This window comes from Mycobacteroides salmoniphilum (genome assembly GCF_004924335.1).
In the GTDB taxonomy this organism is placed as follows: Bacteria; Actinomycetota; Actinomycetes; order Mycobacteriales; family Mycobacteriaceae; genus Mycobacterium; species Mycobacterium salmoniphilum.
In genome coordinates, this window is record NZ_CP024633.1 from 508,858 (window position 1) to 622,973 (window position 114,116).

Annotated in this window: 112 protein-coding genes, 1 tRNA gene and 1 pseudogene (2 of these 114 only partly in view); 71 read left to right on the forward strand and 43 right to left on the reverse strand. The window is 64.4% G+C overall.

All coding sequences use genetic code 11. From position 1 onward, the window contains the following. The 5 genes from ipdE1 to DSM43276_RS02580 form a co-directional block, all read left to right on the forward strand. Positions 1-429, forward strand: the end of a protein-coding gene (ipdE1, locus tag DSM43276_RS02560) for an acyl-CoA dehydrogenase IpdE1 (protein ID WP_078331311.1). Its footprint begins 747 nt before the window's first position; 429 of the gene's 1,176 nt are visible here — the last part of the coding sequence; its start codon lies beyond the left edge, outside the window; it ends in the stop codon at positions 427-429. Further along, on the forward strand, positions 429-1,217 hold the full coding sequence (gene ipdF / locus DSM43276_RS02565) for a (5R,7aS)-5-hydroxy-7a-methyl-1-oxo-2,3,5,6,7,7a-hexahydro-1H-indene-carboxyl-CoA reductase (RefSeq protein WP_078331271.1): 789 nt from the start codon (positions 429-431) through the stop codon (positions 1,215-1,217). Before ipdE1 ends, ipdF begins: the two co-directional genes overlap by 1 nt. 70 nt (positions 1,218-1,287) lie before the next feature. After that, positions 1,288-1,920, forward strand: a complete 633-nt coding sequence (locus tag DSM43276_RS02570) for a TetR/AcrR family transcriptional regulator (RefSeq protein WP_169053026.1) — start codon at positions 1,288-1,290, stop codon at positions 1,918-1,920. A 28-nt stretch (positions 1,921-1,948) separates the two neighbouring features. Beyond that, positions 1,949-3,097: a steroid 3-ketoacyl-CoA thiolase FadA6 gene (fadA6, locus tag DSM43276_RS02575; protein WP_078331269.1), complete on the forward strand. Its 1,149-nt coding sequence runs from the start codon at positions 1,949-1,951 to the stop codon at positions 3,095-3,097. Between the two features lie 40 nt (positions 3,098-3,137). After that, positions 3,138-3,467 carry a hypothetical protein gene (locus tag DSM43276_RS02580; RefSeq protein ID WP_234803114.1) on the forward strand — a complete coding sequence of 110 codons (330 nt, stop codon included), beginning with the start codon at positions 3,138-3,140 and terminating at the stop codon, positions 3,465-3,467. On the opposite strand, the gene DSM43276_RS02585 is transcribed toward DSM43276_RS02580, so the two are convergent. The 5 genes from DSM43276_RS02585 to DSM43276_RS02605 form a co-directional block, all read right to left on the reverse strand. Continuing rightward, positions 3,464-3,802: a hypothetical protein gene (locus DSM43276_RS02585; protein ID WP_078331268.1), complete on the reverse strand. Its 339-nt coding sequence runs from the start codon at positions 3,800-3,802 to the stop codon at positions 3,464-3,466. The two genes, DSM43276_RS02580 and DSM43276_RS02585, sit on opposite strands and share 4 nt — an antisense overlap. 69 nt (positions 3,803-3,871) lie before the next feature. Continuing rightward, on the reverse strand, positions 3,872-4,948 hold the full coding sequence (gene ipdC, locus DSM43276_RS02590) for a (3aS,4S,5R,7aS)-5-hydroxy-7a-methyl-1-oxo-octahydro-1H-indene-4-carboxyl-CoA dehydrogenase (RefSeq protein ID WP_078331267.1): 1,077 nt from the start codon (positions 4,946-4,948) through the stop codon (positions 3,872-3,874). Continuing rightward, a complete protein-coding gene (locus tag DSM43276_RS02595) occupies positions 4,945-5,694 on the reverse strand; it encodes a CoA-transferase subunit beta (RefSeq protein ID WP_078331266.1) in 750 nt (249 codons plus the stop codon). The genes ipdC and DSM43276_RS02595 overlap by 4 nt, the downstream gene beginning before the upstream one ends. Beyond that, positions 5,691-6,572 carry a CoA transferase subunit A gene (locus DSM43276_RS02600; protein WP_078331265.1) on the reverse strand — a complete coding sequence of 294 codons (882 nt, stop codon included), beginning with the start codon at positions 6,570-6,572 and terminating at the stop codon, positions 5,691-5,693. The genes DSM43276_RS02595 and DSM43276_RS02600 overlap by 4 nt, the downstream gene beginning before the upstream one ends. Before the next feature lie 32 nt (positions 6,573-6,604). Further along, on the reverse strand, positions 6,605-7,375 hold the full coding sequence (locus DSM43276_RS02605; protein WP_078313182.1) for an enoyl-CoA hydratase family protein: 771 nt from the start codon (positions 7,373-7,375) through the stop codon (positions 6,605-6,607). Positions 7,376-7,469: 94 nt separating this feature from the next. On the opposite strand from DSM43276_RS02605, the gene DSM43276_RS02610 reads away from it, so the two are divergent. Both DSM43276_RS02610 and DSM43276_RS02615 read left to right on the forward strand, forming a co-directional pair. Then, complete coding sequence (locus DSM43276_RS02610) at positions 7,470-8,252, forward strand: SDR family oxidoreductase (protein ID WP_078331264.1); 783 nt, start codon at positions 7,470-7,472, stop codon at positions 8,250-8,252. Positions 8,253-8,255: 3 nt separating this feature from the next. Continuing rightward, positions 8,256-9,167 (forward strand): SDR family oxidoreductase, encoded by a 912-nt coding sequence (locus tag DSM43276_RS02615; RefSeq protein ID WP_078331263.1) that lies wholly within the window; start codon positions 8,256-8,258, stop codon positions 9,165-9,167. Between the two features lie 60 nt (positions 9,168-9,227). Here DSM43276_RS02615 and DSM43276_RS02620 read toward each other — a convergent pair whose 3' ends face one another. Continuing rightward, the gene (locus tag DSM43276_RS02620; protein ID WP_078331262.1) at positions 9,228-9,731 is read right to left on the reverse strand and encodes a nitroreductase family deazaflavin-dependent oxidoreductase; all 504 of its coding nucleotides are present in this window, start codon (positions 9,729-9,731) and stop codon (positions 9,228-9,230) included. A gap of 17 nt (positions 9,732-9,748) precedes the next feature. Here DSM43276_RS02620 and DSM43276_RS02625 point away from each other — a divergent pair, with 17 nt between their 5' ends. Continuing rightward, positions 9,749-10,135 (forward strand): DUF8021 domain-containing protein, encoded by a 387-nt coding sequence (locus DSM43276_RS02625; protein WP_078331261.1) that lies wholly within the window; start codon positions 9,749-9,751, stop codon positions 10,133-10,135. A 115-nt stretch (positions 10,136-10,250) separates the two neighbouring features. Further along, positions 10,251-11,507, forward strand: a complete 1,257-nt coding sequence (locus DSM43276_RS02630; RefSeq protein WP_078331260.1) for a cytochrome P450 — start codon at positions 10,251-10,253, stop codon at positions 11,505-11,507. Positions 11,508-11,553: 46 nt separating this feature from the next. Here DSM43276_RS02630 and DSM43276_RS02635 read toward each other — a convergent pair whose 3' ends face one another. Further along, the gene (locus tag DSM43276_RS02635; RefSeq protein WP_078331259.1) at positions 11,554-12,714 is read right to left on the reverse strand and encodes a steroid 3-ketoacyl-CoA thiolase; all 1,161 of its coding nucleotides are present in this window, start codon (positions 12,712-12,714) and stop codon (positions 11,554-11,556) included. Positions 12,715-12,931: 217 nt separating this feature from the next. On the opposite strand from DSM43276_RS02635, the gene DSM43276_RS02640 reads away from it, so the two are divergent. From DSM43276_RS02640 to DSM43276_RS02665, 6 genes are read left to right on the forward strand one after another with little or no spacing between them, the layout of a single operon-like run. After that, positions 12,932-14,191 (forward strand): cytochrome P450, encoded by a 1,260-nt coding sequence (locus DSM43276_RS02640; protein ID WP_078324689.1) that lies wholly within the window; start codon positions 12,932-12,934, stop codon positions 14,189-14,191. A gap of 23 nt (positions 14,192-14,214) precedes the next feature. After that, positions 14,215-15,276 carry an acyl-CoA dehydrogenase family protein gene (locus DSM43276_RS02645; protein WP_078331258.1) on the forward strand — a complete coding sequence of 354 codons (1,062 nt, stop codon included), beginning with the start codon at positions 14,215-14,217 and terminating at the stop codon, positions 15,274-15,276. A gap of 9 nt (positions 15,277-15,285) precedes the next feature. After that, positions 15,286-16,449 carry an acyl-CoA dehydrogenase FadE29 gene (gene fadE29, locus DSM43276_RS02650; protein WP_078331257.1) on the forward strand — a complete coding sequence of 388 codons (1,164 nt, stop codon included), beginning with the start codon at positions 15,286-15,288 and terminating at the stop codon, positions 16,447-16,449. Positions 16,450-16,484: 35 nt separating this feature from the next. Then, complete coding sequence (locus DSM43276_RS02655; RefSeq protein ID WP_272948640.1) at positions 16,485-17,429, forward strand: bifunctional MaoC family dehydratase N-terminal/OB-fold nucleic acid binding domain-containing protein; 945 nt, start codon at positions 16,485-16,487, stop codon at positions 17,427-17,429. Continuing rightward, positions 17,414-17,818: a MaoC family dehydratase gene (locus DSM43276_RS02660; protein WP_078331256.1), complete on the forward strand. Its 405-nt coding sequence runs from the start codon at positions 17,414-17,416 to the stop codon at positions 17,816-17,818. Before DSM43276_RS02655 ends, DSM43276_RS02660 begins: the two co-directional genes overlap by 16 nt. Before the next feature lie 2 nt (positions 17,819-17,820). After that, on the forward strand, positions 17,821-18,975 hold the full coding sequence (locus tag DSM43276_RS02665; protein WP_208861762.1) for a lipid-transfer protein: 1,155 nt from the start codon (positions 17,821-17,823) through the stop codon (positions 18,973-18,975). 5 nt (positions 18,976-18,980) lie between these two features. On the opposite strand, the gene DSM43276_RS02670 is transcribed toward DSM43276_RS02665, so the two are convergent. Beyond that, positions 18,981-19,667, reverse strand: a complete 687-nt coding sequence (locus DSM43276_RS02670) for an Rv3717 family N-acetylmuramoyl-L-alanine amidase (protein ID WP_078324694.1) — start codon at positions 19,665-19,667, stop codon at positions 18,981-18,983. A 221-nt stretch (positions 19,668-19,888) separates the two neighbouring features. Here DSM43276_RS02670 and DSM43276_RS02675 point away from each other — a divergent pair, with 221 nt between their 5' ends. Then, the gene (locus DSM43276_RS02675; RefSeq protein WP_078331254.1) at positions 19,889-20,647 is read left to right on the forward strand and encodes a hypothetical protein; all 759 of its coding nucleotides are present in this window, start codon (positions 19,889-19,891) and stop codon (positions 20,645-20,647) included. Positions 20,648-20,656: 9 nt separating this feature from the next. Here DSM43276_RS02675 and DSM43276_RS02680 read toward each other — a convergent pair whose 3' ends face one another. Both DSM43276_RS02680 and kstD read right to left on the reverse strand, forming a co-directional pair. Further along, positions 20,657-21,514, reverse strand: coding sequence for a MaoC/PaaZ C-terminal domain-containing protein (locus tag DSM43276_RS02680; protein ID WP_078331253.1), 858 nt, complete (start codon positions 21,512-21,514; stop codon positions 20,657-20,659). A 10-nt stretch (positions 21,515-21,524) separates the two neighbouring features. Then, positions 21,525-23,213, reverse strand: a complete 1,689-nt coding sequence (gene kstD / locus DSM43276_RS02685) for a 3-oxosteroid 1-dehydrogenase (protein WP_211196750.1) — start codon at positions 23,211-23,213, stop codon at positions 21,525-21,527. An 88-nt stretch (positions 23,214-23,301) separates the two neighbouring features. On the opposite strand from kstD, the gene DSM43276_RS02690 reads away from it, so the two are divergent. The 6 genes from DSM43276_RS02690 to DSM43276_RS02715 all read left to right on the forward strand — a co-directional run bounded on the left by DSM43276_RS02690 (position 23,302) and on the right by DSM43276_RS02715 (position 33,330). Then, positions 23,302-24,951, forward strand: a complete 1,650-nt coding sequence (locus DSM43276_RS02690) for an FAD-binding protein (RefSeq protein WP_078331252.1) — start codon at positions 23,302-23,304, stop codon at positions 24,949-24,951. Next, a complete protein-coding gene (locus DSM43276_RS02695; protein ID WP_078331251.1) occupies positions 24,944-25,729 on the forward strand; it encodes a 2-keto-4-pentenoate hydratase in 786 nt (261 codons plus the stop codon). Before DSM43276_RS02690 ends, DSM43276_RS02695 begins: the two co-directional genes overlap by 8 nt. A gap of 6 nt (positions 25,730-25,735) precedes the next feature. Further along, a complete protein-coding gene (locus DSM43276_RS02700; protein ID WP_078313068.1) occupies positions 25,736-26,644 on the forward strand; it encodes an acetaldehyde dehydrogenase (acetylating) in 909 nt (302 codons plus the stop codon). A 2-nt stretch (positions 26,645-26,646) separates the two neighbouring features. Then, positions 26,647-27,723: a 4-hydroxy-2-oxovalerate aldolase gene (gene dmpG / locus DSM43276_RS02705; protein WP_109556280.1), complete on the forward strand. Its 1,077-nt coding sequence runs from the start codon at positions 26,647-26,649 to the stop codon at positions 27,721-27,723. A 435-nt stretch (positions 27,724-28,158) separates the two neighbouring features. After that, positions 28,159-31,275, forward strand: coding sequence for a nucleotide-binding protein (locus tag DSM43276_RS23500; protein ID WP_078331250.1), 3,117 nt, complete (start codon positions 28,159-28,161; stop codon positions 31,273-31,275). Between the two features lie 147 nt (positions 31,276-31,422). Further along, positions 31,423-33,330 (forward strand): MinD/ParA family ATP-binding protein, encoded by a 1,908-nt coding sequence (locus tag DSM43276_RS02715; RefSeq protein ID WP_078331249.1) that lies wholly within the window; start codon positions 31,423-31,425, stop codon positions 33,328-33,330. Here DSM43276_RS02715 and mnhG read toward each other — a convergent pair. From mnhG to moeA, 10 genes are all read right to left on the reverse strand, one after another. After that, on the reverse strand, positions 33,327-33,653 hold the full coding sequence (gene mnhG / locus DSM43276_RS02720) for a monovalent cation/H(+) antiporter subunit G (RefSeq protein WP_078331248.1): 327 nt from the start codon (positions 33,651-33,653) through the stop codon (positions 33,327-33,329). The genes DSM43276_RS02715 and mnhG overlap by 4 nt on opposite strands. Continuing rightward, a complete protein-coding gene (locus DSM43276_RS02725) occupies positions 33,650-33,943 on the reverse strand; it encodes a monovalent cation/H+ antiporter complex subunit F (protein ID WP_078331247.1) in 294 nt (97 codons plus the stop codon). Before DSM43276_RS02725 ends, mnhG begins: the two co-directional genes overlap by 4 nt. Continuing rightward, entirely contained in the window at positions 33,940-34,518 is a 579-nt protein-coding gene (locus DSM43276_RS02730; protein WP_078331246.1) for a Na+/H+ antiporter subunit E, read from the reverse strand. The genes DSM43276_RS02725 and DSM43276_RS02730 overlap by 4 nt, the downstream gene beginning before the upstream one ends. Further along, positions 34,515-36,116: a Na+/H+ antiporter subunit D gene (locus DSM43276_RS02735; RefSeq protein WP_078331245.1), complete on the reverse strand. Its 1,602-nt coding sequence runs from the start codon at positions 36,114-36,116 to the stop codon at positions 34,515-34,517. The genes DSM43276_RS02730 and DSM43276_RS02735 overlap by 4 nt, the downstream gene beginning before the upstream one ends. Beyond that, entirely contained in the window at positions 36,113-36,571 is a 459-nt protein-coding gene (locus tag DSM43276_RS02740; protein WP_078331244.1) for a Na(+)/H(+) antiporter subunit C, read from the reverse strand. The genes DSM43276_RS02735 and DSM43276_RS02740 overlap by 4 nt, the downstream gene beginning before the upstream one ends. Next, positions 36,568-39,417 carry a Na+/H+ antiporter subunit A gene (locus DSM43276_RS02745; RefSeq protein WP_078331307.1) on the reverse strand — a complete coding sequence of 950 codons (2,850 nt, stop codon included), beginning with the start codon at positions 39,415-39,417 and terminating at the stop codon, positions 36,568-36,570. The genes DSM43276_RS02740 and DSM43276_RS02745 overlap by 4 nt, the downstream gene beginning before the upstream one ends. A gap of 86 nt (positions 39,418-39,503) precedes the next feature. Further along, a complete protein-coding gene (locus tag DSM43276_RS02750; protein ID WP_078331243.1) occupies positions 39,504-41,729 on the reverse strand; it encodes an AAA family ATPase in 2,226 nt (741 codons plus the stop codon). 6 nt (positions 41,730-41,735) lie between these two features. Continuing rightward, positions 41,736-42,623, reverse strand: a complete 888-nt coding sequence (pssA, locus tag DSM43276_RS02755) for a CDP-diacylglycerol--serine O-phosphatidyltransferase (protein ID WP_078331242.1) — start codon at positions 42,621-42,623, stop codon at positions 41,736-41,738. Positions 42,624-42,634: 11 nt separating this feature from the next. Next, positions 42,635-43,366: a phosphatidylserine decarboxylase gene (locus tag DSM43276_RS02760; RefSeq protein WP_078331241.1), complete on the reverse strand. Its 732-nt coding sequence runs from the start codon at positions 43,364-43,366 to the stop codon at positions 42,635-42,637. A 117-nt stretch (positions 43,367-43,483) separates the two neighbouring features. After that, positions 43,484-44,677, reverse strand: a complete 1,194-nt coding sequence (gene moeA, locus DSM43276_RS02765; RefSeq protein ID WP_078331240.1) for a molybdopterin molybdotransferase MoeA — start codon at positions 44,675-44,677, stop codon at positions 43,484-43,486. Positions 44,678-44,793: 116 nt separating this feature from the next. On the opposite strand from moeA, the gene DSM43276_RS02770 reads away from it, so the two are divergent. After that, positions 44,794-45,591: an HAD-IIA family hydrolase gene (locus DSM43276_RS02770; protein WP_078331239.1), complete on the forward strand. Its 798-nt coding sequence runs from the start codon at positions 44,794-44,796 to the stop codon at positions 45,589-45,591. Positions 45,592-45,606: 15 nt separating this feature from the next. After that, positions 45,607-45,987, forward strand: a complete 381-nt coding sequence (locus tag DSM43276_RS02775; RefSeq protein WP_078331238.1) for a VOC family protein — start codon at positions 45,607-45,609, stop codon at positions 45,985-45,987. On the opposite strand, the gene DSM43276_RS02780 is transcribed toward DSM43276_RS02775, so the two are convergent. Further along, the gene (locus DSM43276_RS02780) at positions 45,984-46,337 is read right to left on the reverse strand and encodes a hypothetical protein (RefSeq protein ID WP_078331237.1); all 354 of its coding nucleotides are present in this window, start codon (positions 46,335-46,337) and stop codon (positions 45,984-45,986) included. The genes DSM43276_RS02775 and DSM43276_RS02780 overlap by 4 nt on opposite strands. Then, a complete protein-coding gene (locus DSM43276_RS02785; protein WP_169053087.1) occupies positions 46,334-46,927 on the reverse strand; it encodes an MspA family porin in 594 nt (197 codons plus the stop codon). The genes DSM43276_RS02780 and DSM43276_RS02785 overlap by 4 nt, the downstream gene beginning before the upstream one ends. Positions 46,928-47,119: 192 nt before the next feature. Here DSM43276_RS02785 and DSM43276_RS02790 point away from each other — a divergent pair, with 192 nt between their 5' ends. Continuing rightward, on the forward strand, positions 47,120-48,034 hold the full coding sequence (locus DSM43276_RS02790; RefSeq protein WP_078331305.1) for an SDR family NAD(P)-dependent oxidoreductase: 915 nt from the start codon (positions 47,120-47,122) through the stop codon (positions 48,032-48,034). Here DSM43276_RS02790 and DSM43276_RS02795 read toward each other — a convergent pair. The 3 genes from DSM43276_RS02795 to DSM43276_RS02805 all read right to left on the reverse strand — a co-directional run bounded on the left by DSM43276_RS02795 (position 48,031) and on the right by DSM43276_RS02805 (position 51,318). Beyond that, positions 48,031-48,534 (reverse strand): cupin domain-containing protein, encoded by a 504-nt coding sequence (locus DSM43276_RS02795; RefSeq protein WP_078331236.1) that lies wholly within the window; start codon positions 48,532-48,534, stop codon positions 48,031-48,033. The genes DSM43276_RS02790 and DSM43276_RS02795 overlap by 4 nt on opposite strands. Positions 48,535-48,553: 19 nt before the next feature. Then, entirely contained in the window at positions 48,554-50,248 is a 1,695-nt protein-coding gene (locus DSM43276_RS02800) for a DEAD/DEAH box helicase (RefSeq protein WP_078331235.1), read from the reverse strand. Positions 50,249-50,394: 146 nt separating this feature from the next. Then, positions 50,395-51,318 (reverse strand): SDR family NAD(P)-dependent oxidoreductase, encoded by a 924-nt coding sequence (locus DSM43276_RS02805; protein WP_078331234.1) that lies wholly within the window; start codon positions 51,316-51,318, stop codon positions 50,395-50,397. A gap of 100 nt (positions 51,319-51,418) precedes the next feature. Between DSM43276_RS02805 and DSM43276_RS02810 the strand changes: the two genes are divergently transcribed. The 3 genes from DSM43276_RS02810 to groL all read left to right on the forward strand — a co-directional run bounded on the left by DSM43276_RS02810 (position 51,419) and on the right by groL (position 55,202). Continuing rightward, a complete protein-coding gene (locus DSM43276_RS02810) occupies positions 51,419-51,982 on the forward strand; it encodes a TetR/AcrR family transcriptional regulator (protein ID WP_078331233.1) in 564 nt (187 codons plus the stop codon). Positions 51,983-52,028: 46 nt separating this feature from the next. Beyond that, positions 52,029-53,123: a hypothetical protein gene (locus tag DSM43276_RS02815; RefSeq protein WP_078331232.1), complete on the forward strand. Its 1,095-nt coding sequence runs from the start codon at positions 52,029-52,031 to the stop codon at positions 53,121-53,123. Between the two features lie 453 nt (positions 53,124-53,576). Beyond that, positions 53,577-55,202 (forward strand): chaperonin GroEL, encoded by a 1,626-nt coding sequence (gene groL, locus DSM43276_RS02820; RefSeq protein ID WP_078331231.1) that lies wholly within the window; start codon positions 53,577-53,579, stop codon positions 55,200-55,202. Positions 55,203-55,354: 152 nt separating this feature from the next. On the opposite strand, the gene DSM43276_RS23505 is transcribed toward groL, so the two are convergent. Then, complete coding sequence (locus DSM43276_RS23505; RefSeq protein ID WP_169053027.1) at positions 55,355-56,365, reverse strand: hypothetical protein; 1,011 nt, start codon at positions 56,363-56,365, stop codon at positions 55,355-55,357. 329 nt (positions 56,366-56,694) lie between these two features. On the opposite strand from DSM43276_RS23505, the gene scoE reads away from it, so the two are divergent. From scoE to DSM43276_RS02870, 9 genes are all read left to right on the forward strand, one after another. After that, entirely contained in the window at positions 56,695-57,564 is an 870-nt protein-coding gene (scoE, locus tag DSM43276_RS02830) for a (3R)-3-[(carboxymethyl)amino]fatty acid oxygenase/decarboxylase (protein WP_078331603.1), read from the forward strand. Beyond that, positions 57,561-58,115, forward strand: coding sequence for an FcoT family thioesterase (locus DSM43276_RS02835; RefSeq protein ID WP_078331604.1), 555 nt, complete (start codon positions 57,561-57,563; stop codon positions 58,113-58,115). The genes scoE and DSM43276_RS02835 overlap by 4 nt, the downstream gene beginning before the upstream one ends. Positions 58,116-58,165: 50 nt before the next feature. After that, positions 58,166-59,659: a fatty acid--CoA ligase FadD10 gene (gene fadD10 / locus DSM43276_RS02840; protein WP_412458704.1), complete on the forward strand. Its 1,494-nt coding sequence runs from the start codon at positions 58,166-58,168 to the stop codon at positions 59,657-59,659. Continuing rightward, positions 59,652-59,903 carry an acyl carrier protein gene (locus DSM43276_RS02845; RefSeq protein ID WP_078331606.1) on the forward strand — a complete coding sequence of 84 codons (252 nt, stop codon included), beginning with the start codon at positions 59,652-59,654 and terminating at the stop codon, positions 59,901-59,903. The genes fadD10 and DSM43276_RS02845 overlap by 8 nt, the downstream gene beginning before the upstream one ends. Beyond that, the gene (locus tag DSM43276_RS02850) at positions 59,900-64,069 is read left to right on the forward strand and encodes an AMP-binding protein (protein ID WP_078331607.1); all 4,170 of its coding nucleotides are present in this window, start codon (positions 59,900-59,902) and stop codon (positions 64,067-64,069) included. Before DSM43276_RS02845 ends, DSM43276_RS02850 begins: the two co-directional genes overlap by 4 nt. A 31-nt stretch (positions 64,070-64,100) precedes the next feature. Next, positions 64,101-64,409, forward strand: a complete 309-nt coding sequence (locus DSM43276_RS02855; RefSeq protein ID WP_078331608.1) for a PE family protein — start codon at positions 64,101-64,103, stop codon at positions 64,407-64,409. A 39-nt stretch (positions 64,410-64,448) separates the two neighbouring features. Continuing rightward, positions 64,449-64,742 carry a type VII secretion protein EsxS gene (locus tag DSM43276_RS02860; RefSeq protein WP_078324150.1) on the forward strand — a complete coding sequence of 98 codons (294 nt, stop codon included), beginning with the start codon at positions 64,449-64,451 and terminating at the stop codon, positions 64,740-64,742. Between the two features lie 21 nt (positions 64,743-64,763). After that, positions 64,764-65,054, forward strand: a complete 291-nt coding sequence (locus DSM43276_RS02865; RefSeq protein ID WP_078291808.1) for a WXG100 family type VII secretion target — start codon at positions 64,764-64,766, stop codon at positions 65,052-65,054. A gap of 68 nt (positions 65,055-65,122) precedes the next feature. Continuing rightward, entirely contained in the window at positions 65,123-65,347 is a 225-nt protein-coding gene (locus DSM43276_RS02870; RefSeq protein ID WP_134086229.1) for a heavy-metal-associated domain-containing protein, read from the forward strand. Positions 65,348-65,374: 27 nt separating this feature from the next. Here DSM43276_RS02870 and DSM43276_RS02875 read toward each other — a convergent pair whose 3' ends face one another. Further along, positions 65,375-66,181: a class I SAM-dependent methyltransferase gene (locus DSM43276_RS02875; RefSeq protein ID WP_136628973.1), complete on the reverse strand. Its 807-nt coding sequence runs from the start codon at positions 66,179-66,181 to the stop codon at positions 65,375-65,377. A 167-nt stretch (positions 66,182-66,348) separates the two neighbouring features. Here DSM43276_RS02875 and DSM43276_RS02880 point away from each other — a divergent pair, with 167 nt between their 5' ends. The 5 genes from DSM43276_RS02880 to DSM43276_RS02900 all read left to right on the forward strand — a co-directional run bounded on the left by DSM43276_RS02880 (position 66,349) and on the right by DSM43276_RS02900 (position 69,940). Beyond that, on the forward strand, positions 66,349-67,758 hold the full coding sequence (locus DSM43276_RS02880) for a PPE family protein (RefSeq protein WP_078331610.1): 1,410 nt from the start codon (positions 66,349-66,351) through the stop codon (positions 67,756-67,758). A 153-nt stretch (positions 67,759-67,911) separates the two neighbouring features. Then, a complete protein-coding gene (locus DSM43276_RS02885) occupies positions 67,912-68,949 on the forward strand; it encodes an NAD(P)/FAD-dependent oxidoreductase (RefSeq protein WP_078331611.1) in 1,038 nt (345 codons plus the stop codon). Continuing rightward, positions 68,928-69,293, forward strand: a complete 366-nt coding sequence (locus tag DSM43276_RS02890) for a YidH family protein (protein WP_078303418.1) — start codon at positions 68,928-68,930, stop codon at positions 69,291-69,293. Before DSM43276_RS02885 ends, DSM43276_RS02890 begins: the two co-directional genes overlap by 22 nt. Before the next feature lie 125 nt (positions 69,294-69,418). Then, positions 69,419-69,490, forward strand: a tRNA-Thr gene (locus DSM43276_RS02895). 51 nt (positions 69,491-69,541) lie between these two features. Beyond that, a complete protein-coding gene (locus DSM43276_RS02900; protein ID WP_211196751.1) occupies positions 69,542-69,940 on the forward strand; it encodes an HNH endonuclease family protein in 399 nt (132 codons plus the stop codon). An 8-nt stretch (positions 69,941-69,948) separates the two neighbouring features. Here DSM43276_RS02900 and DSM43276_RS02905 read toward each other — a convergent pair whose 3' ends face one another. Next, positions 69,949-70,698 carry a hypothetical protein gene (locus tag DSM43276_RS02905; RefSeq protein WP_078331613.1) on the reverse strand — a complete coding sequence of 250 codons (750 nt, stop codon included), beginning with the start codon at positions 70,696-70,698 and terminating at the stop codon, positions 69,949-69,951. Between the two features lie 116 nt (positions 70,699-70,814). Here DSM43276_RS02905 and DSM43276_RS02910 point away from each other — a divergent pair, with 116 nt between their 5' ends. Together DSM43276_RS02910 and DSM43276_RS02915 are read left to right on the forward strand one after the other, a co-directional pair. Then, positions 70,815-71,555, forward strand: a complete 741-nt coding sequence (locus DSM43276_RS02910; protein WP_272909190.1) for a response regulator transcription factor — start codon at positions 70,815-70,817, stop codon at positions 71,553-71,555. After that, complete coding sequence (locus DSM43276_RS02915) at positions 71,552-73,066, forward strand: sensor histidine kinase (RefSeq protein ID WP_211196705.1); 1,515 nt, start codon at positions 71,552-71,554, stop codon at positions 73,064-73,066. Before DSM43276_RS02910 ends, DSM43276_RS02915 begins: the two co-directional genes overlap by 4 nt. Here the strand turns inward: DSM43276_RS02915 and DSM43276_RS02920 are convergent. Together DSM43276_RS02920 and DSM43276_RS02925 are read right to left on the reverse strand one after the other, a co-directional pair. Further along, positions 73,038-73,442 (reverse strand): HIT family protein, encoded by a 405-nt coding sequence (locus DSM43276_RS02920; protein WP_078331614.1) that lies wholly within the window; start codon positions 73,440-73,442, stop codon positions 73,038-73,040. The two genes, DSM43276_RS02915 and DSM43276_RS02920, sit on opposite strands and share 29 nt — an antisense overlap. A gap of 9 nt (positions 73,443-73,451) precedes the next feature. Next, entirely contained in the window at positions 73,452-74,423 is a 972-nt protein-coding gene (locus DSM43276_RS02925) for an EamA family transporter (RefSeq protein WP_136628974.1), read from the reverse strand. 72 nt (positions 74,424-74,495) lie between these two features. Between DSM43276_RS02925 and DSM43276_RS02930 the strand changes: the two genes are divergently transcribed. The 3 genes from DSM43276_RS02930 to DSM43276_RS02940 all read left to right on the forward strand — a co-directional run bounded on the left by DSM43276_RS02930 (position 74,496) and on the right by DSM43276_RS02940 (position 77,551). Next, positions 74,496-75,389 (forward strand): LysR family transcriptional regulator, encoded by an 894-nt coding sequence (locus DSM43276_RS02930; protein ID WP_078291791.1) that lies wholly within the window; start codon positions 74,496-74,498, stop codon positions 75,387-75,389. Between the two features lie 142 nt (positions 75,390-75,531). Further along, the gene (locus DSM43276_RS02935; protein WP_078331320.1) at positions 75,532-76,416 is read left to right on the forward strand and encodes a metal-dependent hydrolase; all 885 of its coding nucleotides are present in this window, start codon (positions 75,532-75,534) and stop codon (positions 76,414-76,416) included. After that, a complete protein-coding gene (locus DSM43276_RS02940; RefSeq protein ID WP_078331321.1) occupies positions 76,409-77,551 on the forward strand; it encodes a PDR/VanB family oxidoreductase in 1,143 nt (380 codons plus the stop codon). The genes DSM43276_RS02935 and DSM43276_RS02940 overlap by 8 nt, the downstream gene beginning before the upstream one ends. Positions 77,552-77,560: 9 nt before the next feature. On the opposite strand, the gene DSM43276_RS02945 is transcribed toward DSM43276_RS02940, so the two are convergent. Beyond that, positions 77,561-78,409, reverse strand: coding sequence for an alpha/beta fold hydrolase (locus tag DSM43276_RS02945; protein WP_136628975.1), 849 nt, complete (start codon positions 78,407-78,409; stop codon positions 77,561-77,563). After that, a complete protein-coding gene (locus tag DSM43276_RS02950) occupies positions 78,406-80,184 on the reverse strand; it encodes an N-acyl-D-amino-acid deacylase family protein (protein WP_078331323.1) in 1,779 nt (592 codons plus the stop codon). The genes DSM43276_RS02945 and DSM43276_RS02950 overlap by 4 nt, the downstream gene beginning before the upstream one ends. 108 nt (positions 80,185-80,292) lie before the next feature. On the opposite strand from DSM43276_RS02950, the gene DSM43276_RS02955 reads away from it, so the two are divergent. Genes DSM43276_RS02955 through DSM43276_RS02965 form a run of 3 tightly spaced genes read left to right on the forward strand, consistent with a single transcriptional unit; the run spans position 80,293 to position 82,812 of the window. Further along, entirely contained in the window at positions 80,293-80,889 is a 597-nt protein-coding gene (locus DSM43276_RS02955; protein ID WP_078291785.1) for a TetR/AcrR family transcriptional regulator, read from the forward strand. A 32-nt stretch (positions 80,890-80,921) separates the two neighbouring features. Beyond that, positions 80,922-82,181 carry a phosphoribosylamine--glycine ligase gene (purD, locus tag DSM43276_RS02960; RefSeq protein ID WP_078331324.1) on the forward strand — a complete coding sequence of 420 codons (1,260 nt, stop codon included), beginning with the start codon at positions 80,922-80,924 and terminating at the stop codon, positions 82,179-82,181. A gap of 43 nt (positions 82,182-82,224) precedes the next feature. Further along, on the forward strand, positions 82,225-82,812 hold the full coding sequence (locus DSM43276_RS02965) for a hypothetical protein (RefSeq protein WP_136628976.1): 588 nt from the start codon (positions 82,225-82,227) through the stop codon (positions 82,810-82,812). On the opposite strand, the gene DSM43276_RS02970 is transcribed toward DSM43276_RS02965, so the two are convergent. Then, entirely contained in the window at positions 82,809-83,618 is an 810-nt protein-coding gene (locus DSM43276_RS02970) for an alpha/beta hydrolase (RefSeq protein ID WP_078331343.1), read from the reverse strand. The two genes, DSM43276_RS02965 and DSM43276_RS02970, sit on opposite strands and share 4 nt — an antisense overlap. A gap of 63 nt (positions 83,619-83,681) precedes the next feature. Further along, on the reverse strand, positions 83,682-84,497 hold the full coding sequence (locus tag DSM43276_RS02975) for an alpha/beta hydrolase (protein WP_109556290.1): 816 nt from the start codon (positions 84,495-84,497) through the stop codon (positions 83,682-83,684). Between DSM43276_RS02975 and DSM43276_RS02980 the strand changes: the two genes are divergently transcribed. The 3 genes from DSM43276_RS02980 to purB all read left to right on the forward strand — a co-directional run bounded on the left by DSM43276_RS02980 (position 84,496) and on the right by purB (position 87,895). After that, the gene (locus DSM43276_RS02980) at positions 84,496-85,713 is read left to right on the forward strand and encodes a pyridoxal phosphate-dependent aminotransferase (RefSeq protein ID WP_078331327.1); all 1,218 of its coding nucleotides are present in this window, start codon (positions 84,496-84,498) and stop codon (positions 85,711-85,713) included. The genes DSM43276_RS02975 and DSM43276_RS02980 overlap by 2 nt on opposite strands. A gap of 70 nt (positions 85,714-85,783) precedes the next feature. Continuing rightward, entirely contained in the window at positions 85,784-86,467 is a 684-nt protein-coding gene (locus tag DSM43276_RS02985) for a TetR/AcrR family transcriptional regulator (protein ID WP_109556288.1), read from the forward strand. 9 nt (positions 86,468-86,476) lie between these two features. Then, the gene (gene purB / locus DSM43276_RS02990; RefSeq protein ID WP_078331344.1) at positions 86,477-87,895 is read left to right on the forward strand and encodes an adenylosuccinate lyase; all 1,419 of its coding nucleotides are present in this window, start codon (positions 86,477-86,479) and stop codon (positions 87,893-87,895) included. A 151-nt stretch (positions 87,896-88,046) separates the two neighbouring features. On the opposite strand, the gene DSM43276_RS02995 is transcribed toward purB, so the two are convergent. Beyond that, positions 88,047-88,673 (reverse strand): hypothetical protein, encoded by a 627-nt coding sequence (locus DSM43276_RS02995; protein ID WP_078331328.1) that lies wholly within the window; start codon positions 88,671-88,673, stop codon positions 88,047-88,049. 18 nt (positions 88,674-88,691) lie between these two features. On the opposite strand from DSM43276_RS02995, the gene DSM43276_RS03000 reads away from it, so the two are divergent. The 3 genes from DSM43276_RS03000 to DSM43276_RS03010 are packed head-to-tail and all read left to right on the forward strand — an operon-like array spanning position 88,692 to position 92,552. Then, the gene (locus tag DSM43276_RS03000; RefSeq protein WP_078291772.1) at positions 88,692-89,585 is read left to right on the forward strand and encodes a phosphoribosylaminoimidazolesuccinocarboxamide synthase; all 894 of its coding nucleotides are present in this window, start codon (positions 88,692-88,694) and stop codon (positions 89,583-89,585) included. Continuing rightward, on the forward strand, positions 89,582-91,723 hold the full coding sequence (locus DSM43276_RS03005) for a S9 family peptidase (RefSeq protein ID WP_078331329.1): 2,142 nt from the start codon (positions 89,582-89,584) through the stop codon (positions 91,721-91,723). Before DSM43276_RS03000 ends, DSM43276_RS03005 begins: the two co-directional genes overlap by 4 nt. Continuing rightward, positions 91,716-92,552, forward strand: a complete 837-nt coding sequence (locus DSM43276_RS03010; RefSeq protein ID WP_078331330.1) for an SDR family oxidoreductase — start codon at positions 91,716-91,718, stop codon at positions 92,550-92,552. Before DSM43276_RS03005 ends, DSM43276_RS03010 begins: the two co-directional genes overlap by 8 nt. Here the strand turns inward: DSM43276_RS03010 and DSM43276_RS03015 are convergent. Further along, on the reverse strand, positions 92,538-93,941 hold the full coding sequence (locus DSM43276_RS03015; RefSeq protein ID WP_078331331.1) for a sugar porter family MFS transporter: 1,404 nt from the start codon (positions 93,939-93,941) through the stop codon (positions 92,538-92,540). The genes DSM43276_RS03010 and DSM43276_RS03015 overlap by 15 nt on opposite strands. A 67-nt stretch (positions 93,942-94,008) precedes the next feature. On the opposite strand from DSM43276_RS03015, the gene DSM43276_RS03020 reads away from it, so the two are divergent. From DSM43276_RS03020 to DSM43276_RS03040, 5 genes are all read left to right on the forward strand, one after another. Further along, entirely contained in the window at positions 94,009-94,509 is a 501-nt protein-coding gene (locus DSM43276_RS03020; RefSeq protein ID WP_078324943.1) for a glutathione peroxidase, read from the forward strand. Positions 94,510-94,581: 72 nt separating this feature from the next. Then, a complete protein-coding gene (locus tag DSM43276_RS03025) occupies positions 94,582-95,286 on the forward strand; it encodes a DUF2334 domain-containing protein (RefSeq protein WP_078331332.1) in 705 nt (234 codons plus the stop codon). Between the two features lie 17 nt (positions 95,287-95,303). After that, positions 95,304-95,837 carry a hypothetical protein gene (locus tag DSM43276_RS03030; RefSeq protein ID WP_136628977.1) on the forward strand — a complete coding sequence of 178 codons (534 nt, stop codon included), beginning with the start codon at positions 95,304-95,306 and terminating at the stop codon, positions 95,835-95,837. 143 nt (positions 95,838-95,980) lie between these two features. Then, positions 95,981-96,436 (forward strand): hypothetical protein, encoded by a 456-nt coding sequence (locus tag DSM43276_RS03035; RefSeq protein WP_078331334.1) that lies wholly within the window; start codon positions 95,981-95,983, stop codon positions 96,434-96,436. Between the two features lie 29 nt (positions 96,437-96,465). Further along, a complete protein-coding gene (locus tag DSM43276_RS03040; RefSeq protein WP_078331335.1) occupies positions 96,466-98,124 on the forward strand; it encodes an FAD-binding dehydrogenase in 1,659 nt (552 codons plus the stop codon). A gap of 72 nt (positions 98,125-98,196) precedes the next feature. Here the strand turns inward: DSM43276_RS03040 and DSM43276_RS03045 are convergent, their stop codons facing one another. Beyond that, on the reverse strand, positions 98,197-98,835 hold the full coding sequence (locus DSM43276_RS03045; RefSeq protein WP_078331336.1) for an MBL fold metallo-hydrolase: 639 nt from the start codon (positions 98,833-98,835) through the stop codon (positions 98,197-98,199). A gap of 50 nt (positions 98,836-98,885) precedes the next feature. On the opposite strand from DSM43276_RS03045, the gene purS reads away from it, so the two are divergent. The 3 genes from purS to DSM43276_RS03060 all read left to right on the forward strand — a co-directional run bounded on the left by purS (position 98,886) and on the right by DSM43276_RS03060 (position 100,652). Further along, positions 98,886-99,125, forward strand: a complete 240-nt coding sequence (gene purS, locus DSM43276_RS03050; RefSeq protein WP_078303532.1) for a phosphoribosylformylglycinamidine synthase subunit PurS — start codon at positions 98,886-98,888, stop codon at positions 99,123-99,125. Continuing rightward, a complete protein-coding gene (purQ, locus tag DSM43276_RS03055) occupies positions 99,122-99,796 on the forward strand; it encodes a phosphoribosylformylglycinamidine synthase subunit PurQ (RefSeq protein ID WP_078331337.1) in 675 nt (224 codons plus the stop codon). The genes purS and purQ overlap by 4 nt, the downstream gene beginning before the upstream one ends. Before the next feature lie 220 nt (positions 99,797-100,016). Further along, entirely contained in the window at positions 100,017-100,652 is a 636-nt protein-coding gene (locus DSM43276_RS03060; RefSeq protein WP_134205648.1) for a hypothetical protein, read from the forward strand. 97 nt (positions 100,653-100,749) lie between these two features. On the opposite strand, the gene DSM43276_RS03065 is transcribed toward DSM43276_RS03060, so the two are convergent. Both DSM43276_RS03065 and DSM43276_RS03070 read right to left on the reverse strand, forming a co-directional pair. Continuing rightward, positions 100,750-101,547, reverse strand: coding sequence for a family 1 encapsulin nanocompartment shell protein (locus DSM43276_RS03065; RefSeq protein WP_078331339.1), 798 nt, complete (start codon positions 101,545-101,547; stop codon positions 100,750-100,752). Beyond that, entirely contained in the window at positions 101,544-102,551 is a 1,008-nt protein-coding gene (locus tag DSM43276_RS03070) for a Dyp-type peroxidase (RefSeq protein ID WP_078331340.1), read from the reverse strand. Before DSM43276_RS03070 ends, DSM43276_RS03065 begins: the two co-directional genes overlap by 4 nt. Positions 102,552-102,593: 42 nt before the next feature. Here DSM43276_RS03070 and DSM43276_RS03075 point away from each other — a divergent pair, with 42 nt between their 5' ends. Continuing rightward, on the forward strand, positions 102,594-103,862 hold the full coding sequence (locus DSM43276_RS03075; protein WP_078331345.1) for a M18 family aminopeptidase: 1,269 nt from the start codon (positions 102,594-102,596) through the stop codon (positions 103,860-103,862). Here the strand turns inward: DSM43276_RS03075 and DSM43276_RS03080 are convergent. Further along, on the reverse strand, positions 103,852-104,679 hold the full coding sequence (locus tag DSM43276_RS03080; RefSeq protein WP_078331341.1) for a maleylpyruvate isomerase family mycothiol-dependent enzyme: 828 nt from the start codon (positions 104,677-104,679) through the stop codon (positions 103,852-103,854). The genes DSM43276_RS03075 and DSM43276_RS03080 overlap by 11 nt on opposite strands. A gap of 108 nt (positions 104,680-104,787) precedes the next feature. Here DSM43276_RS03080 and DSM43276_RS03085 point away from each other — a divergent pair, with 108 nt between their 5' ends. Then, complete coding sequence (locus DSM43276_RS03085; protein WP_078324752.1) at positions 104,788-105,180, forward strand: DoxX family protein; 393 nt, start codon at positions 104,788-104,790, stop codon at positions 105,178-105,180. Here DSM43276_RS03085 and DSM43276_RS03090 read toward each other — a convergent pair. Beyond that, on the reverse strand, positions 105,177-106,280 hold the full coding sequence (locus tag DSM43276_RS03090) for a hypothetical protein (RefSeq protein WP_078331342.1): 1,104 nt from the start codon (positions 106,278-106,280) through the stop codon (positions 105,177-105,179). The two genes, DSM43276_RS03085 and DSM43276_RS03090, sit on opposite strands and share 4 nt — an antisense overlap. Beyond that, positions 106,280-107,396 (reverse strand): annotated as a pseudogene (locus DSM43276_RS03095) (hypothetical protein). The gene DSM43276_RS03090 and the pseudogene DSM43276_RS03095 overlap by 1 nt, the downstream one beginning before the upstream one ends. Before the next feature lie 85 nt (positions 107,397-107,481). Between DSM43276_RS03095 and purL the strand changes: the two are divergent. The 5 genes from purL to DSM43276_RS03120 all read left to right on the forward strand — a co-directional run bounded on the left by purL (position 107,482) and on the right by DSM43276_RS03120 (position 113,291). Then, a complete protein-coding gene (purL, locus tag DSM43276_RS03100) occupies positions 107,482-109,767 on the forward strand; it encodes a phosphoribosylformylglycinamidine synthase subunit PurL (RefSeq protein WP_136628979.1) in 2,286 nt (761 codons plus the stop codon). Beyond that, positions 109,764-111,566: an alpha/beta hydrolase gene (locus DSM43276_RS03105; RefSeq protein WP_078331346.1), complete on the forward strand. Its 1,803-nt coding sequence runs from the start codon at positions 109,764-109,766 to the stop codon at positions 111,564-111,566. Before purL ends, DSM43276_RS03105 begins: the two co-directional genes overlap by 4 nt. Next, positions 111,566-112,189: an Rv0804 family intramembrane glutamic endopeptidase gene (locus DSM43276_RS03110; protein ID WP_078331378.1), complete on the forward strand. Its 624-nt coding sequence runs from the start codon at positions 111,566-111,568 to the stop codon at positions 112,187-112,189. The genes DSM43276_RS03105 and DSM43276_RS03110 overlap by 1 nt, the downstream gene beginning before the upstream one ends. A gap of 68 nt (positions 112,190-112,257) precedes the next feature. After that, positions 112,258-112,860 carry a hypothetical protein gene (locus DSM43276_RS03115; protein ID WP_078331347.1) on the forward strand — a complete coding sequence of 201 codons (603 nt, stop codon included), beginning with the start codon at positions 112,258-112,260 and terminating at the stop codon, positions 112,858-112,860. 44 nt (positions 112,861-112,904) lie between these two features. Next, a complete protein-coding gene (locus DSM43276_RS03120; RefSeq protein WP_078331379.1) occupies positions 112,905-113,291 on the forward strand; it encodes a sterol carrier family protein in 387 nt (128 codons plus the stop codon). On the opposite strand, the gene DSM43276_RS03125 is transcribed toward DSM43276_RS03120, so the two are convergent. Then, on the reverse strand, positions 113,288-114,116 hold the 3' portion of the coding sequence (locus DSM43276_RS03125; RefSeq protein WP_078331348.1) for a DoxX family protein. 497 nt of this gene lie beyond the right edge of the window; only the last 829 of its 1,326 coding nucleotides appear in the window; its start codon lies off the right edge, out of view — the gene reads right to left on this strand; the stop codon is at positions 113,288-113,290. The two genes, DSM43276_RS03120 and DSM43276_RS03125, sit on opposite strands and share 4 nt — an antisense overlap.

Consider the following 114,116-nt stretch of genomic DNA (forward strand, 5'->3'; position numbering starts at 1 on the left):
ACCCTGACCTTCGAACGCGGTGTCTCGACGCTGGGTAACCAGATCACCTATGCCCGTGAACTTTCCCGGCTGGCGGGGCTCGCCAAGTCCAATGGCTCGGCGGATGATCCGGCGATCCGGGAGCGCCTTGCCCAGGCCTACGTAGGGCTTCGCACCATGCGTGCCTACGCGCTGGCCACCATGGACGAGGAGCGCCCCGGTCAGGACAATGTATCAAAGCTGTTGTGGGCCAACTGGCATCGCGATTTGGGAGAGCTTGCGATGGAGATCATCGGAAAGTCGACTCTGTTGACCGATGACGGCGAGATGGACGAGTGGCAGCGACTGTTCCTCTTCTCGCGCGCCGACACGATCTATGGCGGCTCCAACGAGATCCAACGCAACATTATTTCCGAGCGGGTGCTCGGTTTACCCAGAGAGGCGCGCTAGTGAGCTTGTCGCAGGCACCGGAAGAGATTGCCGGGCACGGACTTCTGAAGGGCAAGGCGGTTATCATCACCGCCGCGGCGGGCACCGGTATTGGATCTTCCACCGCGCGCCGTGCCCTGGCCGAGGGGGCCGACGTCGTCGTCTCCGACTATCACGAGCGTCGACTCACCGAGACCCGTGACGAGCTTGCGGCGCTCGGGCTGGGCAAGGTGGCCGCGGTGGTCTGTGATGTCACCTCCACCGAAGCCGTGGATGCGCTGATCACCGAATCTGTTGCTGCCCTAGGCCGTATCGATGTGTTGGTGAACAATGCGGGGCTCGGTGGCGAGACTCCCGTCGCCGATATGACCGACGAGCAGTGGGACCGGGTTCTCGACGTCACCCTGACCTCCACCTTCCGCGCGACCCGTGCGGCGCTGCGGTACTTCCGTGAGGCCGGCCACGGCGGCGTCATCGTCAACAACGCGAGTGTGTTGGGCTGGCGCGCGCAGTACGGACAGTCGCACTACGCCGCCGCGAAGGCCGGCGTCATGGCGCTCACCCGGTGCAGTGCCATCGAGGCCGTCGAGCATGGTGTGCGCATCAATGCCGTCGCCCCGAGCATTGCCCGGCACAAATTCCTCGACAAGGTGACTTCCTCGGATCTACTGGACAAGCTGTCCTCCGATGAGGCGTTCGGTCGTGCTGCAGAGCCGTGGGAGATCGCTTCCACCATTGCCTTCCTGGCCAGCGATTACTCGAGCTACCTGACCGGCGAGGTCATCTCGGTGTCCAGCCAGCGGGCGTGACATGCGCCATGAAGCGCACTCAACGGTGACCAAACAAGCGCTTGGTTGATACAGTGGGGAGGTGGACAACGTGGCAGAAGTGCGAGAGCCCGACGCTCTTCGCGCAAGCGGCTCATCGCAGCCGTCTCGGCGTGACGAGCTGCTGAGCCTTGCGGCCGCCATGTTCGCCGAACGCGGTCTGCGCGCTACCACGGTGCGTGATATCGCCGATGCGGCGGGAATCCTGTCCGGCAGCCTCTATCACCACTTCGACTCCAAAGAAGCGATCGTGGACGAGCTGCTCCGCGACTTCCTCGAGGGACTGTTCACGCGGTACCGCGAAATCGCGGCGGCCAACCTGAACCCTGTCGACACCCTCAAGGGCCTGTTCCTGGCCTCGTTCGACGCGATCGAAACCAAGCACGCGCAGGTCGCCATCTACCAGGCGGAGGCGCCCAGACTGCTGTCGCAGGAGCGGTTCGCCTATCTGAACGAGCTCAACACCGAGCAGCGTGAGCTCTGGCTGGAAGTGCTGCGTGACGGCATTGCTCAGGGCTACTTCCGCCCGGATCTCGATGTGGCCGTGGTGTACCGGTTTATTCGCGACGCGACGTGGGTTTCGGTGCGCTGGTTCCGGCCTGGTGGTTCACGCACGGCGCAGGAAGTCGCCGAACAGTACCTCTCGATAGTCCTCGGCGGAATCACCACGAACAACGCCGTTTAGTCACCCGAATTGACAAAGGAGATTCACCATGCCTGAGGCGTACATCATCGACGCTGTGCGTACCGCTGTCGGTAAGCGCAACGGATCGCTGTCCACGGTGCACCCGCTGGATCTGGGTGCGGCCACCTTCAAGGGACTCTTCGACCGCGTCGACGTCGACCCCGACGCTATCGACGACGTGATCATGGGTGTGCTGGACGCCATCGGCGGACAGGCAGGCAATGCCGGACGCTTGGCATGGCTGGCCGGTGGATACCCGGAGGAGGTGCCGGGCTGCACCGTCGACCGTCAGTGTGGATCGAGCCAGCAGGCCATTTCCTTTGCCGCGCAGGCTGTTATGTCCGGTACCGCCGACCTGATCGTGGCCGGTGGTTTCCAGAACATGAGCCAGATTCCGATCTCGGCGGCGATGATTGTCGGCAAGGAGTACGGATTCACTTCGCCCACAGCCGAATCCGAGGGCTGGCTGCACCGCTACGGCGACCAGGAAATCTCCCAGTTCCGCGGCGCCGAGATGATCGCCGAGAAGTGGGACATCAGCCGCGAGGAGATGGAGCAGTTCGCACTCTCCAGCCATGAGCGGGCATTTGCCGCTATTCGCAACGGACACTTTGACAATGAGATCATCCCGGTCGGCGACTTCCGGGTCGACGAGGGGCCGCGCGAGAGCACGCTGGAGAAGATGGCGGGGCTCAAGACCCTGGTCGAGGGTGGGCGCCTCACCGCCGCACTGGCCAGTCAGATCTCCGACGGCGGCAGCGCCACCCTGGTCGCCTCGGAAGGCGCGGTGAAGGCGCATGGCCTCAAGCCGCGTGCCCGCATCCATCACATCAGCGCCCGCGGTGATGACCCGGTGTTCATGCTGACCGGCCCCATCCCCGCCACCAAGTACGCGCTGGCCAAGACCGGTCTGACGATGGACGATATCGACGTCGTCGAGATCAACGAGGCCTTCGCCCCCGTGGTGTTGGCATGGGCCAAGGAGTTGGACGTCGATCTGAAGAAGGTCAATCCCAACGGCGGCGCTATCGCGCTGGGTCATCCCTTGGGGGCCACCGGCGCCAAGTTGTTCGCCACCATGCTCAATGAGCTGGAGCGCACCGGAGGCAAGTACGGCCTGCAGACGATGTGTGAGGGCGGCGGCACTGCCAACGTCACCATCATCGAGCGCCTCTGATCGTTCTCGCCGTCGTGCATCCGAGGCGTAGCCTCAGGGAATGCGTGCTGGAATCCTGATCGGCGCGGCCGCGATGGCGTTGGGCGTCATCGCGAGCGGCGCCCCCGCATCTGCCGAGCCGTGTCCACCGGAGGTTTGCAGCATTCCCGGATTGCCGGGCGGCAGTTTGCCCTTCAATCCGCAGATGTCTGACCTGCCGCAAGACCCGATGTGGATGGGCCAGGCCTGGGATTGGTTGAGCAAGCGGGACAACACGGGCATGTTCAATGCCCCGGGGCCTGCCGAGTTCATTCGATCGCAGCCATCCGACTCGGGGATCCCGGAGCAGGCCCCTCCAGCCTTACCGGGGCCTGCTCTGCCGGGCGACTAGTCCTGAGCCCACGTTCCGTAGGGCACATCAGGATCGGTGCCCAGTGGAGTGGACGGATCGGCTCCACCGATATCAGTTGCGTGGTCCGGCACGTACGGATCGGTTCCGTACGGCACGCCGGGATTTGCGCCTCCCACGGATTGGTCTTGCCGCAATACGTGGCTGCGGCCGCGGTCTGTGGGTAACTCCATGGAGCCCTGCTTCGGGGTGTGAATCCCATGGTTGGGGACGGACGGCTGGTCGTTATCGGCGGCGGCGAGGGGCGCGAGCATGATCGCCGCTCCCGCCGCCAAACAACAGGCAGCTGTCGAGAAGGTGAACTTTCGGAACGTCATACGTCCAGAGTTCTCCTGCAGTCTGTGAATCAGCTGTCGGTCGGACAGGAATCAGCTGGGGAGAAGCACCTAGATAATGGTGGCGTTCGCTGCCGTGAGGTGCGCGACGGCTTCGGTGACGATCGCGTCGATCAGCTCCTGGCAGCTCGGCAGGTCATCGAGGATGCCGGCGACCTGACCAGAGGCGAGAACACCGGCGCCGGCATTTCCTTCGACGAGGCCGGCTTTCAGCAGCATCGGGGTGTTCGCCGCCATGAGCACCTGTGACCAGGTGAGCTCCTTGCCGTGGCGCATCGCCAGGCCGTCCTTGACCATGGACCGCCAGGTCATGCCCGTCATCTTCTTGAACTTGGCCGCGTTCAGGATCGCGGCGCTAAAACCGCGCACCCGAGAACCGCTTTCGAGCTTCTCCACCAGCTCGGTACGCAACACCCGGTGCGGCATGCCGTCAACGCGAGTCGATACCACGGTCCCGCCGAGATCGGAGGCCAGGTAGCGCTGCTTGACGGCATCCGGCACGCTGCTATCGGAGGTCAGCAGGAATCGGGTGCCCATGGCGACACCGGCCGCGCCGTAGGACAGCGCTGCCGCGAGGCCACGCCCGTCGAAGAATCCGCCGGCGGCAATGACCGGCATTCCGGTGTCCTTGACCGCGTCGAGCACCGAGGGCAACAGCAGGGTTGTCGCGACCGGACCGGTGTGTCCACCGCCCTCGCCGCCCTGCACGATCACGGCGTCGGCGCCCCACGCCGCGACCTTCTTGGCATGCTTGGCCGCGCCGATGGATGGAACCACCACGACGCCATTGTCTTTCAGTTTCGCGATCAGATCCTGCTTGGGTGCCAGCGCAAACGAGGCGACCCTGACCTTCTCGCGGATCAGCAGATCGATGCGCTCCGTGGCGTCACCGGCGTCGGCGCGAATGTTCACACCGAACGGCCTATCGGTCAGCGACTTCGTCTTCGCGACCGCCGTGACCAGTTCCTCCAGTGTCATGGTCGCCGAGGCGAGAATGCCCAGACCGCCGGCGTTGGAGGTGGCGGCAACCAGGCGCGGCCCCGCCACCCAGCCCATGCCCGTCTGCACGACGGGATGGTCGATGCCGACCAGCTCGGTCAGCGGTGTCCTGAGGACCGGCGCGCTCACGCCTTGACTTCCTTGTCCCGGAATGACTTCGGATCAATCACCTCGCGGATGATCCGCAACTCTTCCTCGGTGGGCAACCGGGTCTGGCCGGCGTCGGCCAGACCGTGCACCTCGAAGCTGGTGTTGGACGCGACGTCCTCGGCCGAGACCCCGGGGTGCAGGGTCAGTGCTTGCATCTCATGGTTGGGGCCGTTGAAGTCGAACACACCCAGGTTGGAGATCACCCGGAACACGTTGAGGTACTTGAAGGCGGGGTTCGCGGGGTCGGCCTTGTCATATCCGACGCCGGACACGATGTCGACGGAGTTGCCGAAGACCCGCGTCGAGTGGTTACCCACCCAGTACGAGGTGGCGTGGTTGATGGTGTTTCCCGGAGCGCCGCGCACACCGAACATCTGCCGGGTGGGTTGTTGCAGTGGCCCGAACGCAGAGAGGTTCTGATTGCCGTAGCGGTCAATCTGGTTGGCGCCCATGACAACATGCCGACGGCCGGAGGCCACCACATCGAACACCTTGCGGAAGGGCATCCATCCCTCGATCGGAGAGGTGCCGCCAATCGCCGGTGTCTCGGCCATCAGGACGGCCTCGCCGTCGGAGAGCACCAGATCGGGAGAGAAGGTCAGGCGGGCCAGCCGGGCGCCGACGGTGGACATCGTCGACATCGCGGAGGCCATGATCTCGCCTGCGTCCCTGAACAACTCGGCGCATGCGACGGCGCATATCTCGGCGCGGGTTGCCTCACTCATGCCTGCTGCTCCTTAAAGCGCTTGACGGCTGCCTGGTAGTCCACTTCGGAACCGGACAGGTATGTGTCGACGAACTGCTGCCAGGTCTCCGGATCACCGGCCGCCTCGGCATAGTGGCGCTGGAACTTCTCGTCACGGCCGTAATCGGCGGCACCGATGGTGAAGTGCGCGCCACCGGGCGCCTCGACCACCTTGTCGACCATCATGCGATTCAGCAGAAGGGATTGCAGAGGAACGGCTTTCACCAGCTCCTCGGTGGAGACGATCTTCTCCACCGAAAGGTAGCGGCGCTCAGCGGCCAGGCAGTAGAGGTCGTCGAAGTACGGGTCGACGCCGGTGTAGGCGGCGTTTCCGGTGGCATCACCCAGGTTCAGGTGCACGAACGCGGCATCCAGGTTCAGCGCGGGCATCGCGACCAGGGTCTCCGCATGTCCCGACGAGTCCGCGTACGGCGACGTGACGGTCTTGAGTTCGTCGCCCCAGAAGTTCATGACGTCGGATCCCAGCCCGGCCCGGATAGGCAGGAACGGCAGTCGGGCGGCGGCAGCCTCCAGACCGCATTTGATCATGCCCTCATCCATCTCGCGGGACTCGATCGCACCTGTGGTGCGCGCCTTGGCGAACCACGGATCATAGAACGGCGGTGAATCCAGGGAGACGAAGCCGTAGTAGGCCTTCTTCACTTTGCCCGCAGAACACAGCAGGCCCAAGTCCGGTCCACCGTAGGTCACGACCGTCAAATCCTTGATATCCGAACGTAGAATCGCACGTACGAAGGCCATCGGCTTGCGGCGTGAACCCCAGCCACCGAGGCCGATGGTCATGCCGCTGCGCAGCTCGGCGACGACCTCCTCGAGTGAAGATCGTTTGTCGCTCATATTTTCTCCTCTTCGCGCAAGCGGCTCATCGGCTACTGTCCCTTCGGCTTTCCGGTCTCGACGAATGCGTCACGGTGCTCGTCGGCGACGCCCGCCAGATTGAGCTCGAATGTGAAGCCCTGTTCCATGCGGTAGCTCGACTCGACGTCCTGCGGGTCGATGAAGTTGATGGCTTCCTTGGCTGCCCGGATTACCCGGGTGTCCTTGGCGGCGATGTCGCGTGCCACGCGGAGCGCGGCTTCGTCGAGCTCCTCGCGCGGCACCACCTCGTGGATGGATCCATAGTGGTGCAACGTCTTTGCATCGATCTTGGCTGCCGTATAGAACATCCGGCGCATGACATGCTGGGGGACCAGTCGCTGCAGATGGGTAGCGGTGCCGAGCGCGCCGCGGTCCACCTCCGGCACGCTGAACACCGCATCGTCGGAGGCGACGATCACATCGGCGTTGCCCACCAAGCCAATTCCACCGCCGAGGCAGAAACCGTTGACGGCGGCGATGACGGGCACCTTGCAGCGATACACCGCGCTGAAGGCCTCGAAACAGCCGCGGTTGGTGTCGATCAGCGCGGTGTAGCCCTTACCCTCGGCTTGGGTGGCCTGCATCTCTTTGATGTCGGCGCCCGCGTTGAACCCGCGGCCCTCGGCCCGCAGGATCACCACATGGGTGGACGGGTCATTGCCCGCAGCCAAGATGGCGTCGGCCAGTTCAAACCATCCGCGCGAGGGGATGGCATTGACCTTCGGGTAGTCGACGGTGACGGTGACGATGCCCGGTTCAACCGTCGCGGTGATGATGCCCATGAGACTCCTCAAGGTACCGAAACAAGCACTTGCTTGGTACGCTACCATGGCTCGAAAGCGCAGGACAAACAGCAGGAATACAACGAGGAGCCACGTGCGAACCCCTTACGAACTCGGCCTCGAGGGCCGCGTCGTGCTGGTCACCGGAGGTGTCCGCGGCGTCGGTGCCGGGATCAGCCGGGTGTTCGACGAGCTCGGCGCGACGGTGATTACCTGCGCACGCCGCCCCGGTGAGACCCCCTACGAATTCCATTCCTGCGATGTCCGCGACGAAGAGTCGGTGGACGCGCTCATCAACTCCATCGTGTCCGGGCACGGTCGCCTGGATGCCGTGGTGAACAACGCCGGCGGAGCCCCCTTTGCACTGGCCGCCGACGCGAGCCACAACTTTCACCGCAAGATCATCGAGCTGAACTTGCTCGCCGCTCTGCTCGTCTCGCAGCGTGCCAATGCCGTGATGCAGCGGCAGGACGACGGCGGCACCATCGTCAACATCACCAGCGTGAGCGCGAGCCGGCCCTCGCCGGGCACTGCCGCGTACGGCGCGGCCAAGGCCGGACTGGAGAGTCTTACCCGGAGCCTGGCCGTGGAATGGGCACCCAAGGTGCGGGTAAACGCACTGGCCGCCGGAATGATCCGCACCGAGCTCTCAGAAATGCATTATGGCGACGAAGACGGGATCGCCTCCGTCGGTGCGACGGTGCCGCTGGGTCGTCTTGCCAACCCCGATGAGATCGGTTGGACCGCAGCATTTCTTGCCTCACCCTTGTCGTCCTATGTGACCGGGTCGGTCCTTACGGTTCACGGCGGAGGAGAGCGCCCCGCGTTTCTCGACGCCGCAAATGTCAACAGCAATGAGAACGGCGAAAAGGAATAGAACATGCCAGGTTTGCTCGACGGTCGGGTCGTCATCATCACCGGCGCAGGCCGGGGTATTGGTCGTGCGCACGCGCTGGCGTTCGCCGCCGAGGGCGCACGCGTGGTTGTCAACGACATCGGTGTGGGCCTGGATGGATCGGCGGGCACCAGCCCGGCACAGGAAGTCGTCGAGGAGATCAAGGCCGCGGGTGGCGAGGCCGTCACCAATGGTGACGATGTCGCCGACTGGAACGGTGCCAAGAACCTGATCGACACCGCAGTCAATTCTTTTGGCCGCCTGGACGTTCTGGTCAACAACGCCGGGTTTCTGCGGGACCGGATGCTCGCCAACATGAGCGAGGAGGAGTGGGACGCGGTGATCCGCGTGCATCTCAAGGGGCACTTTGCGCCCTTGCGGCACGCTGCCGCGTATTGGCGCGATGAGTTCAAGGCCGGCAACACGGTGGACGCGCGCATCATCAACACCAGCTCCGCCGCCGGGCTGCAAGGCAGTGTCGGGCAAGGGAACTACGCAGCAGCCAAGGCCGGTATCGCCACCTTGACCCTGCAGGCTGCCGCCGAGATGGGCCGCTATGGCATCACCGTCAACGCCATCGCTCCAGCCGCGCGTACCCGGATGACCGAGGCGGTCTTCGCCGAGACCATGGCCAAGCCCGAGGACGGCGCGTTCGACGCGATGGCGCCGGAGAACGTCTCGCCGCTGGTGGTGTGGCTGGGCAGCCCGGAGTCTCGCGAGGTCACAGGGAAGGTGTTCGAGGTCGAAGCGGGCGTCATTCGCGTCGCCGAAGGCTGGGCGCACGGTCCGCAGGTGGATAAGGGAGCTCGTTGGGATCCAAGTGAATTGGGCCCAGTGGTCGCCGACCTGCTCGGCAAGGCGCGCACGCCGGTCCCGGTGTACGGCAGCCAGTCTTAACTCCGCCGACGCGGCGTGTCGACATGGGGCCCTAGGGCTCCAGGTGGGATGTCGCGGTACTTACGCCCGCTCCAGGATGACGACCGGGATCTTGCGGGTCGTGTACGACTGGTACGTGTCGAAGTCCGCGTACAGCTCGACCAGCTTGGGCCAGTAGTACGCGCGTTCCTCATCGGTGGCGGTGTGCGCCGTCATCGCTCGGATATCGCCCTTTATCTGAACGGTGACTTCAGAATTCGCCTTCAGGTTGAGGTACCACGCCGGGTTGGCATCACGTCCGCCTTGCGATGCGACCAGGACAAACCTGTCTCCGTCGGCTAGATAGAGCAGCGCGCTCAGCCGCTTCTGGCCGGTCTTTCGACCGGTGGTGGTCAGCAGTAGCACCGGTATGCCCCACGGGAAAGCCGCACCCACACGCCACTTTCCGCCGAGGCGGCCGTCGGTGCGCTGGTACAGCCAGACGTTGACTGTGGTCATCCACTTGATGAGCTTGCCGGCGAATTCGGAGTTCAACTGGGCGGGCGCGTTCGCGGATGAGCCGCTCGCGGGTAGACCATCAGACATGGCCCTATGCTACGAGGGTGTCAACACCTGAAGCCTCAGACGACGTGCGTATTGCCGCGGCGAATGCATACATCGAAGCCCTCGTCACACATCAGGCGGACGCGGTGCCATTCGCTCCGGAATGTGTGCGGATCGAGCAGGGTGTGAAGACCGGATTCTCCGGAGATCACTTGCGGCGCAGCCTGAACAACGGTCCGCAGTTCCGCTCGATCGAGGCCGCCTCCAACCGGCAGTTCCGTGTTGAGGGCGAGAATGTCGTCGCGAGTTTCATCATCGAAACCAAGGCCAAGGTGGCCGGGTGGCGTGTCGTCGCCAAAGTGGACGAGACATTCAAAATTCCGGCGGATGACCCGCGGATTCACCACATCCGGGCGATCTTCGTCCCGAAGCTGTCACGCGTCTAGAACATGTTCTAGATCTGCGGTTTTTCTGCCGCGCACCCTTGTCCTGGGGTCGATTTCTGTGCTTCACTGCGACTAGAGCCAGTAGTGAAATGCATCACAGGCCGGGAGGTACAGCGTGGTACAGGCCCAACATCCCCAGTTGCCAGACGGTATCGACTTCACCGACCCCGAACTTTTCGTGCGCGGGATCCCCGAGCGCGAGCTCGCCGAGCTGCGCCGCGTAGCTCCCGTTTGGTGGAACCGAACACCGCATGGAGTCGCCGGGTTCGATGACGATGGCTTCTGGGTGGTGACAAAACATAAAGATGTTAAAGAGGTTTCGATACGCAGCGATGTGTTCTCGAGCGAGGCGAATACATCACTCCCACGCTATCCGGCCACCGCTGCGCGCGAGATGATCGAGGCCTCCTCGCATGTGGTCATGCTTTATATGGACCCGCCACGGCACACCCGGCTGAGGCAGATCATCAGTAAGGGCTTCACCCCTCGTGCGATCGGCAGACTGAGAGAAGAGCTGAACGATCGCGCCCAGGCGATCGCGAAGGCGGCGGCGCAGACACAGCATGGAGATTTCGTCGAACACGTGGCGTGCGAGCTGCCGCTGCAGGCCCTTGCGGGTCTGCTGGGCACGCCTCAGGAGGAGCGGGAAAAGCTCTTTCACTGGTCCAACATGCTCGTGGGGTCGGAAGAGTCCGAAGAGGATGCGCAGACTGCGCGTGTCGAACTGCTGACGTACGCCATGCAAATGGCGGCGAGCAAAATTGCCGAGCCGGGTGATGACATCTGCACGGCGCTGGTGAATGCCGATGTGGACGGGCAGAAACTCTCCGAGGACGAGTTCGGGTTCTTTGTCATGATGCTGGCGGTGGCAGGCAATGAGACTACGCGCAACTCGATCACACACGGCATGCGAGCGTTCACTCAATTCCCGGAGCAGTGGGAGCTGTACAAGAAGGAACGTCCCGAGACGGCCGCCGATGAAATCGTACGGTGGGCGACTCCGGTCACGTCCTTTCAGCGGACAGCGTTGCAGGACACCGAACTTGGTGATGTACAGATCAAGAAGGGGCAGCGCGTGGTCATGATGTACCGCAGCGCCAACTTCGATGAAGACGTCTTTCCGGATCCGTTCATCTTCGACATCATGCGAACCCCGAACCCGCACGTCGGCTTCGGCGGTACCGGCGAGCACTATTGTGTCGGTGCCAATCTGGCGCGCATGACCATCAACCTCATGTTCAACGCCATCGCAGACTACCTGCCTGATCTCGCCTCTGCCGGGGAACCGGAGCGGCTGCGGTCGGGATGGCTCAACGGTGTCAAACACTGGGAGGTCGACTTCTGCCCGGCGGGATTCGGGCGGGCCAGCTGACGAAAAAGCCCCCGACACGGTGGTGTCGGGGGCTTTCGCGAAGGTGCTAAATCCGCTCGATGATGGTGCCGGTGGACAGTGCGCCGCCAGCGCACATGGTGATCAAAGCCGTTGACTTGTTGGTCCGTTCGAGCTCGTAGAGCGCCGTGGTGATCAGGCGGGCACCGGTGCTGCCCACCGGGTGGCCCAGGGCGATCGCGCCACCATTGACGTTCACGCGGTCGAAGTCCGGCTTGTGTACGGAGGCCCAGGACAGCACCACCGAGGCAAAGGCCTCATTGATCTCGACAACATCGATATCGCCGATCTTCATGCCGGCACGGTCCAGCACGCGCTGTGTCGACTGCACCGGGCCGTCCAGGTGGTAATAGGGCTCGGCGCCGACGAGGGCCTGCGACACGATGCGGGCGCGGGGCTTCAGGCCCAGGGCGCGGGCCTTGTCCTCGTCCATGAGAAGCACCGCGGCGGCACCGTCGGAAATCTGCGAAGAGGTACCGGCTGTGTGAATACCTTCCGGTATAACGGGTTTCAGGTTTCCCAGGGACTCCAGGGTGGTGTCGCGCAGCCCCTGATCCTTGCTGATGGTCAAGGTCTCGCCGGTGAGATTGCCTTCCTTGTCCACCTCAGGGGCGTCCAGCGCGGTGATCTCACGATCGAAGCGGCCCTCGGCCCAGGCCTGCTTGGCCAGTGTCTGCGAACGCACCCCGAGACCGTCCACATCGGCGCGAGTGATTCCGCGGCGCTTGGCAATCCGCTCGGCGGCCTCGAACTGGTTGGGCATATCGATATCCCACGAGGCGGGGCGCGGGATGCCGGTGCCGCCGACGTTGGCGCCGAGTGGGACGCGGCTCATCGATTCGATACCGCAGGCGATGCCGGTGTCGATGGCACCGGAGTAGATCAGGCCGGCGATGAGGTGGTTCGCCTGCTGGGCGCTGCCGCACTGGCAGTCGATGGTGGTTGCGCCGGTGGCCTCGGGCAGCCCGGCGTGCAGCCATGCCTGCCGGGTGATGTGCCCGCCCTGCTCACCGAACTGGGTCACACAGCCACCGATGACCTGCTCGACCTCGTGGGGATCGAGACCGGCACGGGCGATCACCGACTTCTGGATGCTGCCGAGAAGCTCGGCGGGATGCAGCCCCGCGAGCCATCCACCGCGTTTGCCGATGGCACTACGCGTCGCTTCGACGATGACCGGATTACCCATGGAGCTGCTCCTTTGCGCTCTGAACGTTGACTTCACGGTAGAACACGTTCCAGTCTGTAAGCAATGAGAACGTGTTCTCCCCCCATGCACCACGTTTTGTCTGCGCTGATCGTGTGCTTCAATGGGGCTAGAGAGTGTCGTATCTCACTCGGCCCTCACTAGATGCTCTAACAAGATCGTCCCAGAATGACGCCCCGAAAGGCCATAGGAGTTCAACGTGGTGCACCCCAGCCTTCCCGCCGGATTCGACTTCACCGACCCGGAGGTCTACGCAGAACGGCTCCCGATCGAGGAGCTCAAGGAGCTACGGAAGACGGCTCCCATTTGGTGGCAGGAGCAGCCCGACGGCATCGGCGGCTTCAATGACGGCGGGTATTGGGTCGTCTCCAAGCACAAGGACGTCAAGGAGGTGTCCCTGCGTAGCGATGTCTTCTCCAGCTGGGAGAACACCGCCATCCCGCGATTCCAGGACGACATCACCCGCGAGGCCATCGAGCTGCAGCGCTACGTCATGCTCAACATGGACGCCCCGCATCACACGCGGCTGCGCAAGATCATCTCCCGCGGTTTCACGCCGCGCGCGATTGGTCGGCTGCGCGACGAGCTGAACGAGCGCGCTCAACAGATCGCGAAGAACGCGGCGGCGAGCGGCAGCGGTGACTTCGTTGAGCAGGTGTCCTGCGAGTTGCCGCTGCAGGCGATTGCCGGTCTACTCGGGGTGCCCATCGAGGATCGGGGCAAGCTCTTCAACTGGTCCAACGAGATGACTTCGTACGACGACCCCGAGTTCTCGCACATCGATCCGGCGGCGTCGTCGATGGAGATCCTGGCCTACTCGATGGAGATGGCGAAGCAGAAGTCCGAGAATCCCGGCGAGGACATCGTGACCACGCTCATCAACGCCGAGGTCGAGGGCGAAGGCAAGCTCTCCGATGACGAGTTCGGCTTCTTCGTGATCATGCTCGCGGTGGCAGGTAACGAGACCTCACGCAACTCGATCACCCAGGGCATGATGGCGTTCACTCAGTTTCCGGAGCAGTGGGAGCTGTACAAGAAGGAGCGTCCGGAGACCGCGGCCGATGAAATTGTCCGCTGGGCGACCCCCGTCACGTCTTTCCAGCGGACTGCGCTGGAGGACACCGAGCTCGGTGGCGTGCAGATCAAGAAGGGGCAGCGCGTGGTCATGATGTACCGCAGCGCCAACTTCGACGAAGAGGTCTTCGAGGATCCATTCAGCTTCAACGTCATGCGCAACCCCAACCCGCACATGGGATTCGGTGGTAGCGGTGCGCATTTCTGCATCGGCGCGAACCTGGCCCGGCTGACCATCAACCTGATGTTCAACGCCATCGCCGATCACATGCCGAACCTGGCTCCGGCCGGCGATCCGAAGCGGCTGCAGTCCGGCTGGCTCAACGGCATCAAGCACTGGCAGGTTGACTTCAACGGCGCCAGCGGTTGCCCGGTTCTGCATTAATTAATCAAAAGGACACGCACGCTATGGATTTCGCTTTCGCAGAGGAGCAGCAGGCTGTCTCCGATGTGGTCGAAGCGGTGCTCGCCGATCGTGAGTTCATCGGTGTGGTGCCCGCGGTCGGATACGACGAGGGATTGTGGCAGTCGCTGGCTGGTAATGGTGTCCTGAACCTCGCCCTTCCCGACCGGCTGGGTGGTGACGGACTGGGGCTGTCCGAGGTGTCGGTGGCGTTGCGGGTGCTCGGGAAGCACGGTGCGTTGACGCCGGCGCTGGCGACGCTCGGATTCGGCGTGGTTCCCCTGGTGGAGCTGGCCTCTGCGGAGCAGCAGGACAGATTCCTCGAGGGCGTCGGCTCCGGCGGAATACTCACCGCGGCTCTCGATGAGCCCGGGTCCGCGTTACCTTCGTCGCCCTCGGTTTCTGCCGTACGTGATGGGTCCTCACTGCTGTTGAACGGCCGCAAGATCGGCGTTCTGCATGCGGCCGAGGCGAATTGGATACTTGTCACCACCGACAACGGCGTCGTTGTGGTGGCACCCAATACTCCGGGCGTCACGATCGCCCGGACACCGACCGCCAGTAAGGCCGCCGAGTACGCGGTGACATTCGCCGACGCGTCGGTACCCGATTCGGATGTGTTGACCGGATCTGTTGAGCGAGTGAACCAGCTTGCCCTGGCGGTGATCGGCTCCTACGCGGACGGATTGGTTTCCGGCGCCCTGCGTCTGACGGCCGATCATGTGTCGAATCGGGTGCAGTTCGGCAAGCCGTTGGCCACCTTCCAGGCGGTTTCGCAGCAACTGGCGGACGTGTACGTAGTTTCACGGACGCTGAACCTCGGTGTCACCTCTGCGGTGTGGCGTCTCTCGGCGGGTCTTGATGCGACCGAGGATCTGGACATCGTCGCGTTCTGGCTAGCCTCGGAGGCGCAGCGCGTCATGCAGATCTGCCACCACCTCCATGGCGGTCTCGGCGTCGACATCACGTATCCGATGAACCGTTACTACTCGACCATCAAGGACCTGAGCCGCCTGGTCGGCGGGTCCTCCGAGCGCTTGGACGTTCTCGCCGCGGCGCAGGTTTAGGAGCCAGGGATGTTGATTGACCTCACGCCGGAACAGGCGAAGTTGCAAAGCGATCTGCGACAGTACTTCTCGAACCTCGTGACCGCCGATGAGACCCGCGGCATGATGGTTGATCGACACAGCTCGTCCTATGAGGCCGTTGTGCGCCGGATGGGCCAGGATGGCTGGCTCGGTGTCGGATGGCCCAAGGAGTACGGCGGGCATGGATTCGGTCCGCTGGAGCAGCAGATCTTCATGAATGAGGTCATTCGTGCCGACGTGCCGATGCCCCTGGTGACGCTGCAGACCGTCGGCCCGACCCTGCAGAAGTACGGCACCGAAGAACAGAAGAAGAAGTTTCTGCCCGGAATCCTGGCCGGTGAAATCCATTTCGCGATTGGGTATACCGAACCGGAGGCCGGCACGGACTTGGCGTCCCTGCGTACCACCGCGGTGCGCGACGGCGACCACTACATCGTGAACGGGCAGAAGATCTTCACCACCGGTGCGCACCAGGCCCAATACATCTGGCTGGCCTGCCGCACCGACCCAAGTGCCCCCAAGCACAAGGGCATCTCGATTCTGATTGTCGACACCAAGGATCCCGGCTACTCCTGGACGCCCATCATCACCAATGACGGCGCGCACCACACCAACGCCACCTACTACTCCGATGTGCGGGTTCCGGTGGACATGCTGGTGGGCGAGGAGAACCTGGGCTGGAAACTCATCACCACCCAGCTGAATCACGAGCGGGTTTCGCTTGGCCCATCCGGTCGGATCGCGGGCATGTATGACCGCGTCTATGAGTGGGCCGCCAAGCCGGGACCCGATGGTGTGGCGCCACTGTCACATGAGGATGTGCGTCGAGTCCTGGGCGAGATGAAGGCCGTATGGCGGCTCAACGAGCTGCTCAACTGGCAGGTGGCCTCGTCGGGCGACGACATCAGCATGGCCGACGCTGCTGCGACAAAAATCCTTGCCACCGAATGGATTCAGAAGCTCGGCCGACTCAGTGAGGGCGCCGTGGGCCGCTATGGCGATCCCGCCGACGCGAACACCGCCGAGACGCTTGAGTGGCTTGACGCACAGACCAAGCGCCACCTGGTGATCACCTTCGGTGGCGGTGTGAACGAGGTGATGCGCGAGATGGTGTCGACGGCGGGACTGGGCACGCCCAGGGTTCCGCGGTGACGAGCGACTTGCGCGAAGAACGGATAGATATGAGCGTGGTGGATATCCAGGAAGGCTTCTCCAAGATCAAGGCCGATGGCCCCAGCGCCCCGCGCTTGGCGCGGGATCCGGTGAACCAGGCCATGATTAACAACTGGGTCGAAGCGATGGGTGACCGCAACCCCATCTATGTCGACGAGGAGGCCGCCCGCGGCGCGGGTCATCCCGGCATCGTCGCGCCGCCGGCCATGGCACAGGTGTGGACCATGGCCGGGTTGTACGGCGAGCGCTCCGGAGACGACCCGCTGGGCCGGGTGATGGAGCTCCTGGATGCGGCGGGCTACGAGTCGGTGGTCGCCACCAACTATGAGCAGATCTATCACCGTTATCTACAGCTGGGCGAGCAGGTCACCACCACCAACGAAGTCACTGAGGTCTTCGGGCCGAAGCAGACAGCGCTCGGTGAGAGCTGGTTCATCAATATCCACGCCGAGTGGCATGTGGGTGATGAACTTGTCAATGAAATGAACTGGCGCATCATGAAGTTCCGGCCGGGTGCCAAAAAGTCCGCCAACGTACCGGAGGATCTCGATCCGTCGAAACTGATGCGTCCGTCCTGGTCGCGCGATAGCGCGTACTTCTGGGAGGGCATCGCGGCGCACGAGCTGCGGCTGCAGGAGCGCCCCGACGGTTCGTTGCAGCATCCGCCGGTGCCCGCGGTGTGGCAGGACAAAGACGCTGCGATCGCGTATCGGGTGGCTAGCGGCCGGGGGACCGTGTACAGCTACGTGGTGCATCACGCTCCTCAGGTGCCCGGTCGCACATTGCCTTTCGTGATCGCGCTGGTGGAACTCGACGAGGGTGTTCGGATGCTGGGCGAGCTTCGAGGGGTGTCGCCCGACGATGTTCAGATCGGATTGCCGGTTCAGGTGACGTATCTGGACTTTCCGGCCGAGGGCGAGAGCCCGGCGTGGACTCTGTACGCATGGGAGGCGGCGTGACTACCGTGGGCGAGAAGCTGCCCGAGCTGAAACTCGAAGGCACCCCGACGTTCATTGTGTCGACCGCGCTGGCGACGCGTGACTTCCAGGATGTGCATCACGACCGAGACCTGGCTCAGGCCAAGGGATCCAAGGACATCTTCATCAACATCCTGTCCGACACTGGCCTGGTCGAGCGGTTCGTCACGGATTGGGCCGGTCCTTCCGCGCGCGTGAAATCGATTTCGTTGCGCCTGGGTGTGCCGTGGTACGCCTACGACACCACTGTGTTCACCGGTGAGGTGACCGCCGTCGAGGACGGTGTGGTGGAAGTGGATGTGGTGGGCAACAACAGCCTTGGCGCGCACGTCACTGCCAAGGTCAAGCTGACGATCGGAGCAAGCGCGTGAGCTTGTCGGGTAAGGCCCATATCGCCGGTATCGGTGCCACCGATTTCTCGAAGAAGTCGGGCCGATCCGAGCTGAGGCTGGCGGCCGAGGCGGTGCTCGACGCGCTCGACGACGCGGGTCTGTCACCGTCGGACGTCGACGGCCTGGTGACCTTTACGATGGACTCCAACCTGGAGACCGCGGTCGCGCGTTCGACGGGTATCGGTGAGCTGAAGTTCTTCAGCCAGATCGGTTACGGCGGCGGGGCCGCGGCCGCAACGGTGCAGCAGGCCGCGTTGGCGGTTGCCGCAGGTGTCGCGGAAGTCGTTGTCGCATATCGGGCATTCAACGAGCGCTCGGAGTTCCGGTTCGGTCAGGTGATGACCGGACTGAGCTCGACCGCCGACTCGCGGGGCGTGGAGTACAGCTGGTCATACCCGCATGGGCTGAGTACGCCTGCGGCCTCGGTGGCGATGATCGCTCGGCGATACATGCACGAATACGGTGCCACGAGTGCCGATTTCGGCGCGGTATCGGTGGCGGATCGCAAGCATGCGGCCACCAACCCGAAGGCATTTTTCTACGGCAAGCCGATCACCATTGAGGACCACCAGAATTCGCGGATGATCGCCGACCCGGTGCGGTTGCTGGACTGCTGCCAGGAGAGCGATGGCGGAGTGGCGATCGTGGTCACCACGCCGGAGCGGGCGAAGGATCTCAAGAACCGACCGGTGGTGATCGAGGCTGCCGCTCAGGGTTCCGGTGAGGACCAGTTCACCATGTACTCGTATTACCGCGATGAGCTCGGACTACCCGAGATGGGGTTGGTCGGGCGGCAGCTGTGGAGTCAATCAGGCTTGACCCCCAACGATATTCAGACCGCGATCCTGTATGACCACTTCACCCCGTACACGCTGCTGCAGCTCGAAGAGCTGGGCTTCTGTGGTAAGGGCGAGGCCAAGGACTTCATCGCCAACGGAGCCATCGAGCTAGGGGGCAAGCTGCCGATCAACACGCATGGTGGTCAGCTCGGCGAGGCCTACATTCACGGTATGAACGGCATCGCCGAGGGTGTTCGCCAGTTGCGCGGTACGTCGGTCAACCAGGTGCCGAATGTTGAGCACGTCCTCGTCACCGCCGGTACCGGCGTGCCGACATCCGGCCTCATCCTGGGGTAGTCGACTCAGCTCAGGAATCTGGCTATGCCCTGGGCGATAGCCGCCGCCAGACGGGCTTGGCCATCCGAGCTGGACAGCATCGCGGCGTCGTCGCTGTTCTTCATGTTTCCGCACTCGATGAGGATTGCCGGGTACTGGGCCAGGTTTAGCCCGGCCAGGTCGGAACGCCCATAGAGACCGTCATTTCCACGGTATGTCGATGGCTGGAATCCGGAGGCCTTCAGCTGATCGCGCATGGTGCTGGCCAGGCGCAGCGACGGGCCGCCCTGCGCTTCGTTGATCGGCGGATTCGAGTAGTTGACGTGAAATCCCCGGCCGTCCCGGGGGCCGCCATCGGCGTGAATGCTGACAATCGCATCGGGCTTGAAGGAGTTACCGGTCGCGGCACGCTGGTCGATGCATGGTCCGAGTGCGTTGTCGTTGCCGCGGGAGAGCGCGGTGCGCACACCGGCCCCGGTAAGGGCCTGGCGGATGTGTAACACCACATTCCAGTTGAAGGTGTGCTCGGGAAAGCCCGCATCGGTTGCGGTGCCGCTGGTCTGGCACTCCTTGGTGCGCCCCCGGCCGTCACTGACCTGCCGGGTGATCGAGCCGTCGTTGGCGCCGTTGTGGCCGGGGTCGAGGAAGACGATCTTGCCGGCGATGGGAGATTGGGCATGAGCCAGGGCGGCGGTGGAGAGCATGGCCGGCATGCTCAACAGGACGGGCACGCTCGAGGCGTACTTGAGGACATCGCGTCGCGAGAGGCAGCGGGACCGCTTGGCGGGACCGCACGGGGAGGTCTGCACGCGGGAAAAGTAAGCCCCGAACCTGGGGTATGGGGTTCGGACATGTGCCTCGGTTGAATTGTGACCGAGACGAGACCGTATCGCAGTCACAGCTTTCTGACAGAAACCCCGGCGATGCTTGGCCGATGATCTATCGGGAGGCCTCGACCGCGGCGGGCGTGCTGACCCGCCTGCGCGCGGACCTCGCCGAGACCTTTCGGCCGCCACGGCGATGGCTCGAGGGATTGGCGCTGAACCTCGCGCTGTCGATCGTCTATTTGATCATCTGGCAGCCGATCACCGAACGCGGACGCAAGCGCGACTGGGCGCTGCTCGTCGGGACCTACTTCGCGATGTTCATCTTTGCCGACGTGTCCGTCACCAACATGCTCGGTCTGGATGCCGATCGAGTCAGGCATGCGCTGCGCGGTCATCGGTCGCTTCTCCATGTCTTGCTGGTCAAGAACCTCGCACTGTTTCTCGTCGCCGGACTACCGACACTCGTGCTGACAGCTTTCCTGACCATCCACCGGCAGCAGGCAACCCAGACCGCGATCACGGTGCCCGATGTCGCCGTGCACATCGTCAGCTGGCTGGGCCTGGGCAATCTGGTATCGGTGCTGCTGCCCATGGTGGCTCGGCCGCTGCGTGAGCGTTGGCGGCAACGGCGCGACCTGTGGGTCACCACGCGATGGCTTGTCTATCTGGCCCTGCCGTATGGCGTCTACTACCTCGTGGCACCGGTAGGAGGTATCCCACGAGCCATATTCGGGCGCAACGTCTTCCATTCCATGCCGCTTACCGAGCGGTCCCTTATGGAGCTCGGCTTGGGTATCGCGATCTGGAGCATCGGCACCGCGCTTGCGCTGGGTGTGAACCGCTACCGCGGAATACGGTGGTATTAGCCGGTCGGGCTATGCGTAGGTGAGCTCCACGTCGGCCAGTGCCGGGGCGTCCTCGCGCTCGGCCACGACTGCAGAGATCAGCAGCTTGCCGTCTTCCTTCCAGATGCGGGTCTTGAGCGTCTCGCCGGGGAACACCACACCCGCGAACTTCGCGGCATACGACGTCACTCGCGAGGCATCCCCGTCGAGCGCGGCGTCCACCGCCGCCTTACACACCACGCCGTAGCTGCACAGTCCGTGCAGGATCGGACGCGGGAACCCTGCCGCCGCCGCGAACGCGGGGTCGGAGTGCAGCGGGTTGCGGTCTCCGCAGAGCCGGTACAGCAGCGCCTGCTGCGGCAGGATGTGCGTCGACACTTCCAGATCGGCGGGCCGGGACGGAGTCTCTCCTGCTGAGGACGGCCCACGCTCTCCGCCGAAGCCGCCCTCGCCGCGCGCGAAAATCGACCGGCGGATCGTCCAGAGAGGCCCTTGATCATCGGAAGTTGTTGTCTCCGTGACGATAACGGCGGCCTTGCCCTTGTCCCAGATCTCCACGATCTTGCCCTCGGAGCGGGCGGAGCCCGACGGCGGCAGCGGCCGGTGCGCGGTTACCTGCTCGGTACCGTGCAGGATCTTGGCCAGGTCGATCTCGATACCCGGGAACGACACCTTGGGAGGCTCCACCGCGTGGAAACCGGAGGCCACGGTCGCAAACGTCGGCAACACCTGCGGGGTCTTGTCCTGCAGGTAGCGCAGTTCGGTCTCGCTCACTGGATCGGAACCAGCTCCGATCGCCAGGTGATACAGCTGCACATCGGAGGCGGTCCACGAGAATTCGGCGGGTTCGACGGCAGCACCCAGGGCGATATCGACGTTGATAGGCATGAGCCTGACCCTACTTCCCGGCGATATCGAGCGCGGCGAGGTAACCCCATGTCATGGCGGGGCCAATGGTGGCGCCGGGGCCGGCGTACGTGTGACCCATCACCGGGGTGCTGACATTGCCTGCGGCGTAGAGACCTTCGATGATGCTGTTGTCATCACGCAGCACCCGGCCCTGCACGTCGGTGCGCACGCCACCCTTGGTACCCAGGTCGCCGGGAACCATCTTGGCCGCGTAGAAGGGGCCCTTCTTGAGCTCACCCAGATTTGGGTTCGGCTTGTTGGTGGGGTCGCCGTAGTAGCGGTCGTAGGCACTCTTACCTCGGCCGAAGTCCTCGTCGGTACCACTGCGGGCGAAGCCATTGAACCGTTCGACGGTCTGTGTCAACGCCTCCACGGGGAGGTTCGTGAGTTCTGCCAACCCCTCGATGGTGTCGGCCTTGACGATGACGCCCGACTCGATCCACTTGCTCGGAATCTTTTGTCCCGGCTGCAATCCGGCGAAGATGTACCGGTTGCGGTATTCCTGGTCGAAGAGCAGCCATGCGGGCAGGTTCTCGCCCGGACCGGGGCCCTGGCCGTACTCGCCGCCATACATGCGATGGGTGGCCTCCACGTAGGGCAGTGATTCGTTCATGAATCGCCTACCGGACGCGTTGACGATGATCGACCCGGGGGAGTTGCGCTCGGACAGCGCGAACCACGGCCGGCCCACCAGCGGAACAGTTGGGCCCCACCACGAGTCCTCCATGAACTCCAGTGCGGCACCCAATTTTTCGGCTGCCAGGATGCCGTCGCCGGTATTGGCCTTGGCGCCGACGGTCCAGTCGGCGGTGATGGGGGCGCGCTGGTACTTCACGCGCATCTGCTCGTTGTGCTCGAATCCGCCGGAGGCCAGGATGACGCCCTTACGCGCCTTGATGACCGTCGGCTCGGAAGCCTCCGCAGCGCCCGTCTCACGTACGTAGACGCCCTTGACGGTGCCGTTCTCGATGTACAGATCGGTCAGCGCGGTGTTGAGCTTCACCGGAACCCCGGCGTCGCGCAGCCCGATGCGCAGCGCGGCCGACAGCGCCCGCCCCATGCCGACGAGCTTCTTGCCGGTGCCCTGCGCCCAGAAGGTGCGTACGCCCACGCGCAGGCTGCGCAGCACACCGCGCGGGTGGCGCTTGAGCTGGTTCAGCCGCACGTAATCCTGCTGGCGCACGACGACATTCAGCGGAACCTTGCCGTACGGCGGCTCCAGGTTGGGCAGCTCGTCGCCAAGCTTCTTGGCATCGAACGGCTTGGGCTCCACCGAGCGACCGGCCGAGCGTCCGCCCGGGGCCTCGGGGTAGTAGTCGGAGTAGTTGGGCACCCAGTCGAGCTTCAGCGGAGAGTTCGCCAACACGAACGAGAGCATCTCCGGGCCGCGATCCAGGTAGGTGTCGATCTTCTCGCGCGGGACGACGTCACCGATGATGGTGTAGAGGTACTCGCGGGCCGCCTCGGGGGTGTCGGTCTGCCGGGCCTTCTTGAGCACCTCGTTGTTGGGGATCCAGACGCCGCCACCGGAACGGGCGGTCGATCCGCCGAAGTGGGGGGCCTTCTCGATCAGTACGGTGCTCAGCCCGTTGTGTGCCGCGGTGAGCGCCGCAACCATGCCGGCGCCACCACTCCCGACGACGACGACGTCGTACTCCTGCTCAGTCATGTAGAACACGTTATAGAATTGAGGCGGCCCGGCGCTACCGGCGCTGGCCTGTGGTTTCACCGTCCGGACACTTTGATGTTGCGGTGAAAACAGAAACTTGTTGCTGTTTTGGCGATATGACGGTGAGGGAGGCCCAGTGCCGGGTGATGTCGAGGTGCCCGCGGTGCCTTCCCCAGATGTCGTCATCGTCGGATACGGGGTGGCGGGGGCGTCGGCCGCGCTGGCGGCGCTGGAGCGCGGGGCATCCGTGACGATTCTGGAGCGATTCGACGGCGGCGGAGCTTCGGCCATTTCAGGGGGTATTTACTACGCCGGTGGCGGCACCAACATCCAGCGCGACGCGGGCGTCGAGGACACTCCGGAGCTGATGCTGGAGTATCTGCAGCTTGAGGTCGGGGACGCGGTCAAACCCGAGACGCTGCAGAAATTCGTCGACGGCAGCGTGGACACTCTGGATTGGCTGCAAGGTTACGGAGTTCCGTTCGAAGGTTCGCTGGCTCCGTTCAAGACTTCGTACCCCACCAACGACTACTACCTCTACTTTTCCGGTAGCGAATCCTCTGGCATGGCGCGTGCCGTCACCACGCCCCGTCAGCGCGGGCATCGAGCGTTTGGGCGGGGTGTGTCCGGCAAGGCGTTGTTTGCGCCATTGGCGGCCTCCGCGGAGCGTTTGGGTGCCGACGTATGGCGGCAAACCCGGGTCACCGGGCTGATCGTCGAGGACGGTCGCGTGGTCGGGGTGCGCGGGGTGACGCTGAAGGACGCGCCCACGTGGGTGCAGCGCGCGTATTCACGGCTCACGCGTTATGCGACCAAGCCGGGCATCTACTACCCGCCGATGCGAAAGGTGTTGGAGGGGCCCGCCTATGCGTTGGAGCGCCGGTTCGCCACGCCCTTCGAGATCCGCGCCAACGACGGGGTGATTCTGTCTTCCGGTGGGTTCATCGCCAATCGCGAGCTGGTTGAGCGGTATGCCCCGGCGTACCGGGACGGGTTGCAGCTGGGCACTGCCGGTGACGACGGCACCGCGTTGACGCTCGCGGAACCATTGAATGCGGCCACGGGGCACCTCGATGAGATCTCGGCGTGGCGTTTTATCGTGCCGCCCGCCGCATTCCTGGGCTCGTTGTTGGTGGATGCCAAGGGCCAGCGGATGGTTGACGAATCGCGATATGGCGCCGCGCTGGGTAAGGCGATTGTGCAGAAGGCCGGCGGGGTTGGGTATCTGGTGGCGGACAGGGCGTTGGTGAAGCGGGCCCGTCAGCAGCTGGGTTCGCAGACGCTGTGGTTTCAGCGGATACAGGCAGAAGCGTTTCTCAACGTGGGGCGCAAGAGGGCCGGATCCATCGCGGCGTTGGCAGCCAAGGCGGGTATCGATCCGGAACTGTTGGCGCGCACCGTGTCCGAACACAATCGGGCCATCGCGGACGGCACCCCGGACCCGTTCGGGAAGCCCGACGACATCCGAGTCCCCATTGAGCAGGGACCGTTCTTCCTGTTCAACGTATCGATCAAGACCAACATGCTGAATCCGTGTCCCATGCTGACTCTTGGCGGGCTGGTCGTTGACGAGGAGACTGGTGCCGTGCAGACCACATCCGGCGCGGCGATTCCGGGGCTCTATGCCGCCGGGCGCGCGGCGGTGGGTATCTGCTCCAATTCGTATGTGAGCGGATTGTCCTTGGCCGACTGCGTCTTCTCCGGGCGCCGGGCTGGGACCGAGACTGGGAGACACATAGATGCTTAGTTCTGAAGTTCGCGACGCCATCGCCGCTGATCTGGCAGAGGCCGAGCGAACCCGGGTGGCCATCGCGCCGCCCACCGACACGTACCCGGATTTCGGTGTGGTCGACGCCTATGAGATCCAGCTCATGAACATTCGCTCCCGCCTAGCGGACGGAGCCAAGGTCGTGGGGCACAAGGTGGGCCTATCGTCCGAGGCGATGCAGAAGATGATGGGTGTCCACGAGCCGGACTACGGGCATCTGTTGGCCGATATGGAGCTGTTCGAGGATGTCGCGGCTTCGGCGTCCAAGTTCCTGTTCCCGCGGGTGGAGGTGGAGGTCGGATTCATCCTGGCCGCCGACCTGCCGGGTGAGGACTGCACCGAGGATGATGTGCTGGCGGCCACGGCGGCGTACGTGCCATCCATCGAGGTGGTGGACAGCCGGATCACGAACTGGCAGATCAAGATCTGCGACACCATCGCCGATAATGCGTCCTCCGCCGGGTTCGTCATTGGCAAGCAACGCGTTTCACCGAAGGACATCGACATCAAGTCGATCGACGCGGTGCTGACCTGCAACGGCGAGAAGTTGGCCGAGGGTAGAAGCGATGCGGTGCTGGGTAATCCGGTGACCTCGGTGGCGTGGCTGGCACGCAAGGTGGCCTCGTTCGGGGTTCGTCTGCGGGCCGGAGATGTGGTGCTGCCGGGTTCGTGCACACGCGCGTTTGACGCGCATCCGGGGGATGAGTTTTTGGCCGAGTTCGCCGGACTTGGTTCGGTCCGACTGGCTTTCGAGTAGAGGAGAATTGTGAGCAAGGCATCTGTAGCGATCGTCGGTTCGGGAAACATCAGCACCGATCTGCTGTACAAATTGCAGCGGTCCGAGTGGCTGGAGCCACGATGGATGATCGGCATCGATCCCGAGTCCGAAGGCCTCAAGCGCGCCCGCGGCTTCGGCCTGGAAACCTCGCATGAGGGTGTGGACTGGCTGCTGGCGCAGGACGAGAAGCCCGATCTGGTGTTCGAGGCGACGTCGGCGTACGTGCACAAGGCCGCCGCACCGCGGTACGCGGAGGCTGGGATCCGGGCGATCGATCTGACGCCTGCCGCGGTGGGCCCGGCCGTGGTGCCGCCCGCGAATCTGCGTGCGCACCTCGATGCCCCGAACGTCAACATGATCACCTGTGGTGGCCAGGCGACGATTCCGATCGTTTATGCGGTGTCGCGCGTGGTCGAGGTGCCTTACGCGGAAATTGTCGCCTCCGTAGCGTCTGTCTCGGCGGGGCCGGGCACGCGTGCCAACATCGATGAGTTCACCAAGACAACCTCCCGGGGTGTGGAGGTGATCGGCGGCGCCAAGCGCGGCAAGGCCATCATCATCCTGAACCCGGCCGACCCGCCGATGATCATGCGCGACACCATCTTCTGCGCGATTCCGGAGGACGCGGACCGGGACGCGATCGCGGCGTCGATCCACGATGTGGTGAGCCAGGTGCAGCAGTACGTGCCCGGGTACCGGCTGCTCAACGAGCCACAGTTCGACGAGCCGTCGGTGGTCAACGGTGGCAACCACGTCGTCACCACCTTCGTCGAGGTGGAGGGTGCCGGTGACTTCCTGCCGCCGTATGCCGGGAACCTGGACATCATGACCGCGGCCGCGACCAAGGTCGGCGAGGAAATCGCCAAAGAACTTCTATCAGCGAAGGTTTCGTAATAATGGGCTCGGACACCAGCACTCAGCTTTTGGGCACCGACGGCATCTTCTTCGACGCCGCATGGGATGTGCGGATCACCGACACGTCGTTGCGTGACGGCTCGCACCACAAGCGGCACCAGTTCACCGCCGATGAGGTGCGGGCGATCGTCGCAGCCCTTGACGGTGCCGGTGTGCCGGTCATCGAGGTGACGCACGGCGACGGTCTTGGCGGATCGTCGTTCAACTACGGGTTCTCTAAAACCCCCGAGCAGGAATTGATCAAGCTCGCCGCGGAGACCGCGACGAACGCCAAGATCGCCTTCCTGATGCTGCCGGGTGTGGGCACCAAGGAAGACATCATCGAGGCGCAGGGCAACGGTGGATCCATCTGCCGCATCGCCACCCACTGCACCGAGGCCGACGTGTCTCTTCAGCACTTCGGGCTCGCGCGTGAGCGAGGGCTGGAAACTGTTGGTTTCCTCATGATGTCGCACACCATCTCGCCGGAGAAGCTGGCCAAGCAGGCCCGGATCATGGCCGACGCCGGATGCCAGTGTGTGTACGTGGTCGACTCTGCGGGCGCTCTGGTTCTCGACGGTGTGGCGGACCGTGTGGCCGCAGTCGTGGCCGAGCTCGGTAACGACGCTCAAGTTGGTTTTCATGGGCATGAGAACCTGGGGCTCGGTGTCGCCAACTCGATCGAGGCGGTGCGTGCCGGTGCCAAGCAGATCGATGGCAGTACAAGGCGTTTCGGAGCCGGCGCCGGTAACGCTCCGGTTGAGGCATTGATCGGTGTTTTCGACAAGATCGGTGTGAAGACCGGTATCGACTTCTTCGAAATCGCTGATGCCGCCGAAGAGGTTGTGGCGCCCGCGATGCCGACCGAGTGCCTGCTGGACCGCAATGCGCTGATCATGGGCTACAGCGGGGTCTACTCCAGCTTCCTCAAGCACGCCATCCGGCAGGGCGAGCGGTACGGGGTGCCCGCGCACCAGCTGCTACACCGTGCCGGTCAGCGCAAGCTCATCGGTGGGCAGGAGGATCAGCTCATCGATATCGCGCTGGAGATCCAGCGGGAAAACGCGGCGAAGGGGTAGTCGGGGCTCCCCATAGTCAGTCTGCAGCGGCCGTGACCGCGCCGTCGTTCGCGCGGGGGCACTTGGGTGTCGATCATGTGCTTGACGCATCCCGACGGGGGTGGTTTCACGGGTTCTCGTCCAATAACCACAGGCTCCCGCTCGACAGCAGGCGCTCGGTGCCGTGCGGCGCCCGCACGTGCTTGCGGTGGCTTAGCCAGTACGCGCTAGTCGATCGCCAGACTCACCGGCAGGCCCTGCTCAGTGGTTACCACCGAGACCGAGCCGATGGGAGATCGCATCGAACGCTGCGAGGATATCGGCATCTCGCTTAAGCTGCTGGTTGAGCGCGGGGGCTTATTTGGTTGGGTAACCAGTCTTGGTACCCATGGACTAGCTACTGAGTACGATCGAACTCTACGACCATTTGGCGATTGAGGAAGGGAGAGGGGGACGTTGCCCAAGCAGGATCGTGGTGCACCGGCCCGTCCTCCGTGGCTGCCCGAAGAAGACGAACAACGTGGGTTTCTCCGTTCGTTGAGGCCCAAGAAGCGCAGCGCGGACGATCCTGAGTCTAACGAGGACTCGTTAACCCACGAGACCGGGCACACCTCCGCTCCCAAGACTCCGGCGCAGAAACCGACGGCCGAACCGGTCCTGCCGCCAGTTGAGAAGCGCGCTGCCGTCGCGCCCCGTGAAGAAACGGGCAACAGGACCACACCGATGCCTGACGTCTCGAAGTACTACACGCCGGCGCGCGCGCCGGAACCGCCCGAGCAGCGGCCGCCGACAGCCGCTCAGGAGCCGCTGGCGGCCGAATCGAACAATATCGTCCAACAACCCGTATCGGATGAGCCCCGGATCGTCACGAGTCCCATTCCGGAGATGAAGCCCGAACCGCGGCCAATATCGCAGGTCGAGCAACCGCAGACGCCCGCTTCCGATGAGTCCCCGGTAATCCCCGTGCCTGCCACTCCCGAAGCCGCCCTGGATGTGGAGGCGGTCACCCCGTCCGCGATCGAAGCGTCTGCAGACGTCGCGGATTCACCGGAACCCGCGCCGGTGACCGCACCGCCAGAGGAGACGCGCTTACTCGTACCTACAGCTGATCAGCGCCGCGAGGAGTCCACCGGCACGGACCCGTTCTCGCGTTTCAGCTTGCTCGAAGCACAACTGCGCCAGATGAGCCTCGACGAGAGCATCACCGAGGCTGAACTCGAGCGTCATCGGCGCCATGCGAGGCCCGAATCCGCGCCCGCTCCTGAGGTCCCCGGTGTACTCAGTTTCACGCCGCCAGAGGCGGTCGATGATGCCCCCGATGGCGTCGAGGACATAGCGGAACCCGCGCACGTGTTTCAGGACGCGCAATCTGTGGGGCCGTCGCCCGCATCTGTGCTCGGCTTCACGCGTCCCGACGTCATCGCTGACGCTCCCGAAGCGATCGAGGAGTCGCAGTCTGAGGCGGAGGAGCCGACGGCCGCCGCCGAACCAGACGGCGAGCCCGAGGCGGAACCATCCACAGCGGTTACGGTCGATTCCCTGCCTCCAACGCCCGAGTCGGATGCCGACGTCGTCGATGACCTGGCCCCACAGCCGCCGGTGGAAGAGGAGCCCACTTCCGTATCCGAACAACCCGCGTACTCGGAAGCACCGGCGCCATCGGCAGATGTGCCGGATATCGATGACGTCGATGCCAGAGCTGCTGCATTGTTGCGGCGCATCGAAGCCAAACGTGCCGAGCTCATTGAGGAATTGGCCGCGCACGATGCAGCCGACCTCGGTGTGTCGGTGCCCGAGCCTGAACCCGCGCCGTTTGTGCCGATGATTGCGCCGTGGGCAGCGGTGCCTGAAGTTGTCGACTCCGAGAGTGTCGAGTCCAGCGTCGCTGCCGAAGGAGCCGCCGAAACGCAAACGACGGAAACGACGGCGCCCGAACTTGAAGGGTTTGCACCGCTGGTCGATGAGGACATCGTCATCGACCTACCGGTAGCGGTATTCGAGGAAATGTCCGCTGACCCCGCTATTGAGGACGTTGTGGGGTCGGAGCCCGAACTTGTGGATGAGCCGAACGTTTCCGTGACGCAGGTAGCGGACCCGCAGCCTGGCGATGAAATCGCTGACACCGCAATCGAATTAACGGATGACCTGCAGGCGGCGGCTGAACCTGTCTCGGAGGATGTTGCGGCAGAGGGCGAGTCCGATCGCGAGGTGGGCGCCGGCAATGCGCCTTCGCCGTGGGAGGTTCCGTCGGTGGTCCAGTCGGAGCCGATGGTGGAACCACCGGCACAACCCGCCCACTATGTGCTGTCACCTGCGCCGCAACAAGCTGTTCCGCAGCAGCCTGGACCCGAGCAGCCCGCGGCTCAGGCTCCACCTGGGTGGAACCCGCGTCAGCCGTACCCGGGGCAGTGGCTGCGGGGTGCTCCCCAATCTCCGGAATCATTTGGCGAACAGCAGTTTTCGCAGCAGCAGCCCCCGCAACCCACCAGTGTTGAGGGTCAATGGCAATGGGTGCCGCAGCAGCCCCAGGCGCCTCAACCCCCTGTGTCACAAGAGCTGCCTCCGGGTTATGTGCCACCGCCGCAGGGGGCGGCACCTCCCACCAACTACCGTGGGCCGCAGGCTTACCGGATGCCACCCTCGCTCGACGAGGCTGAGGTCATCAACCGTGGTCGTTACGCGCCGCGATCCGGCTGGCGCAAGGCGGTGCACAGGTCCACCGGAGGTCGGGTCAATCCGGGCGACTCGCGCAAGGACCGTGAACAGGACCAGCTGCTCGCCAGCATTCGGCAGCCGATTCTCGGCGATTACCGCGTCGCAGTGCTTTCCATTAAGGGCGGCGTTGGAAAGACAACCACCACACTGGGATTGGGTTCGGCATTCGCAACAATCCGTACCGATCGTATCATCGCGGTGGACGCTAACCCCGACCGTGGCACCTTGGCTGAGCGGGTGCGTGACCATTCGACGCAGTCCACCGTCCGTGACCTTCTCAACGATCGGAACATCAGAAGTTACGCGGATGTGCGCAACCATACTCGGATGGCGACAAGCCGTCTGGAAGTACTTGCCAGTGAACAGGATCCGGCGGTATCGGAGGCTTTTGGCAAGGTCGACTATCGCAATACAATCGACATCCTGGAGCGGTACTACAACATCATTCTGACTGACTGCGGTACGGGAATCATGCATTCGGCAATGGCGGGTGTGCTCGACCTCGCCCACACCATTGTTTTGGTGAGCTCACCGGCCATGGATTCCGCGCGTAGTGCCTCAGCCACCCTCGATTGGCTTATGCAGCATGGGCATTCGGCGCTGGTGCGTGAGGCGCATGTCGTCTTGAGTGCCTCACGTCCTGGGTCTGCCGGGATCAAGCTGGACAAGGTCTATGAGCATTTTCAGGCGCGTTGCCGTTCCATTCACACGATCCCGTTCGATCCTCACCTCGCCGAGGGCGCCGATGTCGACTTCAATCTGCTCAATGCTGATACCAATGCCGCGTACCTGAAGCTGGCCGGCGCGATTTCCGAGAGTTTCCCGCGGCTTCGTAGGCGCGGCGACGAGCAGCGATAAGACGAAAGAGGCAGGACAGCAAGATGGCTGACGCTAGAGACGCCCGGCGGGTTTTTGACGCCGGTGTGCTCTCGCTTGGTATCCCAATCGACCGTCTGGAAACGGACCACGATGTCGTGCATGGCAATGATGGCGAAGTGATCCTATATGGCTGATTCCCAAGACAACACACCCGATTCGCCGCCGCCGAGCGGCCCATGGCGTGAGCCCGTCGCTGATGGTTTGGGCGGCGGAGACACCAAGGGCAATCCGTTCCGTCGATCCAAGAAGCCGAACCAGGAATTCGTACCGCCCAGCGCCGACTATTTTCCGCAACCTACGCTCAAGCCGCCGCCTTCGCTGCCGAAGACTCCCAAACTCTCACGGCGCCAACGGAACCATCAGCGTCCGATGAATCCGGTATGGGAGCCAGATCCGCTGAGCGCGTATGGCATGCCGCAGTACCAGAACCCGGCGCCTCAAGCTCCACCGCAGCAGGGATCACCGCAGGCTCGGCCGCAGGGGTACGGTGCGCCGGCTCAACAGCCGCCGCAGAACTACTACGGGCCGCCGCCGCAGAACTACTACGCCCCGCCGGCGCCCCCTGCCCAGCTGCAGGGGCCCACGGCTCCGGTGGAGTCCTTCGCACCCGCCGCACCCCCTCCCGCACCCGAGCGGGCAAGCCAGCTACCGGCATGGCCCGCCTCCGCCGTGGTGCCCGAGGCTCCCGCCGCGGCACCTCCGGTCGAACAGCCTCCGGTGCGCGATGAGGAAGAAGTGCCCAGGGACGAGGCGCCGAGGGTGGAGGCGCCCGCCGAGGTGCCCCCGCAGCCGCCCGCACCCGCGGCTCCGACACCAGCACCACAGATCCGGCCGGACGACGCGACCTCGATGATTCCGGACGGCATGACGCCGTGGGGTGGACATGCGCCCCAAACACCCCCTGTACCAAAGCCGCCCGCGGCATTGTGGGCGGCGCAGCCGCTTGCACCCCCGCCCGCGGCGTTCCCCCGAGCGGACTGGAACGGGCCTGCCACACCGCAACGGGCGCCCTTCGTTCCGGGGCAGACTCCGTTCACCGCTGCGCGTCCTGAAGCGCCTGTGTACCGACCGCCGCCGCAGCCATCACGACCGCAGGGGCCCAGCCACGACCAGCTTGGTCTCATCAGGTCGGTCAAACCGTTGCCGAGAAGCGGGTGGCGCAAGGCCGTTCACCGGCTCTCGGGTGGTGCGATCAACCCCGGCGAGTCTTCGGATGAATCGCATCGCAGCGAGTTGATCGACCGAATCAATCTTCCTGTCCGCGGTGACTACCGGATCGCCGTGTTGTCCCTGAAAGGGGGCGTGGGTAAGACCACCTCCACGTTCTCGTTGGGTGCCACCTTCGCCTCATTACGTGGCGACCGTGTGATCGCCGTCGATGCGAACCCGGATTTCGGAACGCTTGCGCAACGCGGTCCGGATGAGACCCGTTCAACTGCGCGAGATCTGCTGCGTGATCCCGATATTCACCGATATTCCGATGTGCGCAGGCACACCTCGCAGAGTGCGAGCCGGTTAGAGGTACTCGCCTCCGAACGCGATCCGGCGGCATCTGAGTTGTTCTCCGAAGCCGACTATCTCGCGGTGATGCGGATCCTGCAGCGGTTCTACAACATCATCCTCACTGACTGCGGCACCGGACTTATGCACTCGGCGATGGCGGGCGTGCTGGGCGAAGCCAATGCCATCGTCCTGGTGACGTCGCCGGCAATCGACGGTGCGCGCAGCGCCCTTGCGACCCTGGACTGGCTTGACCACCACGGGTATTCGCATCTGGTGCGGCAATCCGTGGTGGCTATCAGCTCCTCGCGGCCGGGTGCTTCCTCGATCGACCTCGAACAGCTGAGCCGACATTTTCTGACGCGGGCCAGGGCGGTGCACATCGTCCCGTTCGACAACCACCTGTCGGAGGGGTCGGAGATCTCTTTGGATCTGATGGGCAAGAAGACGCGGCTGGCGTTCATGGAGCTGGCGGCCTCGGTGGCCGACGGCTTCTACGAGGGTGGAAACACCCGGCAGACGAGTTGGAGCTAACGCTCCAGTTCGTCGGTGGTCATCAGATCGTCGCGGACGCTGCGCTCGTGATAGGCCAGCCGTGCCACCCGGTGTGCGACTACCGGGGCGGTGATGATGGTAAACAGCCCAGCGAGCACGATCATGCTGACGTCGGCATGCCCGCGAAGCCGTAGCCCGGCGCCGGCCAAGACCAGTAGCAGCCCCAGCACCTGCGGCTTGGACGCGGCGTGCATGCGGGCCAACGTGTCGGGAAATCGCACCACGCCGATCGCCGCCGTGAGGGCCAGCACTGAACCGCACAACACCAGCGCACCGGAGATTCCGTCGAGAAGAGTGTTCATCGTGGTTGCCTCCTCTCGTCGCGGGGGTCGATCGCGGTGTCGGGCACACGGAATCGCGTCACGCTCACCGAACCGAGGAAACTGATCAGGGACAGGGCGACCATTCCGTACAGCACGGTGGAATCCAGGCTGTACGCAGCCCATGCGGCCAGTGCGCACATCGTGACGGCCACCAAGGTGTCCACGGCGACGAGTCGGTCCAATGTGTTGGGTCCGGCGAGCAACCGGTACATCGTGACGGTGGCCGCTGCGATGAGCAGCACCGCGGCGATATGCCATACGAGGCTCATAACCCCTCCCTCGTCTCGGACTCGTCGACGGTGTCATCCTCGGGATGCCAATCGGCATCACGTTCGAAGGCTGCGATGAAAAGTCTTTCCAATTGCCGTAATTGGGCGTAAAAAATCGCCACTGCCTTCGGTGAACCCACATCCAGCACGTGCACATACGCCAGTCGGCGTTCTTGGTCGATTTCCAGGACCACCGAACCGGGGATGATCGTCAGCGTGTTGAGCAGCAGTGCCATCACCAGATCTGACTTCACCGAAAGCTGTGCTCGCAGTACGGCACTCAGCGGCGGCGGGCCCGGTCTGATCGCCAGCCACGCCACCTGCAGACTCGAGAGCACCATGTAATACGCGACAGTGAACGCAAGCCGGATCATCGACACCACATGCAGACGGCCCTCGACCGGCAGGCGTGGCATCGGTAGCAGGAGTGTGATGACCAGAGCCACGAGTAGTCCGGTAGCGGTGTTGGCGACCGAGAAATTGCCCCACAGCATCGTCCAGACCAGCACGAGCCATACCAAAATCCAAGCCCGCAAGATGATTTCGCGAGGGCCGTGCATTGCCAGGGTTTTCATCGTGGGCCACCCCCGAGGACGGCACTGATGTACACCGTGCGGTCCCGAACCTCTGCCGCTGCTCGGTCGCTGATCCCCATGATGGGCCCGGCGAAGATGGTCAGCGCCACCCCGACCGCGATCAATCCCAATGTGGGCGCCAGCATGCCGGCCGGCATCCGGCCCACGTCGGCGCGGTCCACGAACGCAACTTCTTCGCTGTCATCGAGAAGTGCGGACGGCGAAGCCGCGGCGAGGTCGCCCTCCGGTGCGTCCGCGCGTGGCCGCCAGAACGCCTTGGTCCAGACGCGGGCCACCGCGTACAGGGTCAGCAGACTCGTGATCGTGCCCCCGGCCACGAGGGTCCATGCCAGTACCGAGCCCTGCAGCGACCCTGCCTCCAGGAGTGCGACTTTGCCGATGAAACCCGAGAATGGTGGGATGCCACCCAGGTTCAGCGCGGGGACGACGAATGCGAAGGCCAGCAGCGGACTGGCGGCAGCGAGGCCACCCAGGCGATTCAGCGATGATGCCCCGGCCTGGCGTTCGATGAGTCCTACCACGAGGAACAATGTCGTCTGCACAATGATGTGGTGTGCCACATAGTAAATCGCGCCGGACATGCCGAGCTCGTTGGATAGCGCGATACCGAAGATCATGTACCCGATATGACTGACCAGGGTGAAGGACAGCAGCCGTTTGATATCGCTCTGCGCGATGGCACCCAGAATACCGACGATCATGGTGAGTAGCGCGGCCACCAGAAGTACCGTGTTCAGCACACCGCCGGGGAACAATAGGGAATGTGCACGAATGATGGCGTACACACCCACCTTGGTGAGCAAGCCCGCGAAGACTGCCGTCACGGGTGCGGGCGCGGTGGGGTAGGAGTCGGGCAGCCACGTCGACAGCGGGAAAACGGCTGCCTTGATGGCGAAACCCACCAGCAGCACCGCGAAGATCGCCATCCGGGTACCCGAGGGGATGCCGTCTGCGCGGACGGCGATTTCGGCCATGTTCAAGGTCCCCGTCGCCGCGTACACGAAGGCGATACCCAGCAGGAACACTATCGAGGACATCATCGAGACCATCACGTACGAGATGCCGGCACGCACCCGGTCGGCACTAGCGCCGATGGTCAGGAGGACGAAGCTCGCGGCCAGCAGTACCTCGAAACCGACGTACAGGTTGAACAGGTCGCCGGCCAGAAAGGCGTTGCACACACCGGCCGACAGCGCCAGGTAGGTGGGCATGAAGATCGACACCGGCTGGCGCTCGTCGCCGTCACGGATACCTTGAGCGGCCGCGTACAGCACAACCGCCAGCAGCACGATGGCCGAGACCACCAGCATTAACGCCGAAAGGCGATCCACCACAAGGGTTATCCCCAAAGGACCCAGTTTCTCTTCGGTGGCCCCCCAGCCACCGACGGCCAACGCGAAGGTGCCGTCGCGATCCGCTAGGTACAGCAGCGCCGCACAGACCCCGAGCACCGTGGTCAGTGCCGTGACAGTGATCAACAGTTGCAATCGTGGGCGACGGCCCGCGATCAGCGTCAACGCGGCCGCCGCCGTCGGGATGAGGACCGGGAGCGGTGTCAGAACAGCGATGGCACTCATGACTTCTCACCCACCGGTAGTGCATCGAGTTCGGCGGGGGAATCCTCATCGATGGGGCCGGATGTCTCCTTCTCTTCGTCGTCGGTGACGGGCTCCGGGGGTTCCTGGGCGACGCGCACGTCCTCGGCGTCGTCGTCTACGACGTCGTCGGCTTCCAGCGTGAACATGCGATAGATCAGGGCGAGGGCAAAGGCGGCGACACCCATGGTGATGACGATCGCGGTCAGGATCATGCCCTGTGCCAACGGATCTGCCACGGTGGTCCGGCCATCGGACTGCCGTCCGATGATCGGTGGATTGCCGGAGGGGCCACCCACCGTAAGGATCAGCAGGTTGACCGCATTGCCGACGAGCAGCAGACCCAACACCATGCGGGTCAGGTTGCGCTCCAGCATCAGGTACACGCCGCACGCGGTGAGGGCGCCGATGATGATGAGCAGGCCGAGATTGGTCATGATGCGCGCACCCCTGTCCGGGCGCGTGGAGACTCCTCGAGCTCGACGTCCAGGCGCGCGCCCAGACTGCGGAGCACATCGAGCACTAGGCCAACCACCACCAGGTACACGCCAAGATCGAAGAACAGCGCAGTCACGATTTTGACGTGGCCAAACCCGAGCATGTCGAATTGGACTGTGGCCGAAGATAAGACCGGCGCGCCCAGCAGAATCGACGCGAGGGCGGTCCCCCCGGAGAAGGCCAGCCCGAGCCCGAGGATCTTGCCGGCGTCGAAGGGCAGGGTCTCGCCCAGCTCGTAACGGCCGCCGGCGAGATAACGCAGCACGAGGGCCAAACCGGCCGTCAGGCCACCGGCGAACCCTCCGCCCGGAACGTTGTGCCCGGCGAAGAAGAAATAGAACGACAGCACCATGACGAGCGGGAAAATCAGTCGCGTCGCCACTTCGAGGACCAACGATCGGTGCTTGGGATCGCGTAGTTCGCTGCTACGCAACCAGATTCCGGATGCTACTACGACATCCGGTTGGCCTGCCGCATCTCCTACCCGGGGAGCTCTGCCAAAACGCCGGTGCCGGAACATCAACGAGGCAACACCCGTCGCGGCGACCAGCAGCACCGAGATCTCTCCCAGGGTGTCCCAGGCGCGGATATCCACCAGCAGGACGTTCACCGTGTTGGCGCCGTGTCCGCGCTGATACGCCGCGTCGGGGAGCAGGTCGGCAATCGGGCGATCGCGTCGTGCTGCCATCGCGTACACCCCGAGAGCGGTGACCGTGCATCCGACCGCGACGGCGAGTAGGGCACGGGGCAGCCGGAATCTGTTGGCCTGCTCTAGATCAGATTCTGCAGGCAGGGCCCGCAGTACCAACACGAAGATCACGAGGGTCAGCGTCTCGACGAGGAACTGCGTCAGCGCCAGATCTGGCGCACCGTGTAGCGCGAAGATGACGCCCGTCCCATAGCCGGTGATGCCCACCAGTAGCACCGCCGCCAGACGGTTACGCATGACGGTCGCCCCGATGGCGGCCGCAAGCATCAGTAACCCGACCACCCCCTGCAGCGGGGAATCCCACAGTTTCAGGTGTGGTTCATCGCGCGCTCCGAGGGCCAGCACGGCCGTCGGCAGCATGACCAGGGTCACCAGAATGGTGGCCTGGGTGAACGGGATGGAACCTCGCTGCGTGAGCGCGGTCAATCGCTGAGACAGCACATCGGCGCCGCGCAGTACCGCGTCGTAGCCGCGGTCGGCATTGCCCAGCGGATTGACGGCGAGCCGCGCCCTGCGTAGGTGGCCCCGCTCGAAGAACGCGAAAATGCCGACGGCGAAGGCGAGGGCGGTGAGCAGCAGAGGCACTCCAAAGCCCTCCCAGATCGCGATATGCGCGTCAACAGGATTGGCGTAGCTGCCCAGTGCCCAGTTGAGCCAGTCGGGCAGTATGCCGGCAGCGATACTTGCCACGGACAGCAGCGCGGGAGCCGCCAGGAAGGCGGGAGCCGATGCGTGCATGCCCTGCACACGAGCGCTGGGTTCGGGTAAACCCTTGCGCGCGAACGCTCCCCACATGAATCGCATGCTGTAGGTGATGGTGAACATCGAACCTATGACGATCCCCGCCAGTACCCAGGGCGCGGCCGAACCGAGCACCTGGCTGTGCAGCACCGTCGCGAAGGCCAGTTCCTTGCCGACAAATCCGAGGGTCAGCGGCACCCCAGCCATGCTCGCCGCGGCAAGCCCGGCGATCACGAGGAGCGACGGTTGTCGCTGTCCGAGCCACGCCAGTTTGCGGATATCGCGGGTGCCGACGGTGTGGTCGATGATTCCCACCACCATGAACAGTGCGGCCTTGAACAGCGCGTGCGCGCACAGCATGACCAGCCCGGCCAGGAGGATGTCGGGATCGCCGGTTCCGGTGAGCACCACCAGGAATCCGAGTTGGCTCACCGTGCCGAAGGCCAGGATCAGCTTGAGGTCGTACTCACGCAGGGCTCGCCAGCCCGCCAGGATCATCGTGGCAATGCCCAACACCAACACGATGGGCCGCCACGGTGTCGCCTCGGCGAACCCCGGCGACATGCGGGCCAGCAGATAGATGCCGGCCTTCACCATGGCGGCGGCGTGCAGGTAGGCACTGACCGGGGTCGGCGCAGCCATGGCACCGGGAAGCCAAAAATGCAGGGGCACAATGGCGGACTTGCTCAGCGCACCGATCAACACCAGCACGAGACCGACGCTGGCGGCCATACCCGACGGTGGGTGCGCGATGAGGTCGGACAGCAGGAAGCTTCCACCGACATGACCGAGCACGATGACCCCGACCAGCATGGCCAGTCCACCGGCGGTGGTCACCAGCAGCGCCTGCACCGCCGCGCGGCGACTGGCAAGCCGTTCCGCGTAGTGGCCGACCAAGAGGAAGGACAGCACGGTCGTGAGTTCCCAGAAGATGTAGAGCAGCAGCAGATTGTCACTGATCACCAGGCCGAACATGGCGCCGGAGAATGCCACCAGCTCGGCAGCGAAGCTGGGTAGCCGCGGTTCGGTGTGACCGTCGCGATGCCGGAAGTAGCTCGCGCAGTAAAACAGCACCATTGACCCGATGCCGAGCACCAGCACACTCATGATCGCGGCCAGGGAATCGAAGCGCAGCGAGATGTCCATCGCCAGCTCGGGCACCCACGCAATGTCTACACGGACGTCCGTACCTTCGCCCGGCCATCTTGCTAATACCCAGATCAGCGAACCTAAGGGGACCAGGGCAAGGGGGTAGAACGCCAGTCGGCCAGCGCGCGCCACAAGTAGCGGCGCCATCGCGGCCGCAAGTGCGTGGGCAAGCAGAATGGCAAGCAAAGGCACTCCCGTCTATCGGTTGTTGGGCGGGGTGTCGTGGTGCCTAGTTTACGGGGCAGTCGACGATTGGCGCGACGCAACCCTTTTCAGCGGTTGTCAGCAAACGCGCGCAGGGATGCTACCTGCACGGGATCCAGCGACGGGCGCACCGTGCCCCGTGCGGTCTCGACATCGGCGACGGTGACGTCGGCGGCGTCGATGGATCGTCGCATCGCCGCCATCGCGGCCTCGCGCAACAGTGCAGCGCAGTCGGCCGCCGAGAAGCCGTCGAGTTCCGCGGCGAGGGCGTCCAGATCGACATCGGCGTCCAGCGGGACCGCCCGTGCGGCCGTCTTGAGGATGTCTTTGCGGGCCTGAGCATCCGGAGGTTCGACGAACACCAGGCGTTCCATGCGGCCCGGACGCAGCAGCGCGGGGTCGATGAGCTCGGGCCGGTTAGTCGCGCCGAGCACCACCACATCGCGCAGCGGTTCCACCCCGTCCAGCTCGGTAAGCAGGGCCGCCACCACGCGGTCGGTGACACCCGAGTCGAAGCTCTGCCCGCGTCTCGGTGCCAGGGCGTCGACCTCATCGAGGAACACCAGGGAAGGCGCCGAGTCGCGCGCCCGCCGAAACAGGTCGCGCACCGCCTGCTCGGAGGCTCCGACCCACTTGTCCATCAGCTCGGCGCCCTTGACCGCGTGGACCGACAACCGCCCGGAGCTGGCCAGCGCGCGCACCACAAAGGTCTTTCCGCAGCCTGGCGGTCCGTACAGCAGTACCCCGCGGGGCGGGTCCACGCCAAGGCGTTCGAAGGTATCCGGATGCTGCAACGGCCACAGAACGGCTTCTGTCAGAGCCTGTTTGGTGGTCACCATGTCGCCGACGTCTTCGAGGGTTATTGACCCGATGGCCACCTCCTCGGTACTGGACCGAGAGAGCGGACGGATCACAGATAGTGCGCCGACCAGGTCTTCCTGATCCAGCGCCGGTGCACTGGCCTTCTCGCTGGCCCGTGCCGCTGCCCGCAGTGCGGCCTCACGTACCAGCGCGGCCAGATCGGCCACCACAAACCCCGGTGTCCGTGCCGCGACCTCGTCGAGCTGCAGGTCCTGAGACGGCACCTTCGCCAAGAGAACTTCGAGTAGTGACTTGCGGGTGGCCGCGTCCGGCAGGCTCAGACCCAGCTCGCGGTCACACAGTTCGGGAGCACGCAGCCGAACGTCGATAGCGTCAGGATGGGCGGTGGTCGCAATGAATGCGACTCCGGAAGTTGCTACTGCAGAACGTAACTCGGCGAGAATGAGCGTCGCCACGGGCTCAGCGGTGGCTGGCAGCAGCGCGTCGATATCGGAAATCAGCAAGACGCCGCCGGACTGACGGATGTGGCTCACCGCCCCGCGTATCGCGTTGAGACGTCCGTCGGCCGTCGTGGCACCCACTTCCGGTCCGTCCAGCTCGACGAGCGTGCGCGCCGCACAGACTGCGCGGGCCAACGTTGCCTTGCCGACACCGCCCGGGCCGGATATCAGCACCCCCAGATTGGGCTGTGCGCCCAGCGTTTTCAGCAGTTCGGGTTCATCGAGCGCGAGCTTGAGCCACTCGGTGAGTCGCGCGGCCTGGGCCTGAGAGCCCTTGAGGTCCTCTACGGAAATCGCCGCGGGGGGCTCCGGTGGAGGAGGAGCCGAATCGGTGGCGGATTCCACAACCGGCGCCGGCGCCGGTTGCGCTCCGGGGCCCAACGGGTTCGAACCCTGCCAACTGACAAGAGAATTGGGTTGCACGCTGACCGGACCGGCCGGATCCACGGCCGTCACCGTGAGCAGCTCGGAGGTCCAGGTGATGCCTACGGACCGGGCCAGCGCCGTCGTCGCCTCCGATGTGGACGTGCCGGGCCCCAGGTCCCGTGGCAGCAGCGAGACTGTGTCCCCGACGGTCATGACCTTGCCCAGCAGCGCCAGCCGAAGCGTCGCGGACGAAACAGACTGGGTAGTGAGAGAGGAACCGCTCACGCTGATCGACCGCGCTCCGTAGACCGTCACGGGGGCGATGATGACGGACGCATCCTCACGCAGTCCCGCATTGGACAGCGTGACATCGTCGAGCAGGGCAGTGCCGGTCGGAACTGAGCGCGGTGCAACCCCGACGACCGCCGCCGTCGTTCGCGATCCTGTCAGAGATACGGCATCCCATTCCCGTATGCCCAGGGCGGCAATAGCTTCCGGATGCAAACGGACCACACCGCGCCGCGAGTCGACGGCCGATGTGTTGAGGCGAGCGGTGAGAGTCAGCGATGAGCCACGGGGGCGAAGAGCATCGGGTTGGTCGCTCATGCGTTCCTAGCGTGGCCTGCCGGGACGACGCAGACCCAGACGTTCCGCGGTGCGCCGCTTGGGGAGCGCGGCTTGCCGGAAGGCGCGTCGCTGGTCTCGGCGCTGATCGCGGCGAAGATCACGACGTTCCTTGGGCTTGGCGTCCCAGGATTCGGGCCGTGCCGCCACCCAGCGCTGACTGCGCCAGGCGAACGGGATATGTGCCAGATAGACGACGATCAGGATCAGCAGCAGCGCATAGGGGTATTGCAGGAGTCCGGCGGCGACCACCGTCACGAGAGCAAGCAGCAAGACCACCATGCGGGGCGGTACCGAAACGGATTTCATGGCGGCGGTGGGTATCTGGCTGACGATGAGCATGGACACGAACACCATCCATGCGCATATCGCCCACACCGACGACCACCATCCGTCGCCGAACTGCAGGAACGCCGCCAGTGGGGCGAGCACCATCAGCGCTCCCGCGGGAGAGGGCACCCCGACGAAGTACTCCTTGGTGAACGCGGGCTGGGAATCGTCGTCGAGCAGCGTGTTGAAGCGCGCCAGCCGCAGCACGATGCACACCGCATAGAGAAGTGAAAAGACCCATGCCGTAGGGGTATCCGATAGCATCGAGATGTACAGCACCACCGCAGGGGCAACACCGAAATTCACCGCATCCGCCAGCGAGTCGATCTCCGCGCCCATCCGTGACGTCGCGTCCAACAGTCGGGCGATCCTGCCGTCGAGTCCATCGAGGATTGCCGCCGCAGCGATCAACGTCAGTGAGATGTAAGGCTTTCCGTCGAACGCGAACTTGATCGACGACAGGCCACCGCAGATCGCCAGCACCGTCATCACACTCGGCAGGATCCGGATGTGCACGGGGCGCTTCTGGAACGCGGCTTGGTTCATGGCTGAGCCGCTTACGCGTTATCTGTCGATGAGGGCAGCTCAGCCAGCACGGTCTCGGCGCCGACGGCGCGTTGCCCTGGCTGGACAAGAATTTTCGAGCCCTCAGGCAGATAAGTGTCCACCCGGGAACCGAATCGGATCAATCCGTAGGTGTCGCCGATGGACAGCTGGTCGCCGACCTTGGCGTGACAGATGATCCGACGCGCAATGAGCCCGGCGATCTGCACCACCACCACATCGTGCCCGGTGCGGGTGCGGATCTGCACGCTATTGCGTTCGTTGGCGACACTTGCCTCGGCACGATCGGCAGACAGGAACTGTCCGCTGCGGTGAATGACGGCAGTCGCCTCACCGGCGACCGGCACCCGCTGAACGTGAACGTCGAACACCGACAAAAAGATGCTGATGCGGGGGAGCGGTTCGGCAGGCAGCCCGAGCTCCGGCGGCGGCACCGCGCGGTCGACCAGACAGATCTGGCCGTCGGCGGCGGCCACCACCACATCGGCGCGATTGGGTGGGATGCGTGGCGGATGCCGGAAGAATCCGGCGCACGCGCCGGCGAGCGCCAGCCCGGTACCGCGAATCCAGCGATTCTTGAACCCGAGGCCTGCCAGCCCCAATCCGCCGGCGATGAACGGAAGGCCTGCCGGATGGATGGGTGGGATGGTCGAGCGGAAGAGTTCGACGATATGCGGAATGCCGGAATCCGGCTCTGAACCTACGGGGCGGGGGCGTCTTGCCACCGCACCATCCTAGTGATGCGGTCGATGCGCTGGGGACAGCACGACGGACACGTGACGGGGATGCCATCGACAGCGCCATTCCCGTGCGGCCTGCAGACATCGTCGCGCCGGCCGTGATCAGCTCAGATTCCACACGCTGACTGTCGTTCCCGCCGCTAGTTCGGTGACGTCTTCCGGGATATCAAGCAAGCAATTCGATGCCGCCAGCCACCGCAAGTGGTGCGATGCGGGCGGTCCGACGGCCGTCACCGTGCCATTGCCGGCATCCCAGCACCCGCGACGGAACTGTCGCTTACCTGCAGGAGCGGAGATCGGGTCCGTCAGGATTGCCTGGTGGCGTGCCCGCGCCGGATCCAATCCCATGGCTGCCCGTAACGGCTCGCGAATGAATACCTCGAACGACACCAGTGCGCTGACGGGGTTCCCGGGCAGCGTGAGCACCGGAACGCCGTGGACGAGTCCGGCGCCCTGCGGCTTACCTGGCTGCATAGCCACCGAGACGAATTGGACACCGGCGTTGGTGAGTGCGTCCTTGACCACCTCATAGGCTCCGGCGCTCACCCCGCCGGTGGTGATCAGCAGATCGGCCTGCGCGCCGTATTCGTCCAGCACGGACAGGAATTGCTCGACGTCATCGGCGACGGTGGGTGCCACCACGGCGTCGGCTCCGGCCTCCTGGACCGCGGCGGCGAGCATAACGGCGTTGGACTCGTAGATCTGTCCGGGCTTGAGATCGGTGCCTGGGGGAATCAACTCGCTGCCGGTAGAGGCGATGACCACCCGCAGCCGAGGACGCACGGTGAGTTCTTCGAGCCCGAGCGCCGCAGCCAGTCCCAACGCCGGCGCCATGAGGCGGGTACCGGCGAACAGCACGGTGTCGCCGGCCCGCACATCCTCACCGGTAGATCGGATGTGTTGCCCGGCACGGGGTTCTTCGGTGATGGTCACCGTCTCGGTGCCGCCATCGGTGACCTCGACGGGCACCACTGCGGTTGCACCGGCGGGAAGCGGTGCACCCGTCATGATTCGGTGCGCGGTACCGGCTTTGAGCGTCAGCTCGTCGGTGCGCCCGGCGGGGATGTCCTCGGTGACGGGCAGGGTGACGGGGTTAGTGGGAGAAGCCCCTGTGAGGTCGGCGCGGTGAACCGCATACCCATCCATCGCCGAGTTATCGAACACCGGCAGATTAAGTGGCGCGATGACATCGGCGGCAAGGACCAACCGGTCGGCCGCGGAGACCGGTACCCGCACGGGCGCTGCTGCCTGGATCAATCCCGCGACGACGTGCTGGTGTTCGGCGACGGAACGCATCGGCTCATTATTGCCCGATCGCCCGGCGCATACCGCACGCAGGGGTTTTCGCAGCGTATGTGCACTCGGTATGCCCTCGGCGTGCGGTGCCCGCGGCATGGCAGGAAACTAGCGTTATGACCGTTGGCGGAGTGCTCTTCGATATCGACGGGGTCCTGGTGACCTCGTGGGAGCCGATCGACGGCGCTGCCCAGGCCCTCAAGGCGCTGGAGCGTGACGATGTTCGTCGTTGCTTCCTGACCAACACCACCTCGCGGACCCGGGTGCAGATCGCGGAGTTGCTCACCGCTGCCGGGCTCTCGGTGCCCGCCGATGAGGTAATTACCGCCGCGATGCTGACCGCCGACCACGTGATCGCCCAGCACCCCGGGGCACGGTGTTACCTGCTGAATGACGGCAACATCACCGCCGACATGCCCGGAGTCGACTTCGTCGAATCGCTCTCCGATGATCCCGATGTGATCATTCTTGGCGGGGCCGGTCCGCAGTTTGATCACGTGGCGCTGAGCCGGGTCTATGACCTGATGGCTCAGGGGATTCCGGTGGTGGCGATGCATCGGAACGCGGTGTGGAGCACCCGTGAGGGATTGCGCGTCGATACCGGTGTGTACCTGGCGGGTATGGAGCAGGTGTCGGGACGCAAGGCCGTGGCGGTAGGCAAGCCGGCCCCGGCCGGGTTCCAGCTGGCTGCTGAGCGGATGGGGTGCGAGCCGGATCAAGTCGTGATGGTGGGCGACGACCTGCATGTTGATGTGCTCGCCGCCCAGGTTGTCGGCATGACCGGCGTGCTGGTGCGCACCGGCAAGTTCCGCCAGGACACGCTGGACAGGTGGGCCGCCGATCAATATGCGATGCAACCGGCATATGTCGTTGACTCGATCGCCGACATACCACCCCTCTTGTCGGGCCTGTAGGCCAGAATCTGCGTCATGATCGATCACTTCGGTATCAACTGCGCGGACCTGCCGACTGCGGCCGCGTTCTACGACAAGGTGCTCGGCGTCCTGGGGTTCACCCGTCAGATGGATTTCGGTGTCGCCATCGGGTACGGGACGGCGGGAAAACCCGACTTTTGGATTGGCGGTGGCGACGTTGCGAGCGGTCCCAATCGTGAAATCCACGTTGCCTTCTCGGCCGCGAGCACCGAAGAAGTCGACGAGTTCTTCGCGACGGCGACCGGTGAAGGCGCCGAGGTACTCCATGCGCCGCGGCTGTGGCCCGAGTACCACCCCGGCTATTACGGCGCGTTTGTGCGTGACCCCGACGGGAACAATGTCGAGGCCGTGTTCCACGGAGCGGTATCCGCCTAAGCGCCAGGGGTAACAATCGGCGTCGGTGCGGTAGTCGTCCCTCCGGTTGATGGCGCGTGCGTGACGGGCGGTGCCCCCTTGGGCGCCACGATCGGGGCGGACGCGGTGCTGGGCTGACTCCACTGCTCGGAGTCGGCGTCCGAATCCGCGTCGGGCGGCCAGTCCACACTTGTCGGGGGCCAACTTTCGGCCTTGTCGCCACCGGTCGCGGCGGCTGGGGGAGCGCATCCCGCCGCCGCGCCGAAATCACCGGGGCTGCAGTTATCGGCGTGGGTGATCGGTGCCTGTGACATGGCTACGCATGCCCACACGACGATAGTGAGGACACGACGTTTCAGGCGAGCGCTCATAGCGAGAGGATGTCTCCATAGACGTTCACGCTGTCGTCGGATTTGTCGGTGTCGATCATCGCCGTCGTAAAGAACCGGATGGAGACGGGTCCGCCGCACGCGTCCACTTTCACGTGGGCGTCGTGGACCACGATTTCACCGGTGCGGCCCTTCAGGGCCTTCTTTCCCAACACGATGTTCTTGATCGTTCCCGGAAGGAGATTGATCGAGATGCTGCCGTTCACCTCCGCATACGGGCCGACCATGGCCAATAGATTGCTGCCGCCGGAGAAGCCCGGGCTCACGCCGGCATCGGCGCCAACGTCAACGCTTCCGCCCTCGCTCAGGTCGATCTGGCAGCCCAGCTGGAGCCCCATGACGAGGGCGCCGGAGTTCACCGGAATCGCGCCGTTGCCGTCGATGCTCGCGGCAGCCTTACCGGTGACAAAGCCCTCACGGGTGAAGGCCGTCGCAGCCATGTTCGGCACCGAGTTGATTGCCATCCGCGACAGCGCGGCACTCAGGTGCCAGCCGTCGTCGGTATCCGCCGACTGGCTGACGTCAGCAACCGGCAGCGGGTCTGCCGTGGCCAGCCCTGTACCCGCGCACAGAAGTGAAATTACAAGGCTGACAACAGAAGCAAATTTGCGCACGAACCTGCCTTACATGCAGTAGGTGGCCAAGCTCAGTGATCCGGCGATGAGCGTATTGACTCCGGCTGTGTGATCGCTGGTATCGAACACCGGGTGAACTGTGAATGCGGTGGGCTGGGCAGCGTGGTGGTTCTGGGGCAGGATGCGTTGGTGACCGCGCACTGGACCACCGCTGATATTCCCGACCAAAACGGACGCGTCGCCGTCATCACCGGCGCCAATACCGGTCTGGGCCTGGAGACGGCCCGCGCGCTCGCGGCCGCGGGAGCCCAGGTGGTTCTCGCCGTCCGTGATCTCGACAAGGGCGCTGCCGCGGTCGACGAGATCAAGAAGACCGCGCCTGCGGGGAACCTGGCGCTGCAGCGGCTGGATCTGTCGTCCCTCTCGAACATCACATCCGCGGCCGGCCAGCTGCGTGCCGATTATCCGCGGATCGATCTGCTCATCAACAACGCCGGAGTGATGTACCCGCCGAAGGGCAGCACTGCGGACGGATTCGAGCTGCAATTCGGCACCAACCATCTGGGGCATTTCGCCCTCACCGGTCTGCTGCTGGAGAACCTGACCGCTGTACGTGGCTCGCGCGTCGTCACCGTGAGTAGCAACGGCCATAAGATCAGGGCCGCAATACATTTCGATGACCTGCAGTGGGACCGTAGTTATAGTCGGGTGGGGGCCTACGCACAGTCCAAACTCGCGAATCTTTTGTTTACCTACGAGCTGCAGCGTCGCCTCGGGGCCGCTGGCGCCGCGACGGCCGCGTTGGCCGCGCACCCGGGTGCATCGGGCACCGAGCTGATGCGTCACATCACCTTTGGTCCTGAGGCGCTCAGTGCCGCAGTGCTGAAACTCGCCCAGAGCCCGGAGATGGGCGCATTGCCCAGTTTGCGTGCCGCCACGGACCTGGCCGCATCGGGCGGTCAGTACTACGGACCCGCCGGTTTCGGGGAGCTCCGTGGGTATCCCAAGGCCGTCAAGTCCACTAAGCAATCACACGATGAGGCTCTGCAACAACGGCTTTGGGCAGTTTCCGAAGAGCTGACCGGAGTGCGGTTCCCGGTCTAGACGAAGAAGTTGTCGTGGTCGATGAACCACTGGGTGCGCTGCTCGTCGGTCATATCGGCCGACTCTCCGAAACCTTCGAAGTAGCGCTGCCGGGGTGCGCCAGGCGCGAACAGCATCAGCATGGAAGCCGCTTCACCTGAATCGTTCTGGAATGCGTGCAGGCCGCCCGGCGGTACAAACAAGAAGTCGCCCGAGGTGGCGTCGACCCATGTCTCGCCGTTGTACAACCGCCACGTTCCGGAGAGCACGAAGAACGCCTCCGACATCGCCTTATGGAAATGCGTTGCGGCACCGAAACCTTTCACCGGGCCGGCATCGATTCGGTATAGCCCGTAATCACCGGCCGTGGACTGCTGGGTCGCCAGGTAGTGGTACTGGACCACGTTGCCGTTGTCGGGGGCGTAGTCGGGTGGATCGGTGGCCGGTCTGAACGCCGCGCTGATCTCGCCGGTGTCGCCGTGATACCGGGGATCGGGGTATCCAGAAACGATCAGTGACATGCGATCCACGCTACGCGCGTCACAGCTCCCGATGAAGGGTTCGGACCGCGACGATGCGCTCCTTGAGCTGGTCGCGAGTGGCCGCCGCGATCGGGGGGCCGCCACACCGGCGGCGCAGCTCGTTGTGAATCCAGCCGTGCGGTTTACCCGACTTGAAATGTGTGGCCGACACCAGCGCGTTGAGCTCGCGGCGCAGCTCGCGCAGTTGGCCGTGCGTAGAGGTGATCTCGGGGGGCACCTCACCCGAAGCAGTGCGTTTGGTGAGCTGCTCTTCTTGCCTGCGCCGCAAGAGATCTCGCATCTGGTTTGGATCGAGCAGGCCAGGAATGCCGAGGTACTCGGCCTCTTCTTCGCTGCCTGCGGGCGTCGCGGTGCCAAAGGATGCCCCGTCGAAGATCACCTGGTCCAGTTCGGCACTGGCACTGAGTGATTCGAAACCCTTCTCTTCCTCACCCGGCTCGGTGCGTTTGCGTTCTACGGGCTCCTCATCGCCCATCGGCTCGCGATGTGGCTTGCCGAGCACATGGTTGCGCTGCTCCTCCAGCAGACTGGCGAGCTCCAGCAGCGTCGGCACCGAGGGCAGGAAGATGCTGGCCGTCTCACCTGGTGTCCGCGAGCGCACGTACCGCCCGATGGCCTGGGCGAAGAACAGCGGTGTCGAGGCACTCGTCGCGTACACGCCGACGGCCAGCCGTGGCACGTCGACACCCTCGGAGACCATGCGCACGGCCACCAGCCACTCGCTGCCGTCGGTGGCGAACTGGGCGATGCGGTCCGAGGATTTCGGATCGTCGGAGAGCACCACGGTGGGTTCCGTGCCGGTAATCGTGGTCAGCAGCTTCGCGTAGGCGCGTGCCGCCTTCTGATCGGAGGCGATGATCATGGCCCCGGCATCGGTCATGCCGCCGTTGCGCTTCTGCTGGAGCCGCGCGTGGGCGGCGCGCAGCACCGCGGGTATCCAGTCGCCGTTGGGATCCAGGGTGGTGCGCCAGGCGCGTGCGGTCTGCTCGGCGGACAGCGGCTCGCCGAGGCGGGCGGCGTGTTCCTCGCCGGCGCTGTCACGCCAGCGGGCCTCGCCCGAGTACGCCATGAAGACCACGGGCCGCACCACGCCGTCGGCCAGCGCCTCGGAGTAGCCATAGGTGTGGTCGGCCTGCGAGCGCTGGTAGCCGGCGCCGTCGGGCTCGTAGGTGATGAATGGGATCGGGCTGTCGTCACTTCGGAATGGGGTTCCGGTCAATGAGAGGCGTCGGGTCGCGTCGTCGAATGCTTCGCGGACGGCCTCACCCCAGGTCTTGGCGTCTCCGGCGTGGTGGATCTCGTCGAAGATCACCAGGGTGCGGTGGTTCTCGGTACGGACCCGGTGCCGGGTGGGGTGGCTGGCCACCTGTGCATAGGTGACGACGACTCCGTGGTACTCCGAGGAGTTCTGCGAATCCGAGTTGCTGAATCTCGGGTCCAGGGACAGGCCGAAGGCGGCTGCCGACTGAGCCCACTGGACCTTGAGGTGTTCTGTCGGCACCACGACGGTGATCTTGTCGATGGTGCCGTCGGCCAGCAGCTCGGTAGCAATGCGCAGGGCAAATCTTGTTTTCCCTGATCCAGGGGTGGCGACCGCTAGGAAATCGCGGGGTTTGGCGGCCAAATACCGCACTAATGCCCTACGCTGCCAGCCCCGCAATGTATGGGTGCTGGGCGCTTCTACAGCCCGCACCCTATGGACTCCTCACTGATCGAACAGGAGCCTAACGCAAGGGATTACGGGGCTGCACCCTGACGGGCGTGGCGGGCACCGCGTGTCGTGTCACCAGGGTGGCAGCCGGTGACGATCAGCACAGTGCCCGCCATCTTCCCGTTCCGCTACTTGACGGGGAAGGTCACGTCGGTGAGTTCTTCAGATACCGACCACAGCCGGCGCTGCAAATCGAGGTCGTAGGACTGCTCGCTCGATGCGACGACCTTCGGGTTACCGCGTTGTTCCATAAATCCGTCCGGTCCGTAGTACTGGCCGCCCAGAGCGGCCGGGTCGGTGGCGGCCCGCAGTGTGGGCAGTGCGCCCATATCCGCGCCCTGGACGAGCAGCGGCGCCACGACGTCGAACACCGCCCGGACCCACAGCGGAGAGTTACGTGCGAGCTCGGTGTTGGAGCCACCGGGATGGGCGGCCAGGGCGACGGTGTTGGTGCCGACCAGGCGGCGTTGCAGCTCGTAGGTGAAGAGCAGGTTGGCCAGCTTCGATTGCCCGTAGGCCGCGACCCGGTCGTAATTGTGCTCCCACTGCAGGTCGTCGAAGTGGATGGCCGCGCGTAGGCGGTGCCCGATGCTGGAGACCGTCACCACGCGTGACCCCTCGACGGGCAGTAGGTGGTCTAGGAGCAGGCCCGTCAGCGCGTAATGACCCAGGTGATTGGTGCCGAACTGAAGTTCGAAGCCGTCGGCGGTGGTGGACTTCTCTGTCCACATCACACCGGCGTTGTTGATGAGCAGGTCGATCTTTTCGTAGCGCGCCTTGAGCTCGTCGCTGGCTCGGCGGACGGACTCCAGCGATGACAGGTCCAACGACTGCAGGGTGATGTCGGCGTTCGCATGCACTGCGGTGATCTCGGCGACGGCGGCTTTGCCTTTTTCTGTGTTGCGTACCGCCAGCACGACGTGGGCGCCGTGCGCGGCGAGCGCCTTGGCGGTCTCCAGTCCGAGTCCGGTGTTGGCGCCGGTGACGATCGCGACGCGGCCGGTCTGATCGGGGATGTCGGTGGTACTCCACTTGGTTGTTGATTGCGTCATGGGTGCTCCTGCGTAGTATCTCCAGTAACCGGGGCGGTTACTCCGCTTACGAATATACGGAACGGCCGCCCCGTTTTGTCAATGCCTGAAGGAGTGTGAGATGGATCAACCCGTCCGGCCCTTGCGTGCCGATGCCGCCCGCAACCGTGCACGGGTATTGGAAGTCGCCTACCAGGCATTCGCGGAGGAGGGCCTGGGCGTCTCGATCGATGAGATCGCGCGGCGCGCGGGCGTGGGCGCCGGCACCGTGTATCGGCATTTTCCGGCCAAGGAGGACCTATATCGCGCGGTCGCGGAGGATCAAGTGGGCAGCGTGATTGGCAAGGGGCGCGAGCTGCTGGAATCCGCCAGTCCCGGTGAGGCGCTGTTCGGATTCTTGCGTGTGGTGATGGACTGGAGTAGCGCCGATCAAGGATTAGTGGACGCGTTATCGGGTGCTGGTATTGATGTTCAGGCACTCATACCGCATATCGAGGAGTCCTTCTACGCGGTCCTTGGCGACCTACTGCAGGCCGCACAGAAGGCGGGCACGGTGCGCCCCGATGTCGGTGTGCATGAGGTCAAGGCGCTCATGGTCGGGTGTCAGGCCATGCAGAGCTACAACCGGGAGGTCTCGCAGCAGGTGACCGATGTCGTGTTTGATGGGCTGCGGCCGCGTCGGTAGTCACCGGAGGTTTGCTTCGCTACCTTGGGTGGGTCGGAGGTAGCAAATGTCTGTTCGTCGTGGGCTGGTCGTGCTGGCAGTGCTGGTGCCGGTGGCCGGGTGTTCGTACTTCGGGGCGCGGCACGCGGACGATTGGCGTAGTCGGACCGACGTGGATTCGGCTGAGCTGGCGGTCAACGCCGCGCTGCGAAATATCGATCCGTGCGGATTCGTGGACGCTGAATCGATCAAAGCCAGGATTCCCCGCGCGATCTCCTATGGACACACTGAGGGTTTTGACCGGTGCACTCTGCAGCTGGGCGGGTATGACGGTGATTTCGTGAGTGACGTCTCGGCGACCATCGGATTCGATCTGGCTCCTGAGCATCCGCAGGCCTCCGATCAGCCAACGGCCCCGATCGATGTCAACGGGATCAGCGTGGGGCATCTGCTGGGGCCGACGAGCAATCGCGGATGGTGCCGGTACGTGTTCAACCTCGATGCGAGTGATGCTCCCGATGTGTCGTCTCAAGGTGGCGCTGCCGATCTGATGGAGCGTGTTCGCCTGGTCGTGGTGGCCAGCCTCGCCAGGGATCCAGGTCCGGGTCGTCCCGTCTATCCCTGCAAGGAGGCAATCGCGATCGCTACCGGGGCCGCGCAGATTCGATCACGGCATCTGCCCGTGAGATCCGATTCCGTCGTGCGCCCCGCCGAACAGGATCCGTGTTCACTACTGGCTGACCTGCGTGGATTCGCCAGTTATCGCCCGGGCAATAGTGGTGTGCTGGAGAAGGAGCTGTACACCTGCTGGTTCAGTGCGGGGCCGCCCGAAGATCGGAAGGCGCAAGGAGTTGGGCTGACGCTGCGTCCGGTGGATCCACGCGAACCTGACACCTCCGAGTACGGCAGCGAGCGGCACTCGGTGGTGGAGCAGGACGACGGGGTGGAATTGCACGTCAGTACCGTCACCCGAACGTACGACAAGCCGTTCTGCGAGGTTTATTTGTTTCTCGGACGGAACTATTCGCCTACTTACCTGACGCCCGAGGGTGCCCGTCCGCAGGATGTCCGAGTGCCTGCCGCCGTGCTGCGCGGCACGTCTTCCTGTGACGACGTCAAGGCCGTGGCCGTGGCGGCGGGTAAGAAGTTCGGTCAGTTGTAAGCGGGTAGTGCGAAAGCTCTTCGAAGCGCTTTTCCGACGTGTGCGCGGCAGTTTCGGCGACCGGCTCGGCAGGTGTGCTGTCCGTATCCATTGGGCGCCAACCCTTCCCATTCGTAGCAAGGAGGCCGGGTACATCCTCGCACCTGGAGGCCATCGACCAGCCCGCTTCCGGGGAGTCGCCGGCCTCGACAACTCTGCCGGGCGGTCAATCCCCTCCCCGGAAGCCTGGTGATCGGGAGACAGGGCGCCGACGTCGCATTTATTTGGTGTAGGGAGTCTGCCATCGACCTTGCACTCGCCATGTCCGAGTGCTAAAAATGGGGTTGGCACTCACGACCGGTGAGTGCTAGGCCGGGACGGTGAGGCCGCAGCCCACACAGCTGCGTCCGTCCGTCGCGGGCACTGCGCCCGGCCCAGAACGTGCAACCCCCTATACGGAGGAATCACTTCGCAATGGCCAAGACAATTGCGTATGACGAAGAGGCCCGCCGCGGCCTGGAGCGGGGCCTCAACGCCCTCGCTGACGCGGTCAAGGTGACACTCGGCCCCAAGGGTCGCAATGTCGTCTTGGAGAAGAAGTGGGGCGCCCCCACGATCACCAACGATGGTGTGTCCATCGCCAAGGAGATCGAGCTGGAGGACCCGTACGAGAAGATCGGCGCCGAGCTGGTCAAGGAAGTTGCGAAGAAGACCGATGACGTCGCGGGTGACGGCACTACTACCGCCACCGTGCTCGCTCAGGCTCTGGTCAAGGAAGGTCTGCGTAACGTCGCTGCCGGCGCCAACCCGCTCGGCCTGAAGCGCGGCATCGAGAAGGCTGTGGAGGCCGTTACCAGCGCCCTGCTGGCTTCTGCCAAGGAGATCGACACCAAGGAGCAGATCGCGGCCACCGCGGGCATCTCTGCCGGTGACCAGTCCATCGGTGATCTGATCGCCGAGGCCATGGACAAGGTTGGCAACGAGGGTGTCATCACCGTCGAGGAGTCCAACACCTTCGGCCTGCAGCTGGAGCTCACCGAAGGTATGCGCTTCGACAAGGGCTACATCTCGGGTTACTTCGTGACCGACGCCGAGCGTCAGGAAGCCGTCCTGGAGGATCCCTACATCCTGCTGGTCAGCTCGAAGGTGTCGACCGTCAAGGACCTGCTGCCCTTGCTGGAGAAGGTCATCCAGGCCGGCAAGCCGCTGCTGATCATCGCTGAAGACGTTGAGGGCGAAGCACTTTCGACCTTGGTCGTCAACAAGATCCGTGGCACCTTCAAGTCCGTCGCCGTCAAGGCTCCGGGCTTCGGCGACCGCCGCAAGGCCATGCTGCAGGACATCGCGATCCTCACCGGTGGCCAGGTTGTCAGCGAAGAGGTCGGCCTCTCCCTGGAGACCGCCGACATCACCCTGCTGGGCACCGCTCGCAAGGTCGTCGTCACCAAGGACGAGACCACCGTCATCGAGGGTGCAGGCGATGCCGACGCGATCCAGGGCCGTGTTGCCCAGATTCGTGCCGAGATCGAGAACAGCGACTCCGACTACGACCGCGAGAAGCTGCAGGAGCGCCTGGCCAAGCTGGCCGGCGGTGTTGCGGTGATCAAGGCCGGAGCTGCCACCGAGGTGGAGCTCAAGGAGCGCAAGCACCGCATCGAGGACGCCGTTCGCAACGCGAAGGCTGCCGTCGAAGAGGGCATCGTCGCCGGTGGTGGCGTTGCCCTGCTGCAGGCAGCCCCCGCGCTGGACTCGCTCGCTCTCGAGGGCGACGAGGCCACTGGTGCCAACATCGTTCGGGTGGCACTGTCGGCTCCGCTGAAGCAGATCGCCTTCAACGGTGGTCTGGAGCCGGGTGTCGTCGCAGAGAAGGTCGCGAACCTTCCTGCGGGCCACGGCCTGAACGCGGCGACCAATGTGTACGAGGACCTGCTCGCGGCCGGCGTTGCCGACCCCGTGAAGGTGACCCGCTCGGCGCTGCAGAACGCGGCGTCCATCGCGGCACTGTTCCTCACCACCGAGGCCGTTGTTGCCGATAAGCCGGAGAAGTCCGCTGCACCTGCGGGCGACCCGACCGGTGGCATGGGCGGTATGGACTTCTAAGTCCTGTAACGAAAAGGGCCCGGTCTGCCTGGAGAAATCCAGTGCAGGCCGGGCCTTTTCCGTTTTTGACTCGGTGCGCCGAGTGGGAAACTGGCGTGGGAAACTGGCTCGATTCTCTCGTGAGATTCCCACTCGGCTTGCGGTGCTGAGGTTTACACCGGTGCTGGGGCGATGACTCCTCCGGTGAGGCGCCGGTAGGTGTAGACGTGGATCAGCGCCGTGAGGGCTAGCTGCATCGGCACGGCCACGATTCCGGCCAGGCCGCACGAGACCGATGTCGCCATGCTCGCGACGAAGCTGATCGCATAGGTGATGAGATACACCAGGAAGACCGGCCCCAGATTGTTCTTGACGATCTGGAAACTCGCCTTGAGTGCATCGACCGGGCCCAGCCCGCGATCGACGGTGAAGAACACCGCGTACTGCGCGAAGAAGGCGAAGATAAGGCCCGGAATGATGAGAAGGACGAATCCGACCACTGTGCCGAGCGCTACCAGCAGTGCGGTGCCGACAAAGGCGCCAAAGCTCCGGGCACGGAAAAACGAGCCAAAGGTCACGGGCTTACCGTCGGCGATGTCGAGATTGGCCGTCGTGATGGATGCGGCCATATAGAGCCCGACCGCGGCGATTGCGATTCCGAGGATGACCATCAACACGGTTGACCCCGCCCCGAGGCCCGAAGAGCTCTCGTAGGAGTACGACATGGAGTCCTCGTCGTACGTGCCGGGGCCGGTGGCCGCCACCATGGCCGCTATGAAGACGAAGTACACGATGGCGAATGGCACCGCGATGGCGAGGAACCACACGATGTAGGGCGGGATGAAGGTTCCAAAGCGCTTGGTGACGTGGGCCCACGCCCAGTTCCACGACTCACCGGCGTTGAACGGTCCCTGCGGTGGCCATGGCGCCTGCGGCGGGTAGCCGTATCCGGCCGGCGGGTATCCGGGGGGTGGCGGCGGGAACTGTGCGCCCGGGTACTGGGGGGCTCCCGGGGGAGGGCCCGCTTGGTATCCGGGCTGGTATCCGGGCGGTGGGGGTGGCTGGTATCCCGGGGGCGGCTGAACCGGGTAACCCGGAGGAGGCTGATATCCCGGGGGCGGCTGATTCGGGTCGTGCGCTGAGGGATCGCCCGCTGCGGGCGGCTCCTGAGGTGGGTAAGTCACCGACTTAGGCTAGCAACGAACGTGTTTGCTGAGCGCGATATGGGCGTGATGTCCGAAGGCGTGTTCCGGTAGCGGGTTTCACGCGTCAGGACGGTTCTGCGGGCTGGCGTTGCGTGGTAGTCGGCCGTCGGCCGCAGGGCCCTCGACCGATGACTTAGGTGACTGTCCGTGACAGGCGTGATGTCGACCACTAATCCCGTTGTTTTCCAACGATTTACCTATCGGCCGGAAATGACTCCTCAAGACTCGGGAACTTTTCGTGTGCCCGGCTCGACTGCTCCATTAGTCGCGCATCAGGTGGCCAGATCAGCGAGAAGAGTAGGGAGTCGATGACGCTCAACGTGAAGGGCGAGGGATTGGGGGCACAAGTCACGGGGATTGACCCCGGGAACTTGGACGGAATCACCACGCAGGAGATCCGCGAACTCGTCTACCGGAACAAGCTGGTCATCCTCAAGGATGTGCATCCCTCACCCGAGGAGTTCATCCGGCTTGGGAGATTGATCGGGGAGATAGTTCCCTACTACGAGCCCGTGTATCACCACGAGGATCACCCAGAGATCTTCGTCTCGTCTACCGAAGAGGGACAAGGGGTTCCACGGACCGGCGCATTCTGGCACGTCGACTACATGTTCATGCCGAAACCTTTTGCGTTCTCCATGGTGGTGCCGCTGGCGGTTCCCGGGCGTGATCGCGGGACTTATTTCATCGATCTCAACAAGGTTTGGGAGTCGCTTTCCGGCACGATAAAAGACTCTGTGCGTGGGACATTCAGCACGCATACACCGCGGCGTTACATCAAGATCCGCCCGAGTGATGTCTACCGGCCCATCGGAGAGATCCTGGCCGAGATCGAGAGAGTCACGCCCCCACAGAAATGGCCGACGGTGATCAAACACCCGAAGACCGGGGAAGAGATCCTCTACATCTGTGAGGCGGGTACCGAGACGATCGAGGACGGGGATGGAACTCTCCTCGACGCTGCGCTCCTGCAGCAGCTACTCGAAGAGTCGGGGCAGCTCGACCCCGACTACGCATCGCCGTTTATTCACGCCCAGCACTATGAGGTTGGGGATATCGTGTTGTGGGACAACCGTTCTCTGGTCCATCGTGCAAAACATGGAACGGCATCGGGCACGCTGACGACCCACCGTCTGACCATGTTGGATGGTCTCGAGACGCCCGGATTCGCGGCGTGAGCGCTGTCGCGGCAACCCTGTCCGTGCAGACCGGGCTGCCCTCCACCGGAATGGCCCCGATCGCCGAGGATCTGCTCAGCAGGGTGCTCGAACCGTATTCATACAAGGGCTGCCGCTACCTGACCGATGCCGAATATGGAATCACCTCCGACGCGGTGCACGCTCAGGGCAACTTCGCGATCAACGAGTCCGCCTATATCCGCAGTACCGGGCACTTCAACGCGGTGGAGTTGGTACTGTGCTTTAACCAGCTGGCCTACAGCGCCTTCGCTCAAGGTGTTATCAACGATGACATCTGGGCATTCCGTGGCTGGTCGATTGACGATTACTGCCGGAACCAACTCGCCGGCATGTTGATCAAGAGCACCTCGTCGCGGTTCCGGCGGCTGGTCAACGCACAGCAGTTCTCCGCCCGCCTGCAGGCCCGTAATTTCCATATCGTCGACCGGTCGTGGCGTTACCTGCAGTTCCACAGCACCATCGAATTCTGGGATCAGGACGGAGGATCCGCGGCCGGTGAGTTCGAGATCGCGGTCCTGAACATCCCGTAGCCCACGACAGGAAGCGCACCCCCACCGTCATGTCTCAATCGCCGCCCACTGTGTGGGAACGGATCTTCGAACAGGCCCGCCTGCGACCTGGGCTCATCGCACTGCGCCGCAGTGATGGTGCCGGTGCGGTGACGTATGGCGAGCTCGCTTCCGGAGTCGAAAAGCTTGCTGCGACACTTCGTGCCGCGTCGGTCACTCGGGGGTCCCGCGTGATGATCCTTTCGGATAACGGTCCACAGACGTATCTTTCGGTACTGGCGTGCGCACGGCTCGGAGCCATCGCCGTCATGGTCGACAACGCCCTGCCCCCGGCAGCCGTCGCGCGGTTCCGCGAGATAACGGACCCCGCCGCGATCGTTCCGCATGCGGCGGACGAGGCCGACGCGGTGCGTTCCTCGGGTATCGAAATAGACTGGCTGGCAGTACAACCCGAAGGCTATGCCGACGAACCGCTCGCCATGATCTTCACCAGCGGCACGACGGGTGAACCGAAGGCTGTGCTGCTGCCCAACCGCACGTTCTTCGCAGTCCCCGACATCCTGCGCGAGGAGGGACTGAGCTGGATCGACTGGGTGGCAGGGGAGACGACCTACTCACCGCTGCCCGCGACCCATATTGGTGGGCTCTGGTGGATTCTCAACGGGCTGATGCACGGCGCGTCGTGTGTCACCGGCGGTGAGGGCGGGGTATCGCTGAGGGAGCTGCTTGCCGGTAACGAGGTGGCCACCGCGTGTCTGGTGCCCACCCTCATGACCAGATTGGTATCCGAGCTCAAGCTCACCGGAGCCCACGTGCCCTCGCTACGATTCATCGCGTATGGCGGCTCGCGGGCGATTCCGGCCGATGTGCAGTTCATCGAAGCAGCGGGGGTGCGAACAGCCCAGGTCTACGGACTAAGTGAAACAGGCTGTACCGCACTGTGTCTGCCGACCGATGACGAGTCGATCGCCAGGATCGAGGAAGGCGCCGTCGGGCGTCCCTATCCAGGGGTGCAGACCTTCTTGTCGGATGGCGAGAGCGGCGGCCCGACACACGGCGGTGTGTCCGCGTCGTACGGCACGCTGTGGATCAAGTCGCCGGCCAACATGCTGGGGTATTGGGGAAATCCCGATCGCACCCGCGAGGTGCTGGCCGACGGATGGGTGAACACCGGTGACCTGGTGGAGCGTCGTGACGATGGATTCTTCTACATCAGGGGCCGCTCCTCGGAGATGATCATCTCCGGAGGGGTCAATGTGGTGCCCGACGAGGTTGACCGGATTGCCGAAAATGTTGCGGGCGTGGGCGAAGCGGCATGCTACGAAATACCGGACGAGGAGTTCGGTGCGCTCGTCGGGTTGGCGGTGGTACCCACCGCACAGCTCGATGGGCCAGGCACGGCCGAGCTCAAGCAGCGGATCGCGGCGAAGTATCGGCAGGAATCGGAATCGATGGCCAGGCCGTCGATCATCGCCGTTGTCGAGGACATCCCCCGGACGCAGTCCGGCAAGGTCATGCGATCGTCCTTGGCGGCCACGCTCACCGGGGCGCCGACCGGTGCCTGAAACCACAAGAAGCCGGATCCTGGCGGCAGTCTGTGACGTGCTGTACATCTCGGAGTCGGAGCTCTTCGACGGTGAGGCCACTGATCTGCGGGAGTTGGGACTCGACTCGGTGCGTTTCGTGCTGTTGATGAAGCAGCTGGGTGTGACTCGCGGTTCGGAGCTGCAGAAGCGTTTGGTCTCAGACCTTTCCATCGCCGGATGGGCTCAGGCACTGGAGCAGGCACAGCCCGAGGGCGTCACATGACGTTGGCGGTGGAACCGCGCGTGGACCGGGTGCCGTTGAGCAGGTCACAGCAGAACATGTACAACGGCGCGTTACAGGCCGATGATCCCGGGTTGTATCTCATCGGGAAGAGTTATCGGCTTCATCCGATCGAGCTGCCCGTGTTCCTGTCCGCGCTGGAGGGAGCAATAGCCGTCAACCCGCTGCAGCTCTGTGTCCTCGGACCAGTGCGGGAAGGCGCGCACTATCCAGAACTGATGCGGAGCTTGCATTTCAGTGACATCGTGACGGTGGCTTCGGAGCGGGAGGAGCCGATAACGCGGGCCGCCGGCGAGCTGGTGCATATGTGGTCCACGGACCTCGCCGCCAAGCCGCTCGTGCGGTATACCGTCCGCACAGGTGCCGGCGGACAGGTGGTGGGGCTCGAGATCCACGCGCATCATCTCCTACTCGATGGCGGCGCTATCGGGGTGATAGAAGCCGACCTCGGACGTCGTCTAGCCGGTACTTCGGAATTCGGAGCACCCTGTGCGAGTGCAGCACTGGCGAAGATCGCGGCGGCGCACGGTCTTGAGGCCGTCAAAGCCGAGGAGTCGCTGCAACGTTTCGGCCCGGCAATCCAGTGCGAGCTCACCGACGCGTCACGACATGGAGGGCACGGGTTCAGTCCTGGCGACGAGTCGGCGGGCGCGGCCAGAGGTGAGCTGCAGGAATCGGTAACGCTATCCGGCAAGGCCTTCGACGCGATCGAAGCGCTGTCCGAGGCCAAGCAGGTGCCGTTGAACATTCTGGCGGCGGCGGCTTCGCTTGCGGTGGAAGCAAGTCTGCGACAGAGCACCTCGACACTGCTGATTCATGCGGTGGACAACAGGTTCGGGGAACCCGATCTGAACGTCGCAACGTGCCTGGTCAACTCCATCGCGCATCCGGTCCGGTTCCCTGCTTTTGCTTCTGTGCGCGATGTCGTAGAGGCACTTGATCGCGACTATGTCAGAGCCTCACGGCGCCGGTGGCTTCGTGAGGAGCAATATCGCCGAATGTATCTGGCTATCAACAAGACATCGCATGTCGAGGCGCTGACCTTCAACTTCATCCGGGAGACCTGCGCACCCGCCCTACGCCCATTTTTGTCGGCCGCACCGCATGCGACGGATATCGGTCCCGTGGAGGGCAGGACCGTGTCGTGCGTGATGGACGAGGATCGGCGCACTCTCACCGTGTCTATCTGGCACCGCGCGGACCAGGAGGGTGCAACCACGCATCCGTGGATCGCCGAGCGGATCGCGGCGGCACTGGGATCGATGGAAGCCATGTGGGACTTGCCGATTGCCATGACCGTGAACGAGTGGTTTGGGATCGGTGCCGACGGTACTCGTCGCCGGGGAGATGACTGCACGCAGACCGAGCCCGCTGCGGCACCCGCCTGGTTCCTGGACACCGAAGGCGGTGTGCAGCGGTTCCTGCAGAGGCGACGATTCGTCGAGCCCTGGATCGCCTGGCTGGTCGCCAGTGGTATCGCACCGGGCGACATCGTGGTGTGCGTCGACGATGACACTGACAAGACCGTGGATCTTCTGATCGCCTGCCACCTCGCCGGCTGTGGGTACAGCGTGTGTGACAGTGCGAAAGATGCCTCCCTGCGCGCCGATTCGATTGTCGAGCACGGCGGCGTCGCGGTGCGTGTGGTCGATACTGCGGCCCCGATCCCGTTAGAGCTGGAAAGTCCGATGCGTGACCTCGTGGACGAGCGCATCGAGGAGGTGGCGCGGGACACTGCGCTCACGATGAGGACGGCGTACATCATGGCGACTTCAGGGTCGACCGGTCAGCCCAAACTCGTCCCGGTCACCCACGGCGCACTTGCTCTGTTCGCCCGTGCTGCCGGACATGCCTATGGCTGGGGTGCGCAGGACAGCATTCTCCAATGTGCGCCGTTGACCTCGGATATCAGCGTCGAGGAGATCTTCGGTGCGGCGGTTTGCGGAGCACAGCTGCTCCGTTCCGCGGCAATGAAATCCGGAGATCTGGGTGCCCTCGTACGGGACATCCGGGAGCTGAGGCCCACCCTGATCGACCTGCCGACGGCTGTGTGGCATCTGCTGTGTGAGGACGCCGAGGCCTTGGCCGTGATCGATGCCTCCGATCTGCGTCAGGTGGTCGTTGGCGGTGAAGGCGTTCGGTCCGGCGCAGTAGACAAGTGGGTGGAGGTCGTGGGGGCTCAGTCTGTCTCACTCGTCTCGAGCTACGGACCGACCGAAACGACGGTCGTCGTGACGTACCTGCCCATCGATGGGGAGTCGCAGGGCGATGGTTCAGAGCGGCTTCGGGTGGGTCTGCCGGTCATGCCCAACACCGTCTATGTCGCGTTTGGGGAAATCGTCGTCATCGGAGACACCGTGTCGGCGGGGTACCTCGGGACACCGGGCGAGAGCTTCGGCGTGGTCGGCTCCGCCGACGGCGCGCCTAGGCGGGCATTCGCGACCGCCGACCGCGTGGTGTTCGACGAGGACGGATTTCCCACCTTCGCCGGACGCCGCGATGCGATCGTGAAGATCTCCGGTAAGCGGATCGACACCGCGTCAGTGATCCGCCGCATATCCGAGGACCCGGCAATCATCGATGTCGGTGTGGGGTTGCACAGTGGTGCACTGGTGGTCTGGTTTCAGGCCCATAAGGACCTGGACGACAACAAAATAGCGGCGCGGATCAGACGTCTTCTCGTGGACCTCGGGGTCTCCTCGTTCTTCGTGGTGAGTGTGTCGGGCATCCCCCGTAAGCCGAACGGCAAGATTGACCACGACAGCCTGCTGACCATGCCGCAGTTTGTGAACGCAGTGCCCGATGAGACAGAGACCGTAGAAACTGCCGCGGGTCTAGCGCGTGTCTGGAGTCGGTGCCTCGGGCGGGAGATCGGTGCGGAGTCGTCGCTGCTTGCCGAGGGAATTGGCTCGCTCGATCTGATCAGAATGCTGCCGGACACTCGGCGGTATCTCGGACGCCAACTCTCGGTACTGGATCTGATCAGTGCCGATAGCGCCGCTTACCTTGCCGCGGCCGGCGCGGCAGGCGTCGAGCTCGGTGCCGTCGACACCGCAATCGATATCGGCGCGGACCTCGAGCGGTTGACGGCAGCTCCCCGCGTCACAACACTGCGCCGCAACAACTCACAGGTCAGTGAGGACGGACCGATCATCGTGTTGGGTGCGTCGGGGATCGTCGGTACCGGGTTTGGTCGAGCCACGCTCGACCTGAAACGCCGCGGTGCGCTTGGCCCCGACGTCGTGTTGGTGACGAGATCGGAGCTGCCCGATTCCGGACCGTGGCCCGCTCTGCGCGGCGTCGGTGGCGTCAGGGTCCGGCATGCCGAGCCCGGGTTCGGCCCGGAAGCACTGGACACACTGCTGGGCGAGACGGGGGCTCGCACCCTGGTCAACTGCATCGGGAACACCAACATGCTGGCTCCCTATCGCGATATCCGGGATGCCAACGTGGAGTGGGTATCCGCGGCCGTGGAAGGGTGCGCGGGGCACGGCACCCGGTTGATCCACATGTCGACATTCGTGGTCAATGCGGAGGCCGCCGCCGCACGCGTCACCGATCCACGTGAAGCCCTCTATCCGTACGCGGCATCCAAGGCACTGGCCGAACTGGTGGTCGCGGCATCGCCGCTCGGGCTTGACTTCACGCTCGCGCGGCTGCCCCGGGTGCTCGGAGAGGCAAGTCAATTGGTTGACGGCACCGATGTGCTGGTGTCGATCGTTGACGCATGTCTTGCGCTGCAAGCCTTTCCCTGCGTCACGCTGATCGAAGAGGTGACCACGGGAAGCGCCGCGGCGATGTCCATTCTTGGGCTGGCCGGAGATGCGTCGACGCTCGGCCGGGGAATCACCGTGGTGCGTGGCAGGAGCGTTCCCTACGCCGAGTTTCTCGGAGGGTACGGCCTCGAGGAACTGGAGCTGCGTGCATGGAAACGCGTGCTGGACCTCAGCGATTGGGCTAGGCGAAACCCACGGAGATGGTCGGTGATCGATGCCTGGGCGGGACTCGGGATGCGACTGGGCGCGCAGACCTACGCGGAACATCTCGCCGGATATCCGACCATCCCCCTTGATGCCGCGCCGGTAACCGAGCTCCCCGCGATACCGGAGTCGATCCGAGATCTGCTTGTGCAGGGACGTTCTCAATGACCGAAACACACCCAGAGGAGGAGAACTTGCCATGATCCTGAACGTCGTTCCCGAGGGACTGGCCGCCGCCAGTGCCGCGGTGGAGGCTTTGACCGCGCGGCTTGCCGCCGTACATACCGCTGCCGCGCCGGTGATTAGCGCGGTGGTGCCGCCGGCGGCCGACCCGGTATCCATCCAGAGCGCCTTGGCATTCAGCGCCCACGGCATCGAGCGCAACGCTGCCGCGGTCGGCGCCGTCTATGAGCTGGGCCGGGCCGGCGTCGGAGTCACCGAGGCGGCCACGAGTTACACGGTCGGCGATATGCAGGCTGCCGCAACGTATATGCCGGGAATCGCGTAGTTCCCGGAACAATCCACACGATGACAGAGAGGTAGTTTCATGAGTTTGCTTGATGCACATATTCCGGCTTTGGTGGCCGCTGAGGGCACTTTCGGTGCCAAGACCGCGTTGATGCGTTCGACGATTTCGCAGGCCGAGCAGGCCGCGATGTCGGCGCAGGCCTTCCATGTCGGTGAGTCTTCGGTGGCTTTCCAGGCCGCGCACGCCCGGTTCGTGGAAGTGGCCGCCAAGGTCAACGCGCTGCTCGATATCGCCCAGATCAACCTCGGTGATGCCGCCGCCACCTACGTGGCCGAGGACGCCGCCGCCGCCAGCCGCTACATCGGCGTCTAAGACCAAGGGAGAAACACAAAAATGTCGCAGATCACGTTCAACTACCCCGCGATGCTCGCCCACGCCGGCGAGATGAACACCTACTCCGGTGTGCTGACCGCCCTGGGCGCCGACCTGGCCGCCCAGCAGGCCTCCCTGCAGGCCGTCTGGCACGGCGATACCTCCATGAGCCAAGCCGCCTGGCAAGCCCAATGGAACACCGCCATGGAAGAACTCATCCGCGCCTACCGCGCCATGGGCACCACTCACGAAACCAACACCCTGTCCATGAACGCCCGCGACATGGCCGAAGGAGCCAAATGGGGCGCATAAACGCCGTGTCGTGGAGGCCCCGTGCCTCTAAATCTGTTGTGAGTCAATATTTCAGGAGGAAACACGATATGTCCGAGCAGATCTTCGCCATCAGCGGGATGCACTGCAACTCGTGCGTCATGGGAGTGACGGAGGCGCTGACCGCACTCGACCCGGTGCACGAGGTGTCCGTTGACCTGGACCCCAAGGGTGCCTCGACGGTACGCGTTCTGTCAGACAGTGTGCTGTCGGTGGAAGAAGTTCACGACACGCTTGTGCGGGCCGGTGGTGATTTCGCCGTCGCTGCCGGATAGCGGGTTTCAGTCGAAAGTTCCGGTATCTCAGCCAAACTCGATCACGGTGTGCGGTGCGCGCAGCCGGTCGAGGCCGGGCAGCGCATACAGTAGCGGGCCGGCCCAGCGGAGTACCTTGCCGCGCCCGGCCGGCATCCGCAGCTCACGGACGCTGTGGATGCCGGGGATGGCGCGCAGTTCTCGGTACTGATTTGCAGTGAACGAGAAGGGCATTGGGGGCACGGTGTACTGCTCGCTGAGTCTCATCCCGCGTTGCGAGTGTGTGCTAAGGAATTTCGGCACGGAATCGAAGATCAGCCAGCCGCCGGGAAAACGCTTGGCACACTCGGTGATCAGGTCGAACACCGGCTCGCGCTCCAGGTACTGGAAGAGGCCCTCGGCGGTGATCAGCACGCCGCCGGAGCCGTCGACCTGATCCATCCACGAATAGTCGAGCGCGGATTGAGCGCAGTGGCGCAACCGGTCCGATTGCGGGAGAAGCTGCTTGCGCAGCCGCACGATGGGCTCCAGGTCCACCGACGTCCAGGTGAGCTCGCCGTTGTCGACGCGCCAGAAGCTCGTCTGCAATCCCTCAGCCAAGGCCACCACGCTCGCGCGCGGGTGCCCCGTCAGGTACTCCCGCGTGGCCGTGTCGAATATCAAAGCGCGCAAGGCGGTAGCTTGATGTGTGCGCCCGAAATGCTGAAAATCATAGTCAAGGCCGGCGTGCAGTGCGATGGCCATCGGGTCGTCAATGATGCCGTCCGGCCGGGCCGCCTCGGTCGCGCGTTGATGCAGCGTGAGCAGTGCGGTCTCGGACACGCCGTCGAGGTGTCGAGCATCGATGACTGGCATGCGCCCGACTGTACGGGACGGTTACGGCACGTGGGAATTCCTGGCGCGCAACGATACATGTGATTTCGTACGCTGATTCTGATTGTGCGGGAACTTTCTTGCGCAGGGTCCGACTACTCCCATGGAGACGTGAAACCGTTTGCGTCCATTCAGCAGGGAGGCGGCGGGTGACGGCACCGATATGGATGGCGGAGCCGCCGGAGGTGCATTCGGCGCTGTTGAGTTCGGGGCCGGGTCCGGGTGCGGTGCTCGCTGCCGCCATGCAGTGGCAAGAGATCGCGGACAACTATGCGCGCACGGCGGTCGAGCTGACCCAGGTCTTGGCCGGCGTTCAGGCAAGCAGTTGGCAGGGGCCGAGTGCCGCGGAGTATGTGGCCGCCCACGGGCCGTACCTGGCCTGGCTCGAGCAGGCCGCTGTCGAGAGCGCTGTCATTGCCACGCAACACGAAACGGCCGCGGCGGCCTATGGTGGTGCGCTGGCGGCCATGCCCACGCTTGCGGAGCTGGCCATCAACCACGTCACGCACGGGGTGCTGGTCGGCACGAACTTCTTTGGAATCAACACCATCCCGATCACGCTGAACGAAGCCGACTATGTCCGCATGTGGGTGCAGGCGGCCGCCACCATGAGCACCTATCAGGCGACCACTGAGGCCATGACGTCGGCGATACCGCCGACCCAGCAGGCGCCTCCGATTCTCGGGCCCGGCGGCGAGGCCCGCAGTGACCAATCGGATGTCCCGGGTTCCCCCGACCAGATCATGAAGATGCTGCAGGGCTTTCAGCAGTGGTTCGAGAAGATGGGCTTCAACCCGGCGACCTCGGCCGTGCTCGCTGTGATCATGCTCTTCCTCTATGACCTGCTCTGGTACCCGTATTACGCCTCATACCTGCTGCCGTTTCTCATCCCTGCCCTCAGTGGGCTGAGCGGTTTGGCGGCACTGGTACACCTTCGGCCCACTCCGGCAGTGGTTCCGGCTCCGGCGGTGACACCCTCTGCGGACAGACCAGCCCTGAGGGCCGTGCACCGCCCGGAGGTGAGCGTGGCGGCTGTACCCCTGCCTGCCATGTCCGCTGCGCCTTCGGGAGGTGCGTCGCCGGCCACTCCGGCGCCGAGCGCGACTACCCCGGCTCCGTCCGCCCCTCCTGCATCGATGAGCGGGATCACTTATGCCATACCCGGTTTGGTGCCGCCCGGGGTGAGCTTTGGCCCCAAGGGCACGGCGAAATCGTCGGAATCTGCCGTCGGGACCATCGACGCCGCCGCGGCGGCAACTGTTACGGCGATGGCTCCGGTCCGGCGCAGACAGCGCAGCAAGAGCAAGGCCCGCATCGGCGGCCAACGCTACGAATACCTGGAAGAAACAGCCGGTATGGGCGCAACGGCCGGGTACTCCACCGAGGCTGGCGAGCACGCTGCGACCGGTAGAGGTGCCGGCCCGCTGGGATTCGCGGGCACCGCGCCCGCCGCGACCAGTACGCAGACCGCCAGAGCGGTCAGACTCGGATCAGATGACACCCGGCAGGTGGTTCCGATGCTCCCGAGTACCTGGGAAACGGACAACGCGGAACAGTGATAGCCACTCTACCTGTGTTTATAAGCAAAACTTTGGGGCTGCCCACGGATTGGTCACTACTCATGGGCGTCTTTGCACAGAACAATCGAAGACAGTCGCCGGGAGCATCAGCGGTGGCGTTCCTAGATTTTCCACGCAGAGAAGGGCAGCACAGTGAGCGAGTACGGATGGACAGTGGTCGGCGCGGGCCCCGCAGGCATTGCGGCAGTGGGGAAGCTCCTCGACCACGGAGTGCCATCCGGCGCGATCGCCTGGATCGACCCTGAGTTCGCCGCGGGTGACTTTGGCACGAAATGGCGTGCCGTGCCGAGCAATACGTCGGTGAAGCTTTTCATCAACTACCTCACGGGCGCGCAATCCTTCCGATTCGCCCATGCACCACATTTCGCGCTGAACGACCTGGCGCCCACGGATACCTGTCTGCTCGGGGAGGTGGCGGACCCGCTGGTGTGGATCACCGGGCAGCTCTGTGACCAAGTGCGTGCTCTGCGCACCACCGCGACGGGTCTGTCACTGCAGGGCGGCCGGTGGACCGTGCGGACCGAAATGGGCGATATCACTTCGAAGAACGTGATCCTCGCGGTCGGTTCGGTTCCTAAGACGCTCGATTACCCGTGGTTGAACGAGATCCCGATCGAGACGGCACTCAATCCCGAGAAGCTCGCCGCGCAGCCGCTGGAGGGGGCCACTGTTGCCGTCTTCGGCGCGTCACACTCGAGCATGATCGCCTTGCCCAACTTGCTGGCCGGGCCGGCGGCCAAGGTGATCAACTTTTATCGTGGCCCACTGCGCTATGCGGTCGACATGGGGGACTGGACGCTGTTCGACGACACCGGCCTGAAGGGCGAGGCCGCACGGTGGGCGCGGGAGAACATCGACGGCGTGCTGCCGGACCGGTTGCAGCGCTGCCTCGTTGACAGCCCTGAATACGCTGAGCTGCTCCAAAGCTGCGATTACGCGGTGTACACCGTGGGGTTCAGTCCGAGGCCGATACCCGCTGCCCCGCAGTGGGGGCACCTGGAGTGCAATGCCGCCACCGGGATCATCGCTCCCGGTCTGTTTGGGGCCGGAATTGCCTTCCCCGAGTATCGGATTGACCCGATGGGCTTCGGTGAACACCGCGTGGGACTGCAGAAGTTCATGGACCGCCTCAACAAGGTGGTGCCGTTATGGCTGAAGTACGGCTCGTGACCGTCGGTGAATCCGTTGGCGCCGAACCCGATTACCGATTCACGCTCGCCAACGAGCGGACATATCTGGCCTGGGTGCGTACCTCGCTGGCCCTCATCGCCAGCGGGGTAGCCCTCATGCAGTTCGTTCCGGAGTTCTGGATTCCGGGTGCCCGGCACGTGGCAAGCATCCTGTTGGTCATCACCGGCGGCGTGCTGGCAATGGCGGCCGCGCGACGGCGGCGCCGGGTGCAGGACGCGATGCGCCGTGATGCCGACCTGCCGCCGAGCCATATGCCGACGTTCCTCAGCGTCCTGCTGCTGGGGATGGTCGTGCTGCTGGTGGCGCTGCTGCTCAAGGGCTGAGCCCCTGAGTGACATCGAGCGTAGGGATTCGTCAGGACTGCTGTCGCAGCGGCAGTACCTGGCTGCGTGCGGCGGTCTCCGAACGCGGCGTCGACGAAGACCGCTAAGCTATACGACGTTCCATTGCCTCCTTAGCTCAGTGGTAGAGCACCGCTCTTGTAAAGCGAAGGTCGTCAGTTCAATCCTGACAGGGGGCTCAACGCGCTATTCGGCATGTCGGTGCCGTCACGTAATTTCAGCCCATGAGACTGTGCCTTGCTTGCGGCGCACCACTTTCCATGCGAAGCCAGAAGATCTATTGCGGCAATGCTTGTCAGGCGGCAGCCCGACGCGACGTCAGTACCAGACTGTGGCTGGAGTCCGGTGAGGCCAGGGTGCGCAGCGAGCAGAGCCACTTCATTCGGCTCTTTCTCGCCGAGGCTCAATCGGGCCGTTGCGCGATCTGCAGCGGAGCGAGCATCTGGCAAGACTCCCCGCTCGTACTGGTCTTGGACCATATCGACGGAAACCCGGCCAACAATTGTCGAGAGAATCTGCGACTCGTCTGCCCGAACTGCGACTCGCAACTGCCGACCTACAAGAGCCGCAATCGCGGCAATGGCCGCAGTTTTCGCCGACAGCGCTACGCGGACGGAAAGTCGTACTAGGCCGCCCGCTACATCTCACCTTCGATAACCCGTTCGGACCGTATCGGTCGTGGTGAGCTGGACGGTCGCGACGGCCGGCGGCGCGGTAGGAAACTGCCCAGCGGGCCGACCACGGAGCTGAGTGCCGAGACGGTGTCGGTCAGCAGCTCGATGGTGGGTGTTAGTGCATCAATGTTGGGCGCCACCTTGGCGGCCGTCTCCGAGAGGTTGGCCAGCTGCTGCAGCGGACCGTCCTTCGCGGTGAATTTGTCCAGGACGCCCTCCTCGCGCATCAGCCGTTCGAGAATCCCATCCTCGGCGAGCAGCTGGTCGACCAGCCCGCCCGGTGCCAGCGCCCGGTCCAGGGCGCCGTCCTGTGAGGTGAGTCGATCGACGGGCCCGTCCTTGGCGAAGAGCCGGTCCAGCACACCACCGGGCTCAGTGAGCCGATCAGCAAGCCCGCCGGGCGCCATGACGCGCTCTACCGGTCCACCTGGTCGCAGCGCCCTGCCAAGGGGCTTGTCGTCTTCCATGAGCTCGGCGACCTTCATCGCCGAGCTGAGCGGGCTCTTGCGTCCGACCAGCCCTAGCAGGGATTCGACGGTGCCGACCAGGCCTGCCCCGGGGGCGTCAGGTCGGCCGTCGTGGGGCTGTCCGTCGGGAAGTTCAGCGAGAATTTCGCGCCCGGTATCGATCGCCTTGGCAGCCACGGCCAAGCCGGTATCGGCAACGGCCAGCGAAATCTTGAGCGGCGCGGTGATCAGCGACACCAGCTTCATGGCACAACTCTAGGGTGACTTTGCGCGGTTGGCTGACAATCTCCTGTGAAGAACTCACAGGAACCTCACAGCGAAGATCCAGCGCACCGTAAATTTTGAGGGGAAGATTGTCGGAGGTGAGCATCACGACAGAGACACATCAAGGAACGTTTCCCGTCAACGGCACCACCCCCGCCAAGGTGCTGGTGGTCGACGATGAGTCGAACATTGTCGAACTGCTCTCGGTCAGTCTGAAATTCCAGGGGTTTGACGTCTATACCGCCGACAGCGGCGCCGCCGCCCTGGATCTGGCTCGCACGGTTCGTCCCGATGCGGTGATCCTCGACGTGATGATGCCCGGAATGGACGGATTCGGGGTGCTACGCCGCCTGCGCGCCGACGGGATCGACGCGCCGACGCTGTTCCTGACCGCCCGTGACGGTCTGCAGGACAAGATCGCCGGGCTGACGCTGGGCGCCGATGACTACGTGACCAAGCCGTTCAGCCTGGAAGAGGTGGTCGCCCGGCTGCGGGTGATCCTGCGTCGCTCCGGGATGGGCTCGGAGCCTGCTCGCAAGTCGCGACTCAGCTTCGCCGATATCGAGCTCGACGAGGACACTCACGAGGTGTGGAAGACCGGCGAGCCGGTTGCGCTCTCGCCCACCGAATTCACGCTGCTGCGGTACTTCATGATCAACGCAGGCACCGTGCTCAGTAAGCCCAAGATCCTCGACCATGTGTGGCGTTATGACTTCGGCGGCGATGTGAACGTCGTCGAGTCCTACGTCTCGTATTTGCGGCGCAAGATCGACAACGGCGAGAAGCGGTTGTTGCATACGCTTCGTGGCGTGGGATACGTATTGCGCGAGCCGCGGTGAGTACCCGCCCCGGCGTTCGTCGGGGTGTACCGCTGCGGGTGAGCCTCGTGGTCGGAACCTTGGTTCTGGTTGCGCTGGGGTTGGTGGCATCTGGCATTGCGGTGACTACCACCATGCAGCGCACCATGATGAACCGCGCCGATCGCGAGCTGATCGATGCCGCGAATGGGTGGGCCAACCGGCCACCTCCACCGCCGCCGGCCTTCGACACCAACCGGCATCGGCCCCCGTCCTTGTTCTTCATCCGCACCACCGATGACCGCGGACGGGTGGTCATCATGCTCAATGACCGCGCCCGCGCCGATCCGGACCTACCGCTCGACAATGATGTGGGCGGCCGTCCCGTGACGGTGCGCTCGGCCGACGGCACCACGGAGTGGCGTGCGGTGTCCCGCCACGACGCGCTGGGCGGATACACCACCGTTGCCCGCGACATCACCGATGTGCGCACCACGGCACGAGACCTGTTGTGGTTGCAGGTGGCGATAGGGATCGCCGTGCTGACTGTGCTTGGTATTGCCGGATATTGGTTGGTGCACCGCAGCCTGCGGCCGCTGGCCGAGGTGGAGGCGACGGCAGCCGATATCGCTGCGGGTCATCTTGATCGGCGGGTACCGGAACGTGATCCGCGCACCGAGGTGGGCCGATTATCGTTGGCGCTCAATGGAATGCTTGCGCAGATTCAGCGTGCGGTGGCCGATTCGCAGAAGTCCGCGAAGACGGCCCGTACCTCCGAGGAGCGCATGCGCCGGTTCATCACCGACGCCAGTCACGAATTGCGCACACCGCTGACCACCATCCGCGGCTACGCCGAGCTCTACCGCCAGGGCGCGGCCACCGACATCGAGCTGGTGCTGGGCCGGATCGAAGGGGAGTCGACCCGCATGGGTCAGCTCGTGGAGGACTTGCTGCTGTTGGCGCGACTGGACGCGCATCGGCCCATGGAACAGCGGCTCGTCGACCTACTGGTGTTGGCCACCGATGCCGTGCACGATGCGAAAGCCACTGCGCCAGAACGTGATGTGGAACTGGAAGTTTTTGATGGCCCCGGCACCCCGGAGGTCATCGGCGACGAGCTGAGGTTGCGCCAGGTGCTGGGGAACCTGGTGAGCAATGCGCTCGGGCACACCACCGCGGCCGTCCGGGTCCGGGTGGGCACCGAGGGAGATGACGCCGTCCTGGAGGTCATCGATGCGGGACCAGGCATGACGAAAACCGACGCCGAACGTGTCTTTGAGCGGTTTTATCGTGCCGACACGTCACGCACCCGCAGCAGTGGCGGTACGGGGCTGGGGCTGTCGATCGTCGACGCCCTCACCGCCGCACATGACGGCACCGTCACCGTGCACACCGCGCCCGGCGAGGGCTGCCGATTCGAGGTGCGGTTGCCGCGTGCCGATATGACCGACGACGAAGCCGAGATCGAGGACGTAGATACTGAGGTGCCGGAGGCTGAGGGGCCTGCGCCAAAGATCCTGCGGACTAGCCGATCTCAGCCAGCGCAGCCTTGATCTTCGCCTGCGCCTCGTCGAGGGATTCCGCCGAAGCGTTGGGATCGGCGTTCTCGAAGCTGAAGTCGGTCAGTTGGTAGCCGGGGAACACGTGCACGTGTAGGTGCGGCACCTCCATGCCCGCGATGATGTAACCGGCACGCGGTGCGTCGAAGGCCTTGCGGATGGCGCGGCCTAAGCGCTGTGCGACGAGATTGACCTTCGCGAAGACGTCCGCATCGATGTCCTGCCACTGGTCGATTTCGGCTCGCGGCACCACCAGGGTGTGTCCCTGGGCGATCGGCGCGATCGTCAGAAACGCGACGACGTCGTCGTCCTCGTAGACGAACCGACCCGGCAGTTCTCCGTTGATGATCTTCGTGAAGACGCTGGACATGTCTCTAGGTTAGTGGCCCGTCGTCGGGGCGCAGGCCGCGGATAGCTCGCGGGGCACCAGCGGGTCCGCGTCGCCGCGGGGTGCGCGGGCGGGCGGGCGGGCCGTCATACCGATCAGGCAGCCGGTGATCACCACCGCCGCTCCGGCGAGTTCCAGCATGGTCGGCTGTTCGCCGAGAATCAGCCAGGACGCGGTGATACCCACGACCGGAACCAGAAGAGAGAACGGTGCCACCCGGCTCGCCGGGTACAGGCCCATCAGGTAGGTCCACAGGCCCAGGCCCACCACGGTGGCCAGTAGCACGATGTACACCAGGCCGCCGAGGGCGATCAGTCCGCTGCGCTCACCGATCGAGGCCACCGCGTGCCACCCTGCCGATGGCCCCTCGGTGACTGCCGACAGCGCGAACAGCGGGATGGGCGGCACCACCGACATCCACAGGGTGAGGCGCAGCGGTGTGCGCGGATCGGTGTTGCCGGCCATGGCCTTTCGGCTCCCGATGTTGCCGAATGCCCAACCCAGTGCGCCGAGCAGCGTGAGGATTACCGGGACCAGCGCGGCGGACGCGCCGTGTGCCGCGCGATCAGCCGCGATGACCGCCATACCGCCGACGGCGAGAGCGATACCCGCGATCTGACGGCCCGACATCCGCTCGCCGAGCAGCAGCACGCCCAGGATCGCGGTGAAGGGGGCCGAGGCCTGGAGCACCAGGGAGGCAAGGCCTGTCGGCATCCCGTTCGCCATGGCAAGGAACAGGAACGCGAACTGGACGGTGCCGAACCCGACTCCGTACAACAGGAACCACCGCATCGGAACCCGTGGCCACGGCACGAACAGGATCACCGGAACCGCCAGCACCGCGAACCGCAGCCCGGCGAAGAAGACCGGCGGGAAATGGTCCAGCCCAGCGTGGATGGCCAGGAAATTGATGCCCCACAGCACTGCGACGGTCAGTCCGAGGAGACGGTGCCGGGTTGTCATGCCGTCGATCCTGCGTACGGAATCGATTCAGCACAATCTAATTAATGTGCACTATTAATGTAGATTTTCTTAATGGATGTGCGCCGCCTGCGGATTCTGCGTGAGTTTGCCGATCGCGGCTCCGTCGGCGAGGTCGCCGATGCGATGAGGCTCACCCCTTCGGCGGTATCGCAGCAGTTGAAGGTACTGGCCCGCGAGGCGGGCGTGCCGTTGTTGCGGCAGGACGGGCGGGGCATCGCACTGACGGAGGCCGGCCGCGCACTGGTGCTGCGCGCCGACGAGGTGATTGCCGCCGTCGACCGGGCGGCGGAGGAGATGGTGGCCTACCGGGAGGGGACACAACCGGTCGTGCGGATCGCGTCGTTCCCCTCCGGTGGGAGTCTGCTGCTGCCCAGGCTCGTCGCCGCCGTCGAGGGTGTGGTGGATGTGCGGCCGGGCGACGAGGACGTGACGTACAGCGAGGCCCCCGGGCTGCTGACCGAGTACGACATTGTTGTCACGCACCGGGACGAGCGGGCTGCTGCCCTGCGGTCCGCGCGGGTGTGGTCGATGACGCTCATGCGAGAGCCGATCGATCTCCTGGTGCACAACGATCACCCGCTGGCGGGGCGTGGCTCGGTGACGCCGGGTGAGCTGGCGGACGAGACCTGGATCAGTGTCCCCGAGGGGTTCCCGGTGGACGATGTCCTGGTCTCACTCGGGGTATCGGCGGGCATTCGGCCCCGAGTCCGGTTCCGGTTCAAGGATTTCCAGATTGTCGAAGACATGGTTGCCCACGGCCATGGCATCGCCTTGATGCCGCGATACGTGAGCCGGAGCCCGCGGGTGGCGCGACTGGTCATTCGTGAGGTCCGGGCAGGGCGGCTGTACGAGGTGCTGGCCCGTCCCGGTGCCCAGCACCGACCGGCGATTGCCGCGGCCATCCGCGGGCTGCAGGACGCTGCAGCGGTACTGGAATCCCAGTAGCCGCTAGGGCGTGTTCGGTCCGATGCGCCCCCCAGACCGAACAACACCTGTCCAGAGGGCCGTCGGCAACGAATTACTCGAGAGGCGCAAGAAAACCGACTCAATCGGTGTATTTTGCGCATGTTGCGAGCAAGGAGGGCCAATGGCGATAGATAGGTATGCCCCCGAGGAAGTGGCGTTACGCCCACGAAATGTCCACTTTGAGTGGGACAGGTCGCCGCTGCACTGGATTCCTGGCGATCCGTACGCTTCGCATGTCGTGACGGCACTCAATTTGTTCCTGCCGGTGGCCGAGCGCTGGTTCAGTGCGTTGTTATCAGATGCGCTTGAATACGTACGAGACGAGCGTCTGCGGGAGGAGATCGTCGGCTTCATCGGGCAGGAGGCCGTCCATGCGAAGACCCATGATGAAGTCTTGGTCGACTATGTACGCCGACATGGGATCGATCCGGTGCCGTTCACTCGTCAACTGGAGTGGGTCGCGACTCAATACGAGCATCGCTCCGCGCGAGCGAATAGGACGAACCGGCGCAAGGCAATGGCCTCCGGAACCCATGCGCTTTGTGCCGCAGAGCATTACACCGGTGTGCTCGGCCATTGGGCACTGAACAATTCATGGGACGAGATGGGTGTCGACCCGACGTTGTGCGATCTGTACCGGTGGCATGGAGCCGAAGAAGTGGAACACCGGCATGTCTCGTACAACGTGGCGAAGTACTTCGGCATGGACTATTTCGCCCAAGTCGTGTCCGGGGTGCTGGTCAGCCTTGTCTTCTTCGTAATGCTTCTGCGCGGCACCAGGTTCCTTGTCCACGAAGATCCAGCCCTGCCCAATATCGGCTACATCCGGCTTTTGTGGAAGCTGCGCGGCTCCGGGCGGCAGGGTGCGGTGCCCACTGCCGGTTACATGGCCCGCAGTGGGCTGCGGCTGCTCAACCGAGACTACAGCCCGGTGGATGAGGGTAGTACCGCGCAGGCGATCGCCTATCTGGCGGCCTCTCCGGCGGCGCGGCTTTTCCATGGTTGACGGTCGATTGTCACGGCTCGCAACGGGTCTGCTCAAGCCGTACACGGGTGAACCACCCCCTGGGCTCTACCGGGTCAACCGCCCGGACGCCTTGATTCGCATAGCGGGTGCGACAGTCCCGCACTTTATTTCGTTGGTCATGCGTCTTGGCGGCGATCGTGAACTGCCCGAACTTCCGCACGCCGCAAACCGGCGGACAGTGCGAGTAGCGGATCGCACGGTGCTCGCCCGTGGCACGGCGGTTGTGCAGCTGGCGCTTGCGACCGATGACGGTGAACCATTGCCGTGTTGGCATCCGGGGGCGCACATCGACGTCCACCTTCCGTCTGGGCTAACGCGTCAATACTCGCTATGCGGTGATCCGCAGCAACCGCGTGAGTATCGAATTGCGGTGCGTCGCATCGAGAATGGCGGCGGCGGATCCGTGGAAATGCACGGGTTGGAGGTAGGTCAACGAGTCGATATCAGCGATCCCCGCAATGCCTTCATGCTGGCATTGCCCGGAGCGGCCTCGCGGGCCAGTAGTCTCCGCTTCATCGCCGGCGGTATCGGCATTACTCCGATCCTGCCCATGGTTCGGGCAGCCGAGCGCCTCGGCGTGCCCTGGACCTTGTGCTACACGGGTCGGAACCGAGACAGCCTGCCGTTCATGGGTGAATTGCTTGCGTTCGGAGATAAGGTTCGGGTGCGCACCGACGACCAGGACGGGCTACCTTGTGCCGCTGAGCTTCTCGACGAAACAGATGAACGAACGGCGGTCTACATGTGTGGTCCGCCGCTGATGATGCAGTCGGTGTTCCGAGACATCCCGCAGGGCGTCGAGTTACATGCCGAGCGATTCTCGCCGCCACTTGTCGCCGACGGTATGGAGTTCGAGGTGGAGCTGGCGCGTACCGGAGACGTGCTCACCGTCGCGCCGCAGCAGACTGCACTGGACGCACTTCGGGCCGCGCGGCCAAACATGGGGTATTCCTGCCGGCAAGGGTTCTGCGGGACGTGCGTACAGCGTGTGCTGTCCGGTGATATCGAGCATCGCGACGGCACCCTCACCGAGCAGCAGCGGGCCGCGGGCCACATGTTGGTGTGCGTATCTCGAGCCGTATCTGCGGGTGCCCGGATTGTGGTGGACCTCTAGCCCTGCGGCCTAATTCGTATGTGCCTTAATGTGCTCCAGCACCAGCCCCGACGTCTTCTCGGGTCGTTCCGCGGCGATCCAATGGGAAACACCCTCAAGTACCTCGAACCGATACGGCCCGTCGACGTACTTAGCGGTGTTTTCGGCCGCCGCACGGCCCAGCGCGGCATCGTCGGTGCTCCACACATACAGCGTGGGGATCTGGATTCGCCCCGGACCGGCCGGATTGGCGTACCGCATGGCGCGGTACCAATTGATGGTCGCGGTGGCGGCGCCCGGCTCGCGTGCCAACTCCAGTGTTTCCTGAACCTTGGTCTCGCTGAGCTTCATATCGCGCGCTAACTTGCGGATGAGTGGACCATTCCGCGTTGTCTGCCGTTCTGGCAGCCACGGCAGCTGGAAGAAGAGCATGTACCAGGACTTCAGAATCTGCCCGCGCGGCAACGAGGCGAGAAACGCTCGCGGATGTGGCACCGACAGAATGGAGGCGGTGAGCACGCGGTCGGCATGTTGGCCGGCTAGTTGCCATGCGACCGCAGCACCCCAGTCATGTCCCAGCACATGGAATTTCGGTGCTGCGGCCTGATCGGCAAGTGCCAGGATGTCCCCGGCCAGCTTGTCGAGTGTGTAATTCCGTATGCCTTTGGGGCGGGCCCCGGGGGAGTAGCCCCGCTGGTCTGGGGCCAGCACCCGAAACCCGGCGGCGGTGAGGACCGGGATTACATCGTTCCAGCTGTCGGCCCTCTCGGGAAAACCATGCAGCGCAATAATCACCGGTCCGGCGATGGGACCTTCGTCGATAACGTCGAAGGTCAGGCCGTCATGGGTGAACGTGGAGAGCCGCGTCGCGGCGCTCATCGGACGGCGAGTTTCTCACCGGCCTTCAGGTACCGACCAGTCTGCAGGTCGTGCCCGTAGCCCTCGATGAACTCACCGAGACGGAACACCACCTTGCCGCCGACCGCGGTGGCCACGACGGTCTCGTCATTGCGGTTCACCATGCGAGACAGGTTGTCGAAGAACGGCGCCTGTGCCTCGTTGTAGGCGTCGACGGTGCCGTCCAGCTTCTCCGGATCGATGATGACGAAATCGGCGCGGTCACCCTCACGCAGGTAACCGGCGTCGAGCCCGAACCAGGTGGCCAGCTCGCCGGTGAGCCGGTGCACCGCCTGCCCCAGGGGCATCACCGGTTTCCCGGCCTTCTGTGCGTCGTTCATGCGCTTGAGGAAGCGCAACGAGAAGTTGTAGAACGCCATATTGCGCAGGTGCGCACCGGCATCGGAGAAGCCCATTTGAAAGTTGGGGTCCTTGGCCATCTCGTCGAGCACCTTGGGGCGATGATTCCCGACCGTGGTCGTCCATCGGACGTTCTTCTCGCCGTTCTCCACCAGCACGTCCAGGAAGGCGTCCAGCGACGCGATGCCGCGCTCGTCGCCGATCTGGCCGAAGGTCTTGCCGATCAGCGAGGCATCGGGGCATTCGACGATGACGGCATCGTGGAAGTCCTTGTGCCACAGTCCCGGCATGTGCTTCTTCATGGCGAACTCGCGCCGGAACTTGCGGCGGTAGTCCTTGTCGGCCATCAGCTTATTGCGATCCAGTTGCTCGCGAATGTGCAGCGCTGCGGTGCCGGCGCCGAACTCCTCGAACACCGGAAGGTCGATGCCATCGGAGTACAGCGTGAACGGCAGCGGCATGTGCTGGAATTTGACGTTGGACTTGAAGACCTTGTTACCGATTCGGGCGGCGGCGCTGAAGAACACGTTCGCGCCCTTGATGCTCTTGGAGTCGGCTGCTACTAGCAGACTGACGGGAACAGCCTTGCGGCGCTTGAAGAAACGAGTTCCCGAGGATAGGAAGAACAACACCGCGGTGAGTGGGTTGTTGATATTCGGGGCGCTCTGCAAAATGCGGTCGCGCTTGCGCAGCACGTTGATGAGGCGCCAGCGCTCGTGCCACCAGGCATACGTCGACGGCAGCGCCCGCGAGCGGTAGCGGTCACCGTCGAGCTTGTCGATGGGGGCATCCATGCCGGACATGCCGAGCATGCCCGCGTCGAGTGCCTTGTCGAGCATGTCGGCCATCCGGTCGAGTTCCTTGCGGGTGGGGAACGACCAGTTGTTGGTGGCCCGACCCAGGCCCATGACGGCGGCGCGTAGATCCGAATGCCCAAGGAAGGAAGTCACATTAGGGCCAAGAGGCAAGGCGTCGATTTTCTTGACGTAGCTCTCCGGATCGGTCCAGTCCTGGAATTCGTTCAGCGCGCCGATCACGTGCTTGCGTGGCACTGCCTCCACGCGACTGAACAGGTCGGCGGCGTCCTCGGGCTTGGCGTAGACGGTCGACATGGAACAGCAGCCCAGCACGATGGTGGTGACGCCGTGGCGCACCGATTCATCGAGCCCGGGGTTGAGCAGTATCTCGGCGTCGTAGTGGGTGTGGATATCGACAAATCCGGGCAGCACCCACTTGCCGCCGGCGTCGATCACCTCGGGGCAATCGGTCTCGTCCAGCGCAGTGGTGGAGACGGTGGCAACCCGCCCCTCTTTGATTCCGAGGTTGGCCTTACGGGGTTCGGAATTGGTGCCGCTGAACCAGAGGCCATCGCGAATGATGAGGTCGTAGTCGCTCATGGGGGCTGCCCTTCGTTGGGTGTTACGGCGAGTCTAAAAAAGATGGCAACCAATCACAATGTTAGTGATGGGCGCCACATTGGTGTCGCGTTCCTCTAGTGTGCACCCGTGAGTCCCACCCAGGCCGAGCGCCGTGAATCGACGATCGCGCGGCTGCTCGATTCCGGTATCGACACCATCGCTGAGCTGGGCTATTCGCGTGCCTCCGTGCAGCGGATCGCGAAGCGGGCCGGGCTCTCGTATGGGGCGCTGTTCCGCCATTTTCCGGCTGTCGGCGATTTCATGGCCGCAGTGGCGCGTGAGACCCTGCGTCGCCAGCTGGCCACCGTGCGCGCGCAGTTCGATGAGGCAGGCGATCGCCTCACCGAATTCGAGGACGTGATGGCGGTGATGCGTTCTCTCAAGGAAGAGCCCATCAACGCCGTGCTCTACGAACTCATGGTGGCCGCCCGCACCGACTCCCAGTTACGGGAGACTTTGCAGGTCGCGGTGGCCGAATACGGGGCTCAGATGGTCGCGTTGGCGCGATCGGTGCCGGGAACCGACCGGCTATCCGACGCGGACCTCGTCACGTTGGTCTTCATGATCACCGACATGTTCGACGGGGAGGCACTGGTGAAGACGCTGCGTCCCTACCCGGAGCTCGTCGCGGGCAGAGACGAGCTACTTGCCAAGCTGCTGCGGGGATACCGCCCGGATGCATAGCCAGGCACACCTTGACCGATAGGGTTTGGGGCATGCGCGTCCTTGTCATTGGGTCCGGTGGCCGTGAACACGCTCTGTTGATCGCCCTCAGGCGTGATCCGAACGTCGACTATCTGGCGATAGCCCCGGGCAATGCGGGCACCGCAACCGTGGCCGAACAGCATGCCGTCGATATCAGCTCCGGACCAGAGGTCGTGGCGTTGGCCGCCAAGCTGGACATCGACCTCGTCGTCATCGGCCCCGAAGTGCCGTTGGTGCTGGGTGTGGGTGACGCTGTCCGGGCGGCGGGTATCGCGTGCTTTGGCCCGTCGTCGGCCGCCGCGCGCATCGAGGGTTCTAAGGCATTCGCGAAGGACGTCATGACGGCCGCGGGCGTGCGCACCGCGCGCAGTGAGATCGTCGACAACCCAGCGCATCTGGATGCCGCGCTGGACCGCTTCGCGAGCGAGCCGGCCTGGGTGGTCAAGGATGACGGGCTGGCCGCGGGCAAGGGTGTAGTGGTCACCGATGATCGCGCCGCGGCTCGTGCCCACGCCGCGAGCCTGCTCGACGACGGGCATCCGGTGCTGCTGGAGTCCTTCCTGGACGGGCCCGAGGTCTCGCTGCTGTGCATTGTCGACGGCGAGACGGTGGTGCCGCTGCTGCCTGCCCAGGACCACAAGCGGGTCGGCGACGGCGACACCGGCCCGAACACCGGTGGCATGGGCGCCTACAGCCCGCTGCCTTGGCTGCCCGATGAGACCGTCAACGAGATCGTTGACACCATCGTCAAACCCGTTGCCGCTGAGCTTGTTAAGCGTGGCAACACGTTTACGGGAGTCCTGTATGCGGGGCTGGCGATCACCTCGACCGGCCCCTCCGTGGTCGAATTCAATTGCCGCTTCGGCGATCCCGAGACGCAGGCGGTGCTGGCGCTGCTGGAATCACCACTGGGGCAGTTGTTGAATGCCGCCGCGACTGGCGCCCTCGAAGACTTCGGTCCACTGCGCTGGCAGAACGGCAGTGCCGTCACCGTGGTGCTGGCCGCCGAGAACTATCCGTTGCGCCCGCGTACCGGCGACGTGATCACCGGCTCCGAGGCCGAGGGGGTGCTGCACGCCGGGACGATCCGTCGGGAGGACGGTGCCGTCGTATCGTCCGGTGGACGCGTGCTGTCGATCGTCGGTACCGGCGCGGACCTGCAGGGCGCACGCGCGGACGCCTACGCCAAAATTGAGGCAATTCGCCTGCCGGGCAGCCACTTCCGCAGCGACATCGGGCTGGCTGCCGCCGAGGGGCGCATCAGCGTCTAAGGACGGGCAGATGCGATGCCGGTGGGTAATCACGGAAGTGGCCGTGGTTCTCGTCGCCCTTGTGCTGCTGGCGGTGAGCTGGAGGTCGAATAAGTCACAAGCTGTGCCGGCGCCTGATGTCCATGAATTGTCTTTATGTACCGCCTTTCTTGCCGTCAGTGAGCGTGCCGCACCCGAATACGACGACTTCTCGGAACTGACAAAGGGGCGTACGTGGTCGTGGCAGGACGAGCGGATCGGACCTGCCGCCTCGGCACTCAGCCAAGCATTGCGGCGCGAGGCGGAATCATTGCGGGTGTTGATGCCAGATGGTCATGCCGACCATGACGTGACGCTGGAGGCGGACATCCGTGGAATGGCGCAGGACGATGTTGTGCTCGCCAACAAGCTGTCTCGGCGCGACGGTCTGCTCTCGATCGACGTGCTGGTCCTCCGCTACGAATTCGCGCATCAAGCGGCGGCGCGTTCCTGTGAAACGGCCCGTGAGTTTGATGGCATCAGGCAGGAACAAGTGCGTCAGTGCGAAGACCGACGGTCGGGTTCGATTGCCAACTGGTGGACGGTCCGTTGTGTGCAAGCGCCCACGGAAACCTCGATGACCTTCGAGATCCCCCCGAATCCGGGACTCTAGGCGGCCAGGATCGGCGCGATCCAGCCCAGTGCCTGCGGGACCTGAGATAACCAATACCCGCCCTCATGCGCGCCCGGACCGAACTCGCCGGCTGGCGGTGCCGCCAGCTGCTCGGCGAAAACCTTACTGGCGGTGTAGAACCTGTCGTCATAGCCGGACGACACCCACACCGGCATCCCGTTGAGCTGGGGTCGCCCGAAAACCGAGTTCTCTTCCCAGTTCTCCTCGTTGTCGAAGGCGTCCGCGGTGGCCTCGGGATAGGACAGCCAGATCGACGGGCTCACCGCGGCGACGGCGGCCGTCCTGGGCCCGCCCAGGCGAGCACCGTTGAGCAGCGCGCCGTAGCCGCCCGCGGACCATCCCATGAAAGCGACGCGGGAGACGTCGAGCCCCTCCTGGTCGGCGAGCATCGGTAGGAACTCGTCGATGATCATCGCGCCGGGGTCGTCGCCGTTCTGGTGTGGATGCCAGTAGCTGTTGCCACCGTCGATCGCCGCGACCGCGAAGGGTGGGGCGCCCGCCGCGACCAAATCCCCGAGCATCCGCTCGTAACCCCAGTAGATGGTCCGCTCGGCGTTCTCGTCGCGGCCGTGCAACATGATGACCGGGCGCACGGGCCAGTCGACTCCGGGCGGCCTGGCTACCTTCCACCCGGTGGGAATGCCTCCACGGGCCTCGGAGACGAAGGACCCGCTGGTGACGTCGGCGGCAGCCCGTGCGGGTGCCGCCAGCGTCGGAAGAAGCGCAGCACCAGCCCCGAGCGTGGCACCCATCTGCAACAGGCGACGTCGGCTGATTTCGGTCACGGCGCCATAATGCCAGCGGATGGCAAACCCGTCGAGGTCCAACCAGTTGATCCGGCAGTCGTCCTACGCGGTGAGCAGGGGCGACATCCAGGCCAGTTCCGCGCCGATTTGCGAGCTCCAGAAGGAGCCGTCGTGGCCGCCGGGACTAAACCCGCCCGCGGGAGGAGTCGGCAGCTGGGCGATGAATTGCTTGGTGGCGCTGTAGAACGGATCGCTGTCACCGCAGTCGATGCGCAGCGGGATGGAGTTCAGCGCGGCCAGCCCCCATACCGAGTTGGCGGCGTAGTCGTCGGCGCCGTCGAAGGCACCCGGCGCAGCCGCACCCGAGGATGTCCACAGCGCCGGACTGACCGCGGTGATGGCGGCGGTGCGTCCGGCGCCCAGGCGTGAGCCCAGCAGCATGGCGCCGTACCCGCCCATGGACCAGCCCAGGAACGCGACGCGCGAGGTGTCCAGTCCCTGCTCGGCGAGCAGGGGAATGAATTCGCTGAGCACCATGGCGCCGGAATCCTCGCCCGAGGCCCGCTTGTGCCAGTAGCCGCCGCCTCCGTCGACGCTTACCAGGGCGAACGGCTTGGCGCCCGCGCCCACGGCCTGGGCCAGCATGTTCTCCACGCCGCCCTCCATGACTCCGGCGGCCGTCTGGCCCTTGCCGTGCAGCGCGATGATGGGCCGGATGGGGCCGGTGACACCGGGTGGCCGTGCGATACGCCATTCGGTGCGGACCCCGCCCCGCGCCGCGGAGACAAACGAGCCCGCGGCGATGGCGCCGTCAGCGCGGGCCGGGAAGGCCCCCATGCCGGGAAGGGCGGTTAGTGCGGCGCCGGCACCGGTTGCCGCGCCGAGCTTGAGTAGGGAGCGTCGGGACAGATCGCGCATGTCGACCATCATGCCGGTTCCGTCTACAGCCCAGACATTCGATAGCGTCGCAGCCGTGGTAGGTCTCTCGCGGCGTTCGGATGTGCCGCCGTTCTACGTTATGGACGTGCTGACGGCCGCCGCCGCGCGCCAGCGCACGCATGGGGACGTGATCTCCCTGGCCGCCGGGCAGCCGTCGACAGGCGCTCCCGCGGTAGTTCTCGACGCGGTGCGCCAGGCACTCGGCACGCATGTGCTCGGATACACCGAAACACTCGGACTGCCGGAGCTGCGTGACGCGATCGCCGCGTACCACCGTGAGCGTTCGGGCATCGAGGTCCAGGCGGACGACGTCGTCGTCACCACGGGATCCTCGGGCGGATTCACGCTGCTTTTCCTCGCGGCCTTCGACGTCGGCGACACCGTGGTGATGACCCGGCCCGGATACCCCGCATATCGTAATTGTCTTGCCGCACTGGGCTGCCGGGTTGTCGAGATCGACTGCGGTCCCCAGACGCGATACCAGCCGACGGTCGCGATGTTGGAGGCAGTCTTGCAGGAGGAAGGGCGGCCACCGGCAGGTCTCATCGTCGCCAGCCCCGCCAACCCCACTGGCACGATCATCGACACGGCCGAGCTGGAGGCCCTCGCGCTCTGGTGCGAGGCCAACGGCACCCTGCTGATATCCGACGAGATTTATCACGGACTGTCTTACGGCAACCAAAAGACCTCCAGTGCATGGGAATTCAGCCGCGAAGCGGTAGTGATGGGCTCGGTGTCGAAGTACTTCTCGATGACGGGCTGGCGGCTGGGTTGGATGCTGGTGCCGCGCCGGTTCCTGCGGGCCGTCGATCGGCTGTCCTCCAACTTCACCATCTGTCCGCCGGCGGTATCTCAGTACGGAGCGTTGGCGGCGTTCAGCCCCGAGGCGCGTGTCGAGCTCGACGGGCATGTGCGCCGGTACGCGGCCAACCGGACCCTGCTCATCGACGGTCTCGCCGCAGCGGGAATCTCCAGGATCGCGCCACCCGACGGCGCGTTTTATGCGTATGCCGATATCGAGCACATGACCGGTAACGCCGAACAATGGTGTGCGGACCTGTTGGCGCGCACTGGGGTAGCCGTCGCGCCCGGCATCGACTTCGACACCGTGCACGGTCACCACACCGTCCGCCTGAGCTTCGCGGGAAGCCCAGATGCGATCGAGGAGGCGTTGGCGCGGCTTGGTCGGGGCTGATGCCGACTGCTTGCATGAGATAGCGCAAAACGCCCGTGAGGATGCGTCGCTGCTGGCAGCATGACATGACGTGACACTCAGGCAGCAGGTGGAGGTGTTCCCCGACGGGAATGCCGTGCACCGTCCGCAAGCCACCCCCAAGGGGGAGCGGAGGCGGCGTGCCCTGATCACTGCTGCAGCTGATCTATTGCGAGACAATGGTATCGATGCGGTGCGGCACCGTGCCGTGGCACAGCGCGCGGGCCTGCCACTGGCGTCGACCACGTACTACTTCTCCTCACTGGAGGACCTCATCGCGCGGGCCGTCGAGCATGCGGGAGCCCACGAGCTGGAACAGATCCAGGAAAGGCTGTCGTTGGTTCAGTACCGGCGCCGTGGTGCGTCCGCCACCGCCGAGGCGGTGGTGGAACTGTTGTTCGGCACGCCGGGCTATGGCAGCGGGGAACAGCTCGTGTCCCGGTACGAGCGCGAGCTGGCATGCAGTCGCCATCCTGAACTGCGCGAGGTGCAGCAGAGGTTGCGTGGGCAACGCGACGACGCGGTGGCCCAGGTTGTCCGCCGGTCCGGTCGTTCCATTGACAACGACCGTGTCGCGGTGCTGATTTCAACAGTCGACGGGGCGATGGTGGGTGCGCTCACCGAGGCCGCCAGCAGTCCTCAGGCGACGGCGACGGCGATGCTGGTGGACGTCATCGACGTGCTTGCTCCCCTGGAAGCCGAACAGCTGGCCGAGTCGATTTCCTTCCCCCCATAGACTCTAGTGGTGCAAATCCCTAACGTTCTGGCATCCCGGTACGCGAGCGACGCCATGGTTGCGCTCTGGTCGCCGCAGTCAAAGGTGGTGCTGGAGCGCCAATTGTGGATCGCTGTGCTGCGCGCACAACGCGATCTCGGCATCGATGTTCCCGACGGCGTCATCGAGGATTACGAGCGGGTGATCGAGAATGTCGACCTGGATTCGATCGCCGCGCGCGAACGTGTCACCCGCCACGATGTGAAGGCGCGTATCGAGGAGTTCAACGCGCTCGCCGGGCATGAGCACATCCACAAGGGCATGACGAGCCGCGACCTCACCGAAAATGTGGAGCAGCTGCAGATCCGCAGTTCGCTGGAGTACGTCCACGCCCATGGCGTCGCTGTGGTGGCGCGGCTCGCGCGTCACGCCGTGGAGTACCGGGACGTGGTGATGGCCGGGCGCAGTCACAATGTGGCTGCACAGGCAACCACCTTGGGTAAGCGGTTCGCGTCGGCGGCCGATGAGACCCTCATTGCGCTGACCCGGCTGCGGGAACTCCTCAATCGGTACCCGCTGCGCGGGATCAAGGGCCCGATGGGTACCGGGCAGGACATGCTCGACCTGTTCGACGGGGATGTGGTCAAGTTGGCCGCGCTGGAGGACCGAGTCGCCGGATTCCTGGGCTTCTCGAGCACCCTGACCAGTGTTGGCCAGGTGTATCCGCGCTCGCTGGACCACGATGTGGTGTCCGCGCTGGTGCAGCTCGGTGCCGGCCCGTCCTCGCTGGCGCACACGATTCGCCTGATGGCCGGGCACGAGCTGGTCACCGAGGGTTTCGCGCCCGGGCAGGTGGGCAGCTCGGCGATGCCCCACAAGATGAACACGCGCAGCTGCGAACGCGTCAACGGCCTGCAGGTGATTCTGCGCGGGTATGGCTCCATGGCCGCGGAACTGGCTGGGGCGCAGTGGAATGAAGGTGATGTGTTCTGTTCGGTAGTGCGACGTGTCGCGTTGCCCGATGCCTTCTTCGCCATCGACGGCATGATCGAGACCTTCCTGACGGTGCTCGACGAGTTCGGCGCCTATCCGGCGGTGATCGACCGGGAGCTGCGTCGCTACCTGCCGTTCCTGGCGACAACCAAGGTGCTGATGGCCGCGGTGCGTGCCGGGGTCGGCCGCGAGGAAGCCCACGAAGTCATCAAGGAGCATGCCGTCGCGACGGCACTCGCCATGCGCGAAAAGGGAGCCGAGCCAGACCTTTTGGGCCTGCTGGCCAACGATCCCCGTCTGCCACTGGACGCTTCGGTGCTGGAGGCCGCACTGTCGGACCGGGCCTCGTTCACCGGTGCCGCCGCAGATCAGGTCGATCGGGTGGCGGCTGCCGTCTCGGTGCTTGTCGACACCTACCCCGAGGCCGCTGCCTACAACCCGGGCGCCATCCTGTAGCTCATCGGCCGCGTGAGGCGACGGCAGGTCCCGCACGCGGAAACCTTTGAGGTGCTGAGTGATCCGGTGAAGTTCTCATCCCTACTCGCCGACACGCCGCCTCGTGGCGGGTTCGTATCGCACATCTTGACCACGAGCGGGCGTGTCGAAATTAGGAGGAGCGCCACTCCTTCGGGGTGCTGATTCCCGCGGCCTTCAATTCGATGCTGGCCAGGCCGCGTATCGACGTGATGTCCTGGGCGCGCCAGGCGGCCACGGGGTCGGCGGTCACCACGGCGAGCTTCTTCAGCGGCCGGTTGGCCAGCGCCCGCAGCGCCAGCAGCTGTTCACCGGCCGGGGTGGCCGCGAGCTGTACCGCAACCAACTTGCGGCGAAAGAACCTGATCCGCAAAAAGATCCACGGCCCTGCGAAGGCAAGGATGGGTGGCGCGGCGACGGCGATCGCCAAAACGATCGCCAACCAGGTCGCGGTGGTGTCCAGGTTGTGGCCCGCCCCGGCTAGATCGGCGGCCGCCTCGCTGGCCGCGCGCAGCGGTCCACCCACCTTGTCGCCCACCAACGGAATCCGGTGGGCGCTGTCACCCGCGGAGTTGAGGTTGTCCGAAATGCCGTCGGCACCGTCCTTCACCTGCCGTCCCACCTCGGCGATCGTCGACACCGCGGCGTGCACAGCAAGCCCGACAAACACCCAGATCGTGGTCCAGATCGCGACCGCTACATCGCTGAAGAGCTGACCGAGCAACCGTCCCGGTCGGGTCGAGTAGGGAAGGAATCGCATGAATCGTAGGATGGCACGATGCGTCCTCCGCTGTCCGATTACCAGCATGTGGCCAGCGGAAAGGTCCGTGAGCTGTACCGAGTCGACGACGAGCACCTGCTGTTCGTCGCCACCGACCGTATTTCCGCATTCGATTTCATCCTGGATACGCCGATACCCGATAAGGGGCGCATCCTCACGGCGATGAGCGTGTTCTTCTTCGGGCTGCTGACCGTGCCGAATCATCTGGCCGGGCCGCCCGATGATCCGCGCATTCCCGAGGAGGTGCTGGGCCGGGCACTGCTGGTGCGACGGCTCGACATGCTTCCCGTGGAGTGTGTGGCGCGCGGGTACCTGACCGGATCGGGGCTGCTGGATTATCAGCGCACCGGCGCGGTATGCGGCCATGTGTTGCCACAGGGTCTTGGTGAAGCCAGTCGGCTTGATCCGCCGTTGTTCACCCCGGCGACGAAGGCCGACATCGGCGAGCACGATATGAATGTCGACTTCGCCGCGGTGGTGGACCTTGTCGGCGGTGTGCGCGCCAACCAACTGCGCGATGAGACCATCAAGATCTACACCCGGGCCGCGGCGCACGCCCTGCACAAGGGAATCATTCTCGCCGACACCAAGTTCGAATTCGGAGTTGATGTCGAGGGCACCCTGGTGCTCGCCGACGAGGTGTTCACTCCCGACTCATCCCGGTACTGGGATGCCGCTAACTATCAGGCCGGCGCGGTGCAGGACAGCTTCGACAAGCAATTCGTGCGCAACTGGCTCACCGGGCCCGAATCGGGATGGGATCGCGCGTCGGACACACCGCCGCCGCCCCTGCCGGAAGCGGTAGCCGTGGCCACACGCGAGCGGTACATCGAGGCTTATGAACGTATTTCGGGGCTGAGCTTCGCTGATTGGATCGGCAAGTCGGCGTGAGCGGGCCCGTACGCCCGCCCACAGCGAACCGCATCGACACTCTCCGCGAGTACCACGGGGATACCTTCGTCGACCCCTACGAATGGTTGCGTGAGAAGGAAAGCCCTGCGGTCATCACGCATCTGGAGGCTGAGAACGCATACGTCGATGACCAGCTCGGACACTTGGAAGCTCTGCGCAACAGCATCTTCGGTGAGATCAAGTCCCGCACCAAGGAGACTGACCTCTCGATTCCCACCCGAATGGGACAGTGGTGGTACTACGCCCGTAGCTTCGAGGGTAAGCAGTACGGCACGCATTGTCGTTGTCCGATAGGCGAATCCGCCGGGGCTGACAGCTGGGCGCCCCCGGCACTGGATCACGATGTTCCGGGGGAACAGATCCTGCTCGACGGGAACGTCGAGGCGGAGGGCCACGACTTCTTCTCCCTCGGTGCTGCGACCGTCAGCCCGGATGGACACACTCTGGCCTACTCGGTGGACGTTGTCGGCCATGAGATGTACACCCTGCGATTCAAAGATCTGCGGACCGGCGAGATGTACCCGGACGAAATCGCCGACATCGGCGCGGGTGCTACCTGGGCGATGGACAGCCGCACCCTGTACTACCCCGTGATCGATGAGGCATTCCGGCCCTACGCCATTCGCCGGTATACGCTGGGCAGCGGCGCGGAACCTGTCGACGTGTTCTCCGAGCCGGACGAGCGTTTCTGGATCGGCGTAGGTCGCACCCGCAGCGACCGCTTCGTCGCCATCAGCGTGCACTCGTCGGTAACCTCCGAGATCCTGATCGGTGACGCCCGCGATCCCGCGACGACCTTCTCGCCAATCTGGCTGCGCCGCACCGGTGTCGAATACACCGTCGATCACATTGTGGTCGACGGTGAGGATCGACTCTTGATCCTGCACAACGACGGCGCGGTGAACTTCGCTCTCGCGGACCTGCCGTTCGCCGCCGTTGCCGACGGCCCGGTTGACCCGACACTGGCGCGCACCCTGATTGCCCACCGCGACGACGTGCGCCTGGACGGTGTGGAGGCCTTCGCTGAGCGCTTCGTGGTCGGCTATCGACGAGAGGCGTTGCCGCGCATCCAGGTATGGCCGATCAGCGCCGACGGATACGGTGCACCGCAGGAGGTCGAGTTTGACTCGGAGCTCATGTTGTCCGGGTTGGGCGACAACCCCGAATGGAACTCGCCGCTGCTGCGTGTCGGTTGTACATCCTTCATCACACCGACTCGGGTCTACGACCTCGACGTTCACACCGGGGAACGCACCCTACTCAAGGAACAACCCGTCCTTGGCGGTTACCGCCGTGAGGACTATGTGGAGCGGCGCGAATGGGCGATCGCCGAGGACGGCACCCGGATACCGCTGTCGGTGGTCCACCGCACGGACACTTCTGAACCGGCGCCGACCCTCCTGTACGGGTATGGCGCATATGAGATGTGCGAAGACCCGCAATTCAGCATCGGACGACTCTCGCTACTGGACCGGGGAGTGGTGTTTGTCATCGCCCATGTGCGCGGTGGCGGCGAGATGGGCCGCCTCTGGTACGAGGACGGCAAGATGCTGTACAAGAAGCACAGCTTCACCGACTTTGTCGCGGCGGCACGGCATCTCGTCGGCGCCGGAATTGCGTTACCGGACCGGCTTGCGGCCTGGGGAGGGAGCGCGGGCGGCCTGTTGGTAGGTGCCGCGATGAACTTGGCGCCCGACTTGTTCGCCGGGGTGTTGGCGCAGGTGCCCTTTGTGGACCCCGTCACCACCATCTGTGATCCGACGCTGCCGCTCACCGTCACGGAGTGGGATGAGTGGGGAAATCCCCTGGAGAACAAGGACGTCTACGACTACATCAAGTCGTACTCGCCCTACGAGAACATCCGTCCCACCGAGTACCCGACCATTCTCGCGATGACCTCTCTGCACGACTCGCGGGTGCTGTACGTGGAACCCGCCAAATGGGTTGCCGAGCTGCGACATACGACTACCGGCGATCGCCCCATCCTGATGCGCACCGAGATGACGGCCGGGCACGGCGGTATCAGCGGGCGCTATGAGCGCTGGAAGGAAACCGCCTTCCAGCTGGCCTGGATACTCGATGTTCTTGGGGCCGAGGGAGAGAAGTCGGATGTCTGACGAGGTTGTCGTCGTCACCGGCGCCGGTGGGATGGGTAAGGTCATCGCCCGCCGTCAGGGCATAGGCAAGACCCTGCTGATTGCCGACTACAACGAGGAGGCGCTGCAGGCCGTCGTCGAAGAACTGAAGGCCGACGGGCACAACGTCATTGGCCACCGCGTCGACGTCTCCTCGCGCGAGTCGGTCGTTGGGCTCGCTGCGGCCGCTACGAAGCTGGGGCGAGTTACCCAATTGGCGCACACCGCAGGACTTTCCCCGGCGCAGGCACCGACGCAGGCCATCCTGGCCGTCGATTTGGTCGGGGTGGCCCTGGTCGTGGAGGAGTTCGGCAAGATCGTTTCCTCCGGTGGTGCCGGCGTGGTGATCGCCAGCATGGCCGGTCACATGCCCATGGAACTCTCCGCCGCACAGGAGCAGGAGCTCGCGACCACCGCCGCCGAGGATCTACTCGCGTTACCGTACGTCCAGAGCATTGATTACCCCGCGGTGGCATACCAGCTATCCAAGCGCGCCAACCATATTCACGTTCGTGCGTCGGCCCGGCAGTGGGGTGCGCGGGGGGCTCGCATCAACTCGATCAGCCCCGGGGTGGTGTCCACCAGGATGGGGCATCAGGAACTCGCCTCGGAGACCGGTGCCATCACGAAGGCCATGATCGAGGGTTCGGCGAGCCGACGGATCGGGGCGTCCGACGATATCGCCGCGGCAACGGCATTTCTGCTCGGGCCCGACTCGTCGTACATCACCGGGACCGATCTGTTGGTCGACGGGGGAGTCATCGCCGCGGTGCGTTCCGGTCAGCTGTTCAGCTGTTCAGCTGATCACTGAATCCATGTCCTCCAGCGTTCGGCCCTTGGTCTCCTTCACCCAGCGCGCCACGAACACGAAGGACAGCGCGGCGCAGATCGCGTAGAACCCGTACGCGATTCCCAACGTGTCACGCAGCGCGGGGAAGGTGACGGTGACCAGCCAGTTGGCGGCCCAGTTCCCCGCCGTCGCGACTCCCATAGCGGCGGCCCGGATCCTGTTGGGGAAGATCTCCCCGAGTAGCACCCAAACCACCGGGCCCCAGGACATTCCGAATGCCACGACAAACAGGTTGGCGGCGACCAGGGCAACGGGCCCTGCTAGGGGGCCCAGGTGTGGTTTGTCGTCCACGATGGTGGCCATGCTGAAGACGATCGCCATGGTGCTGAGCGTCACGGCCATTCCGGCCGAACCAATGAGCAACAGGGGTTTGCGGCCGACCCGGTCGATCAACGCGATGGCTACCAGCGTGGTGGCGATGTTGGTGATCGAGGTGATGACCGTGATGGTGAACGACGAGGTTTCGCCGAACCCGACGGCCTGCCACAGCACATTCGAGTAGTAGAAGATCACATTGATGCCGACCAACTGCTGGAACACCGCCAGCGCCACACCCACCCAGACGATGGCGTACAAACCACCGGTGGGCTTGCGCAGATCGCGCCACGAGGGCGCGGTGCTCCGATCGAGCGTTTCTTGGATCCGGGTGATCGTGATGTCCAGGTTCTTCTCCCCGAGCAGCCTCGTCAACACCGTGCGTGCCTCGGGAATTCGGTGGGTGGCAATGAGATAACGGGGCGACTCGGGGATGGTGAACGCCAGGACGCCATAGATGAGCGCTGGTAGCGCCATCGCGAGAAACATCCAGCGCCACGCCGGTAGGCCCAGCCACAGGTCACTGCGCGAGCCACCGGCCAGATGTGCCAACAGCCAATCGATGGTGAGCGACAAGAAGATTCCGGTGACGATTGCCAATTGCTGCAGAGAACCCAGACGGCCGCGGATGTTCGACGGAGACGTTTCCGCGATATAGGCCGGTGCTATCAGCGAAGCCACACCCACCCCCACCCCGCCGATTACGCGAAAGACGACGAGCAACTCGATGTTCGGTGACAGTCCGGCTCCGATCGCGCTCAGCAGAAAGAGGGCGGCGGCGATCTTCATGACCGCCACCCGCCCGATCCTGTCGGCGACGCGCCCAGCCGTCATGGCGCCGAGAGCGGCCCCGAGGAGCGCGGAGGCGACCGCGAATCCCAGCTCCGCGTCCCGGATGGCGAACTCGTCCTGGATGGCCTGTACGGCACCGTTGATGACCGCACTGTCGTATCCGAAGAGCAATCCTCCCAGCGCCGCTACGGACGCGATCCGCAGCGCACTGCGCCCTGAGGAGAATTCGTTCTCCTCGCTCATATGACCTCCCGCAACGTTGCGTAATGTGCGAACAGTCAACCATCGCAACACCGGTAACGTGGTGAGCATGACCGATCTCGCCTCCATCCCGTTGACCGCACTCGACGGCTCCGAGCTGTCACTCGCCGATTTCGGTGACAACGCCGTGCTGGTCGTCAACGTCGCCTCCAAATGTGGTCTGACCCCGCAGTATGCGGCGCTGGAGAAGTTGGCCACCGACTACGCCGACCGCGGCCTGACGGTGCTCGGGGTGCCCTGCAACCAGTTCATGGGCCAGGAGCCCGGGACGGCGGAGGAGATCCAGACGTTCTGTTCCACCACGTATGGGGTGACCTTCCCGCTGTTGGAGAAGATCGATGTCAACGGTGAGACCCGGCATCCGCTGTACGCCGAGCTCACCAAGACCGTGGATTCCGAAGGCGCCGCTGGGGACGTTCAGTGGAACTTCGAGAAGTTCTTGATCGCGCGGGATGGCTCGGGATCTCTGCGGCCGGTCAACCGGTTTCGGCCGACGACGGTGCCGGATGCTCCCGAGGTGATCGCGGCCATCGAGAAGGAGCTGGGGTAGCGCGCCGGAGCGTTCTTTTCGATGCGGGGTGTCTGACACCTTGCGTACATCTGAAATTGCCAGACTGGCGGCATGGCAGGACAGCTGCTGGTATCAGTATCGGGAATCTGCGACCGCACTCTCGACGAGATCGCTGTATTCACTGAGGAAATGGATAAGCGGTCGATTCCGCTGTCGTTCCTCGTATCTCCCCGCCTGAAGGGCAAGTACCGCCTGGTGGAGGACCAGCCGACGGTTGACTGGTTGGCCGCGCGCCGGTCGCGGGGTGACGCCATCGTGCTGCATGGGTACGACCAGGCGGCGACCAAGAAGCGCCGCGACGAGTTCGCCGCGTTGCCCGCTCACGAGGCCAACCTGCGTCTGATGGCCGCTGACCGTGTGATGGAGCAGACCGGGTTACGCACGCGCCTCTTTGCGGCACCCGGTTGGATGGCCTCCGCAGGAGCAATAGAGATGTTGCCGCGCAACGGTTTCCGTCTGAACATCGGGCTTTCTGAGATTTCTGACCTGGTCCATGGCACGTCGGTGCGCGCTCGGGTGCTGGGTATCGGTGAGGGATTCCTTTCCGAGCCATGGTGGTGCCGGATGTTGGTGTTGTCGGCGGCGCGCGCGGCCCGCCGCGACGGAGTGGTGCGGGTTGCCATCTCGGCCAAGCATCTGCGCAAGCCCGGTCCGCGACAGGCCATGATCGACGCCATTGATCTGTCACTGCTGCATGGTTCGGCGCCGAGTGTCTACGAGTGGTTGCCCAAGCAGGTACTACACAGCGTGGCCTGATTGATAAAGTTTGCTCCATGCTTCGAGCATGGGTCTGTGTGGTAGTCGTCGCATGGGGTCTTATCGTGGCGCCGGCGGCGTGGGCGAAACCCGAGTTCCCTGATATCGAGAGTCTTCAGGAAATCGGCGGAGGGAGTTATACCGAGCTGCAAAAGGATGCGTACCGAGTGGATGGCATCCTCACGTTCGCGGCCGACGGCAGGGCAACGTGTCAGCTGAAGACGGGATCCGGCGGAGAACGTCCGGAAGCACGGTGCTGGGGAGACCTGCTGTCTGCGCCTGCAAACGCGAAATCGGTATCCGCGACCGATACGGATGCCGGGAGTTTCTCCTCGACCGCAGTACCCGCTGAACTTCAGGCCAAACGTTCTGGGCTCATTTGGGCTGGCAGCAGATTCACCGAATCCGCGCCGGACGGTACCGAAGTCAGTTGCGGCCTCACTCCGCAGCGCGAGAACAGGAACTGGACCGAGACGATCGCCTGCCGTGTCCGTGGTAGCGGTGGCGAACACGGATTCGTGTTGTCCGACAAGGGAAACTGGACCTTCTGATGGCTCGTCGAGCTATCACCGTCGCGCTGGCACTGATCCTTGTGGGGTGCGGGCAACCCTCGCCGTCGGATGATGTAAGGCCGTCCGCAGCGACAACGACGTCATCAACATCCGCGACGCCGTCTACATCTACGACGTCAGGGGTGCCAGAGGCATTTCCCGATCTCACCGGCTTCCGCGAGTTGGGGATGACTGGATACGAGTACGGCGAACTGAAGTCCTTCTCCAACGGTGGCTACACGCGATTCGCCACACCTGATGGCCTGCACTGCCAGATGCAAGGTTGGAACGCCGGGCGAGGAGGTCCACCTGGGATTATTGAATGCTGGGGTGAGTTGCCCGGAGCGCCGCACTGGGCGCGCGCGGTGGCCGCGTCCAACGGTGTACCAGGGCGCTTCTTCGCCCCTAAGAAGGGTCCCGAGCCGTCGGGAACATTCCGACCGTTGCCGCGGAAGTCGATTCTCACGGTCAACCTGTTCGAGGGCGACTATGTTTTCTGCGCGGTCGGTGACGTAGGGCTGACCGCCTGCCGGATGGGCTACCTCGACGCGTGGGGAAATGGCTTTGTGCTTTCACCACAAGGAAGTTGGACCTTTTAATCGTCAATCGTCCCGGCTACGGTGAATCGGTGAGTGACGCGAGTACCGATGTCATCGTCGTGGGCGCAGGTCTTGCAGGGTTGGTGGCTACCTGTGAATTGGTGGACCGCGGCAAGAATGTCGTCGTCGTCGAGCAGGAGAATGCCGCCAATCTGGGCGGCCAGGCCTATTGGTCCTTCGGTGGCCTGCTCTTTGTCAACAGTCCCGAACAGCGTCGCCTGGGGATCAAGGACTCTCACGAGCTGGCCCTGCAGGACTGGCTCGGTACCGCCGGTTTCGACCGCCCGGAAGATCATTGGCCCCGTCAATGGGCGCACGCGTACGTCGACTTCGCGGCGGGTGAGAAGCGAAGCTGGTTGCGCGCCAGGGGGTTGCAGATATTCCCCGTGGTGGCATGGGCCGAGCGTGGCGGCAAGGATGCGCTCGGGCCCGGTAACTCGGTACCGCGATTTCACATCACCTGGGGCACTGGCCCCGGCTTGGTGGAGATTTTTGCCCGGCGTGTGCTCGCCGCTGTAGACCGCGGCCAGGTGCGCATCGCCTACCGGCACCAGGTCGACGAACTGATCGTCGAACAGGGCGCCGCGGTCGGTGTTCGTGGCACCGTGCTGGAGCCCTCGACTGCGGCGCGAGGTGTCACATCTTCACGAACAGCTTTGGGAGAGTTCGAATTCCGTGCGCAGGCCGTCATCGTGACCAGCGGTGGTATCGGAGGTAATCACGATTTGGTTCGGGCGAACTGGCCCGAACGCATGGGACGCGTTCCTGCGCAGCTGTTGACCGGGGTGCCTGCTCACGTCGACGGCCGCATGCTCGGGATCTCGGTGGACGCGGGCGCCCACCTGATCAACCGCGACCGCATGTGGCATTACACCGAGGGCATCACCAACTACAACCCGGTCTGGCCGGGCCACGGGATCCGCATCCTTCCGGGGCCATCGTCACTCTGGCTGGACGCCAATGGATCTCGAATACCAGCGCCACTGTTCCCGGGATTCGACACCCTGGGCACATTGGAACACATCTGCCGCAGCGGGCATGATTACTCGTGGTTCATCCTGAATGCGCGGATCATCGCCAAGGAGTTCGCACTGTCGGGGCAGGAGCAGAACCCCGATCTCACGGGTAAGGATGTGCGCGGGGTACTGCGGCGCGGCAAGGCGGGCGCGCCGGCGCCGGTGCAGGCGTTCATCGACAAGGGCGTCGACTTTGTCAGTGCGTCGAACCTGCCCGATCTGGTCGCCAAGATGAATGCGTTGCCGGACGTCACACCGCTGGACTATGCGACCATCGCCCAGCAGGTGACGGCACGCGATCGTGAGGTGGCTAACCCGTTCGGCAAGGATCCGCAGATCGCCGCCATCCGTGCCGCACGTGCTTACCTCGCGGATCGATTCACCCGGGTGGTGGCCCCGCACCGGCTCACCGATCCGAAGGCGGGTCCGCTGATCGCGGTGAAGTTGCATGTCTTGACGCGAAAGACATTGGGCGGTTTGGAGACCGACCTCGACTCGCGGGTTCTGCGCGCCGATGGGAGTTGTTTCGAAGGCCTCTACGCGGCCGGTGAGGTTGCCGGGTTCGGCGGCGGTGGTGTGCACGGATACCGCGCATTGGAGGGCACGTTCCTGGGTGGCTGCATCTTCAGCGGCCAGGCCGCGGGCCGGGGCGCTGCCGAGGACATCGGCTAGCCCTCGCGCATCCAAACCGAGGTTTTGGCGAATATGTGCGAGACGATCCCGCCACAACCTCGGTCTCGGCGATTAGAACAACACCGCGTCCTCGTGGGGTAGCACCTGGAAGTCGGCATCGGACATCTCACGAAACCGCGTGTAGAAGAACGGGTATGCGGCCTCCTGCAGGATGCCCTGGTGAATGGGCACCGCCCGGGCCGGATTCACCGTACGCAGGTACTCGATCGCCTCGGACACCTTCATCCACGGCGCCGCCGCCGGTAGTGCCAGCACATCGACCTGCTCGCCGGGTGCGAAGAGCGCATCGCCGGGATGCATGAGCCGCGCGGGATGATCTCCGTCGCCGATCAGATACGAGGTGTTGTCGATGAGCGGGATTTCCGGATGGATGACCGCATGCTGGCCACCCACTCCGCGCACACTCAGTTCTGCGACGGTGAAGCGGTCGCCGGCGTGCACCGCCTGCCACGGGTCGCCCAGCTGCGCCGCTGTCATCGGATCGGCGTAGAGCGCTGCCCCCGGGTTGGCGTCGATCAGTGCGGGCAGCCGCGCCAGATCCACGTGGTCTGGATGCTGATGGGTGATCAGGATGGCCGACAGGCCGGTGATGCCCTCAAATCCGTGCGAGAAGTTGCCGGGATCGAACAGCAGAGTGGTGCCGCCAAAATCGGCCAGCAGGCACGAATGCCCGAAGTGGGTCAGCTGCATGAGGGGAGTCTAGGCGGGAGGTGTCCCGGCCCACACGGTAAAGTCAGCCCGTGGCCCGAGTCGTCGTAAACGTCATGCCGAAACCCGTGATCCTGGACCCGCAGGGACAAGCCATTGTGGGCGCGCTTGCGCGCCTTGGCTATGCCGGTGTGGCAGACGTGCGCCAGGGCAAGCGCTTTGAGTTGGAGTTCGAGGGAGAGATCGGCGATTCCGATCTCGAGTCGATCGCCGAGGCGCTGCTCGCCAACACCGTCATCGAGGACTGGGAAATCGTGCGGGAGTCCGAATGACCCCACGCATCGGTGTCATCACTTTTCCCGGCACCCTCGATGATGTGGACGCCGCTCGGGCGGCCCGGCTTTCCGGAGCCGAGGCGGTCTCGCTGTGGCACGACGATGCCGATCTGAAGTCCGTGGACGCGGTGATCGTGCCCGGCGGTTTCTCCTACGGTGACTACCTGCGCGCCGGGGCCATCGCGCGCTTTGCGCCCGTGATGCGCTCCGTGGTCGACGCGGCCGCACAAGGTCTGCCAATCCTGGGCATTTGCAATGGTTTCCAGGTGCTGTGCGAGGCCGGGCTGCTGCCCGGAGCCTTGACCCGCAACGCCGGTCTGCACTTTGTATGCCGCGATGTCTGGCTGGGTGTTGACGCTAACAACACCGCGTGGTCCTCCCGGTATGAGCAGGGGGCCGACATCCTGGTGCCACTCAAGTCCGGCGAAGGCCGCTACGTGGCCTCCGACGATGTGCTTGACGAGCTGGAGGGCGAGGGCCGGGTGGTCTTCCGCTACCGCGAGAACCCCAACGGGTCGATGCGCGATATCGCCGGGATTTCCTCGGCCAACGGCCGCGTGGTCGGGCTCATGCCGCACCCGGAGCACGCGACCGAGGCGCTGACTGGACCCAGCGATGATGGGCTCGGCATTTTCTACTCGGCGCTCGACGCCGTGCTTACCGCGTGAGCTGCGCTTCCAGTAGGCATTTGCTGGCGATTCGGCATGCCTGCCGCATGCTCTAGCCCTATTCGGCGGTGGGGTATCACCGCCGACAACCGTGTTGGTTGGCTCTTCGATAGTGGAAAGCAAAGCCGAATTCAGCAGGTATGTGTATCGAGGCCTCAGCTGTTATGCAGTTTGGAGATCTCCCAGCTATGCTCCCATCAACTTAGGGAGGAGCATGTTCATGGGGTGGTCAGTTAGGCGTAAGAGGCGCGGTATGGCGGCGGCCATGTCGATGGTGATTGCGGTCATCGGGTTCGCGAGCCCGGCGAGGGCAGACGGCAGCCTGGCGGACAAGCCGAGCTCACAATTGATGTTGCTGCTTCCCGACGACGCCATCCCCGCAGACTGGAAGGTGGAGAAGGACGATCTCGCCGGCGCAACCAGTAGTGGTGACCAGTTGTGTCACCAGGCTGGCGACGCGAATGGCGCCAAGGTCAACTTTCTGGTTCGTTTGCAAGCGTTGTCGCGCTGTACGGAATTTGTCGATGTTCTTTACGGCAAAGAGAACCCCGGGGCCGACATGATCGCCTGGGCCAAGTCCATCGCGCCCGCGCAGGGGTTCAACACCCTGGAGACGGGCACCGCGTCGGTGCAGGTTTCGTCCGCGCCCGGCCCGAACACCGCGCCGTATCCGTCGGTCACAGTGCTGATGCGGCCGGCCGACATGGACCAGGAGATTCCAGGGCAGCTGGTGACGTGGGTCCGGGTTCGTGGGCTGCTCGTTGTCGTGCGATCGTTCGCGTGGGATGCGGGTGAGGGGCGGGCGAGGCTCGACCAGGTGGTGCACTCGGCGATCGGGAAACTCCAGGCCGTTTGATCTTCCCGTTGCCCACCGTTAAGTGACCAGCAAGACAGCGAATTGCTTTGTCGCTCAAAGATGGGCACACATGGGTGTGTTGGGAGCCCGGGCTTGCCTAGGGCAGTAGCGCGACCGACGCCTCGGCGGTGTAGCTCAGGAACGTCAGGGTCTCCTGCAGGTAGAGCTGCACGCTCTCGGCGTCATGGGACAGGTACCCGATGGTGACATCGGTGCCCAGCTGCAGATCGAAGTCCCCGCCGCGGCAGCTCAGCACGAGTGCGCCGTCGATCGCCGGAGCCCAGAGGATCTCCCCGGTGACCAACCGGCGAAGGTGCTCACGGATCGGATACCCGCGATCGGAGGCCTCGCTGACCTTGGTGTACTCCTCAGCCGACAACAGCACCGAGTACGGGCCGTCAACACCCGCCAGCCGCAGTTCCGAGAGTGCCTGCGCGACGACGTCGGGGTACTGGCGGACATCGTCGGGCAACTTGAGTTCGGGATTGGAGCTGGATTCGCGGATACCGACGATCGAGGCGGCGGGATAGCCCTCGAAGATCGCCCGATCCTCGGCGAACGCCAGCTTTTTGGCAGCCTCCTTGACTGGGTCCCAGTCGGAGTCCTGAGAGCCGCGCTCCACATCGTCGATGGCGGACCGACTGATGGTGAAGGGGACTCGCAGCCGCACAAGCGGTTTGCTTTCCCGCAGGTGCGCTTGCACGCCGTCGGCGGGTGCCGCCACGTCGAGTAGGTGTCCGGTGCTCACGGCCGCGCTCGAGGGACCGCCCGGCTCGCTGACGTCAACCACCCGGCGTCCGGCGATATGGCGTTTAAAGGTACGGCTGGACTCGGTTTCGATCTCCGCCCACGCCTCGTCCGTGATGGGTGCGAGTTCGCGATACAGGTTGTTCATGCCGACGTTCCTTTCAGGCTGCCGATGGATAGGGACCCTTGGTATTCAGTGGATTTCGCGGCCACCTGAGTGGGTAGCGGCGGGGGAGCGTCGAGGAAGTCGGCGGACGGCGCGAAGAACAGCCCACCGGTGACCGCGGTCGAGAAGTCCAGGATGCGGTCGGTGTTCCCCGGCGGATCCCCGACAAACATGTTGCGCAGCATGCGTTCCGTGACATCCGGGGTGCGTGAGTAGGCGATGTAGTACGTCCCGAACTCTGCCTTCCCGAGTTCACCGAAGGGCATGTTGCGCCGCAGGATCTGCAGCTCGTTGCCCTCGTCGTCCTCGATGACGTTCAGGGCCACATGCGAATTCGACGGTTTCACGGCATCGTCGAATTCGATGTCATCGAGTTTGCTGCGGCCGATCACCTTCTCCTGCTCGTCGACGGGCAGTGCGCTCCAGGCGGCCATATCGTGCAGGTACTTCTGGATGTGCACGTAGCTGCCGGCGGCGAAATCGGCGTCCTCGGCGCCGACGAGGGCGGCCGAGGCGGCTTCGTCGCCATCGGGATTCTCGGTGCCGTCCACAAATCCCAGTAGGTCCCGGTTGTCGAAGTACTGAAAACCGTGTGTCTCGTCGACCACGGTGATGGCGCCCGCCAGAGCGGTGGTGATACGCGCGGCCAATTCGAAGCAGCGGTCCATGGTGCTCGCGCGGATATGGAATAGCAGGTCGCCGGGTGTGGACGGGGCGGTGTGCCGCTCACCGCGCACCTCCGGGAAGGGCCACAGCCGAGCCGGGCGCGGACCGGAAAAGAGCCGGTCCCAGGCATCCGACCCGATCGCGGTGACCAGCGATAATCGCCGTGCCGAATCGCGGAATCCGATGGCTTTGGCCAGGCCGGACAAGTCGGGCAACGCATCGTGAACTGCCTGTTCGGCACCCGCGTCGATGGTCACCACCAGGAAAATGGCCGACGAAGACAACGGTTCCAGAACAGGCTGTGGCACGGGATCGGTCACGCCTCGACCCTAGACCCAATCCAGTCAGCCATCATGGGAAGCGTGACCGCGACCGCAACAGGACTGTGCCAATTCATCGACGCCTCGCCGTCGCCGTTTCACGCTGTGGACACGGTGGCGCAGCGCCTCCGTCAGGAAGGCTTCACCGAGTTGTTCGAGGCGCAGCGTTGGCCGGGGCACTCGGGTGACTACTTCACGGTGCGCTCGGGATCCATCGTGGCGTGGCGCGGCGTGGACATGGCAGACGATGACGCCTCCTTCCGAGTGATCGGTGCTCACACCGACAGCCCGAACCTACGGGTGAAGGCCAATGCTGATCGCGTGCAAGCGGGTTGGCCCATGGTCGCTCTGGAGCCCTACGGCGGTGCGTGGGTACAGACCTGGCTGGATCGCGATCTGGGGCTGGCCGGACGGGTGCTCGTGCGTGACGGGGATACGGTGCGGTCGACACTGATGCGCATCCAGCAGCCAATCCTGCGGGTGCCGAACCTGGCGATCCACATGGTTAGCGCCGAGGAGCGCAAGAAATGGGTGATCGACCCGCAATGGCATGTGAACTCCGTATGGAGCGGTGGGAAGAGCTTCGACGAGTTCATCGCCGAACAGCTGGGGGTAGCCCCGGCCGATGTTCTCGGACGTGATCTGATGGCACACGATCTGACCGCGGCCACACTCATCGGCCCCGACGAGAGCCTGGTCAGCGCACCGCGTTTGGACAACCAGGCCAGCTGCTACGCCGGATTGGAGGCATTCCTGGCCGCCGAATCCAGCTCGACTCTGGTCCTGGCACTCTTCGACCACGAAGAGATCGGTTCGGTCTCTGGTCACGGCGCCCACTCGGACCTGTTGTCGACGGTTCTGGAGCGGATCGTGCTGTCCAGTAACGGCACCCGAGAGGATTTCCTGCGGCGTGCGGCCGCCTCGTTGATGGTCTCGGCCGATATGGCACATGCCACACACCCCAACTATCCGGATCGGCATGAACCTGGCCACCAGATTGCCGTCAACGCCGGACCGGTGATCAAGATTCACCCGAATGTCCGCTACGCCACCGATGGTCGGGGTGCGGCGGCCTTCGCTCTGGCCTGTGAGCGGGCCGGAGTTCCGTTCCAGCGGTACGAGCATCGCGCGGACATGCAATGTGGCTCGACCATCGGTCCGTTCGCGGCATCGCACACCGGCATGCTCACCGTCGACGTGGGAGCGGCGACACTGGCCATGCATTCGGTGCGTGAGTTGATGGGCGCGCGCGACGTGCCGATGTACTCCGATGCACTGCAAGCGTTTCTGGAGCTGCCCGCTACATCGTGAAGCGCAGGTTGGTGATGATCTTCCAACCCAGGTCGGGATCGCCGTCGAGCGTGAAGCCATTGCGGTTCGCGCTGGCCCGGCCACCCAGATGCCGGGCGAACTCGCAGGTGTCCGCGGTGAGCGTCACATGTGGGGTGTCCCAGGGCTCCGAGAACTGAGCCACGATGCGCGCCCGGTCGGGGATTTCGATATCGACCTTATGTGCGCCAATCCCGGTGAGTACGAAGCGGATCCGGCTGCCCTGGGGTGCGCCCGCCCGCTTCCCGATCAGGAACGGCAGCGCGTTGATCAGCTCGGTGAGCGCGGGCGTCGCAGCTACCGGGTCGGCCGGTGCGGGCAACCCGAGGCTGTCGCGTACGTCCAATTCATGCATCCAACAGTCGAAATCACGGATCTGCATGAATCGCCCGTAGCTTTCCGGTCCCACCGGGGTCACCGTCTCGGCATTGAACTGCTCCTGGGACAGACCCTCAAGGATGGCCAGACGCGCGCTGGTCACGGTGCGTAAGTCGTTCAGCACCGCCACAGGGGGCAGCTTGCGGTAGTAGGTCAGCCACCGTTCGTTGAGGACACCGACGGGATTGTGCACGTGCGGAAGACCGGCGACGGCCTCATCGGTGCTGGGGATCGGATCGCCCGACAGCAGGCGTTCGGTACTCACCACATGCGCGATGACGTCCTTGACGGTCCATCCCGGCAGTACCGATGGCGCGGCCCATTGGTCATCGGTGAGGGCGGCACCCAACTCGTCCAGCGCGGTCCACTCGGCCCCCAGAGCCGCGACGACGGGATCTTTGGCGACGATCGTGACGGTCATGGCCCCGAGCCTACGAGAGCCGGTGAAGGCCTGAGCGATGAATTTCGTCGATTGTGTCGGTCCGTCTCTCTAGAGTTGTTTCATCGGGGATTTCGAGAAAGGAATCTCATGTCCGTCACATCCACATTCAGTGAGAAAACGACGCCGGAGAAGATCGGTATCGCGCTGAGCGGCATCATCCTGTTGTTCCTCTTGGGTGACGCCATACCCAAGATCTTTGGCGCGGAGTTCGCCCAGCAGGCCACCGAGCAGCTGGGTTTCCCGCCGTATCAGACCGCCCTCATCGGCTGGGTGCTGTTGGCGTGCACCGTCGTGTGGGCCATTCCGCGTACCTCGGTGCTCGGCGCCGTGGGGTTGACGGCCTACCTGGGCGGTGCGGTCACGATCGATATGCACGAGGAAGTGTGGTTTGCGGTGGTCTTCGCGGTCGGCTTCGGACTGCTGATCTGGGCTGCCATGATCCTGCGCCGGCGTGACCTGCTGAAGGTGCTGATCGGCTAGCGCGGGCAGGTCTCGTACTTTCCGCGCAGCTCCTCCTCCGCCGCAGAAGTGCGTTGCGACGGAGGCATTTCCCCCATGCAGCCGCCCAGCCACACGGTGACACTGGCCTTGTTCGCGTGCAATTCGTATATGCCGGGCTGCCCGAACTGCTTCAGCAGTTCTAGTTGCTGACGGGCGATGTCTCGGAGCTGTGCTTCGCTCGCTGTGGGCACCTCCGCGTACGTGGTGTTCAGATAGTGCCGCGCCGTCGAATATTGGACGTCTTTCTGGTCCTTATGGGCTGAGCGCGACGTGAACCTCGAGGATGTCGGGGCGACCGCATTGAGTCGTTCCCACAGGACGACCGCGCTGATATCGGGAAAGCCCCGCTCCGTGGCGAGGGCCGGGTACACGCCGACGACGGGTCCGACACGCCAGGCGGCACCCGACAGGGACGCAAAGTCGCCGGCGATCTGACGAAAGGCCGCCGTGATGTCCCGGTAGTCGACAGGCGTGCCCGTCTGATGCCCCTTGACCGCGACATCCATCGTGACGCGCGGCGTGGGACCGGAATAGGCCGCAGACATGTCGACACCGCCGATGTTGGGCAGTTGTCGCAACCGCACCCACTCGGTGAAGGGCGGAGTGGGTTGCCGTTTGGCGTCCGGATCGACGGCCGCGGTGACCTTGCTGCAGCCCGACGTGGTGTCCTGGGTTGCGCAGGGCGTCACGACCGTCAACGTCACGTCGTGCTGACTGAACCCAACCTCGCGCACCCGTTTGGTGAATAGGTCCCATATCGCCGTCACTTGCTCGGCGCTCGCAGCGGGAACCACCGTGACCGTCAGGCCGAACCGCTGCCCCTTGGTGAAGACATTGGCGTAGTCATGGGTGGTCTGTGTAACGCCGGGGAGCGTGCCGATCTCCGTGGAGATCTGCTGCGACTCCTCGGTGCGCTGAGGTGCGCATCCGGCCGTCAGCAGAATGACCGCAGTGGCAAATATGGTCCATGCACGTCCGCGCCCCCATTTCACGGTCCTTAGTTGCCAGGAACGTTTGTCCAGGCCTGCATCGGCCGCATAGAGAGAATCGGCTTCGGACTGCTGATCTGGGCCGATCACTAGGAGCAGGTCTCGAACCACTGGCGAAGCTCGTTCTGCAACGCGGACCCGGTATCGAACTCTGGCGAGCAGCCGCCGACGACGACGGTCAGCGTGTCCTTGCCATATGTCGCCTCGTACTTGACTCGATGCTGATACGCCTCGAGCAGCATCAGCTGGCTCAGTGCTGCGCGTCGCCAGGCGGTCTCACCGGTGCCCGGGAGCGTGACGGTAACCAATGACTTCTCGTCGTTGGTCCCTGAGTCCCTCACGAGGCTCATCTTCACCGGGGCAATGGCAGAAAGTGCTTCCCAGAGACCGACCTCGGCGTCGGTGGGTAATCCCCGCGAGGTACCGAGTTCCAGATTGCTCACGTTTGCCGGTGTTTGCCTACTGGTCGCAGTAGCGGTCCATGCTGCCGCGCGCAGGCCCGGGAAGTCGGTGGCGAGGCGACGGAAGAGGGGCGAGAAGTCTTGTGCGCGGGCTTCTCTCGGCTTCCCATCGGTCGATGGGGCTAACGTCACCGTGATCTGTTTGTGAGACAGCCCCTTCACATGACTGGTATTCACCTGGACGTCGTTTCCGTAATGCCCCCGGATGAGCGCCCGCCACTCTTGCCAGTCGGGCACGGGTTCGGCACTTTCCATGTCGGTAGTCGCGGAGATCCCACCGCAGTAACGATCCGGTTGAGCGACTGTGGACGGGCAGTCGCTGATGGTCAGCCGGACGTTGACATGTGCGTGGCCAGCCCCGGCGTTCTTTACCTGACGAGTGAAGACCTCCCAGATTGCAGTGAGCTCTTCTGGCGTGATGTCAGGCCGCACGTTGGCGTCTAGATACACCGTGAATGTGTCATACCAGTCGATTGAGAACTTGTGAGTAGTGCTCTCCACACCGGGCAGGCCGTTGATCGCTTGTGCGATCGAACGGGACGGGTCGGTTTGACCTGCCGCACATCCGCCCACAGCGAGCAGGGATGAACCCGTCAGGATCCCCACCGCGACCAGCAAATCTGCACGGAGCACCTTCCCAGTATGGCGGGCATGCTCGGAAGATGTGGTCCGACTAGCGCGGACAGGCCTCGCACCGGCGGGACACACCCCCTGTGGCGAGCATGATCGCGAATCCGACCAGCATGATCCCCACCGACCGATATAGCCGCCCGATACGGCTGGTACGGCGCGTAGCGAGGGCAGGGCGGGTTCGACGTTAGAATCTGTTCGTGACTTCACGGGTTGATACGGTCGACAACGCAACAGCCACCCCCGATCACCCGCAGCCCTTCGCTGAATTAGGGCTCAAGGACGACGAGTACGCGCGCATCCGCGAGATCCTCGGTCGCCGCCCCACCGATGCTGAGCTGGCGATGTACTCGGTGATGTGGAGCGAACACTGCTCGTACAAGTCCTCCAAGGTGCACCTGCGCTACTTCGGGGAGACCACCACCGAGGAGATGCGCTCGGCGATGCTCGCCGGAATCGGTGAGAACGCCGGAGTGGTGGACATCGGCGACGGGTGGGCGGTCACCTTCAAGGTCGAGTCGCATAACCACCCGTCGTACGTCGAGCCCTACCAGGGTGCCGCGACGGGTGTGGGCGGCATTGTTCGCGACATCATGGCCATGGGCGCGCGGCCGATCGCCGTCATGGATCAGCTGCGTTTCGGTGCTGCCGACGCCCCCGACACCCGTCGTGTCTTCGACGGCGTGGTGCGCGGTATCGGCGGGTACGGCAACTCGCTGGGGCTGCCGAATATCGGTGGCGAGACGGTGTTCGACGCCTCGTATGCCGGGAATCCGTTGGTGAACGCACTGTGTGCGGGGGTGCTGCGCAAGGAAGACCTCCATCTGGCGTTCGCTTCCGGCGCCGGCAACAAGATCATCCTGTTCGGTGCACGCACCGGGCTCGACGGCATCGGCGGTGTGTCGGTGCTGGCCTCCGACACATTCGGCGGCGACGAGGCCGACGGCGCCTCACGTAAGAAGCTGCCCAGCGTGCAGGTGGGCGACCCGTTCACCGAGAAGGTTCTCATCGAGTGCTGCCTTGAGCTGTACGCCGCGCATCTGGTGGTGGGCATCCAGGACCTTGGCGGTGCCGGTTTGTCCTGCGCCACATCGGAACTGGCTTCGGCCGGGGACGGCGGTATGCACATCGATCTGGACAAGGTGCCGCTGCGCGCGACCGGAATGACCCCGGCCGAGGTGCTGTCCAGCGAGTCCCAGGAGCGCATGTGCGCCGTGGTGACCCCGGAGAACGTGGACGCTTTCATGGCGGTGTGCCGTAAATGGGATGTGCTGGCCACCGTCATCGGTGAGGTCACCGATGGCGACCGGCTGCGGATCACCTGGCATGGCGACACCGTCGTGGATGTGCCGCCGCGGACCGTCGCGCACGAGGGCCCCGTCTATCAGCGCCCGGTGGCCCGGCCGGACACCCAGGATGCGTTGATCGCCGACAGCACAGCGGATTTGGCGCGCCCAGCCACCGGTGACGAGCTGCGGCAGACACTGCTGGACATGATCGGCAGCCCGCACCTGTGCAGCCGTGCCTTCATCACCGAGCAGTACGACAGGTACGTCCGCGGCAACACCGTGCTCGCCGAACACGCCGACTCCGGTGTGATTCGGGTGGACGAGCAGACAGGGCGTGGAATCGCCTTGGCCACCGATGCTTCCGGTCGATACACGGTGCTCGATCCCTATAACGGCGCCCGGTTGGCGCTCGCCGAGGCGTACCGCAATGTGGCGGCTTCCGGTGCCACCCCCGTCGCGGTCACCAACTGCCTGAACTTCGGCTCCCCGGAGGACCCGGGCGTCATGTGGCAGTTCTCCGAGGCGGTCCGCGGCCTCGCCGATGGTTGTGTGGAGCTGGGCATCCCGGTCACGGGAGGCAACGTCAGCTTCTACAACCAGACCGGCACCACCCCCATCCTGCCCACTCCGGTGGTTGGCGTGCTGGGTGTTATCGACGATGTGAACCGGCGTATCCCCACGGGATTCGGCACCGAGCTCGGCGAGACGCTGATCCTGCTGGGTGATACTGCCGATGAGTTCGACGGTTCCATTTGGGCACAGGTGGCACACGATCACCTGGGTGGCACCCCACCGAAGGTTGACCTCGCCCGCGAGCAGCTGATTGCCCAGGTTCTCACCGCCGCATCGCGAGACGGGCTGGTGTCTGCCGCCCACGACCTGTCCGAGGGTGGGCTCATCCAGGCCGTCATCGAGTCGTCGCTCGCCGGTGAAACTGGTTGCCGCATCCTACTTCCCGAAGGAGCCGACCCCTTTGTGGCGTTGTTCTCCGAGTCCGCCGGGCGTGTGCTTGTCGCAATCCCGCGCACCGAGGAGAGCAGATTCGTGGCGATGTGCGAGGCGCGTCAGCTGCCCGCGGTTCGCATCGGCGTTGTCGACCAGGGCTCGGATTCCGTTGAAGTGCAGGGGCAATTCTCGATCACCTTGGCCGAGCTGCGCGAGATTCACGAAGGTGTGCTGCCCGGATTGTTCGGATGAGTGAGACTCCTGGAGTCCCCGTCACGACAAGCACCGTCGATCCCGATGACTGGATCGGCCGCAGCTGGCTGGCGTTCCAGGAGCTTGAGGAACATCTCGAGAACCGGCACCCCTTGGTGGCCTGGGCATGGAATCTGCTGCGGCTGGATTTCTGCGGAATAGCGTTCGGCGCCTTGTTCTTCTGCTTGTCGCTGACGCCGTCACTGATGCCGCGTACCTGGCTGTTTCAGGGTCTGATCGGCGGTGCCACGGCGACCATCGGCTACGGCATAGGTGTCGCCGTCTCCAAACTGGTACTGCGCTTTTGGCTCCGTCACCAGACGTGGTGGCCCTTGCGTGACCGAGTGATGGTGACCACCAAGCTCGGGGTGGTGCTGCTCTCGGCGGTGTGTTCCCTGGCGATGATCGTGCCCGCGGCCCGCTGGCAACGCCAGATCGCGACCCTCATGGAGACACAGGGGCCATCCACCCTCGAGTACTCCAAGTCCTTCGTTGTTTCGATTGTTTTTGGTGCACTGCTGATCTCGGTTGCCCGAGTACTGCGAGATCTGGTTCGGCTGCTGGCCCGTTTCTTCATTCGCCGCTTGCATCTCAGTCGCGAAATATCGCTGCTCATCGGTACCGCCATCGTGGCGGTACTGACCATCATGCTGTTCAACGGCGTGCTGGTGCGCGGCTTCTTCTCCGCCGCCAACGCCTCGTTCGGTCCGCATAACGACACCACCCGCGCCGGGGTGGAACAGCCCGCCGAGCCGGAGCGTTCCGGAAGCCCGGCATCGCTGGCCTCCTGGGAGAGTCTCGGTTTCGAGGGGCGCAACTTCGTCTCCGGCGGGTTGCACGCGGACGAGCTGACCAAGGTGAACGGTCGTCCGGCCAAGGAACCCATTCGGGTGTATGCCGGACTCGAGACCGCCGACACCGCGGAGGAGCGCGCCGACATCCTGGTGCGGGAACTGGAGCGTACCAAGGCCTTCGAGCGCAAGGCGTTGATCATCGTCCCGACCACCGGCACCGGGTGGGTGACGCCCGCTGCCGCGCGCGGTATCGAGCTCATGTACAACGGCGACACCGCGATCGTCGCCACCCAGTATTCGTTCCTGCCTAGTTGGATCTCGTTCCTGGCGGATAAGAAGAAGGCACTGGCCTCGGGCAGGCTAGTGGTCGATACCGTTCAGAAGCGCTGGGCGCAGCATCCCGAAGGGCATCGTCCGAAGCTGCTTATCTATGGCGAGAGCCTGGGATCTTTTGCGGGACAAGGCGCATTCGGCGGTCTTGGTGACATCCGTACGGCGGGCGTCAACGGTGTGTTGTGGACCGGTCCGCCGAACTTCAGTCAGATCTGGAATGAGCTGGTGTCCAAGCGGGACCGGGGCACGTTGGAAGCCCTCCCCTCGTATGACAGTGGATTCACGGCGCGTTTCGCGATAGGTCCCGATATCGACGCTCTCGCTCGACCGCCGTGGCAGAACCCGCGGGTGCTCTTCGTGCAACATCCGTCCGATCCGGTGACGTGGTGGTCCACGGATCTGCTGTTCAGTGAACCGGATTGGCTCAAAGAGGCGCCGGTGGGAGATCGCTCCGCCGCCATGCGCTGGTACCCCATCGTCACCTTCTGGCAGGTGGCGGCGGACCTGGCCAACGCCGTTGGAGTGCCCGACGGGCATGGCCACAACTACGGCATCTCGTCGGTCAACGGCTGGGCCGCCATCGCCCCACCGGAGGGCTGGACCCCGCAGGACACCGAACGCATCCGGAAGGCTCTCGTCGACACCGCGTCGCTCGACGGCCCCGACACGTGATCGCTCGCACCCGAGTCTGGGTCCTGGCTGTTGCGCTCGTCGCGTGGCCGGCGCTGTTGGAACGGTTCCCGCAACGTTGGCGTCCACTGATTGGGGCGGGTATGAGCACCGCCCTCGCCGCCGGCGCGGGGACACCGCTCGGGCTCCGGCAACCCCGACTGGGGGCCGGTCTGCGTCTGGGGGCAGTGGTCGCATCGGCCGTTGCCGTCGCGGTCGGTGTCTCACCAGCGCTGAAGCCGGTGCGCACCTCGATGCGGGAGCGCGATATCGGTCTTCATCCTGCGGCCTGGCTGGGGTTGCACATTCCGGTGGGCACGGTGTGGTCGGAGGAGCTCGCGTTCCGCGGGGTAGTGCAGCCGCTGGCGGCCGAGGCATGCGGCCAGAGGCTGGGTGGTGTGGTGCAGGCGGTGGCTTTCGGGCTTGCTCATATCCGGCCCGCCCACGCCGCGGGAGACTCCGTCCCGGCGACGGTGCTGGTCACTGGCTTGTTTGGCTGGCTGTTGGGCTGGCTGCGCGAGCGATCGGGGAGCGTGGCCGCGCCAATACTGGCTCACCTGGCCCTCAACGAGGCCGGTGCGCTGGCCGCATTGGCCGTGCAACGGACGAAACGCGGGCCGCTGTGACCATGGATGTAGTGCGGTTTTTCCCCGAAGCCCGGACTCTATGGGTATTGGCTGTAGATAATCGGCGGATGGCCTCGAACTGGAGAAGCAGGGTCGGTGCAGCGCTGGCGGGTATGACGATCGCCGCCGGACTGGCACTGGCCGCACCCGCCGGCGCAGAACCCGGGCAGGGCGCCTCGCTGCCCGTGTTTGTTCCGTACCCCTCGGACTGGTCGCCGGACACCTCGGTATTCCCGTTCAACATGTGGCAGAACCGCGCGACCGACGAGCAGTTCACGGCGCTACGCGAATCCTGCCAGTGGTTCAACGCCCAGTACGACACCTTGATGGGGTCGGTGTACGGATTCCAGAATTACCTGCGCGATCACCGCGACGTCTGGGCCGCCTCGGGATCGGACACCATCGGCAATGTGGTGACCGCGAACCTGGATCAGTCGGCAGCCTTCCTCGACCCACGGGTGCATACCCTGTACATCACCAATTACCCGGATCAGAGCCAGTACTCACCGCTCTACAACGGTGACTCCTTCTATCACCTGTGGTTCCAGTTCACCCAGATCAGCGACAAAATGAAGCAGCAGCTGCCGTCCGGGGTGATCAACGCCAACATCGCCACCGCCACCGTGTACGGCAACACCATTCGCGACTCGGGAATCTGTAACGGGGCCTAGGTTCCTCGGTCGGGCCCCGCCCTCCCCCGGATAGGCTGGTGGCCATGCCAGCTCGTGTACCCGATGCCGCCTCGACTCGGACGGCCGTGCTCGCGGTGGCCGATTGGCTGCGCGACCCGCAGGGGCCCGAACCGGCGCGCTCCGTCCTCGCCGACGCGGTCCGGTTTACTGCCCGTGCCCTCGCCGCCGATGCTCCGGGGGCCTCGGTGGAGGTGCGGGTACCGCCGTTCGTTGCGGTGCAATGCATCTCGGGTCCCCGCCACACCCGGGGAACCCCACCCAACGTCGTGGAGACAACCCCGCGGACCTGGCTGCTGCTGGCAACAGGGCTGCTGACGTTGGATCAGGCCACCGCCGACCGCGCTGTCACTGTGTCCGGATCACGTGCCGCCGAGATCGCCGACTGGCTGCCGTTGGTGCCGCTCGGCTAGCGGAAGAACGGATACTCCTGCACCCAGTGGAATCCGCGGCTGCGTAAGGGGAAGCTTTGCGGGTCCACCCGTTTCAGCATGATCGTCACCGGCTGTTGGAGCAGTTTTCCGCCCAGAAGCAGCGTGTCGACATTCGGCTGGCTGTACGTCAGATCGGCGAAGGGTGGCTGCGCTCCGACTTTCCCGCCAGTGTTATCCGAGGTGTTGGTGAGCCGCACATGACCGTCGCGGAACTCGGCCAAAACGGGCACGAGCTCGCCATTCATGCGCTGGTAGGTTGCGGCCCCAGGCCGATCGAAAACAATGGTCTGCCAACGATTTCTGTCGGTGGCGTAGGGAGGGACGAACGTTCCGTCGACGAAGAATCCCTGTACTGACCACATGCCGTACAGCTCGGACTTGGGGCTGCCGCCACCATATTCGTGCCAGGTCACCCAGCCGTCATAGACGCCGCCCAGCGCCACCCAGATACCGATGACCACCTGAACCCATGCCGCGAGGCGATTTCTCCGGTTGTCGGTGAACAGCGGCGGTTGCGTCAACGGGTCGCAGGAGCGTTGCCGCACAAACACATTGGCAAGTCGTCCCAGATACGGGGTCAGTAGTACCAGGCATAGCAGGAGCAGGTGAAGCGACAGCAGTTTGACGGGGACATCGAAGGTCATGTTCATCAGGAAGACCTGGGCCATGCTGGCCAGGCTCAGCACCGCACCAAGGACAGCCGTTCGTGGCATGAACAGCAGCAGGCCGGCGATGACCTCCACCGCGCCCAACGCCATCTCGTACGGCTGGGAACTGCCGACCTGCAGCCACAACACCGAGGCC

Bases quoted from the DNA above. Each gene is read 5' to 3' on its own strand.
- DSM43276_RS03085 (WP_078324752.1), top strand. From the start codon at position 104,788: ATGTCCGTCACATCCACATTCAGTGAGAAAACGACGCCGGAGAAGATC.
- DSM43276_RS02890 (WP_078303418.1), top strand. From the start codon at position 68,928: ATGGCTGAAGTACGGCTCGTGACCGTCGGTGAATCCGTTGGCGCCGAA.
- DSM43276_RS02660 (WP_078331256.1), top strand. From the start codon at position 17,414: ATGGGAGGCGGCGTGACTACCGTGGGCGAGAAGCTGCCCGAGCTGAAA.
- DSM43276_RS02740 (WP_078331244.1), bottom strand. From the start codon at position 36,571: ATGACCAATCTCGGCCTGCTCATCATCATCGGCGCCCTCACCGCGTGC.
- DSM43276_RS02645 (WP_078331258.1), top strand. From the start codon at position 14,215: ATGGATTTCGCTTTCGCAGAGGAGCAGCAGGCTGTCTCCGATGTGGTC.
- DSM43276_RS03020 (WP_078324943.1), top strand. From the start codon at position 94,009: ATGACCGATCTCGCCTCCATCCCGTTGACCGCACTCGACGGCTCCGAG.
- DSM43276_RS02935 (WP_078331320.1), top strand. From the start codon at position 75,532: ATGGCGATAGATAGGTATGCCCCCGAGGAAGTGGCGTTACGCCCACGA.
- DSM43276_RS02595 (WP_078331266.1), bottom strand. From the start codon at position 5,694: ATGAGTGAGGCAACCCGCGCCGAGATATGCGCCGTCGCATGCGCCGAG.
- DSM43276_RS02735 (WP_078331245.1), bottom strand. From the start codon at position 36,116: ATGAGTGCCATCGCTGTTCTGACACCGCTCCCGGTCCTCATCCCGACG.
- DSM43276_RS02620 (WP_078331262.1), bottom strand. From the start codon at position 9,731: ATGTCTGATGGTCTACCCGCGAGCGGCTCATCCGCGAACGCGCCCGCC.
- DSM43276_RS03060 (WP_134205648.1), top strand. From the start codon at position 100,017: ATGGGGTGGTCAGTTAGGCGTAAGAGGCGCGGTATGGCGGCGGCCATG.
- DSM43276_RS02780 (WP_078331237.1), bottom strand. From the start codon at position 46,337: ATGAGCGCTCGCCTGAAACGTCGTGTCCTCACTATCGTCGTGTGGGCA.
- DSM43276_RS02730 (WP_078331246.1), bottom strand. From the start codon at position 34,518: ATGAAAACCCTGGCAATGCACGGCCCTCGCGAAATCATCTTGCGGGCT.
- DSM43276_RS02680 (WP_078331253.1), bottom strand. From the start codon at position 21,514: ATGCCTATCAACGTCGATATCGCCCTGGGTGCTGCCGTCGAACCCGCC.
- DSM43276_RS03025 (WP_078331332.1), top strand. From the start codon at position 94,582: ATGGCAGGACAGCTGCTGGTATCAGTATCGGGAATCTGCGACCGCACT.
- DSM43276_RS02980 (WP_078331327.1), top strand. From the start codon at position 84,496: ATGTCGACCATCATGCCGGTTCCGTCTACAGCCCAGACATTCGATAGC.
- DSM43276_RS02995 (WP_078331328.1), bottom strand. From the start codon at position 88,673: ATGCGATTCCTTCCCTACTCGACCCGACCGGGACGGTTGCTCGGTCAG.
- DSM43276_RS02635 (WP_078331259.1), bottom strand. From the start codon at position 12,714: ATGGGTAATCCGGTCATCGTCGAAGCGACGCGTAGTGCCATCGGCAAA.
- DSM43276_RS03080 (WP_078331341.1), bottom strand. From the start codon at position 104,679: ATGACCGTCACGATCGTCGCCAAAGATCCCGTCGTCGCGGCTCTGGGG.
- dmpG (WP_109556280.1), top strand. From the start codon at position 26,647: ATGGGCTCGGACACCAGCACTCAGCTTTTGGGCACCGACGGCATCTTC.
- DSM43276_RS02775 (WP_078331238.1), top strand. From the start codon at position 45,607: ATGATCGATCACTTCGGTATCAACTGCGCGGACCTGCCGACTGCGGCC.
- DSM43276_RS02600 (WP_078331265.1), bottom strand. From the start codon at position 6,572: ATGAGCGACAAACGATCTTCACTCGAGGAGGTCGTCGCCGAGCTGCGC.
- DSM43276_RS02855 (WP_078331608.1), top strand. From the start codon at position 64,101: ATGATCCTGAACGTCGTTCCCGAGGGACTGGCCGCCGCCAGTGCCGCG.
- purD (WP_078331324.1), top strand. From the start codon at position 80,922: ATGCGCGTCCTTGTCATTGGGTCCGGTGGCCGTGAACACGCTCTGTTG.
- DSM43276_RS02940 (WP_078331321.1), top strand. From the start codon at position 76,409: ATGGTTGACGGTCGATTGTCACGGCTCGCAACGGGTCTGCTCAAGCCG.
- DSM43276_RS02950 (WP_078331323.1), bottom strand. From the start codon at position 80,184: ATGAGCGACTACGACCTCATCATTCGCGATGGCCTCTGGTTCAGCGGC.
- scoE (WP_078331603.1), top strand. From the start codon at position 56,695: ATGACGCTCAACGTGAAGGGCGAGGGATTGGGGGCACAAGTCACGGGG.
- DSM43276_RS02795 (WP_078331236.1), bottom strand. From the start codon at position 48,534: ATGTCACTGATCGTTTCTGGATACCCCGATCCCCGGTATCACGGCGAC.
- moeA (WP_078331240.1), bottom strand. From the start codon at position 44,677: ATGCGTTCCGTCGCCGAACACCAGCACGTCGTCGCGGGATTGATCCAG.
- DSM43276_RS02580 (WP_234803114.1), top strand. From the start codon at position 3,138: ATGCGTGCTGGAATCCTGATCGGCGCGGCCGCGATGGCGTTGGGCGTC.
- pssA (WP_078331242.1), bottom strand. From the start codon at position 42,623: ATGAACCAAGCCGCGTTCCAGAAGCGCCCCGTGCACATCCGGATCCTG.
- DSM43276_RS02725 (WP_078331247.1), bottom strand. From the start codon at position 33,943: ATGAGCCTCGTATGGCATATCGCCGCGGTGCTGCTCATCGCAGCGGCC.
- DSM43276_RS02750 (WP_078331243.1), bottom strand. From the start codon at position 41,729: ATGAGCGACCAACCCGATGCTCTTCGCCCCCGTGGCTCATCGCTGACT.
- DSM43276_RS03000 (WP_078291772.1), top strand. From the start codon at position 88,692: ATGCGTCCTCCGCTGTCCGATTACCAGCATGTGGCCAGCGGAAAGGTC.
- DSM43276_RS02675 (WP_078331254.1), top strand. From the start codon at position 19,889: ATGATCTATCGGGAGGCCTCGACCGCGGCGGGCGTGCTGACCCGCCTG.
- DSM43276_RS03105 (WP_078331346.1), top strand. From the start codon at position 109,764: ATGAGTGAGACTCCTGGAGTCCCCGTCACGACAAGCACCGTCGATCCC.
- fadE29 (WP_078331257.1), top strand. From the start codon at position 15,286: ATGTTGATTGACCTCACGCCGGAACAGGCGAAGTTGCAAAGCGATCTG.
- DSM43276_RS02925 (WP_136628974.1), bottom strand. From the start codon at position 74,423: ATGACAACCCGGCACCGTCTCCTCGGACTGACCGTCGCAGTGCTGTGG.
- DSM43276_RS02870 (WP_134086229.1), top strand. From the start codon at position 65,123: ATGTCCGAGCAGATCTTCGCCATCAGCGGGATGCACTGCAACTCGTGC.
- DSM43276_RS02695 (WP_078331251.1), top strand. From the start codon at position 24,944: ATGCTTAGTTCTGAAGTTCGCGACGCCATCGCCGCTGATCTGGCAGAG.
- DSM43276_RS02715 (WP_078331249.1), top strand. From the start codon at position 31,423: ATGGCTGATTCCCAAGACAACACACCCGATTCGCCGCCGCCGAGCGGC.
- DSM43276_RS02875 (WP_136628973.1), bottom strand. From the start codon at position 66,181: ATGCCAGTCATCGATGCTCGACACCTCGACGGCGTGTCCGAGACCGCA.
- DSM43276_RS02805 (WP_078331234.1), bottom strand. From the start codon at position 51,318: ATGACGCAATCAACAACCAAGTGGAGTACCACCGACATCCCCGATCAG.
- DSM43276_RS02945 (WP_136628975.1), bottom strand. From the start codon at position 78,409: ATGAGCGCCGCGACGCGGCTCTCCACGTTCACCCATGACGGCCTGACC.
- DSM43276_RS03120 (WP_078331379.1), top strand. From the start codon at position 112,905: ATGCCAGCTCGTGTACCCGATGCCGCCTCGACTCGGACGGCCGTGCTC.
- DSM43276_RS02850 (WP_078331607.1), top strand. From the start codon at position 59,900: ATGACGTTGGCGGTGGAACCGCGCGTGGACCGGGTGCCGTTGAGCAGG.
- DSM43276_RS03015 (WP_078331331.1), bottom strand. From the start codon at position 93,941: ATGAGCGAGGAGAACGAATTCTCCTCAGGGCGCAGTGCGCTGCGGATC.
- DSM43276_RS02770 (WP_078331239.1), top strand. From the start codon at position 44,794: ATGACCGTTGGCGGAGTGCTCTTCGATATCGACGGGGTCCTGGTGACC.
- DSM43276_RS03115 (WP_078331347.1), top strand. From the start codon at position 112,258: ATGGCCTCGAACTGGAGAAGCAGGGTCGGTGCAGCGCTGGCGGGTATG.
- purQ (WP_078331337.1), top strand. From the start codon at position 99,122: ATGACCCCACGCATCGGTGTCATCACTTTTCCCGGCACCCTCGATGAT.
- DSM43276_RS02585 (WP_078331268.1), bottom strand. From the start codon at position 3,802: ATGACGTTCCGAAAGTTCACCTTCTCGACAGCTGCCTGTTGTTTGGCG.
- DSM43276_RS02815 (WP_078331232.1), top strand. From the start codon at position 52,029: ATGTCTGTTCGTCGTGGGCTGGTCGTGCTGGCAGTGCTGGTGCCGGTG.
- DSM43276_RS02930 (WP_078291791.1), top strand. From the start codon at position 74,496: ATGGATGTGCGCCGCCTGCGGATTCTGCGTGAGTTTGCCGATCGCGGC.
- DSM43276_RS03065 (WP_078331339.1), bottom strand. From the start codon at position 101,547: ATGAACAACCTGTATCGCGAACTCGCACCCATCACGGACGAGGCGTGG.
- mnhG (WP_078331248.1), bottom strand. From the start codon at position 33,653: ATGAACACTCTTCTCGACGGAATCTCCGGTGCGCTGGTGTTGTGCGGT.
- DSM43276_RS02810 (WP_078331233.1), top strand. From the start codon at position 51,419: ATGGATCAACCCGTCCGGCCCTTGCGTGCCGATGCCGCCCGCAACCGT.
- DSM43276_RS02975 (WP_109556290.1), bottom strand. From the start codon at position 84,497: ATGCGCGATCTGTCCCGACGCTCCCTACTCAAGCTCGGCGCGGCAACC.
- DSM43276_RS03045 (WP_078331336.1), bottom strand. From the start codon at position 98,835: ATGCAGCTGACCCACTTCGGGCATTCGTGCCTGCTGGCCGATTTTGGC.
- DSM43276_RS02615 (WP_078331263.1), top strand. From the start codon at position 8,256: ATGCCAGGTTTGCTCGACGGTCGGGTCGTCATCATCACCGGCGCAGGC.
- DSM43276_RS02865 (WP_078291808.1), top strand. From the start codon at position 64,764: ATGTCGCAGATCACGTTCAACTACCCCGCGATGCTCGCCCACGCCGGC.
- groL (WP_078331231.1), top strand. From the start codon at position 53,577: ATGGCCAAGACAATTGCGTATGACGAAGAGGCCCGCCGCGGCCTGGAG.
- DSM43276_RS02905 (WP_078331613.1), bottom strand. From the start codon at position 70,698: ATGAAGCTGGTGTCGCTGATCACCGCGCCGCTCAAGATTTCGCTGGCC.
- DSM43276_RS02670 (WP_078324694.1), bottom strand. From the start codon at position 19,667: ATGCCGGCCATGCTCTCCACCGCCGCCCTGGCTCATGCCCAATCTCCC.
- DSM43276_RS02860 (WP_078324150.1), top strand. From the start codon at position 64,449: ATGAGTTTGCTTGATGCACATATTCCGGCTTTGGTGGCCGCTGAGGGC.
- DSM43276_RS03010 (WP_078331330.1), top strand. From the start codon at position 91,716: ATGTCTGACGAGGTTGTCGTCGTCACCGGCGCCGGTGGGATGGGTAAG.
- DSM43276_RS03030 (WP_136628977.1), top strand. From the start codon at position 95,304: ATGCTTCGAGCATGGGTCTGTGTGGTAGTCGTCGCATGGGGTCTTATC.
- DSM43276_RS02920 (WP_078331614.1), bottom strand. From the start codon at position 73,442: ATGTCCAGCGTCTTCACGAAGATCATCAACGGAGAACTGCCGGGTCGG.
- DSM43276_RS02605 (WP_078313182.1), bottom strand. From the start codon at position 7,375: ATGGGCATCATCACCGCGACGGTTGAACCGGGCATCGTCACCGTCACC.
- fadA6 (WP_078331269.1), top strand. From the start codon at position 1,949: ATGCCTGAGGCGTACATCATCGACGCTGTGCGTACCGCTGTCGGTAAG.